Annotated in this window: 104 protein-coding genes and 2 pseudogenes (1 of these 106 running past the window's edge); 61 read left to right on the forward strand and 45 right to left on the reverse strand. The window is 67.8% G+C overall.

What is annotated here, in order from left to right:
* The 4 genes in view from Q0907_RS02410 to Q0907_RS02425 are tightly spaced (at most 40 nt apart) and all read left to right on the forward strand, a layout consistent with a single transcriptional unit that may run on beyond the window.
* Nucleotides 1–763, forward strand: the 3' portion of a protein-coding gene (locus Q0907_RS02410) for an SPOR domain-containing protein (protein WP_299341129.1). It extends 251 nt beyond the left edge of the window; the window shows 763 of its 1014 coding nt (coding positions 252–1014); its start codon lies off the left edge, out of view; the stop codon is at nt 761–763.
* A gap of 40 nt (nt 764–803) precedes the next feature.
* Nucleotides 804–1415, forward strand: a complete 612-nt coding sequence (locus tag Q0907_RS02415; RefSeq protein ID WP_296279074.1) for a CvpA family protein — start codon at nt 804–806, stop codon at nt 1413–1415.
* Between the two features lie 7 nt (nt 1416–1422).
* Nucleotides 1423–2892: an amidophosphoribosyltransferase gene (purF, locus tag Q0907_RS02420; protein ID WP_296279075.1), complete on the forward strand. Its 1470-nt coding sequence runs from the start codon at nt 1423–1425 to the stop codon at nt 2890–2892.
* A 14-nt stretch (nt 2893–2906) separates the two neighbouring features.
* The gene (locus Q0907_RS02425) at nt 2907–3704 is read left to right on the forward strand and encodes a ferritin-like domain-containing protein (RefSeq protein ID WP_299341132.1); all 798 of its coding nucleotides are present in this window, start codon (nt 2907–2909) and stop codon (nt 3702–3704) included.
* A gap of 110 nt (nt 3705–3814) precedes the next feature.
* On the opposite strand, the gene lpxH is transcribed toward Q0907_RS02425, so the two are convergent.
* Nucleotides 3815–4552: a UDP-2,3-diacylglucosamine diphosphatase gene (lpxH, locus tag Q0907_RS02430; RefSeq protein ID WP_299341135.1), complete on the reverse strand. Its 738-nt coding sequence runs from the start codon at nt 4550–4552 to the stop codon at nt 3815–3817.
* 89 nt (nt 4553–4641) lie between these two features.
* Here lpxH and gltX point away from each other — a divergent pair, with 89 nt between their 5' ends.
* Both gltX and Q0907_RS02440 read left to right on the forward strand, forming a co-directional pair.
* Nucleotides 4642–6048, forward strand: a complete 1407-nt coding sequence (gene gltX, locus Q0907_RS02435) for a glutamate--tRNA ligase (protein ID WP_299341138.1) — start codon at nt 4642–4644, stop codon at nt 6046–6048.
* Nucleotides 6049–6061: 13 nt separating this feature from the next.
* Nucleotides 6062–6550: a Fur family transcriptional regulator gene (locus Q0907_RS02440; protein WP_296279079.1), complete on the forward strand. Its 489-nt coding sequence runs from the start codon at nt 6062–6064 to the stop codon at nt 6548–6550.
* A gap of 89 nt (nt 6551–6639) precedes the next feature.
* Here Q0907_RS02440 and Q0907_RS02445 read toward each other — a convergent pair whose 3' ends face one another.
* The 3 genes from Q0907_RS02445 to Q0907_RS02455 all read right to left on the reverse strand — a co-directional run bounded on the left by Q0907_RS02445 (nt 6640) and on the right by Q0907_RS02455 (nt 10601).
* Nucleotides 6640–7875 carry an MFS transporter gene (locus Q0907_RS02445; protein ID WP_299341141.1) on the reverse strand — a complete coding sequence of 412 codons (1236 nt, stop codon included), beginning with the start codon at nt 7873–7875 and terminating at the stop codon, nt 6640–6642.
* Nucleotides 7872–8255: a MarR family winged helix-turn-helix transcriptional regulator gene (locus Q0907_RS02450; protein ID WP_343229802.1), complete on the reverse strand. Its 384-nt coding sequence runs from the start codon at nt 8253–8255 to the stop codon at nt 7872–7874. The genes Q0907_RS02445 and Q0907_RS02450 overlap by 4 nt, the downstream gene beginning before the upstream one ends.
* A gap of 171 nt (nt 8256–8426) precedes the next feature.
* Nucleotides 8427–10601, reverse strand: coding sequence for a TonB-dependent receptor (locus Q0907_RS02455; protein ID WP_299341146.1), 2175 nt, complete (start codon nt 10599–10601; stop codon nt 8427–8429).
* Between the two features lie 90 nt (nt 10602–10691).
* Here Q0907_RS02455 and Q0907_RS02460 point away from each other — a divergent pair, with 90 nt between their 5' ends.
* Both Q0907_RS02460 and Q0907_RS02465 read left to right on the forward strand, forming a co-directional pair.
* Nucleotides 10692–11099, forward strand: coding sequence for a MerC domain-containing protein (locus Q0907_RS02460; protein ID WP_299341148.1), 408 nt, complete (start codon nt 10692–10694; stop codon nt 11097–11099).
* Between the two features lie 142 nt (nt 11100–11241).
* Nucleotides 11242–11415 (forward strand): 30S ribosomal protein THX, encoded by a 174-nt coding sequence (locus Q0907_RS02465; RefSeq protein WP_296279084.1) that lies wholly within the window; start codon nt 11242–11244, stop codon nt 11413–11415.
* Between the two features lie 64 nt (nt 11416–11479).
* Here Q0907_RS02465 and hutI read toward each other — a convergent pair whose 3' ends face one another.
* Complete coding sequence (hutI, locus tag Q0907_RS02470; protein ID WP_299341151.1) at nt 11480–12706, reverse strand: imidazolonepropionase; 1227 nt, start codon at nt 12704–12706, stop codon at nt 11480–11482.
* Nucleotides 12707–12710: 4 nt separating this feature from the next.
* Nucleotides 12711–12905, reverse strand: a complete 195-nt coding sequence (locus tag Q0907_RS02475) for a hypothetical protein (protein WP_296279086.1) — start codon at nt 12903–12905, stop codon at nt 12711–12713.
* A gap of 72 nt (nt 12906–12977) precedes the next feature.
* On the opposite strand from Q0907_RS02475, the gene Q0907_RS02480 reads away from it, so the two are divergent.
* From Q0907_RS02480 to Q0907_RS02495, 4 genes are all read left to right on the forward strand, one after another.
* Nucleotides 12978–14234, forward strand: coding sequence for a formimidoylglutamate deiminase (locus Q0907_RS02480; RefSeq protein ID WP_299341154.1), 1257 nt, complete (start codon nt 12978–12980; stop codon nt 14232–14234).
* Between the two features lie 126 nt (nt 14235–14360).
* Complete coding sequence (locus Q0907_RS02485) at nt 14361–16004, forward strand: serine hydrolase (RefSeq protein WP_299341157.1); 1644 nt, start codon at nt 14361–14363, stop codon at nt 16002–16004.
* 2 nt (nt 16005–16006) lie between these two features.
* Nucleotides 16007–17224, forward strand: a complete 1218-nt coding sequence (locus tag Q0907_RS02490; protein WP_299341159.1) for a histidine kinase — start codon at nt 16007–16009, stop codon at nt 17222–17224.
* A complete protein-coding gene (locus tag Q0907_RS02495) occupies nt 17221–17982 on the forward strand; it encodes a LytTR family DNA-binding domain-containing protein (protein ID WP_299341163.1) in 762 nt (253 codons plus the stop codon). The genes Q0907_RS02490 and Q0907_RS02495 overlap by 4 nt, the downstream gene beginning before the upstream one ends.
* A gap of 6 nt (nt 17983–17988) precedes the next feature.
* Here Q0907_RS02495 and Q0907_RS02500 read toward each other — a convergent pair whose 3' ends face one another.
* The 3 genes from Q0907_RS02500 to Q0907_RS02510 all read right to left on the reverse strand — a co-directional run bounded on the left by Q0907_RS02500 (nt 17989) and on the right by Q0907_RS02510 (nt 21364).
* Entirely contained in the window at nt 17989–18486 is a 498-nt protein-coding gene (locus Q0907_RS02500) for a methylated-DNA--[protein]-cysteine S-methyltransferase (RefSeq protein WP_299341165.1), read from the reverse strand.
* Between the two features lie 84 nt (nt 18487–18570).
* Nucleotides 18571–20067, reverse strand: a complete 1497-nt coding sequence (locus Q0907_RS02505; RefSeq protein WP_299341166.1) for a DNA-3-methyladenine glycosylase 2 — start codon at nt 20065–20067, stop codon at nt 18571–18573.
* 49 nt (nt 20068–20116) lie between these two features.
* Nucleotides 20117–21364 carry an ectonucleotide pyrophosphatase/phosphodiesterase gene (locus Q0907_RS02510; RefSeq protein ID WP_299341169.1) on the reverse strand — a complete coding sequence of 416 codons (1248 nt, stop codon included), beginning with the start codon at nt 21362–21364 and terminating at the stop codon, nt 20117–20119.
* A gap of 57 nt (nt 21365–21421) precedes the next feature.
* On the opposite strand from Q0907_RS02510, the gene Q0907_RS02515 reads away from it, so the two are divergent.
* Nucleotides 21422–21940 carry a nuclear transport factor 2 family protein gene (locus Q0907_RS02515; RefSeq protein WP_299341171.1) on the forward strand — a complete coding sequence of 173 codons (519 nt, stop codon included), beginning with the start codon at nt 21422–21424 and terminating at the stop codon, nt 21938–21940.
* An 87-nt stretch (nt 21941–22027) separates the two neighbouring features.
* The gene (locus tag Q0907_RS02520; protein ID WP_299341174.1) at nt 22028–22369 is read left to right on the forward strand and encodes a hypothetical protein; all 342 of its coding nucleotides are present in this window, start codon (nt 22028–22030) and stop codon (nt 22367–22369) included.
* A gap of 45 nt (nt 22370–22414) precedes the next feature.
* On the opposite strand, the gene Q0907_RS02525 is transcribed toward Q0907_RS02520, so the two are convergent.
* The gene (locus tag Q0907_RS02525; RefSeq protein WP_299341175.1) at nt 22415–23149 is read right to left on the reverse strand and encodes a ThuA domain-containing protein; all 735 of its coding nucleotides are present in this window, start codon (nt 23147–23149) and stop codon (nt 22415–22417) included.
* 109 nt (nt 23150–23258) lie between these two features.
* On the opposite strand from Q0907_RS02525, the gene hutU reads away from it, so the two are divergent.
* Both hutU and Q0907_RS02535 read left to right on the forward strand, forming a co-directional pair.
* Nucleotides 23259–24926 (forward strand): urocanate hydratase, encoded by a 1668-nt coding sequence (gene hutU / locus Q0907_RS02530; RefSeq protein WP_299341178.1) that lies wholly within the window; start codon nt 23259–23261, stop codon nt 24924–24926.
* A gap of 81 nt (nt 24927–25007) precedes the next feature.
* Nucleotides 25008–25724, forward strand: coding sequence for a hypothetical protein (locus Q0907_RS02535; RefSeq protein ID WP_299341180.1), 717 nt, complete (start codon nt 25008–25010; stop codon nt 25722–25724).
* A 496-nt stretch (nt 25725–26220) separates the two neighbouring features.
* Here Q0907_RS02535 and Q0907_RS02540 read toward each other — a convergent pair whose 3' ends face one another.
* The 9 genes from Q0907_RS02540 to Q0907_RS02580 form a co-directional block, all read right to left on the reverse strand.
* Nucleotides 26221–27807: an EAL domain-containing protein gene (locus Q0907_RS02540; RefSeq protein ID WP_299341183.1), complete on the reverse strand. Its 1587-nt coding sequence runs from the start codon at nt 27805–27807 to the stop codon at nt 26221–26223.
* A gap of 172 nt (nt 27808–27979) precedes the next feature.
* Entirely contained in the window at nt 27980–28507 is a 528-nt protein-coding gene (locus Q0907_RS02545; RefSeq protein ID WP_299341186.1) for a lipocalin family protein, read from the reverse strand.
* 1 nt (nt 28508) lies between these two features.
* On the reverse strand, nt 28509–29591 hold the full coding sequence (locus tag Q0907_RS02550) for a cyclopropane-fatty-acyl-phospholipid synthase family protein (protein WP_296279101.1): 1083 nt from the start codon (nt 29589–29591) through the stop codon (nt 28509–28511).
* Nucleotides 29588–30385: a DUF1295 domain-containing protein gene (locus tag Q0907_RS02555; protein WP_299341189.1), complete on the reverse strand. Its 798-nt coding sequence runs from the start codon at nt 30383–30385 to the stop codon at nt 29588–29590. Before Q0907_RS02555 ends, Q0907_RS02550 begins: the two co-directional genes overlap by 4 nt.
* Complete coding sequence (locus tag Q0907_RS02560; protein WP_299341192.1) at nt 30382–31632, reverse strand: cyclopropane-fatty-acyl-phospholipid synthase family protein; 1251 nt, start codon at nt 31630–31632, stop codon at nt 30382–30384. Before Q0907_RS02560 ends, Q0907_RS02555 begins: the two co-directional genes overlap by 4 nt.
* A complete protein-coding gene (locus Q0907_RS02565; RefSeq protein ID WP_299341195.1) occupies nt 31629–32420 on the reverse strand; it encodes a DUF1365 domain-containing protein in 792 nt (263 codons plus the stop codon). The genes Q0907_RS02560 and Q0907_RS02565 overlap by 4 nt, the downstream gene beginning before the upstream one ends.
* Nucleotides 32417–33700, reverse strand: a complete 1284-nt coding sequence (locus Q0907_RS02570) for an FAD-dependent oxidoreductase (RefSeq protein ID WP_299342600.1) — start codon at nt 33698–33700, stop codon at nt 32417–32419. The genes Q0907_RS02565 and Q0907_RS02570 overlap by 4 nt, the downstream gene beginning before the upstream one ends.
* Before the next feature lie 2 nt (nt 33701–33702).
* Nucleotides 33703–34653 carry an acyl-CoA desaturase gene (locus Q0907_RS02575; RefSeq protein WP_299341197.1) on the reverse strand — a complete coding sequence of 317 codons (951 nt, stop codon included), beginning with the start codon at nt 34651–34653 and terminating at the stop codon, nt 33703–33705.
* A 66-nt stretch (nt 34654–34719) separates the two neighbouring features.
* Nucleotides 34720–35502, reverse strand: coding sequence for a hypothetical protein (locus Q0907_RS02580; RefSeq protein WP_299341200.1), 783 nt, complete (start codon nt 35500–35502; stop codon nt 34720–34722).
* Nucleotides 35503–35746: 244 nt separating this feature from the next.
* Here Q0907_RS02580 and Q0907_RS02585 point away from each other — a divergent pair, with 244 nt between their 5' ends.
* Both Q0907_RS02585 and Q0907_RS02590 read left to right on the forward strand, forming a co-directional pair.
* Nucleotides 35747–36271, forward strand: coding sequence for a sigma-70 family RNA polymerase sigma factor (locus tag Q0907_RS02585; protein ID WP_299342602.1), 525 nt, complete (start codon nt 35747–35749; stop codon nt 36269–36271).
* Entirely contained in the window at nt 36268–36936 is a 669-nt protein-coding gene (locus Q0907_RS02590) for a ChrR family anti-sigma-E factor (RefSeq protein ID WP_299341203.1), read from the forward strand. Before Q0907_RS02585 ends, Q0907_RS02590 begins: the two co-directional genes overlap by 4 nt.
* A 12-nt stretch (nt 36937–36948) precedes the next feature.
* Here Q0907_RS02590 and Q0907_RS02595 read toward each other — a convergent pair whose 3' ends face one another.
* A complete protein-coding gene (locus Q0907_RS02595; RefSeq protein WP_299341205.1) occupies nt 36949–37488 on the reverse strand; it encodes a PH domain-containing protein in 540 nt (179 codons plus the stop codon).
* Between the two features lie 206 nt (nt 37489–37694).
* On the opposite strand from Q0907_RS02595, the gene Q0907_RS02600 reads away from it, so the two are divergent.
* Nucleotides 37695–38945: a putative DNA modification/repair radical SAM protein gene (locus Q0907_RS02600; protein ID WP_299341208.1), complete on the forward strand. Its 1251-nt coding sequence runs from the start codon at nt 37695–37697 to the stop codon at nt 38943–38945.
* Between the two features lie 8 nt (nt 38946–38953).
* A pseudogene (locus tag Q0907_RS02605) lies at nt 38954–39775 on the forward strand (TIGR03915 family putative DNA repair protein); the annotation flags it as partial.
* A 6-nt stretch (nt 39776–39781) separates the two neighbouring features.
* Here the strand turns inward: Q0907_RS02605 and Q0907_RS02610 are convergent.
* On the reverse strand, nt 39782–40183 hold the full coding sequence (locus Q0907_RS02610) for a GFA family protein (RefSeq protein ID WP_299341211.1): 402 nt from the start codon (nt 40181–40183) through the stop codon (nt 39782–39784).
* A 348-nt stretch (nt 40184–40531) separates the two neighbouring features.
* On the opposite strand from Q0907_RS02610, the gene Q0907_RS02615 reads away from it, so the two are divergent.
* On the forward strand, nt 40532–42094 hold the full coding sequence (locus Q0907_RS02615; RefSeq protein WP_299341213.1) for a M20/M25/M40 family metallo-hydrolase: 1563 nt from the start codon (nt 40532–40534) through the stop codon (nt 42092–42094).
* Nucleotides 42095–42128: 34 nt separating this feature from the next.
* Here the strand turns inward: Q0907_RS02615 and Q0907_RS02620 are convergent, their stop codons facing one another.
* The 3 genes and pseudogenes from Q0907_RS02620 to Q0907_RS02630 form a co-directional block, all read right to left on the reverse strand.
* Complete coding sequence (locus Q0907_RS02620; protein WP_299342603.1) at nt 42129–42518, reverse strand: DUF1428 domain-containing protein; 390 nt, start codon at nt 42516–42518, stop codon at nt 42129–42131.
* A pseudogene (locus tag Q0907_RS02625) lies at nt 42513–42866 on the reverse strand (DUF1428 domain-containing protein); the annotation flags it as partial. The gene Q0907_RS02620 and the pseudogene Q0907_RS02625, both read right to left, overlap by 6 nt.
* 142 nt (nt 42867–43008) lie before the next feature.
* Nucleotides 43009–44112, reverse strand: coding sequence for a DUF1615 domain-containing protein (locus Q0907_RS02630; RefSeq protein ID WP_296279113.1), 1104 nt, complete (start codon nt 44110–44112; stop codon nt 43009–43011).
* Nucleotides 44113–44209: 97 nt separating this feature from the next.
* On the opposite strand from Q0907_RS02630, the gene Q0907_RS02635 reads away from it, so the two are divergent.
* The gene (locus tag Q0907_RS02635; protein ID WP_299341216.1) at nt 44210–44605 is read left to right on the forward strand and encodes a hypothetical protein; all 396 of its coding nucleotides are present in this window, start codon (nt 44210–44212) and stop codon (nt 44603–44605) included.
* 248 nt (nt 44606–44853) lie between these two features.
* On the opposite strand, the gene Q0907_RS02640 is transcribed toward Q0907_RS02635, so the two are convergent.
* Nucleotides 44854–45363, reverse strand: a complete 510-nt coding sequence (locus Q0907_RS02640; protein WP_299341219.1) for a hypothetical protein — start codon at nt 45361–45363, stop codon at nt 44854–44856.
* Nucleotides 45364–45558: 195 nt separating this feature from the next.
* Here Q0907_RS02640 and Q0907_RS02645 point away from each other — a divergent pair, with 195 nt between their 5' ends.
* Nucleotides 45559–46962: a DUF1800 domain-containing protein gene (locus tag Q0907_RS02645; protein WP_299341222.1), complete on the forward strand. Its 1404-nt coding sequence runs from the start codon at nt 45559–45561 to the stop codon at nt 46960–46962.
* Between the two features lie 2 nt (nt 46963–46964).
* A complete protein-coding gene (locus Q0907_RS02650; protein ID WP_299341224.1) occupies nt 46965–48095 on the forward strand; it encodes a DUF1501 domain-containing protein in 1131 nt (376 codons plus the stop codon).
* A 2-nt stretch (nt 48096–48097) separates the two neighbouring features.
* Here Q0907_RS02650 and Q0907_RS02655 read toward each other — a convergent pair whose 3' ends face one another.
* Nucleotides 48098–51301, reverse strand: coding sequence for a bifunctional diguanylate cyclase/phosphodiesterase (locus tag Q0907_RS02655; protein WP_299341226.1), 3204 nt, complete (start codon nt 51299–51301; stop codon nt 48098–48100).
* A 271-nt stretch (nt 51302–51572) separates the two neighbouring features.
* Between Q0907_RS02655 and Q0907_RS02660 the strand changes: the two genes are divergently transcribed.
* Together Q0907_RS02660 and Q0907_RS02665 are read left to right on the forward strand one after the other, a co-directional pair.
* Nucleotides 51573–51962, forward strand: coding sequence for an MAPEG family protein (locus tag Q0907_RS02660; protein ID WP_299341229.1), 390 nt, complete (start codon nt 51573–51575; stop codon nt 51960–51962).
* 113 nt (nt 51963–52075) lie between these two features.
* Entirely contained in the window at nt 52076–53203 is a 1128-nt protein-coding gene (locus Q0907_RS02665; protein WP_296279120.1) for a hypothetical protein, read from the forward strand.
* On the opposite strand, the gene Q0907_RS02670 is transcribed toward Q0907_RS02665, so the two are convergent.
* Genes Q0907_RS02670 through Q0907_RS02680 form a run of 3 tightly spaced genes read right to left on the reverse strand, consistent with a single transcriptional unit; the run spans nt 53200 to nt 54615 of the window.
* Complete coding sequence (locus Q0907_RS02670) at nt 53200–53421, reverse strand: RNA-binding S4 domain-containing protein (RefSeq protein ID WP_296279121.1); 222 nt, start codon at nt 53419–53421, stop codon at nt 53200–53202. The two genes, Q0907_RS02665 and Q0907_RS02670, sit on opposite strands and share 4 nt — an antisense overlap.
* A 26-nt stretch (nt 53422–53447) precedes the next feature.
* Complete coding sequence (locus Q0907_RS02675; protein ID WP_299341232.1) at nt 53448–54092, reverse strand: hypothetical protein; 645 nt, start codon at nt 54090–54092, stop codon at nt 53448–53450.
* A 25-nt stretch (nt 54093–54117) separates the two neighbouring features.
* The gene (locus Q0907_RS02680) at nt 54118–54615 is read right to left on the reverse strand and encodes a sigma-70 family RNA polymerase sigma factor (protein ID WP_296279123.1); all 498 of its coding nucleotides are present in this window, start codon (nt 54613–54615) and stop codon (nt 54118–54120) included.
* A gap of 189 nt (nt 54616–54804) precedes the next feature.
* Here Q0907_RS02680 and Q0907_RS02685 point away from each other — a divergent pair, with 189 nt between their 5' ends.
* The 6 genes from Q0907_RS02685 (at nt 54805) to Q0907_RS02710 (ending at nt 63459) form a co-directional block, all read left to right on the forward strand.
* Nucleotides 54805–56703 carry a DEAD/DEAH box helicase gene (locus Q0907_RS02685; RefSeq protein WP_299341235.1) on the forward strand — a complete coding sequence of 633 codons (1899 nt, stop codon included), beginning with the start codon at nt 54805–54807 and terminating at the stop codon, nt 56701–56703.
* 106 nt (nt 56704–56809) lie between these two features.
* A complete protein-coding gene (locus Q0907_RS02690) occupies nt 56810–58456 on the forward strand; it encodes a GGDEF domain-containing protein (RefSeq protein ID WP_299341236.1) in 1647 nt (548 codons plus the stop codon).
* A gap of 143 nt (nt 58457–58599) precedes the next feature.
* Nucleotides 58600–61023, forward strand: coding sequence for an EAL domain-containing protein (locus Q0907_RS02695; protein ID WP_299341238.1), 2424 nt, complete (start codon nt 58600–58602; stop codon nt 61021–61023).
* 37 nt (nt 61024–61060) lie between these two features.
* Nucleotides 61061–61780 carry a pseudouridine synthase gene (locus Q0907_RS02700; RefSeq protein WP_299341239.1) on the forward strand — a complete coding sequence of 240 codons (720 nt, stop codon included), beginning with the start codon at nt 61061–61063 and terminating at the stop codon, nt 61778–61780.
* A gap of 91 nt (nt 61781–61871) precedes the next feature.
* Entirely contained in the window at nt 61872–62945 is a 1074-nt protein-coding gene (locus tag Q0907_RS02705; RefSeq protein WP_299341241.1) for a sensor domain-containing diguanylate cyclase, read from the forward strand.
* 91 nt (nt 62946–63036) lie between these two features.
* A complete protein-coding gene (locus tag Q0907_RS02710) occupies nt 63037–63459 on the forward strand; it encodes a universal stress protein (protein WP_299341242.1) in 423 nt (140 codons plus the stop codon).
* A gap of 6 nt (nt 63460–63465) precedes the next feature.
* Here Q0907_RS02710 and Q0907_RS02715 read toward each other — a convergent pair whose 3' ends face one another.
* A complete protein-coding gene (locus tag Q0907_RS02715; protein WP_296279130.1) occupies nt 63466–64413 on the reverse strand; it encodes a DMT family transporter in 948 nt (315 codons plus the stop codon).
* A 101-nt stretch (nt 64414–64514) separates the two neighbouring features.
* Between Q0907_RS02715 and Q0907_RS02720 the strand changes: the two genes are divergently transcribed.
* Together Q0907_RS02720 and Q0907_RS02725 are read left to right on the forward strand one after the other, a co-directional pair.
* Complete coding sequence (locus Q0907_RS02720) at nt 64515–65171, forward strand: Pr6Pr family membrane protein (RefSeq protein WP_299341244.1); 657 nt, start codon at nt 64515–64517, stop codon at nt 65169–65171.
* Between the two features lie 199 nt (nt 65172–65370).
* A complete protein-coding gene (locus Q0907_RS02725) occupies nt 65371–66672 on the forward strand; it encodes an MFS transporter (RefSeq protein ID WP_299341245.1) in 1302 nt (433 codons plus the stop codon).
* 3 nt (nt 66673–66675) lie between these two features.
* Here Q0907_RS02725 and Q0907_RS02730 read toward each other — a convergent pair whose 3' ends face one another.
* Nucleotides 66676–67500 carry a DUF72 domain-containing protein gene (locus tag Q0907_RS02730; RefSeq protein ID WP_299341246.1) on the reverse strand — a complete coding sequence of 275 codons (825 nt, stop codon included), beginning with the start codon at nt 67498–67500 and terminating at the stop codon, nt 66676–66678.
* A 73-nt stretch (nt 67501–67573) separates the two neighbouring features.
* Here Q0907_RS02730 and rraA point away from each other — a divergent pair, with 73 nt between their 5' ends.
* Nucleotides 67574–68050: a ribonuclease E activity regulator RraA gene (gene rraA, locus Q0907_RS02735; protein ID WP_299341249.1), complete on the forward strand. Its 477-nt coding sequence runs from the start codon at nt 67574–67576 to the stop codon at nt 68048–68050.
* A 329-nt stretch (nt 68051–68379) separates the two neighbouring features.
* Here the strand turns inward: rraA and Q0907_RS02740 are convergent, their stop codons facing one another.
* Nucleotides 68380–70191 (reverse strand): DUF885 domain-containing protein, encoded by a 1812-nt coding sequence (locus Q0907_RS02740; RefSeq protein WP_299341251.1) that lies wholly within the window; start codon nt 70189–70191, stop codon nt 68380–68382.
* A 114-nt stretch (nt 70192–70305) separates the two neighbouring features.
* Between Q0907_RS02740 and Q0907_RS02745 the strand changes: the two genes are divergently transcribed.
* Nucleotides 70306–70656 carry a GFA family protein gene (locus Q0907_RS02745; RefSeq protein WP_299341254.1) on the forward strand — a complete coding sequence of 117 codons (351 nt, stop codon included), beginning with the start codon at nt 70306–70308 and terminating at the stop codon, nt 70654–70656.
* Between the two features lie 30 nt (nt 70657–70686).
* Complete coding sequence (locus Q0907_RS02750; protein ID WP_299341255.1) at nt 70687–71571, forward strand: DUF2785 domain-containing protein; 885 nt, start codon at nt 70687–70689, stop codon at nt 71569–71571.
* Nucleotides 71572–71581: 10 nt separating this feature from the next.
* Here Q0907_RS02750 and Q0907_RS02755 read toward each other — a convergent pair whose 3' ends face one another.
* Nucleotides 71582–72520: a LysR substrate-binding domain-containing protein gene (locus Q0907_RS02755; RefSeq protein WP_296279138.1), complete on the reverse strand. Its 939-nt coding sequence runs from the start codon at nt 72518–72520 to the stop codon at nt 71582–71584.
* A 106-nt stretch (nt 72521–72626) separates the two neighbouring features.
* On the opposite strand from Q0907_RS02755, the gene Q0907_RS02760 reads away from it, so the two are divergent.
* Nucleotides 72627–73523, forward strand: coding sequence for a DMT family transporter (locus Q0907_RS02760; RefSeq protein WP_299341258.1), 897 nt, complete (start codon nt 72627–72629; stop codon nt 73521–73523).
* Between the two features lie 95 nt (nt 73524–73618).
* On the opposite strand, the gene Q0907_RS02765 is transcribed toward Q0907_RS02760, so the two are convergent.
* Nucleotides 73619–74530, reverse strand: coding sequence for a peptidylprolyl isomerase (locus tag Q0907_RS02765; protein ID WP_299341261.1), 912 nt, complete (start codon nt 74528–74530; stop codon nt 73619–73621).
* A gap of 67 nt (nt 74531–74597) precedes the next feature.
* Nucleotides 74598–75899: an MFS transporter gene (locus tag Q0907_RS02770; RefSeq protein ID WP_299341264.1), complete on the reverse strand. Its 1302-nt coding sequence runs from the start codon at nt 75897–75899 to the stop codon at nt 74598–74600.
* A 166-nt stretch (nt 75900–76065) separates the two neighbouring features.
* On the opposite strand from Q0907_RS02770, the gene cyoA reads away from it, so the two are divergent.
* The 9 genes from cyoA to Q0907_RS02815 all read left to right on the forward strand — a co-directional run bounded on the left by cyoA (nt 76066) and on the right by Q0907_RS02815 (nt 84375).
* Nucleotides 76066–77127 (forward strand): ubiquinol oxidase subunit II, encoded by a 1062-nt coding sequence (gene cyoA / locus Q0907_RS02775; protein ID WP_299341267.1) that lies wholly within the window; start codon nt 76066–76068, stop codon nt 77125–77127.
* Between the two features lie 42 nt (nt 77128–77169).
* The gene (cyoB, locus tag Q0907_RS02780) at nt 77170–79209 is read left to right on the forward strand and encodes a cytochrome o ubiquinol oxidase subunit I (protein ID WP_296282524.1); all 2040 of its coding nucleotides are present in this window, start codon (nt 77170–77172) and stop codon (nt 79207–79209) included.
* Nucleotides 79202–79834 (forward strand): cytochrome o ubiquinol oxidase subunit III, encoded by a 633-nt coding sequence (cyoC, locus tag Q0907_RS02785; protein ID WP_299341270.1) that lies wholly within the window; start codon nt 79202–79204, stop codon nt 79832–79834. The genes cyoB and cyoC overlap by 8 nt, the downstream gene beginning before the upstream one ends.
* Nucleotides 79834–80235 (forward strand): cytochrome o ubiquinol oxidase subunit IV, encoded by a 402-nt coding sequence (gene cyoD / locus Q0907_RS02790; protein WP_299341273.1) that lies wholly within the window; start codon nt 79834–79836, stop codon nt 80233–80235. The genes cyoC and cyoD overlap by 1 nt, the downstream gene beginning before the upstream one ends.
* Nucleotides 80232–81023, forward strand: coding sequence for an SURF1 family protein (locus Q0907_RS02795; protein WP_299341276.1), 792 nt, complete (start codon nt 80232–80234; stop codon nt 81021–81023). The genes cyoD and Q0907_RS02795 overlap by 4 nt, the downstream gene beginning before the upstream one ends.
* Nucleotides 80971–82350, forward strand: a complete 1380-nt coding sequence (locus Q0907_RS02800; protein WP_299341279.1) for an ATP-binding protein — start codon at nt 80971–80973, stop codon at nt 82348–82350. Before Q0907_RS02795 ends, Q0907_RS02800 begins: the two co-directional genes overlap by 53 nt.
* Nucleotides 82334–82876: a response regulator transcription factor gene (locus Q0907_RS02805; protein ID WP_299341281.1), complete on the forward strand. Its 543-nt coding sequence runs from the start codon at nt 82334–82336 to the stop codon at nt 82874–82876. The genes Q0907_RS02800 and Q0907_RS02805 overlap by 17 nt, the downstream gene beginning before the upstream one ends.
* Before the next feature lie 219 nt (nt 82877–83095).
* The gene (locus Q0907_RS02810; RefSeq protein WP_296282516.1) at nt 83096–83461 is read left to right on the forward strand and encodes a PadR family transcriptional regulator; all 366 of its coding nucleotides are present in this window, start codon (nt 83096–83098) and stop codon (nt 83459–83461) included.
* Nucleotides 83458–84375 carry a sensor domain-containing protein gene (locus tag Q0907_RS02815; protein WP_299341283.1) on the forward strand — a complete coding sequence of 306 codons (918 nt, stop codon included), beginning with the start codon at nt 83458–83460 and terminating at the stop codon, nt 84373–84375. Before Q0907_RS02810 ends, Q0907_RS02815 begins: the two co-directional genes overlap by 4 nt.
* Before the next feature lie 126 nt (nt 84376–84501).
* Here Q0907_RS02815 and phaZ read toward each other — a convergent pair whose 3' ends face one another.
* Both phaZ and Q0907_RS02825 read right to left on the reverse strand, forming a co-directional pair.
* A complete protein-coding gene (gene phaZ / locus Q0907_RS02820; protein ID WP_296282512.1) occupies nt 84502–85749 on the reverse strand; it encodes a polyhydroxyalkanoate depolymerase in 1248 nt (415 codons plus the stop codon).
* A gap of 81 nt (nt 85750–85830) precedes the next feature.
* Nucleotides 85831–86439 carry a class I SAM-dependent methyltransferase gene (locus Q0907_RS02825; protein ID WP_299341286.1) on the reverse strand — a complete coding sequence of 203 codons (609 nt, stop codon included), beginning with the start codon at nt 86437–86439 and terminating at the stop codon, nt 85831–85833.
* 99 nt (nt 86440–86538) lie between these two features.
* Between Q0907_RS02825 and Q0907_RS02830 the strand changes: the two genes are divergently transcribed.
* Nucleotides 86539–86955: a CopD family protein gene (locus Q0907_RS02830; RefSeq protein ID WP_299341289.1), complete on the forward strand. Its 417-nt coding sequence runs from the start codon at nt 86539–86541 to the stop codon at nt 86953–86955.
* A gap of 14 nt (nt 86956–86969) precedes the next feature.
* On the opposite strand, the gene Q0907_RS02835 is transcribed toward Q0907_RS02830, so the two are convergent.
* Nucleotides 86970–87356, reverse strand: a complete 387-nt coding sequence (locus tag Q0907_RS02835) for a transcriptional regulator (RefSeq protein WP_299341292.1) — start codon at nt 87354–87356, stop codon at nt 86970–86972.
* 300 nt (nt 87357–87656) lie between these two features.
* On the opposite strand from Q0907_RS02835, the gene Q0907_RS02840 reads away from it, so the two are divergent.
* The 3 genes from Q0907_RS02840 to Q0907_RS02850 all read left to right on the forward strand — a co-directional run bounded on the left by Q0907_RS02840 (nt 87657) and on the right by Q0907_RS02850 (nt 91966).
* A complete protein-coding gene (locus Q0907_RS02840) occupies nt 87657–88922 on the forward strand; it encodes an HlyD family efflux transporter periplasmic adaptor subunit (protein ID WP_299341295.1) in 1266 nt (421 codons plus the stop codon).
* A gap of 250 nt (nt 88923–89172) precedes the next feature.
* Nucleotides 89173–89319: a hypothetical protein gene (locus Q0907_RS02845; RefSeq protein ID WP_299341298.1), complete on the forward strand. Its 147-nt coding sequence runs from the start codon at nt 89173–89175 to the stop codon at nt 89317–89319.
* A gap of 544 nt (nt 89320–89863) precedes the next feature.
* Complete coding sequence (locus Q0907_RS02850; protein ID WP_299341301.1) at nt 89864–91966, forward strand: peptidase domain-containing ABC transporter; 2103 nt, start codon at nt 89864–89866, stop codon at nt 91964–91966.
* A 20-nt stretch (nt 91967–91986) separates the two neighbouring features.
* Here the strand turns inward: Q0907_RS02850 and Q0907_RS02855 are convergent, their stop codons facing one another.
* Nucleotides 91987–93654 (reverse strand): alkaline phosphatase, encoded by a 1668-nt coding sequence (locus Q0907_RS02855; RefSeq protein ID WP_343229803.1) that lies wholly within the window; start codon nt 93652–93654, stop codon nt 91987–91989.
* A gap of 175 nt (nt 93655–93829) precedes the next feature.
* Here Q0907_RS02855 and Q0907_RS02860 point away from each other — a divergent pair, with 175 nt between their 5' ends.
* Together Q0907_RS02860 and Q0907_RS02865 are read left to right on the forward strand one after the other, a co-directional pair.
* Nucleotides 93830–95107, forward strand: a complete 1278-nt coding sequence (locus Q0907_RS02860) for a dicarboxylate/amino acid:cation symporter (RefSeq protein WP_299341306.1) — start codon at nt 93830–93832, stop codon at nt 95105–95107.
* The gene (locus tag Q0907_RS02865) at nt 95104–95541 is read left to right on the forward strand and encodes a GNAT family N-acetyltransferase (protein ID WP_299341308.1); all 438 of its coding nucleotides are present in this window, start codon (nt 95104–95106) and stop codon (nt 95539–95541) included. The genes Q0907_RS02860 and Q0907_RS02865 overlap by 4 nt, the downstream gene beginning before the upstream one ends.
* Here Q0907_RS02865 and Q0907_RS02870 read toward each other — a convergent pair.
* The 3 genes from Q0907_RS02870 to Q0907_RS02880 all read right to left on the reverse strand — a co-directional run bounded on the left by Q0907_RS02870 (nt 95538) and on the right by Q0907_RS02880 (nt 98036).
* Nucleotides 95538–96407: a bile acid:sodium symporter family protein gene (locus tag Q0907_RS02870; protein WP_299341311.1), complete on the reverse strand. Its 870-nt coding sequence runs from the start codon at nt 96405–96407 to the stop codon at nt 95538–95540. The genes Q0907_RS02865 and Q0907_RS02870 overlap by 4 nt on opposite strands.
* A 169-nt stretch (nt 96408–96576) precedes the next feature.
* Nucleotides 96577–97260, reverse strand: coding sequence for a C40 family peptidase (locus Q0907_RS02875; RefSeq protein WP_299341313.1), 684 nt, complete (start codon nt 97258–97260; stop codon nt 96577–96579).
* A 218-nt stretch (nt 97261–97478) separates the two neighbouring features.
* Nucleotides 97479–98036 (reverse strand): C40 family peptidase, encoded by a 558-nt coding sequence (locus tag Q0907_RS02880; RefSeq protein WP_299341315.1) that lies wholly within the window; start codon nt 98034–98036, stop codon nt 97479–97481.
* Nucleotides 98037–98119: 83 nt separating this feature from the next.
* On the opposite strand from Q0907_RS02880, the gene Q0907_RS02885 reads away from it, so the two are divergent.
* From Q0907_RS02885 to Q0907_RS02910, 6 genes are all read left to right on the forward strand, one after another.
* Nucleotides 98120–98599 (forward strand): peptidylprolyl isomerase, encoded by a 480-nt coding sequence (locus tag Q0907_RS02885; RefSeq protein WP_299341317.1) that lies wholly within the window; start codon nt 98120–98122, stop codon nt 98597–98599.
* 109 nt (nt 98600–98708) lie between these two features.
* Nucleotides 98709–99956, forward strand: a complete 1248-nt coding sequence (locus Q0907_RS02890; RefSeq protein ID WP_299341319.1) for a DUF418 domain-containing protein — start codon at nt 98709–98711, stop codon at nt 99954–99956.
* Between the two features lie 19 nt (nt 99957–99975).
* On the forward strand, nt 99976–101226 hold the full coding sequence (locus Q0907_RS02895; RefSeq protein ID WP_299341320.1) for an FAD-dependent oxidoreductase: 1251 nt from the start codon (nt 99976–99978) through the stop codon (nt 101224–101226).
* Nucleotides 101223–102578 (forward strand): glutathione-disulfide reductase, encoded by a 1356-nt coding sequence (gene gorA, locus Q0907_RS02900; protein WP_299341322.1) that lies wholly within the window; start codon nt 101223–101225, stop codon nt 102576–102578. Before Q0907_RS02895 ends, gorA begins: the two co-directional genes overlap by 4 nt.
* Before the next feature lie 34 nt (nt 102579–102612).
* Nucleotides 102613–103389, forward strand: a complete 777-nt coding sequence (gene hutG / locus Q0907_RS02905) for an N-formylglutamate deformylase (protein WP_299341324.1) — start codon at nt 102613–102615, stop codon at nt 103387–103389.
* A gap of 10 nt (nt 103390–103399) precedes the next feature.
* Complete coding sequence (locus Q0907_RS02910; RefSeq protein ID WP_299341326.1) at nt 103400–104383, forward strand: DMT family transporter; 984 nt, start codon at nt 103400–103402, stop codon at nt 104381–104383.
* Nucleotides 104384–104392: 9 nt separating this feature from the next.
* Here the strand turns inward: Q0907_RS02910 and Q0907_RS02915 are convergent, their stop codons facing one another.
* From Q0907_RS02915 to Q0907_RS02925, 3 genes are all read right to left on the reverse strand, one after another.
* Nucleotides 104393–105529: a carboxylate-amine ligase gene (locus Q0907_RS02915; RefSeq protein ID WP_299341328.1), complete on the reverse strand. Its 1137-nt coding sequence runs from the start codon at nt 105527–105529 to the stop codon at nt 104393–104395.
* 101 nt (nt 105530–105630) lie between these two features.
* A complete protein-coding gene (gene parE / locus Q0907_RS02920) occupies nt 105631–107520 on the reverse strand; it encodes a DNA topoisomerase IV subunit B (RefSeq protein WP_299341330.1) in 1890 nt (629 codons plus the stop codon).
* A 14-nt stretch (nt 107521–107534) separates the two neighbouring features.
* Complete coding sequence (locus Q0907_RS02925) at nt 107535–108248, reverse strand: hypothetical protein (RefSeq protein WP_299341332.1); 714 nt, start codon at nt 108246–108248, stop codon at nt 107535–107537.
* Between the two features lie 162 nt (nt 108249–108410).
* On the opposite strand from Q0907_RS02925, the gene Q0907_RS02930 reads away from it, so the two are divergent.
* A complete protein-coding gene (locus Q0907_RS02930; RefSeq protein ID WP_296282477.1) occupies nt 108411–108665 on the forward strand; it encodes a hypothetical protein in 255 nt (84 codons plus the stop codon).
* A gap of 141 nt (nt 108666–108806) precedes the next feature.
* The gene (locus tag Q0907_RS02935) at nt 108807–110468 is read left to right on the forward strand and encodes a CTP synthase (protein ID WP_296282476.1); all 1662 of its coding nucleotides are present in this window, start codon (nt 108807–108809) and stop codon (nt 110466–110468) included.
* Nucleotides 110469–110597 lie beyond the last annotated feature (129 nt).

The raw sequence follows: 110597 nt of genomic DNA on the forward strand, positions 1-110597 counted from the left end.
GCCGGCTGCGGGCGCCCTTCAGCCGGCGGCGACGGCGGCCGGCAACTTCGCCGTCAGTTTCGGCGCCTACGCCACCCAGGCCGATGCCGACGCCGTCCTGGCCCGTGTGCGCCAGGCGACCCTGCCAGGCTTCGTCGAGCCGGCCACCATCAACGGCAAACCCGCGTTCCGCGTTCGCGTCGGTCCCTACGCCGACCGTCCGCAAGCCGAAGCCGCGCGCCTGGACGCCATCAAGATCCGCGGCGACGTCAACGCCCAGGTCGTGACGCTCGACGTTCCCGCCGGCACGCCGGCTGCCACACCGTCGACTGCCCCCGTCGCGTCCGTCGCCACGGCCACCCCGGCCACGCCCGCCGTCACCACCCAGGCGCTGCCCCCCGAGCCCATGAAACCGGCGCCGAAGCCTGCGACGACCGAGGTCAAGCCGGCTGCCGCCCCGGCACCGACGAAGCCCGCCGCCACCACGCCGGCGACAGCGACGGCATCTGCGACCAAGCCTGCCGAGGCGACGAAGCCCGCCGCGTCCGGTACCGGGTTCGCCGTGCAACTTGGGGCCTTCTCGAATGCGTCCGACGCCAACGCGTTGCGCGACCGTGCGCGCAGTGCCGGCTTCAGTGCGTTCGTCGAACAGGTGCGCACCGACAAGGGCACGCTCAATCGCGTGCGCGTGGGACCGGTCGCCAACCGCGCCGATGCGGACCGACTGAAGGGACAGGTGGCATCGAAGATCGGTGTCGACGGCATGGTCCGTCCGCACCCTTGATGCCGTCGCGCCGTCGCATCGAGCGCCACGGGCGCGCTGCATGAGCGCGCTGGACCTGACGCTGCTGGCCATCGTCGGCGTGTCGACCCTGTTCGGCCTGATGCGCGGCTTCATCAGTGCGCTCGCGTCGATGGTCGCCTGGCTGTTGGCCGGCTGGGTGGCGTTCCATTACGGCGGCGACGTGGCCCATGCGTTGTCGGGCGACGGCCAGCCGTCGGCGAGCGAGTTGCTGGGCGGCTACGTCATGAGCTTCATCGGCGTGATGATCTTCGTCGGACTGACCGGCTGGGCCATCCGCCACCTCGTCAAGTCGGTGGGCCTGTCGGGTCTGGATCGCGTGCTGGGTCTGGCGCTGGGACTCGCGCGTGGGGCCTTCGTCGCCTGCATCGTGCTGCTGCTGGCCGCCTTCACCGAGTTGCCCCGCGAACCTGAATGGAAACGCTCGTCCGTCGTCCCCGTGCTGCTGCCGGGTGCGCAATGGTTGTCGCAATGGTTGCCGGAATGGACTGTGCAGGAACTGGACTTTGGCAACGGACGCCCAGCGGGCGATAATGCGCGCCTGCAAACGCTGCTGCCCCTGCCGCTGGAAGAGCCCGGCGCACCACAGGAGCACGCCCCCTCGTCTGCCTCACCCGCGTCGAAACCGGAGTAGATCCACCATGTGCGGCATCGTCGGAATCGTCGGCAACCAGAACGTCGCCGGCCAGCTTTATGACGGGCTGACCGTCCTCCAGCACCGCGGACAGGACGCCGCCGGCATCGCCACGGCCGACGGCACGCGGCTGCGCGTGCACAAGGACAACGGACTGGTACGGGACGTGTTCAACGCCAAGGCGATGAGCGTGCTGGAAGGGCGCGTGGGCATCGCCCATTGCCGCTATCCCACCGCCGGCTCCGAGGGCATGGACGAAGCGCAGCCGTTCTACGTGAATTCGCCCTACGGCATCGCGCTGGCGCACAACGGCAACCTGATCAACACCGACGCCTTGCGCCAGGACGTGTTCGCGCAGGACCGACGCAACATCAACACCGATTCGGACAGTGAAGTGCTGCTGAACGTGTTCGCGCACGAGCTGGACCTGCAACGCACGCTCACCCCTGAAGCCGCGATCCGCGCCGTGGCCGGTGTGCACCGCCGGGTGAAGGGCGGTTATGCCGTCGTCAGCGTGGTGCTGGGCCTCGGCCTGGTGGCGTTCCGCGATCCGCACGGCATCCGGCCGCTGGTGCTGGGCAAGCGCGAGCATGGCGAAGGCACCGAATACATCATCGCGTCCGAATCCGCCGCGCTCGACATCCTCGGCTTCGTGCGCATGCGCGACGTGCAGCCCGGCGAGGCGATCGTGATCACGGCGCGCGGCGAGCTGTTCAGTGAAATCGTCGCGGACGCCCCGCAGCACGCACCCTGCATCTTCGAGTACGTGTACTTCGCGCGCCCGGATTCGATGATCGACAACGTGTCGGTGCACAAGGCCCGCATGCGCATGGGCGTGAAGCTGGGCGAGAAGATCCTGCGCCTGCGTCCCGACCACGATATCGACACGATCATCCCGATCCCGGATACCTCGCGCGACGCTGCGCTGGAGATTTCCAACGTGCTGGGCGTGAAGTACCGCGAGGGCTTCATCAAGAACCGTTACGTCGGCCGCACGTTCATCATGCCGGGGCAGGGCGAACGGGTGAAGTCGGTGCGCCGCAAGCTCAACCCGATCAACCTGGAATTCCGCAACCGCGTCGTGCTGCTGGTCGACGATTCGATCGTGCGGGGCACCACGTCCAAGCAGATCGTGCAGATGGCGCGCGATGCCGGCGCGCGCAAGGTCTACCTGGCCAGTGCAGCGCCGCCGGTCCGCCATCCCAATATCTACGGCATCGACATGCCGGCCGCCGACGAGCTGGTGGCGCACGAACGCAGTGTCGAGGACATCGAGCGCGAGCTGGGCTGCGACTGGCTGATCTACCAGGACTTGGAAGACCTGGAAGCCGCCGTGCGCGAGGGCAATCCGAACCTCACGGAGTTCGATTCTTCGTGCTTCGACGGCAAGTACGTCACCGGCATCGAGCCGGGATACTTCGCGCGCATCGAACAGGCGCGCTCCGACGAAGCCAAGCGCAAGCGCCGCGTCGGCTGACGCGGCCGGCGGGCATGGCCACGCTGTTCGAGGCCGCGCGCATCTGCCTGGACGCGTCGGACATCGACGCGAAGGTCGCGCTGACGCAGGACTACGCCACCGCGTTCGCGCGCGGCGAACTCGCAGCCTGCCCCGATGCGCCGCCGCCTGCGCCGATCCGCATGCCAGGACGTCCGCCCAGGCCCGTGCTGGTGCACCCGCGCGACCTGCCTCGCCGCGGACTGGGCAGCGTGCCGGGCAGGGCAGCCTTCATCCATGCCATCGCGCACATCGAACTCAACGCCATCGATCTGGCCTGGGATGCGGTGTACCGCTTCCGCGGACTGCCGGCCGCGTTCTATGCGGACTGGGTCGGCGTGGCCCATGACGAGTCGCGCCACTTCGTGCTGCTGCGCGACCGGTTGCGTGAACTGGGTTACGACTACGGCGACTTCGACGCGCACAACGGTCTTTGGGAAATGACCGAGAAGACCGCACATGACGGTCTTGCGCGGATGGCGCTGGTACCGCGCGTACTGGAAGCGCGCGGGCTGGACGTCACGCCCGGCATGATCGTGAAGCTGCGCGACCTCGGAGACGAACAGACCGTCGCGATCCTCGACGTCATCCTGCGCGAGGAAGTCGCGCATGTCGCCGCGGGGTCACGCTGGTTCCGCTGGTATTGCGAACAGCGCGGCATCGAGCCGCGCGCGCGCTTCCGCGAACTGCTGAGGGAATACGCGGGCGGCTACCTGCACGGTCCTTTCAATATCGAAGCGCGGCTGCTGGCGGGTTTCGACGAGGATGAACTGGCGGCGCTGGAAGCGCCGTGACGTCGAGGGTGGAACAGCGGTGGGGGCGACGTAAGTCGCGATGACGGCACCGCGGTAGTTCATCGCGACTTGCGTCGCTCCCATGGACTGCATCTCATGGCACGCATCGCTCAGAGCGAATCCAGCGCCATCCCGTCAGGCTCGACGCGCAGTACGGATCCCTGCTCGTACCAGTCGCCCAGCACGATGCGGCGGCAGGTGCGATCACCGACCGCGAGGTCGTGGATCGCCGGGCGGTGCGTATGGCCGTGGATCAGCGTGTCGATGCCGAACTGCGCGAACGTCGCATCCACCGTTGCCGGCGTCACGTCGGTCAAGGTTTCGAACTGTGCCCTGTCGTTCTGCTTCATGCCGCCCTGGTGCGCAGCGCTGGCAGCGCGTGCCTGCGCCGCGAAGGCCAGCCGTGCGGCCAGCGGCTGCGCCAGGAACTGCGCCTGCCAGGCTGGATTGCGTGTCTGTGCGCGGAACGCCTGGTAGGCGACATCGCCGGTGCAGAGCAGATCGCCGTGCATCAGGATCGCCGGCTTGCCGTACAGCATGACGACGGCGGGGTCGGGCAGGATGCGCATGCCGGCCCGGCGCGCGAAAGCATCGCCGACGAGGAAATCGCGGTTGCCCCGGATGAAGTACACCGGCACCCCGGCGTCGGCCACCTCGCGGATCCGGGCGGTCACGTAGGCGCCGGTCTCCGAGGGGTCGTCATCGCCCACCCAGGCCTCGAACAGGTCGCCCAGGATGTACAGTGCATCGGCGCTGCGGGCCTCCCCCTGCATGAAGGTCCCGAACAGCTCGGTCACGGCGGGGCGTTCGGCGTCCAGGTGCAGATCGGAGATGAAGAGCGTGGTCATGTGGGGATTCTAAGCCTCCCCCTGAATGAGCAGGGGGAAACGCGGTGCGCGCGGGTTAAAATCGCCGTATTCCGTCCATCGAGTTGCCCATGGCCTGCCGTACCCGCTTCGCCCCCAGTCCCACCGGCTACCTCCACATCGGTGGCGCCCGCACGGCGCTGTACTGCTGGCTGGAAGCGCGTCATCGCGGCGGCGATTTCATCCTGCGCATCGAGGACACCGACCGCGAGCGCAGCACCCAGGCCGCGATCGACGCGATCCTGGATGCGATGGACTGGCTGGGCCTGGGCTACGACGAAGGCCCGATCTACCAGACCCAGCGCATCGACCGTTACCGCGAAGTCGCCGAGCAGCTGGTCGCCGCCGGCAAGGCCTACTACGCCTACGAGACACGCGAAGAACTCGACGCCATGCGCGAGGCCGCGATGGCGAAGCAGGAGAAGCCGCGCTACAACGGCGCTGCGCGCGAGCAGGGCCTGCCGCACCGCGACGATCCGAACCGCGTCATCCGCTTCAAGAATCCGCTCGACGGCGTGGTCGCCTTCGATGACCTGATCAAGGGCCGCATCGAGATCGCCAACAGCGAGCTCGACGACATGGTGATCTTCCGCCCCGACGGCTACCCCACGTACAACTTCGCCGTGGTCGTGGACGACTGGGACATGGGCATCACCGAGGTGATTCGCGGCGACGACCACATCAACAACACGCCGCGCCAGATCAACATATACGAAGCGCTGGGCGCGCCGGTGCCGAAGTTCGCGCACATGCCGATGATCCTGGACGAGCAGGGCGCCAAGCTGTCCAAGCGCACCGGCGCGGCCGACGTGATGCAGTACAAGGACGCCGGCTATCTGCCGCACGCGCTGATCAACTACCTGGCGCGGCTGGGCTGGTCGCATGGCGACCAGGAACTGTTCTCGCGGCAGGAGCTGATCAAGCTGTTCGACGTGAAGGACGTGAACTCCAAGGCCGCGCGCCTCGACATGGCCAAGCTGGGCTGGGTGAACCAGCACTACCTGAAGACCGACGCGCCTTCGGACGTCGCGCCGCATCTGGTTTACCAACTCGAAAAGCTCGGTATCGATCCGTCGGCCGGGCCTGCGCCCGCCGATGTCGTCATCGCCTTGCGTGATCGCGTGCAGACGCTGAAGGACATGGCCGAGAAGGCGGTGGTCTGGTACCAGCCGTTGGACGTGTACGACGAGGCTGCCGTGGCCAAGCATCTCGGGGCCGCGGCGAAGGCACCGCTGGCCGAGGCCCGCGAGCGGCTCGAGGCGCTGGCAGACTGGAGCGCCGAGAGCGTGTCCATGGCCCTGCACGAGGCTGCGGCCGCGCTGGAGCTCGGCATGGGGAAGGTGGCCCAGCCGCTGCGCGTGGCGATCACCGGCACCCAGGTCAGCCCCGACATTTCGCAGACCGTATACCTGGCCGGTCGCGACGAAGCCTTGAAACGCATCGACGCCGCACTCATCAAGAGTGGTACGTCCGCCTGACTCCGGATCGCCCATGCCGCACGTCCACGCCTGCACCGACCCGCACCACCACGTCCACGATGCGCAAGCCTTCGTGGCGGCGGTGGAGCACGCGTGCCAGGAGCGTGGCCTGCGGCTGACCCCGATCCGCGCCCGAGTACTGCAACTGATCGCCGAAGCCGGCAAGCCGGTGAAGGCTTACGAACTGCTCGAATGGGTGCGCGCGACCAAGGGGGTCGGTGCCGATGCGCCGCCCACCGTCTACCGCGCGCTGGATTTCCTGATGGCCAACGGGTTCGTGCACAAGCTCGAGTCGATGAACGCCTTCGTCGCCTGCCATCACCCGAACAGTGCGCAGCACTCGGTGCCGTTCCTCATCTGCGACCGCTGCCACAGCGCGGTGGAGCTGGAGGACCGCGACGTGGTGGCGGCACTCGATGCGCGAGCCAAGGCGCTTGGCTTCCAGCCGCAGGCGCAGACGCTGGAAGTGCATGGGCTGTGCGCGCGGTGCGCCGAGGCTTAGGCCTCAGCTTGCTGTGGGAGCGACGTAAGTCGCGATGACATGCCAGAGTGGTTCATCGCGACTTACGTCGCTCCCACTAGGCAACGCTCCTACGCCGCTGCCGGTACTGCTTTAGGCGACGCTTCCCGGATCGGCAGGTTCGCTGCGGCTGCGATCAGCGCCAGCATCATGTCCGCGTACCACATCCAGGTGTAGTCGCCGAAGCGTTCCAGCGCCAGACCACCCAGCCATGCGCCGAAGAAACCGCCGATCTGGTGCGACAGCAGGGTCAGTCCGAACAGCGTGCCCAAGTAGCGTGGGCCGAACAGCTTGCCGACCAGTCCGGCGGTCGGCGGCACCGTGGCCAGCCAGGTGAAGCCGAGTGCGGCGGCGAAGATGTAGAACGTCAGCGGGGTAGGTGGCGATGCCAGATACAACGCGATCATCACCGCGCGACTGGCGTACATCACCGCGAGGATCCACTTCATCCGCACGCGCTGTCCGAGTGCGCCGGCGATCAGGCTGCCCGCCACGTTGAACAGGCCGATCAGCATCAGCGCCACGGCCGACACGCTGGCGGGCAGGCCGCACAGCGCGACTTCGCCCGGCAGGTGCGTCACCAGGAAGGCGATGTGCACGCCGCAGGTGAAGAAGCCGAGGTGAAGCATCCAGTAACTACGGTCGCGCAGGGCGAGCGCGATCTGCTGCTTCAGGCTGATGTCGCCGATCGCGGTTGCCGTGGTCGCGCCCGTCGTCGCCACGGCTTTCTTGCGCAGCCGGAAGGCCAGCGGGATCGCGAGCAGCGATGCGACCGCGAGCGTGTACATCGCACTGGCCCAGCCGGCGAACGCGATGACGGCCTGCACCAGCGGCGCGAACACGAACTGGCCCAGCGATCCGCCCGCGTTGATGAAGCCGGCGGCGAACGAGCGCTTCTCGGGCGCCAGTTGTTGCGCGGTCGCGCCGATCAGGATCGAGAAGCTGCCGGCGCCGGCGCCGGCCGCTGTCAGTACGCCCAACGTGAACATCAATCCCCACGGCGAGGTCAGGTGGGGCGTGAGCGCGAGTCCCAGAGAGAGAAGGACGGCGCCGAGCACCAGCACGCCGGTCGAACCGCGCTTGTCCGCCACCGCGCCGAAGACGGGCTGCACTGCGCCCCAGGTGAACTGGCCGATGGCGAGGGCGAAACTGATCGCGGCGATGCCGATGCCCGTTTCCTGGTGGATCGGGGCGACGAACAGTCCGGTCGTCTGCCGCGCTCCCATCGTGATCATCAGGGTGGCGGATGCGGCCAGCAGCAGGCCCCAGTGCATGCGCGGTGCGGGTGTTGCGAAGGTGGCGCTCATGCAGCGTCTCCCAGGTGTTTCCGCAGAAGATCGTCGAGACGGTCGAGGTCGTCGTGCAGGCGTTTGACGGCAGTGTCGCCCATCAAGCCGTCGATGACCGCTTGCGCGCGCTGCCAACGGGGTTTCGCGCGGGTGAGCCGCGCCCGTCCTTCGGTCGTCAGCGCGACCAGGCGCTGACGTGCATCCTCGCCACGCACGGTTTCCAGCAAACCGGCGTCCACCAGCGGCGAGAGGTTGCGGGTCAGCGTGGTGCGATCCATGCCGAGTTCGTCCGCGAGTCCGCCGAGCGCGCGAGGCTCGCGTTCCGTGCGGCGGAGTATCGAATACTGGTTGAGGCTCAGGCCGACGGCCGCCAGTTCGTGGTCGTACACCTGGGTCACGCGCCGGCTGGCCCGCCTCAACCGGAAGCAAGTGCAGACACTGGGCGTAGGGGTGGGCATGCACGGACTCGCACGAGAGGAAGCCAATTATGTGTATATGCACATAATTGATGTCAAGAAGGGCGGCTGCCATGGAGGCCAGCCGCCCGGGGGAGGACCGTCAGGCGTCGATCAGAAGTACGCGCGGATGCCGAACGCCACGCCGCGGCCCGGCAACGGCGCGTAGTCGCGCAGCAGCGAGGTATGCGGGCGGGCTTCTTCGTCGGTCAGGTTGCTGCCGTCCAGGAACACTTCCCAGCTCGATGCCACGCGATCCCACCGGTATGCGACGTGGGCATCGACCAGCGTGTACCCGTCGCTCGGCGCCTCGTTCTGCGCCACATCGTCCTGCTTGCTGTAGCGCACCGCGCCCAGCGAGGCCCGCCAGCCGCCAAGCGACCAGCCCAGGTCTGCGCCGACGCGCATCGGCGAGATGCGCGGCAGATAGCCGCCCTGCGCGATGTCGACTTCGTAGCCGTGCGTGTGGTCGCCGTGCGGGACTTCGAAGGCGACCGTGCGCAGCCCGTTGCCGTCCAGCTTCGCGCGCACGTAGTCGCCATACAGGCGCAGGTCCCAGGCACCTGCGGCGGTGTCGGCCAGTTGGATCTTCGCTTCCGCCTCGGCACCCGTGAACTTCGCATCGTCCTGCGTCCACAGTCGGACCGGATAGCCTTCCTCTTCCACGCCCGTGTCGGTGAGGTAGACGAAGTCCTTGAACCGGGTCTGGTACAGCGCGAGCTTCAGGTCCACGCGATCGGTGTGCCAATGCGCGCCGATTTCCGCACGCACGCCTTTCTCCGTATCCAGCGAGGCATCGCCGATTTCGATCGACTGCGTGGCCACGTGCGTGCCGCCAGCGAACAGTTCTTCGTTGGTCGGCGCGCGTTCCGACCGGTCCAGGCCGAAGCGCAGGTCGAAGCCGTCGCTCAGGCGCCAGATCGCCGCGGCCGACAGATTGGTGGCGCTGAAATCGATCGATGCGCGGTCGTCGGGCTTCAGCTTGACCTGGTCGTAGCGGCCGCCCAGCTCCAGCTTCCATGGGCCGAAGTCCTTCTGCTGCAGGACGAACAACCCCAGGGTGTCCGTGACCGTGGACGGCACGAAGGCCTCCGCCCCCACCGCGCTGAAGTCGGTGCTGCCGACCTGCAGGCCGAAGGCGCCGCGCCAGCCGTTCCACGGTTTCTGCACCGCCTCCAGCCGGGCGTCATACCCCTCGTTGGTGAAGCGCGTGCCGATCTCTTCGCCTTCCAGCTCGACATGTTCGTAGTCGTTCCACGCGGCACGCAGGTTGAGGCTTTCGAGGAACGACACCGGATCGTAGACGCCAGCCTTCATGTCCCACCGGTTCTGCACCATGTCGATGCGCACGGGGCCTTCTTCGTGCGCCTCGTCATCGTGGTCTGCTTCTCCGTCATGGTCGTGGTCGTGGTCTTCCTCGCCATGCACGTGGGCACCGGCGGGAATCCCGTAGTTGCTGCGGTAGGTGCTGGCGGCAAGGCCGAAATAGCCACGGTCGCCGAGATAGGTAGCGCCGACCGCGCCTGCCTTGGTGCTGAGCGAACTGTTCGGCAGCGTGCCGTCAGGCTGGGGTTCCTCTTCGTGTTCCTCGCCTTCCTCATGGTCGTGCAGGATCGCGACGCCGGGAATGTCGTAGTCGTCGGTGTCGCGCACCAGGCCATCGACGTGCAGCACCCAGTTTCCGCTCACACCGTCGAGGCGGAACATGCCGGTGCGTTCGTCGTTGACGGTGTTGCCGCGGACTTCGGCGCGGCCGCTGAGCGGCTGGTCGGGGATCGATTCGGCCAGGCGGCCGTCCACGACATTGACGGCGCCGCCGATGGCGCCGCTGCCGAACAGCAGGGTCGCCGGGCCCTTCAGCACTTCAATCTGGTCGGCGAGGAAGGGTTCGATGCTGACCGCATGGTCGGCGCTCACGGTGGAGGCATCCATCGAGCCGAGGCCGCCGGACAGCACCTGTACGCGCGGTCCCTCCTGGCCGCGGATGATCGGCCGGCCAACGCCCGTGCCGAAGTAGGTGGTCTGCACGCCCGGCAGCTTGGCGACCGTCTCGCCCAGCGTGCCGGCCTTGGCCTTGTCCAGGTCTTCGCCGTAGAGGACATCCACGGGCGTGGCGACGGATTCGGCATTGCCCTTCAGCGGCGAGGCCGTGACGACGACCGCGTCCAGGTCCTTGGCCTGGGGAGCGCCGGCGTCGTTGGCGAAAGCGAGGGGGGAGGCCAGCGCGAGGGCGAGGGCGGTCACCAGCAGGCGAGGAGCAGGGCGGGCGAGACGGCGTGGGGATGGCATGGAAGGGGGATCACTCAGGTGGGGTTGCGAATGATGTTATATTATACCAATAGTGACAATATAACCCTCCCGGAAGTCATACTCGTCTCCATGAAGTCCTCGTTCCGATCGCTGCTCGACCGCTTCGCCGCCGCCGGCTCGCTGGTGTGCGCGCTGCATTGCGCCATCACGCCGCTGCTGCTGGCGGTGATCCCGTCGCTCGGACTGTCGATCTGGCTGGGCGATGGTTTCGAACGCGGCTTCGTCGTGTTCGTCACGGTGCTGGGGCTTTTCAGCCTGGTATGGGGCTACCGCCGGCACCGGGCCTTCCGCGCGTTGGGCATGTTGCTGTTCGGTCTGATGGCCCTGTGGGCAGGCGTGCTGTATGCGCCCTTGCATGAAGCCGCAGTGCCCCATGCCGTCGTGATGACGGTGGGGGGGCTACTGGTGGGGCTGGCGCACCTGCTGAACCTGCGCCTGAACCATTGGCACGTGCACGACGCCAGCTGCGCCCACTGAGTCCGGCGCCACACGGCGGCAGCGGCCGCGGAGGCCCCGCTGTGGTAGGCTTTGCGGCCTCGCGCGCGGCGCCCCGGTCTGGTGGATGCCCGCGCAGCCGCCCTCGTCCGGGCGGACTTTTCATTGAATCAGGAGAACACAGATGGGCAAGGGTGATCGCAAGACGGCCAAGGGCAAGCGCTATTCGTCCAGCTACGGCAACGCGCGCAAGCGTACCGTCGCCAAGGCGGGCATCGCCGCCACGGCTACCGCCAAGAAGTCGGTCGTGAAGGCGCCGGCGAAGAAGGCCGTGGCCAAGAAGGCTGTCGCCAAGTAAGCCCGCCGCGCCCGCACGCCGGTCGCGAACGCAAGACCCCGGCTCTCGCCGGGGTTTTTGTTTTTCAGGGGGGACTCACGACAAGACCGCCCACATGCACGGCCGAGACCAGATCGCCGCCCAGCCAATACGCCAGTTGCGCTGGCTGGCCGATGCGCCAGCGCACGAAGTCCGCGCGCTGTCCCACTACCAGACGGCCGCGATCCTCGAGGCCCAGCGCCTGCGCAGCATGCACGGTGGCGCCGCGCAGCGCTTCCTCCGGGGTCAGGCGGAAATGCGTACAGGCCAGCGACATGGCCAGGCGCAGCGACTGCAGGGGCGACGTGCCCGGGTTGCAGTCCGTCGCCACCGCCATCGGCACGCCATGAACGCGGAACGCCTCCAGCGGCGGCAGTTTCGTTTCGCGCAGCACGTGGAAGGCACCCGGCAGCAGGACCGCCACGCTGCCTGCGCGCGCCATCGCCGCAACGCCGGCCTCGGACGTGTATTCCACGTGGTCGGCCGACAGGCCATCGAATGCCGCGACCAACGCCGCGCCGCCACCATCGCTGAGCTGGTCGGCATGCAGCTTCACCGGGATGCCCAATGCGCGCGCCGCTTCGAACACGCGCTGCGTCTGCGCCGCCGTGAAGCCGATACGCTCGCAGAAGGCATCCACCGCGTCCACCAGACCTTCCTCGTGCAGCGTCGGCAGCCACGTGCACACGGCGTCGATGTAGTGGTCCTCGCGCCCGGCGAACTCGGGCGGCAGCGCATGCGCACCAAGGAAGGTGGTGCGCACGGTGATACCGAGGATGTCGCCGATGCGGCGCGCCACGCGCAGCATCTTGCGTTCATTGTCGAAGTCGAGGCCGTAGCCGGACTTGATCTCCAGCGTCGTCACGCCGTCGTCGCGCAAGGCGCGCGCGCGCGGCAGCGAGGCGTCGAGCAGGGCGTCCTCGCTGGCGGCGCGCGTGGCCCGTACCGTGGACACGATGCCGCCGCCGGCGCGCGCGATGTCTTCGTAGCTGGCGCCCTGCAGGCGCTGTTCGAACTCGCCAGCCCGGTCGCCGGCGAACACCACATGCGTGTGGCAATCCACCAGGCCAGGCGTCACCCAATCGCCCTGCGCGTCCACGATCTGATCGGTTAGCGACGCCGGTGGAGCTGGCAGATCCGCGAGGCGACCCGCGAACACGAATGCGCCGTCGCGCCAGCCCAGCGCACCGTTCTCCACCACGCCATAGCCGTCATCGCCGGCCAGCGTGACCAGGCGGGCGTTGACCAGCAGGCCATCCCAGCGCGTCTCCATGTCGTCAGTCGCCTCCACCGCCACCATCGCAGCCACCGCCTCCGCTGTCGGATGCGCAGCCCATGTCGCCGTGCGTGGTGGAGCCGCCATCGTTCACGCGATCTCCGGCGCCGCCTTTCTTCTTCTGCGCCTGCACGGCGATGAAGACCGCCATCAGCGCGAGGGCGACGGCAACCAGCGAGAGGACGATGGCAAGCATAGCGGCGGGCGTGTCTTGGCGTGGGCGACGCGGTAGCCTAACGCACCCCTGTCGCCGGCCGTAAGCACCGCCATGTCGAATCCCGATTCCCACGCAGGCCTGCCCGTCCTGACCGACGCAGGATGGCGCGTTCCCGGCATCGCCAACCTGCATTCGCACGCCTTCCAGCGGGCAATGGCGGGGATGGCCGAGCACCAGACGAATCCGGAAGACAGTTTCTGGACCTGGCGGGAAATCATGTATCGCTTCGCCGCGCGAATGACGCCAGAGAGCACCTACGCGGTGGCGACGCAGCTGTATGCCGAGATGCTGGAAGCCGGCTACACACGCGTGTGCGAGTTCCATTACGTGCACCACCAGCCCAATGGCGCCCCCTACGGCGACCCCGCGGCGATGTCGAACGCCTTGATCGCCGCCGCGCGCGACACTGGCATCGGCCTGACCCTGCTGCCGGTGCTGTACATGACGGGCGGCTTCGACGGGCGCGAACTGTCGGCGCGCCAGCGAAGGTTCGGGCACGACGTGGACGGTTTCCTCCGCCTGCTCGAAACCCTGCGTCCGCTGCAGGACGCGCGGTTGCGCGTCGGCTGTGCGTTCCACAGCCTGCGTGCCGTGCCGGAAGCCGCCATGCGCGAGGTGCTGTCGGCACTGCCTGCCGATGCGCCGGTGCACATCCACATTGCCGAGCAGATGGGCGAAGTACAGGACTGCCTGGCGCTGCGCGACGCGCGCCCGGTGGAATGGTTGCTGCGCGAATTCCCGGTCGGTCGGCGCTGGACGCTGGTACACGCCACGCACCTGACGCCGGAAGAAACACGTGGCATCGCCGATAGCGGCGCCACCGTCGCGATCTGTCCCACGACGGAAGCGAACCTCGGCGATGGCCTGTTCCCGCTGCGCGAGTTCCTGCAGGCCGGCGGCCGCTGGGGCATCGGTTCGGATTCGCACGTCTCGGTATCGCCGGTGGAAGAGCTGCGCTGGCTGGAGTACGGCCAGCGACTCATCACGCGCCATCGCAACATCGCGGTGCTGCCGGGTTCGCCGAGTGTCGGCCGTACCCTGCTGGCGGGAGTACTGGACAGCGAGGCGGATGCCACGGGCCTTGCGCCGGATCCGCAGGACGCCGTCTGGCTGGATGCCGATGCCACCGCGCTGGCAGGCGCGACGACCGACGACGTGGTCGACCGCTGGCTGTTCGCGGGAAACCGGCCATTGGTCCGCGCGGTCCGGGTCGGTGGCCGCGAGGTGGTCACCGAAGGCCGCCACGTGGACGGCGATTCCATCGCGCGTCGCTACGGCACCACCGTGCGCCAGCTGCTGGGCGACTAGGGCTTGGCGCGCCGGCCATCCGCGGGATCGCGGCGTTCATCGCGGCCACCGGGTCGTCCATCGCAGACCCGCACGCGTGGCGACGGCGTCCGCCAGCATGGCCACCATCCCGTCAGGAGAAACGCCATGGCCTATGCTCATTCGATCGCTCTCGCCCTTGCCGCCGCCGGCTTCGCCGCCGTCACGCCCGCCCATGCCATGACCGACCAGGCGCTGGCCGGCAAGGTCCAGCAGCGCCTGCAGGGCGATCGCACCGGGGCCTGCATGGCCGTCGCGGTCATCGAAGCCGGCACCGTCGCCCGCACCTTCCAGTGCGCGGATGCGAAGGATGCGTCGCGCATCGGGCCCGATGCCGCCTTCGAGATCGGCTCGGTCAGCAAGACCATGACGGCTGCCTTGCTCGCCGACCTGATCGGGCAGGGGAAAGGTTCGCTGGACGATCCGCTCTCCGCGTGGCTGCCCGACGGCACGAAGCTGCCGCAGTTCCAGGGCAAGCCGATCCTGCTGCGCCACATCGTGACCCACACCTCCGGACTCCCGGCGCTGCCCTCCCGCATGGGTGCACCGGACATGACGGACCCGTACGCGAAGCTAGACGAAGCCGCATTGCTCGCCTCGTTGGGCGACGTCACCCTCACCGCGGCGCCCGGCACGAAGTTCGAATATTCCAACTTCGCCTCGATGGTGCTCTCGTACGCCGTCGCACGTCGCGCGGGCACGGATATGGAGACGCTGCTGAAGCAGCGCCTGTTCGCGCCGCTCGGCATGCGACATGCCTATGTCAACGTGGCGCCCGCCGGTGTGCGCGCAGCCGTGGGCCATACGCCGAACGCACGGACCACGTCCGCCTGGCATTTCCAGACCAACCTCGCCGGTGTCGGCGGCGTGCGCGCCACGCTCGATGACATGGTGCGCTACGTGCAAGGCCAGTTGGGAACCGAATCCACCTCGATCTCGGCCGCTTTGCAGCGTTCGCAGCAGAAGGTGTCGGACTCGCCACCGATGGCGATGAACTGGATGCTGATGCCCGTTGGCGGACGCACCGTGCACGTGCACGAAGGCGGCACCGGTGGTTTCTCGTCGTTCGTGTCGTTCGACAAGGACAAGCAGCGCGGCGTGGTGATCCTCTCCGACACGACCTGGAACTCCATCGGCAGCCTAGGCTCGCTGGGCCTGCATCTGGTTGATGTCAGCTTCCCCCTCGGCACGCCGCGCCGCGAGGCCACGCCGGACGGCACGTTGCTCGACGCACTCGCCGGCGAATACGAACTCGCCGGTGGCATGAAGATGGTCCTGCGCCGCAAGGGTGATGCGCTGGAAATCCAGGTGGCCGGCCAGGGCGCGTATGCGATGGGCTACGACAGCGCAGGCGATTTCTATCCGCGCGAGTTCGACGCGGTGCTGCGGCCGCAGCGCACGGCGGCGGGCCAGTCGTTCACGTGGATGCAGATGGGGGGCGTGCTGCCGGCCAAGCGGATCGATGCCGCCGCGGCGAAGCCTGTGTTGAAGATCGATGCGGCCGCATTGCGTGAATACGAAGGCGAATACCCGCTGGTGCCCGCGTTCGCGCTCACGGTGAAGGCGCAGGGCGAGACGCTGACCATCCAGGGCACGGGCCAGCCGGCGCTGCCGGTGCAGGCGGTCGAACGCGATGTGTTCGTCATGGACGCCGTCGGTGCTGAAATCCGCTTCGAACGCGATGCGGCCGGCAAGGTGGTCGCGCTGACGCTGAAGCAGGCCGGCCAGCAACTGCGCGGCGAAAGGAAGTAAGCATGGAGCGGACCTATCCGCTGCGACAGAAGCTGCCCGCCGAAGTGCTGGTGGGCGGCGATGCGGTATGGAGTCGCTACCGTCAGTATCCAGTGTTCGGCCTGCGTTGGCTGCTCGGGCGCAGCCTGCTGTTCTGCAGCGTGATCGCGGTGGTCGCCGCCTTCATCGGCGCCGGCAGCGGTGTGGTGGTACAGGACCTCGGCGTCGCGATCAAAGTGGGCCTCACCGAATTCGTGGTCTTCAGTCTCATGGCCACGTTGGGACCTGCGTTGGCCACCGCGGTGCGGCACCGTGCATGGCCGGTGGCGCGCGAGCGCAAGGCCGTCGTGATCGCCGTGCTGGTCGGCATGGTGCTCAGCTTCTTCATCGATCGCGTCGGATCGTCCTACATCGAACAGTTGATCAAGCCAGGCCTGGAGGCTGCGGGACTGTCGATGAATCCGCCCACATTGACGCCGTTGGTGAAGGCGATCGGGCTGGCGATCAACGTCGCTGGGCTGGTGGTCGTCTACGGTCTGTTCGGCGGCGGGCTGGCGCTGCGGGCGTACTTCAGTGAACACCGCCGCTGGGACGAGCACCATCATGAACGCGAACTCAGCGCGCTGGAAGGACGCGTGCACGAAGCCGACCTGCGCCTGGGCGTGCTGCAGGCGCAGGTGGAACCCCATTTCCTGTTCAACACCCTGGCCTCGGTGCGCGCGCTGATGCGGCAGGATCCCGCACAGGCCGAAGCCACGCTGGATGCCCTGGTCGATTTCCTGCGCGCCACCATTCCGAAACTGCGCGACGACCGCGGCCTGCACGCCACGCTCGGCCAGCAGCTCGATATCTGCAGCAGTTACCTCGCACTGATGCAGGTGCGCATGGGCGGCCGGCTGGCGTACGCCGTGCGCGCCGACGATGCGGTGCGCGCGTCGCCGTTCCCGCCCTCGCTGCTGATCACACTGGTGGAGAACGCGATCAAACACGGCATCGAACCCAGGCCGGGTCCGGGCCGCATCGACATCGAGGCGGTCCGCGAGGACGGCATGCTGCGCGTGCAGGTGCGCGACGATGGCGCCGGCCTGCAACCCGGCCTGAGCACGGGCGTCGGCCTGGCGAACGTGCGCGAACAACTGTCGGCGCGTTACGGCACACGTGCCGCGTTCGCCTTGGCGCCGGCCGTCGACGGTCGCGGTGTTTGCGCCGAGATCCGCGTGCCGCTAGGGTCGTCGGCATGAAGGCCGTCACCGCCCTGATCGCCGAAGACGAAGCGCCGCAGCGTCGCGCGTTGCAGCAACAGTTGCGCGCGGCGTGGCCGGACCTCGAGATCGTGGCGGTCTGCGAGGATGGCCTGTCGGCACTGGATGCGGTCGCGCAACACCGCCCGCAGGTCGCCTTCCTCGACATCCGCATGCCGGGCGTCAGCGGCCTGGACGTCGCCCGGCAGGTAGTGGCGCAAGGCGGGCTGGTGGTGTTCACCACCGCGTACGAGGATTACGCCATCCGTGCGTTCGAGGCCGGTGCGGCGGACTACCTGTTGAAGCCGGTGCAGGACGCGCGCCTGGCGCAGGCGGTGGAGCGCATGCAGGCACGCCTGGCCGAAACGCGTGCACCGGACATGCGCACGCTGATCGACGATCTGGAAGCGCGCCTGCGGCCGCAGGGCGATCGCCTGATCCGCTGGATCACCGCCAGCGTCGGCGACAGCGTGCGCATGATCGCGATCGACGAGGTGCTGTTCTTCCAGGCGCAGGACAAGTACGTGCGCGTGGTGACGGCCGACGACGAAGCGATCATCCGCATGCCGTTGAAGGATCTGCTCGGCGGACTCGACCCGGACGTGTTCTGGCAGGTGCACCGCGGCGTGCTGGTGCGCGTGCAGGCCATCGATCGCGTGCGCAAAGACGAACTCGGCCGGCACCTGTTGAGCGTCAAGGGACGCGACGACGTGCTGCCGGTCAGCGGCGCCTTCCAGCAGCGCTTCCGCGGGATGTGACCCGGCTCAGCCGAACAGGTCGCGCGACCTGGGCAGCGCGCCTTCCAGCTCCAGCAGGAACTGCTTGGTCGGCAGGCCGCCGCCGAAACCGGTGAGCGCACCGTCCGCACCGATCACGCGGTGGCAGGGCAACACGATGGGCAGTGGATTGCGCCCGTTCGCCGCGCCCACCGCGCGCATCGCGGTCGGCTTTCCCACTCGCTGCGCCAGTTGCGCGTAGCTGATCGTCTCGCCATAGCCGATCCCCGCGAGCGTCATCCACACGATGCGCTGGAAGTCGGTGCCGCGCGGCGCCAGCGGAAGATCGAAATCGCGTCGCTTCGCCGCGAAATAGGCGTCCAGCTGCCGTGCCGCCAGGTCGAGCACGCGATGTTCGCCCGGTGTCCAACCTTCCCGGTCTGCCGGATGCCGGTTGCACGGGAACTCGATCGCATGCAGCCCTTCCTCGTTCGCGGCGAGGGTGAGCGTGCCCACGGGGCTGTCGAGATGGCGGAAGAGGATCATGATGGAAAGCTCAAGGTAGGAGCGACGTGAGTCGCGACCGTATGAATGAAAATGCTTTGTTGTCGGAAGGATCCCGGTCGCGACTTACGTCGCTCCTACAACAGCAGACGCTTTGGTCGCCGCCATGCTGCCCTTCCACACATGGATCACCGCATAGCCGCGCCACGGCCGCCACGCGTCGGCGCGCGCCGTCAGCGCCTTGGCGGTCATCCGCGTGCCGTCGGTCGGCACGGCCTTCTGCAGCACCAGATCGTCGGCGGGAAACGCGTCCGGATGGCCAAGCGCGCGCAGCGCCATGTAGTGCGCGGTCCACGGACCGATGCCGGGCAGGGCGACCCAGCGTGACGTGAAATCCTCAAGCGTGCGCTCGGGCCGGAAATCCACCCGCCCGTCCAGCAACGCGCGCGACAACCCGCGGATCGTGTCGGCGCGTGCGCGGGTCAGGCCGATCTCCGTCAGATCGACATCGGCCAGAAGATCCGGTGTGGGGAACAGGTGCGTCAGTCCGTCGGACGGGATCGCCAGCGGCGTGCCGTGCCGCTGTGCGAGGCGTGCGGTCAACGTGCGTGCGGCGGCCACGCTCACCTGCTGGCCGATCACCGCGCGCACCGCGATCTCGAAGCCATCCCATCCGCTGGGCAGGCGCAGGCCGGGACGCGCGGCGAGCAGCGGCCGCAATCGCGGATCTTCGCCGAGTGCGTCGGCGATTGCGGCGGGATCCGCATCCAGGTCGAACATGCGGCGAAGGCGGCTGACGATCTGCAACAGGTCGGTCGGTGTGCTGCCGTGCAGTTCCAGCCTCAGTGCGTGCGAACTGGCGTCCCAGGCGCTGACGCGGAGCCAGCCGGGTGCATCCGGCGTGCCGATCACGCGCAGGTAGCTGCGCTCATCGACGACTTCCACGCCCGGCAACGCACGTCCGCGCAGGAAATCGAGCATCGCGGTGAAGTCGTACGGCGGGCGGTAACCGAGCCGCAACGTCATCACCTCGTGCGTCGGCGGCAGCTCGCGCTTGCGCAGGTCGCGCGGCGCCATCCGGTATTCCTCGCGGAACGCCGTATTGAACCGGGTCAGGCTGCCGAAGCCGGCGGCCAGCGCCACCTGCGTGATCGGCAGCGTGGTTTCGGTCAGCAGCTGTTTGGCGAACAACAGGCGGCGCGTGCCGTGCACATCCACCGGCGTGGCACCGAGACGATCGGTGAACAGCCGCCGCAGTTGCCGTTCGCCCAGGCCCACGCGTTCGGCAAGGTTCGCCACGGGCGCATCGACCAGTGCACCCTGGTCGATCAGCTTCAATGCGCGCGCCACCACTTCATCGCCACGCCGCCAGGTGCCATCGCCCGGTGCCAGTTCCGGCCGGCAGCGCAGGCAGGGGCGGAAGCCCGCGGCTTCTGCGGCGGCTGCGTTCCGGTAGTAGACGATGTTCTGCGGTTTCGGCGCCGGTGCCGGGCACACCGGCCGGCAGTAGATCCGCGTGCTGGTGACGGCGGTGAAGAACAGCCCGTCGAAGCGCGGATCGCGGCTCAGCCGCGCCTGTTCGCAGACGTGGCGGTCGGGCAGCAGGCTGGCGGCATCGGACATGCGCGCAGGCTAGCACCGGCCATGCGTCAGGACTCGCCGTTTCCGGACATCAATGCGGCGACGGCGTCCGCGGCCGCAGGACAGGCGCGAAGGTATCGAGCGTGCCGTCGTTCGGGGCCGCAGGTATTCCCAGCAAGTGGGCGAGCAGGGGATAGACGTCGACGTTGTCGAAGGCGGGCAGCGACGCGTTCGGGACGAAGTCGGGGCCGGTGGCCACGAAGAACGCACGCATCTGCGGGTCTTCCGGTGCGAAGCCGTGCTCGCCTTTCACGGGCTGCCTGGGCAGTGGGTGGCGATGCAGCTGCAGGCGCCAGCCGACGTCCGACTGGCATACGAAGGGCGCGATGCGCGGATTGCGCCCGTAGTGCCAGGCCGCGGGCAGCGTTTCCTTGCTCCAGCAGGTGTAATGGTCGTGGCGGCCGACCAGGCGGCGCGCCACGTCCGCTTCCTGGCCGGGGCGCGGGGTGATGTGGGCGACGGGACCGAGCGAGGACCAGGAGAACAGGGCCTCCGGCAGCACGTCGTCGAGATAGGAGGTATCGACGCTGCGCACATCGGCCATGCCATGGTCCGACAGCACGATCAGGTTGGTCGAATCCCGCAGGCGCCGCGCCTCCAGGCCGCGCAGCAACGCCGCGAGGGCGTCGTCGATCTCGTGCATGGCAGCGAGTGCCCGGGGCGAAAAAGTGCCGTCGGCATGCGCGGCGACATCGTACTGTTCGAGATACAGGGTGATGAAGCGCGGGCGCTCGGCCGCCGGCAGGTCCAGCCACGCCAGGACGCTGGCCACGCGCTGGGCGGGCGTTGTTCCACTATCGAAGGGGCGCCAATGGTCGGGGCGTCCGCCCGCGATTTCCGCTTCCGAACCGGGCCAGAACATCGTCGCCGTCTTCAGGCCGGCGCGCTGGGCGCCGATCCAGACCGGTTCGCCGCCCCAGAACCGGCCGTCGCGCCCGGAGGCTTTCTTCGATTCGAACTGCCCGAGCACGGCGTCCCGCATGTCGTTGTGCACGATGCCGTGGCGATCAGGACGCAGCCCGGTCACCAGGGTGTAGTGATTGGGGAACGTCAGCGTCGGGTAGGACGGATTCAGCCAGGCGGCATGCGCGCCTTGCGCGAACAGCGCATCCAGCGTCGGCATGCGGCCACTGCCGGGGATGTCGGCACGCAGGCCGTCGATCGAGACGAGCAGTACGGTGCGAGGCTGAGGCGCGGAAGGAGCGTTGGGGGTGGAGGCGCAGCCGGCAATCCATGACAGGACCACCAGCAGCATCACCCTGACGAATGGCAGGTGCATGCGTTACGGGGAAAAGCTGGAATCGGCCACAGCTTGGCAGACTCCGGGGCATTCCGCATGACAGCGCTAGTCCGACTTTCGTCCATCGTCCTGCTGGTTGCGTCCGGCGTCGCCAGTGCCGCCTCGCCCACGGCCGTCCACGAGGCCGAGTGCGCTGTCTGGCAGCGTGAGCTGAGTTTCGCTGACGCCGTGGCGCAGCATGACGCGGACGCCTTCGCCAGCCATCTCCACCCCCAGGCCGCCTTCGGCGTCAGCCAGAAACCGACCCGTGGGCGCGACGCGATCACCCGCGAGTGGGCGCCGCTGATCGAGGGCAAGGCGCTCAGGCTCAGCTGGTATCCGGCCACCGTGACCCTGGGGGGCGATGGCCGGACCGCTTACTCCAGCGGCCCGGCGCTGTACGAGGATCCCAAGACCGGCGATGCCCGCATCGGTCGATTCGGCTCCGTCTGGTACCGGAACGATGAGGGCACCTGGCAGGTGCTGTTCGACGACGGCGTCGTGCCGCAGAAGGTGGATGCCGCCGCCGTCCAGCGTTTCCACGAGGGTCGGAAGGCGCGATGCCCGGCGGCCTGAGGTCCCGCTGAACCGGACCGGGACGACCGCGACGCGCATGTCACATTGGGCGTATCGTCGTTATCCAGCCCGGCCGGAGCCCCTCTCATGAAGTACGTCTCTGCCTTACTCGCTGCCTGCCTGATGGCGGCTGCCGCGCAAGCCCAAGCGCAAGCGCAGGCGTCCGTCGAGCGTGACGGAGACGTCCAGGCGCCGGAGCGCGCCGCCGATGCGACAGCGCCTGTCGCCCCGCCATCGATGCATCAGGAAAAGCCTCGCCTGTCCGATGCGCATTGCATCCGCAACACCGGCAGTCGTATTCGCCAGCGTGACGCGCGGGCGCGTTGCAATGGCCTGCCGGGTCGCTCCTACACGAAGGATGAACTCGACCGTACCGGCCAGACCGGCCTCGGCCAAGCGTTGCGCACGCTGGATCCGTCCATCCGTTGACACCGTGGCGGTGTGCCCGTTTCCTCGCCAAGGCGGGCGGACGTGTCAGCAGCCGTCCGAACGCCCGGCGGCGTAGCGCAGTCCGCGCCCGAGCTGTGCGAGGACGTTCGGATCCTCGTACACCTTCGCGTCGTGGCCGAGTCCGGTGTACCAGCTGCGGCCACCCTCGAAGGCATGGCACCACGCGATGGGGTGGTCTCCGCCCATCGTGCCGCCCTCGTAGTCGCGCTCGTCCACCGTGGCGATGACCTGCACCTGTCCGCGCGGACTGTCGCGGTAGTTGTACAGCTCGTCGGTGATGCGCCAGCGTGGCCCGACAGGCTTCCCGTCGTGCTCGGCCTGCACGTGCGCCGATTGCAGCCCGGGAGGATGGCTCCTGAAGTAGGCGCCGACCAGGCGTCCGTACCAGGGCCACGCGTACTCCGTGTCGGCCGCCGCATGCACGCCGACGAACCCGCCGCCCGCGCGAACGAACCCTTCCATCGCCGCCTGCTGCCCGGCATCCAGCACATCACCGGTGGTGCTGGCGAACACGACCACGCGATAACGCGACAGGTTGCCGGCAGTGAACGCACCTGCGTCCTCGGTGTGGTCGGCCCGCAGCCCCGCTTCGGTCGCCAGCACCTTCAACGTCGCGACGGCCGTGGGGATCGCGTCGTGACGGAATCCCGCGGTCTTGGTGAAGATCAGTACGCGGTCGGGCGGAGCGGCATGTGCGGGCGACAGCAGCGACAGGCTGGCCAGCAGTAAGGGAGCAGCGATGACGCGGGAAAGGTTCATGGCCGGATTCTGCCATGGCGCCGTTCATGCACTGCAGCATGGCGATGGCTCGCGCCCGACCAGTCCTCGCGCCGATAATGACGGCAATCCCTTTATCCGGAACGCCCGCATGTCCGATCCCCGCCACGACCCGTCCCGCGTCATCCGCGCGCCGCGCGGTGCCACGCTCACCTGCAAGTCCTGGCTCAGCGAAGCGCCGTACCGGATGCTGCAGAACAACCTGGATGCGGACGTCGCGGAAGATCCCACCTCGCTGGTCGTCTACGGCGGCATCGGCCGCGCCGCGCGCGACTGGGCCTGCTACGACGCCATCCTGAAGTCGCTGCGCGAACTCGACGACAACGAGACCCTGCTGGTGCAGTCGGGCAAGCCGGTCGGCATCTTCCCCACGCATCCCGACGCGCCGCGCGTGCTGATCGCCAACTCCAACCTGGTGCCGCACTGGGCCACGTGGGAGCACTTCAACGAACTCGACCGCAAGGGCCTGGCGATGTACGGCCAGATGACGGCCGGCTCGTGGATCTACATCGGCAGCCAGGGCATCGTGCAGGGCACGTACGAAACCTTCGTCGAGATGGGTCGCCAGCACTACGGTGGCGACCTGACCGGCAAGTGGATCCTCACCGCGGGCCTCGGCGGCATGGGCGGCGCGCAGCCGCTGGCCGCGGCGCTGGCGGGCGCGAGCTCGCTCAACATCGAATGCCGCCAGTCCAGCATCGACATGCGCCTGCGGACGCGCTACGTGGACGAACAGGCCACCGACCTCGATGACGCCCTCGCGCGCATCGCGAAGTACACGGCCGCCGGTGAGGCGAAGTCCATCGCGCTGCTCGGCAACGCCGCGGAGATCCTGCCGGAACTGGTGAAGCGCGGCGTGCGTCCGGACGCCGTCACCGACCAGACCAGTGCGCACGACCCCGTGCACGGCTACCTGCCGATCGGCTGGACGGTGGAGCAGTGGCTGGCCGAGCAGAAGGCCGAACCCGAACGCGTGCGCGACGCCGCCAAGCAGTCCATGCGCGTGCACGTGGAGGCGATGCTGGCGTTCCAGCAGATGGGCGTGCCCACGTTCGACTACGGCAACAACATCCGGCAGATGGCGTTCGACCAGGGGTTGAAGAACGCGTTCGACTTCCCGGGCTTCGTGCCGGCCTACGTGCGTCCGCTGTTCTGCCGCGGCGTGGGCCCGTTCCGCTGGGTCGCGCTCAGCGGCGATCCGGAAGACATCTACAGGACCGATGCCAAGGTGAAGGAGCTGATCCCCGACGATGCGCACCTGCATCGCTGGCTGGACATGGCGCGCGAGCGCATCAGCTTCCAGGGCCTGCCGGCGCGCATCTGCTGGGTCGGCCTGGGCCTGCGCCACAAGCTGGGCCTGGCGTTCAACGAGATGGTGCGCAACGGCGAACTGAAAGCCCCGGTCGTGATCGGTCGCGACCACCTCGACTCCGGCAGCGTGGCCTCGCCGAACCGCGAGACCGAGGCGATGAAGGACGGCAGCGATGCGGTTTCCGATTGGCCGCTGCTCAACGCGATGCTCAACGTCGCCGGTGGCGCCACCTGGGTGTCGCTGCACCATGGTGGCGGCGTGGGCATGGGCTACTCGCAGCACTCGGGCGTGGTCATCGTCTGCGACGGCACGGCGGAGGCCGACAAGCGCATCGCGCGCGTACTGTGGAACGATCCCGGCACCGGCGTGATGCGGCATGCGGATGCCGGTTACGACATCGCCGTGCAGTGCGGGAAGGAGCAGGGGTTGAAGCTGCCGATGGCGTGATCGTGATCAGGGTCGGCCGTACGGGGTCGTTGAGAGCTCCGCATCTTCGGGACGGCGGATAGGGATCGCTCGGGGAGTCCGATGTACTCGAAAGAGGATTTCAAGCGGATGTTCGCTGCGCTGGATGAGAGCGATCTCATCCAGCGAGGCCTCGGCCCGCTGACGCAAGAGGCGCGCGAGGCGCTCACCCAGTTGCTGGCAGAGCGTGGGCTGGCAGGGCATGCGCTCGACCTGAAGGTAGCGGAGGTCAGGCGGTCCCTGTTCGAGCGCAGTGGCGTGACCAACCACTGCGACTACTGCGGGAAGTCCGTCATTCTCCAGCCCGTGAGGCGCGGCGCCCAGAAGTTCTGCAGCCAGCGCTGCAGCGAGGACTCCATGCTGTCCGCGCGGGCGGCGACACTTGCTCCCGACCTCGTCTACCAGCATGCAATCGCCATGAAGTTCGGCGAATGTCCATGCTGCCATCGTGGCGGCCGGACCATTGAAGTGCGCGACGCTTATCACGTGGTCTCGCTGATATGGATATACAGATACTCTGAAACCGACCAGCTCTGCTGTCGCGAGTGCGGGAGCAAAGCGAACGGATGGGCGGCGGCTGTGTGCGCATTGACGGGCTGGTGGTCGGTGTTGGGCCTGTTCTCTACCCCCTACGTCATCATGAAGAACCTCCTGGCTGTGTACCGGCGGAGAGACGGCATCGAGCCTTCTCCCAAACTCCTCTACCGGGCGCAGCTGGACCTTGCGCGCAAACTGCCGGCGCTGCCCGACGCCGCCAGCCTCGGCACTTCCGCGCGCTGACCCCAGCGCTCCCTCGCTCAGCCGGTCCAGCAGCGGGACATCCTTCTTGACCGGTGCCCATGCCGGCGCCATGGGTGCCATAACGAGGCGTCGCCGCGTACGGGCGGCGGCGGCCGGATGTGTCATGCTTGCCGTCGTCTCAACGACTGGAGTACACGTGATGGCCAAAGGCCTGGACAAGAAGAAAGAGACGAAGAAGAAGCCTGCGAAGACCCTGAAGGAAAAGCGGGCGGAGAAAGGCGAGAAGAAGGCGACGCGCGGATTCGCGCCCACCTGATCCGGATATCTGCACTGAGGTTCGATCCCGGGCGAGCATGGCGGACCCGGGAGGTGCGGGGTGGTGTACGCGGCGAGGGGCCGGACACTCCCATTCGCGCATGATCCATCCGTTCGTGCCAAGCGCATCCAGCGCGCGTCAGCGCCGTGCGGGGTGTCCGCATCCGGTCAGGCGACGCGCGCAGCGGCGACGCGCCGCGTATACCGGCCCTGCATGGGTTCAGGGCGAATCCGCGCTGCCAAGGCGCGCCAGCTGCTCCTCCAGTTCCACCTGCCGCGAGATGTCGGTGAACACGCCGAACCAGCCGCGGCTGCCGTCCTCCATGGTGCGGCGGATCGCACGACTGGACACCCAGCGCCAGCGATCATCGAACCAGCGCAGGCGGAACCGCGTCTCGAAGGTGTCGCGCGCGTGCACGGCAACCAGCCATTCGGCGCGCACGCGCACGCGGTCTTCGTCTTCCATGCGTGCATACCAGGTCGCCAGTCGCGCTTCCATGGTGCACCCTTCGGGTTCCTGCGGCGCCGGGCTGATGTAGGTCAGCGCGCCATCGCCGTCGCTCACCCACGCCACGTTGGGCCCGAGTTCCACTGCGCCGCGATAGATCGCTTCCCGCGCCCGCATCTCTTCCTCCGCGTGCTTGCGGTCGGTGATGTCGATGGCGACCACCGACACGCCGATGGGCTGCGCCATCTCGTCGGTCACGCGCGTGCCGACCACCAGGAAGGTTTCTTCACGGTTCGGGAAGCGGAATTCGACGCGGGAGATGTCGCCCCTGTCCAGGATCCGCTGCGATGCCTGCATGATCCATGCCGCGATGTCGGGCGTGTAGACCTGCTGGACATGCGCATCCACGATCTCGCGCAACGGCCTGCCCACCATGTGCGCGAACTGCGTGTTCGCCGCCGCGTAGCGCATGTCCGTGTCGAGGAAGGCCAGCCCGACGGGCGCATTGGTGTAGAGGGAGGACAACTGGTGCTGCCGCAGCCACGGCGACAACGGCCGTGACGCGGGCGACGCAGCGTGCACGGGCGCGTTGGCCAGCAGGTGCGCCACGGCGTCGCCCGGCATCGGCCTGCCCGTCAGCCAGCCTTGTGCGAAATCGCAGCCCAGCTCGCGCAGCACGTCCGCCTGGGCGTCGGTCTCCACGCCTTCGGCGACGATCGGTACGTCCAGGCTGTGTCCCAGCCCGATGATGGCCGAGACCACCTTGCGGCTCTCGCGGTCGCTCGCCAGGCGCCGGATCAGGCTGCCATCGATCTTCAGTTCGTCGAAGCCGAAACGGCTCAAGCGCACCATGCTGGAGAACCCCGTGCCGAAATCGTCCAGCGCCACGCGCACACCATGCGACTTCAGGTAACCGAACGCACGCTCGGTCGCGGGTTCGTCCTCGACCAGCTCATCCTCAGTCATCTCGATGCAGATGCGATCCAGGGAAAACGACGATTCGGACATCGCTTCCAGCAGCAGGCGCACGGCGGGCGCGTCCTGCAGCAGCGAAGGCGGCACGTTGAATGCCAGGCAGAAGTGGCCAGGCCATGCGCTGGCCTCGCTGCAGGCGCGGCGCGCGAGATTCAGGGTCAGCAGTGGCAGCAGCGATGCCTGCAGCGCGATGGGGATGAAGTCTTTCGGCGGCACGTCGCCGAACGCGGGATCGTGCCACCGTGCCAGTACTTCCAGTCCGTGGATGGCGCCTGTCCGAAGGCAGACGATCGGCTGGTAGGCCGGGAATATCTTCTCGTGGCAGACCGCATCGGCGATCCGCTCACGGAGCATGTTGGCCGTGTGAAACGGTGGCGTCGCCATGCAGCCCCCCTGTGCAGCCTCGCCGGACAGCCCCGTATCGCCGGGGAACCTTTCCCCATCGGCCGTGGAAGGCACGACTTGAGCGACACCGACCACCTTAGCGCGCGTCGTCGTGCGACGAAAGCGCGTCCCGGCCCGAGCTCACGTAAGGGCGGTTACATGGCTGTGGTGCTCATTGCGGGACGCGGCGGATCTTCGATACGTCGTAGCCCAGCGCTTCGATCTGCCGGATGCGCGCCTGGTAATCGGCGTCGGGAATCTGCGGCGTGCGCGCCATCAGCCAGACGTAATCGCGCTTGCTGCGGCCGACGATGGTCTGCTGGTAATCGGCATCGACCCAGGCGATGACATATTCGGCCTGGATCGGCCAGACGAACTGCATGTCCCAGACCGCGCCGCCTCCGTCCGGCTTCACCGTGCCAACCGGATGCATGGTTTTCTCCGGACCGTCCAGCGCGCCCTTGCGGAAGCGGAACGTGGTCTGGATGCGGCCGTCCGGCATGCGGGCGTAGGACTCGACCGCCTTGTAGGCCTCCCGCTCCGGGAAGGAGGGGATGTGGGCGATGACGTACCAGTCGCCCATGAAGCGGTCCACGTCCACCGGTGCGGCGGTCGGGATGGAAGGCTTGACGTTGCCGGAGCGGCATGCAGCGGTCGTCGCGACGACCAGTGCGAGTACGAGAAAGGGCAGGGTACGCATGTCAGTGCCCCCGCGCCGGACGCTGGAACCGGTAATGCGCCACCAGCCACTCCTGGCCGTTGCGGTAGCCGAACAGCTCCGCGCACGCCATCCAGAACATGCGCCAGCGCTGGTTCCACAGCGCGGCGGCATCGCCATACGCCTCGCGCAGCACGCCCATCACCGCTTCGCGGTTCGCGTCGTGCCGGGCCAGCCAGTGGTTGGCGGTGCGCTGGTAATGCGTGCCGTCGAGCAGCCAGCGCTCCTGCAGGTGCAGGTGGTCCTGGAAGAACAGCAGCAGGTCGGCCGACGGCATCATGCCGCCGGTGAAGAAGTGCCGACCCATCCAGTTGTCTTCCCCCTGCGTCTCGAAGGGATACATCAGGTGGCGGTGGACGAAGATGTGCACGAACAGCGCGCCGCCCGGGCGCAGCGCATCGTGGATGCGGCGCATCAGCGCAGCATGGTTGCTGACGTGCTCGAACATCTCCACCGACACGCAGCGGTCGAACGCCTGCGGTTCCAGTTGCAGCTGGTTCACGTCGCAGGTGATGACGCGCACGTTGCGCAGGCCGCGCTCGGCGCAGCGCGCTTCGATGAACTGGCGCTGCGAGTTCGAGTTGGACACGGCGGTGATGCGCGCGTTCGGATAGCGCGCGGCCATCCACAGGGTCAGCGAGCCCCAGCCGCAGCCCAGCTCCAGGATGTCCTGCCCGTCGGCCAGCGCGGCTCGCTCGCCGTACAGCGCCAGCATCGCCTCTTCGGCCTGGTCGAGCGTTTCCGCGCCGGTCGGGTAGTAGCAGCTGCTGTACTTCAGCCGTCCGCCGAGGCAGTGACGGAAGAAATCGGCCGGCAGTTCGTAGTGCTGCCGGTTGGCGGCATCGGTATGCACGGCCAGCGCGCCCTGGCGCAAGGCGCGCAGGCGGTGCGCCAGCAACGCGGATTGCGCTTCCTGGCCGCCTTCGCTCTCGTCGCGCAGTCGCTGGGCGCACAGCTGGCGGATGCCGGCGCGGATCGCCGCATCGGGCAGCAGGCCACGTTCGGCCAGGCCCAGCAGGCCCGGGGCAGCCTTGTCGGCAGCCAGTTCTTCCACCATCGCGTTCATCGTGTCGCCTCCTCGGCGGCGGGTTTGGGAAACCAGGGGAACAGCATCGGCGTCGTACGCTGGTACTCGCGGTAGTCGTCGCCGCGCGTGCGCAACGCCTGCGCTTCCGTGTACGGGATGCCGCTGATCCAGCGCAGGAACACGTACATCACCACCGGCCCGCACCACGACAGCCACGCCCACGGCGAACCGACGGCGAGCGCGATGTAGGCGAACCAGTGCAGCCACTCGAAGAAATAGTTCGGATGGCGCGAATACCGCCACAGCCCGTCTCGGCAGGTCTTCCCGCGGTTGCCGGGGTCGGCACGGAAGCGTGCCAGCTGGCGGTCGGCGATGGCCTCGCCGGCCACGCTCGCGATCCAGATCGCCATCGCCAGCACGAGCCACGGCCATGCAGTGTCGACCGGGCTGCGCGCGGCCGCGGCGAAGGGCAGTGCGAACAGCACCACCAGCAGTGCCTGCGCCATGAAGAACAGGAACAACTTGCCCTGGTGGCCTTGCCAATGCTCGCGGAGGTACCGGTAGCGGCCGTCTTCGGGCTCGCTGCGCACGCGGTGCCAGAGATGCAGCGCAAGGCGCGCACCCCAGGTCCCGCCCAGCACGGCAAGGACGGCGCGGGCCTGCCAGGCGCCGTCGCCCAGGGCGGCCAGCAGCACCGCCGCGCCGCCCACGCAGGCCGACCAAAGCACGTCGACGATGCCGGTGTTCTCGTGCCGTCGCTGCCACCGCCAGCCCAGCGTCATCACGACGGCAGCGAGCACGGCGACCAGTACCAAGGCGAGGAGGGAGCTCATGCGGCCTCCGACACGTGGCCGGGGCGCGCCATCAGCACGTGCGACACGCCGATGGAACGCTCGAGGAAACCGCCTTCGCAGTACGCCAGGTAGAACTCCCACAGACGGATGAAGCGCTCGTCGAAGCCCTGCGCGCGTACCTCGGCCAGGCGGGTCATGAAGCGACGGCGCCATGCGCGCAGCGTGTACGCATACGACAGGCCGAAGTCTTCCTGGTGCACCACCTGCAGGTCGCTGGCCCGTGTCTTCGCGGCATACATCGCACTGAGCGACGGGATGAAACTGCCAGGGAAGACGAAGCGCTTGATGTAATCCACCGAATCGCGCGCCTGCGCATAGCGGTGGTCTTCGATCGTGATCGCCTGCAGTAGCGCCCGGCCACCGGGGCGCACCAGGCTGCCCAGCTTGCCGAAGAACGTCTCCAGGTACTGCGCGCCGATCGCTTCTATCATTTCGATCGACACCAGCTTGTCGTACTGACCCTGCAGGTCGCGGTAATCCTGCAGCAGCAGCGTCACCCGGTCCTGCAGGCCGGCGGCGGCCACGCGGGCGCTGGCCAGCGCGTGCTGTTCGCGCGAGATCGTGGTCGTGGTGACGTGGCACCCGTAGTGCCGTGCCGCGTGCAGGGCGAAACCGCCCCAGCCGGTGCCGATCTCGACCACGCGATCGCCCGGAACCAGCGCCAGCTTCCGGCACACCGCATCGAGCTTGCGGTACGACGCGGTGTCCAGGTCGTCGTCCGGCGAGGCGAACATCGCCGACGAGTACATCAGGTCCGGCGACAGGAACAATGCGAAGAAATCGTTGCCCAGGTCGTAGTGCGCCGCGATGTTTCGACGGCTGCCTTCGCGCGTGTTGCGGCGGAGCGCATGCCAGCTGCGCAACGCCCAGCCACCGAGCCGGGCGAGGCCGCCTTCCATGCCGTCGAGCAGTGCGCGGTTGCGTACCAGCAGCCTCACCAGTCCCACCAGGTCGTCGCAACGCCACTGGCCTGCAATGTACGCCTCGCCGGCGCCCACGCTGCCCTGTGCGGCGACCGCGCGATAGAACGCGGCATCATCGATCCACAGGTGCACCGCGGGCAGCGCGTCGCCACCGGTCCGGCCGAAACGGTGCTCGCCCAGCGCATCGCGTACCACCAGCATGCCGTGGTCCAGCGCGTCCAGGCGCGCCAGCAACTGCGAGCGCAGCAGGCGGTCGAGCGCGCCGTAGGAAGAAACGGCAGTGACGTCGGCGATCTCGTTCATGGGGTCTCGCGGGCAAGGGAAGGGTGGTCGTGGACGGGTGTGCGCTTCAGCCACAGGCGCAGTGCCTGCCAGTGGATGCCGGTCATCACCTGCGCGGTCATCAGGGGGTAGCGCCACAGCACGCGCGCCAGCGAGGCGCCGTCCAACGGGCGCCTCTGCAACGTCAGCGTGGCGTCGAAGGCGCGCTGGCCTTCGCGTTCGACCTGCATGTGCACGCGCAAGGCGTCGTCGGGCGTACTGAAGCGCCAGTGGTAGGCGCACGCCATGGGCAGGAAGGGCGAGACATGGAAGGCCTTGTCGAAGCCCCATTCCCAGCCGTCGCCTTTCGGCACGCCGTCGCGAACGGGCAGCACGTAGCTGTGCCGCTCGCGCCAGGGCGTGTTGGTGATCTCGGCAAGCACGGCGTCCAGGGTGGTGCCGTCGGGCTGGAAGCAGTAGTAGAAGCTCACCGGGTTGAACACGTAGCCGCCATAGCGCAGATGGGTCAGCAAGCGGACCGGACCTTGCGGGCGATGGCCGGTTTCGCGCGCGACGCGATCGCGAACGGCCTCGGCCAGGGGCTGGTCGTGGGGCGACAGGTAGTCGCTGCGACGGAATTCGGCCAGGTTGCGGCGATTCACCGACCACAGCCAGCGTCGGTCGAAGATGCGTTCCACCTCGTCCAGGTCCAGGTAGAGCTGCGCCATGCGGTAGCGGAAGGCGTGCGGGCGCGGCGCATGGCGCCGATGGCGCACCCATCCTTCGTACACCGCGCTGGCGAGGTCCGCCTTGGCCGGCCCGGCATTCATGCCGGTACCGGTGCGTCTTCGCGGATCACGGGACCCGCCGCGTGCCGGGCCTCGAATGCCTCGACCAGCGCGCGCGCGCTGCGGATGCCATCCTCGTGGAAGCCCCAGCCCCAGTACGCGCCGGCGAACCAGGTACGCCGCACGCCCTGGATCTCGGCCTTGCGCCGCTGCGCCGCCACCATGGCATGGTCGTACACCGGGTGCCGGTAGTGCATGCGTCGCAGGACGCGCGCCGGATCGATGGCCTCGCTGCGGTTGAGCGTCACCACGAACGGCTCCGGCGAGTCGATACCCTGCAGCAGGTTCATGCAGTAACTCACCGTGCAGGGCGCGGCGGGATCGGCGGGAAGATGGGCGTTCCACGCGGCCCAGGCCTTGCGATGGCGGGGCAGCAGGCGAGCGTCCGTGTGCAACACGGTGTCGTTGGACTGGTAGCGGATCGCGCCCAGCACGCCACGCTCGCGCGCGTCGGCATCGTGCAGCAGGCGCAGCGCGTCGTCGCTGTGGCAGGCCATCACCACATGATCGAAGCGTTCGGTGCCGGTGGCGGTCATCACGCCCACGTGTTCCTCGCAGCGGAGCACGGAATGCACCGGCGTGGAGACGCGCTCGCGCACCTCCCACCGCCGGCGCAGCGCCTCCACGTAGGTCGCCGAGCCCCCCGTCACCACGCGCCACGGCCGGCGTTCGCCGAGCGTCAGCATGTGGTGGTTGGCCATGAACTGCACCAGGTAACGGGCCGGAAAGGCGAGGATGCCCTGCGGCGGCGACGACCACAGGGCCGAGGCCATGGGCACCAGGTGCTCGTCCCGGAAGGCGGCGCCATAGCCGCCCTGACGAAGGTAGTCGCCGAGGGTGGGGCCCGGATCGTCGCCCTCGAGCAGCGCGGGTGCTTCGCGATAGAAGCGGGCGAGGTCGCGCAGCATGCCCCAGAAGCGCGGCGACACCAGGTTGCGGCGCTGGCAGAACAGCGTGTCCAGTGACGTCGCGTTGTATTCCAGGCCGCTGCGCGCGCTGTGGACGGAGAAACTCATCGTCGTCGGTTGCGACGCCACGCCGAGTTCGTCGAACAACCCGCACAACAGGGGATAGTGATCGGGGTTGAACACGATGAAGCCGCTGTCGATGCGGTATTCGCGGCCCGCCTGCGCGACGGTATGCGTATGCGTATGGCCACCGAGGTAGTCGTTGGCCTCGAACAGCGTCACCTCGTGTTGCTGCGACAACCACCAGGCCGAGGCCAGCCCGGCGATGCCCGATCCGATGACCGCGATGCGCATGCTCAGCGCCTCGCCTTGGCCAGTACCCACGCGGGCACCGGCTTGAGATCGCGCACCAGCCCGAACAGCGCCATTGCGCGCAGGCCGTACCAGGTCAGGTCGATTTCCCACCAGCGGAATCCCTGCCGCGCGGTGCCGGGAAAGAAGTGGTGGTTGTTGTGCCAGCCCTCGCCGAACGTCAGCAGCGCCAGCCACAGGTTGTTGCGGCTGTCGTCGCGCGTATCGAAACGGCGGCGGCCGAAGCGGTGCGCCAGCGAATTGATGGTCACGGTGGCGTGGAACAGCACGACCGTCGAGACGAAGAAGCCCCAGACCAGCATCTGCCCGCCGCTGGTGCCGAGGTGCGGCGCCACGCGTTCCAGCAGCGCACCGACACCGTACAGCGCGGCCGCCAGCAGCACCGGCACGACGGTGTCGTAACGATCCAGCCAGCGCAGTTCGGGATAGCGCGCCAGGTCGGGGATGCGCGACCAGTCGGTGCGGAAGCCGCCCCGCGTCAGGAACCAGCCCGCATGGCTCCACCAGAATCCATGCACGGCGGGGGAATGCGGATCGGCCGCGGTGTCGGCATGGCGATGGTGGTTGCGATGGTGCGCCGCCCACCACAACGGACCGCGCTGCACGCTGGACGCGCCGATCAGTGCGAACACGAACTGCAGCACGCGCGACGTGCGGAACGTGCGGTGGGAGAAATAGCGGTGGTAGAAGCCGGTGATGGCGAACATGCGTACCGCGTACAGCACCGCGGCCACGATCACCGCCACCGGGGATACGCCGACCCAGAAAACGGCCAGGCAGGCCAGATGCATGCCGATGAAAGGGGCGGCACGCAGCCAGTCGATCCGGTCGCCACCATCCTCGTGTTCCTGCGCCGCCTGGGTGTCGAACCAGCGTCGCAGCGCCGGCAGCACACGGGGCGCCGGCGGGTGAGTGGGGGAATCGCTGGCCGGCATCAGGAGGTCTCGATCGCTTGAATCCCTAGTACGACCGAACGCGCGCTTTGGATGCGTGAAGACCGCTCACCCGCAGCGGCCGACCAGTGGCGTGGCCAACGCATCGCGCAGTGCACGCGCATCCGCCGCGGCGGGCGGCTGCGGGAACACGATGCGTACGTCCTGGTGCCGGCCCTTGTCGTCGCGGATGGTGGCGATGCCGGCGAATTCCAGCAGGCGCTGGTCCGCATTGGCGTAGGTCAACTGCATCGTCGGGGCGACGAAGCCGTACCAGCGATCCAGCTTCATCGCCATGCGCTGGGCGGGGATGCCGTTCCAGCGCACGACCTCGCCGGGATCCAGCTTCACCGGCATGAAGTCGAACCGGCTGGGCAGCAGGAACGGTTGGGTCACGTCGCGTCCCGCGCGCAAGGCGTTCCAGTGCAGCCGCACGCTGGCATCGAATCCGGCATCGATGACCGCCCCGGCAGGCACGGCCAGCGTGCGCTCCTTCGCAGGTGCGCCCGCCTTTTCCCTGACATAGACCACCCGCCCGCGCTCGCTGCTGCGCACCCCCTCCCGGTAGCCGTCGCGCGCATCCTCGAAATCGAAGTCCGGCGCCTGTGCGGTCGCGCGGTCCACCACCGTCTTCCGTGCGAAGGCACGGCCATCGGGGCACCGGTAGAGAACCAGCCGCCGGGCGCTGCCTTCCTGCCGGTAGCGCCAGTGGGACTCGCGGTACAGCACGGTATCGCCCTGGCGGGCGTAGGCGGTCGCCTCCTGCCGCAACACGCCCGTATCGGGGCGCGCGGCCGGGCTGGCCAGCATCAGGGCGGCGAAGAGGGGCAGGATGGCCAGGGGACGGGTCATGGGAGCGTGCCGAAGATGAACGGGCTCCTTCTTACGGCACGCACTGCGGGACGGATGCCAGGACAACGTGCGCCCCCTGCATCCGAGTGCCGGTCATCTTCGTAGAGAGCGTCATCACGAACCCAGCGGGACCTGGCATACCATGCCCACCGACCTCACAAGGAGACCGTCGCCCCTGCGGGCGGCACGTCCGGTGTCCACCGTTACCCCCGCCACGCGCGATGTCCACGACTGGACCGGCGACATGCTCGCCGTGGCCCGGCAGCGCGACCGCACCTGTTTCATGCGCTTGTACGATCATTTCATGCCGCGCCTTTGCCTGTACCTGCGCGGCCTGGGCAATACCGAAGCCGTGGCCGAGGAACTGTCACAGGAGGCGCTCCTGCGCCTGTGGCAGCGGGCCGCCATGTACGACCCCCAGCAGGGCGCGGTGTCCACCTGGCTGTTCCGCATCGGCCGCAACCTGCATATCGACCGCGTGCGGCGCGAGCCCGGCTGGGTACAGATCATGGAAGACGCCGGTCCGGCCGTCGACGAAGAGCTGGCGCGCCCGTTCAGTTCGGCCGAAGACCATGCCGAGCATGCCCATCTGCAGCGCCGCATCGAGGACTTGCCCCCCGTGCAGGCGCGCCTGATGCGCATGTCCTACTTCGAGGCCAAGAGCCACCAGGAGATCGCCGACGAGCTGCAGATGCCGCTCGGCACCGTGAAGTCGCACCTGCGCCGCGCATTCCTGCGGCTGCAGGGCCAAGTACGAGGTCAGTCGTGAACCCGCACCATCATCTCGATCCTTCCACCGTGGTCAGCTACGCCGCCGGCGCACTGGCGGTCGAAGTGGCGATCGTGGCCGCCACCCACCTGGAGACCTGCGCGCATTGCCGCGCGCGCGTGGAAGACGCCGAGCGCATCGGCGGGCACCTGGTCGAACAGCAGCAGCCGGCCGTCGCCGCCGGCGACCGCCAGGCCGAGCTGCGTGCGTCCATGTGGTCGCGCCTGGACGAGGCGCCCGCGACGGCGACCGTACCGCCCCCGCGCGCGCCGTATGAGGACGACGACCGCCTGCCGGCACCGCTGCATCCGTATTTCGGCACCTCGTACCGCGCTTTGAAATGGCGCTGGATGGCGCCCGGCGTGCATTGCATCCGCGCCCCCAACACCAAGACCGGCACCCTGCTGATGCTGAAGATCGGCCCGGGCCGCAGCATGCCCGTGCACAGCCATGGCGGCACCGAACTGACCCAGATCCTGCGCGGCGCCTACCACGACGCGCTGGGCCAGTTCGCACCCGGCGACGTGGCCGACCTGGACAGCGATGTCGAACACCAGCCGGTCACCGTGCCCGGCACGGCCTGCATCTGCGTGTCGGCCCTCGACGCCCCGCTGCGCTTCCCCGGCTGGCTGGCGCAGCGCCTGCAGCCGTTGTTCAAGCTGTAGCGCCGGCGTGGCTCAGGACGAGGCGCGTTGCTGCCGCAGCAGCCCGGCGATCTCGTCGACGCGTTCGCGGATCGCGTCCAGCGTGTCCTGCGACGAGGACTCCGCAGGCGCGGCCGGCGCGGGATGCAGGCGCAGCCGCTCGCGGCGGGCGAGGATCTCGTCGCGCAGCGCGTGGGCGTCGACGATGCCGACCAGCTGCATCGCGTGCGCCTGCCCCGGGCTCTGGCCGGCGGTTTCAACGCGCAGGATGCTCAGGTGGTACAGGCGCAGGATCGGGCCCTCGATGAACGTCACGTCCTGGATGTTCTCCAGCGGGATCGTCTTCTCGACGCGGAAGAGAATGCCCTTGCGGAACTGCAGCGTGCGGTCGTCGACGGTGCATCCGAGCCGCGCGAAGTAATGGCGCGCCCACCATTGGCCGGGCCCCGGCAGCCACAGCAGGATCAGCGGTGCGCCGACCACGCTGATCAGCAGGTACCACGCCACCATCGCGACCAGGTAGGCGCGGATCAACGGATTGAAAGAGGCTTCCAGCGGGGGCGAGGCATGCATGGACGACAGGGTCGGCTCCGGATGACGGCGCGCATTCTGGCACGGCGCGCGCAGGCCGGCATGCGGATGCGGCCGGTCGACCGGCCCCTGATTGCGGACGGCGGGTCGCCGGCGCTGCCCTCGTCGTGCGATGGATCGCGTCGGCATCGTGGGGCGTGTCCCGTGCCGTCTCACGTCCTGCACGCCGACCCGGCTACGATTCGCCCATGCAGTTGAAAGACAAGCTCGCGATCCTCGCCGATGCGGCCAAGTACGACGCATCGTGCGCGTCCAGTGGCGCCGGCAAGCGGCATTCGCTGGGCAAGGGCGGCATCGGCAGCACCGAAGGCATGGGCATCTGCCACTCGTATACGCCGGACGGGCGTTGTGTCTCGCTGCTGAAGATCCTGCTGACCAACTTCTGCATCTACGACTGCGCCTACTGCGTCAACCGCGTGTCCAGCAACGTGCCGCGGGCGCGATTCGCCACCGCGGAGGTGGTCCGGCTGACACTGGAGTTCTACAAGCGCAACTACATCGAGGGCCTGTTCCTTTCCAGCGGCATCATCCGCAACGGCGACTACACGATGGAGCAGATGGTGGAAGTCGCCCGCAGCCTGCGCGAGGACCACCGCTTCGCCGGCTACATCCACCTGAAGACCATTCCCGAAGCGTCGCCGGAACTGCTGGCCGCCGCCGGGCGTTACGCCGACCGCCTTAGCATCAATGTCGAGCTGCCGACCGAGGCCGGCCTGAAGCAGCTCGCGCCGCAGAAAGAGGCGCAGGGCATCCGCGATGCGATGGGCGAACTGCACTGGCGCATCCAGGCCGCGAAGCCCAGCAGGCAGGAAGCGCAGCCGAAGCGGAAACGTCCGCCGAAATTCGCCCCTGCGGGGCAGAGCACGCAGATGATCGTGGGCGCCGACGCGGCGGACGACCGCGCCATCCTGGTCAGCAGCGATGCCCTGTACCGCCAGTTCCGCATGCGCCGCGTGTACTACTCCGCCTTCAGCCCCATCCCGGATGCGTCCACGCAGCTGCCGCTGCGTGCGCCGCCGCTGTTGCGCGAACACCGGCTCTACCAGGCCGACTGGCTGCTGCGGTTCTATGGATTCGACGTCAAGGAGATCGTCGATGGCAGTGGATCGCAGGACGGCATGCTCGACCTGGACATCGATCCCAAGCTGGCGTGGGCGCTGCGGCATCCGGACCGCTTCCCCGTCGACCTGAACACCGCGCCACGCGAGATGCTGCTGCGCGTGCCGGGGCTGGGCGCGCGCAACGTGCAGCGCATCATCGATTCGCGGCAGCAGGGCAGGCTGCGCGTGGCCGATCTTGCCCGCCTGCGCGCGCCATTGCAGAAGGTCCTGCCGTTCATCGTGCTGCTGGACCACCACCCGCGGCAACGCCTGGACGATCCCGTCCGGCTGCGGCGCGAACTGGCTCCGGCGCCACGCCAGGCCGATCTGTTCGGCTGACGCGCGCGATGTTCCGCGCCACGGTGACACCTGCCTGGGATCTCGACGCGTGGCGCGTGCAGGCACGCCACGCATGGGAAGCCGCGCTGCCTCCGGAGGACGTGGAGTGGCAGGCCGATGCGCAGGGCGAATTGCTGGCGGCCACCCCAGTGGCGGATCAGCCCGGCCGTCGGAAGGGCCTGTCGGTGCCTGCCGACTTCATGGCATTCGCAGCCTCGGTGCTCTGCCATCGCGATGCCGGCCGGCATGCGCTGCTGTACCGCTTGCTGTGGCGCATCGGCAACGGCGAGCGGGCGCTGCTCGACCGCGCCACCGATGCCGACGTGCATCGCGCGATGCGGTGGGCGCAGGCGGTGCGTCGCGACACGCACAAGATGAAGGCCTTCGTCCGCTTCCGGCAGGTGGACGGCGAAGACAATGCCTACATCGCGTGGTTCGAGCCCGACCACTTCATCGTCGACCGCGTCGCCCCGTTCTTCATGCGCCGCTTCGCCGGCATGCGGTGGGCCATCCTCACGCCCTACCGCAGCGTGCAGTGGGATGGCTCGCAGCTGTGGGCGGGCGAGGGCGCGCAACGCAGCGACGCGCCGGCCGACGATGCCGAGGACACGCTGTGGCGTACGTACTACGCCAACATCTTCAATCCCGCCCGGCTCAACACGCGGATGATGCGGCAGGAAATGCCGCAGAAGTACTGGAAGCACCTGCCGGAGGCGCACCTGCTGCCCGACCTGGTGCGCGAGGCCGGCCGGCGCGTGCGCGAGATGGACGAACGTGAAGCGCAGGCGCCGCGCCGTCGGATTCCGGCCCGCGTGCGCCCGCCTCGGGACTAGGCATCACGGCTGGCGCGGGAACGACTGCCAGGATGGGTCGAGCGTTGCCCACGCCGGCGCCGAATCGGTCCAGATGACCGTGTCGGGCGTGATGCCGGCGGGCTCGTCGAGCGTGCCGACGCGGATCACCATGCGTTCGGCATTTGCCGTGGCCTCGCTGAACACCTGCGTGCCACAGGCCGGGCAGAACGAGCGACGCATCGCATTGCCGCTGTCCGCCACGCTGTTCCAGCCACGCAGTTCGCCCTGCACGGTGACCGCGGCGCGCGGCACGATCAGGTTCACCGCTGCGTTGCCGCAGGCCCAGTACTGGCAGTCGCGGCACCAGCACAACCGCACGGCGATCGGTTCCGCATCCAGCACGTAGCGCACGGCGCCGCAGCGGCATCCACCTGTCCGGACCATCGTCCACCTCCCTCGGGGAGCAACAAGGTAGCGTCCCGCGTGCGTGAGCGGAAGCCGCACTCCGGTGAGGACGGTGCCAAGCGGCGCTGTGCGAGCCGACGCACGCGGACGACGGTACCCTGCCGACCGTCTGCGGACGGATGGCCTCCCGTGCACCGCCCTTGTCCGGTCGATACGCGTTGCGGCAATCCCGTTGCGAAGGCGGGCCCTTGCATGAAGCATGGCGGGCGTAGTCCGGCGTGGTTCCGCTCGCGAGGCGCCTCAGGTCACTAACCGCGCCACGGCGTCGCGACGCGCGCGACCCGGCTTGTGTAAGGTCCATGCATGGGAAACCCTACAGGAGTCGTGATGTCCGGCATGCCTTCGCTTTCGATCGGTCTCGTCCTGGCGTTGTCCTGCGCGATGCCGCCTGCCGCCGCCGCGGATTCTCCGCGCCCTGCCTACGCCTGGGCCACCACCGAGGTGTTCGACGTTTCGCGCGTGCCGGCCTACGAAGGGCGCCATGATGCCGTCCATGCGCGCATCGATGCGGACCTGGCGGCGCATGTCGCGCACCTGCAGCGATGGGTGAGGCAGCGATCCATCAGCGCACAGGACGATGGCATCGATGCGATGGCGAGCCTGGTCGCCGACGATCTGCGCGCGCTGGGCTTCAGTGAAGTGCGACGTGTCGAGACACCCGGGCATCCGGGCGTGCTGGGCTACTACGATGCCGGTGCCGAAAAGACGCTTGTCGTCTACATGATGTACGACGTGCAGCCGGTCGAGGACAACTGGCAGATCGACGATCCCTTTGCCGGCTCGCTGGTCGAGAACGAGCACGGCACGGTGCTGATGGCACGCGGTGCCACCAACCAGAAGGGGCCGCAACGCGCGTTCCTGAATGCGTTGGACGCCATGATCAAGACGACGGGCACGCTGCCGGTGAACCTGTACGTGGTTGCCGAAGGCGAGGAAGAGCTGGGTTCGCCGAACTTCGGCAAGGTCATCGAGCCGTGGGTGGATCGCCTGCGCAAGGCCGACGGGGCGTTCTTCCCGATGAACATCCAGCGCCCCGATGGCTCCGTGTCGCTGAACCTGGGCGTCAAGGGCATCGTGTATTTCGAGCTGGAATCGAAGGGCGGCGCGTGGGGCGGACCGGCGCGGTCGGAAGTGCATGGTTCGGTGAAATCCCTCGTGGATTCGCCCACGCTGCGGCTGGTGCAGGCCATCGCGTCCATGACCACGCCGGACGGCAACACCATCACCATCCCCGGTTACTACGCGCCCGTGACGCCGCCGGCCCTGGAGCAGCAGCGCCTGATCAACGCGCTGGCGACCGGTGCCGACGACGCCGCGCAGCAACGCAGCCTGGGCGTCTCGCGCTGGATCGATGGACTGACCGGACGCGATGCGATCGTGCGCAACCTGTTCGAGCCGACGCTCAATGTGGACGGCCTGTGGAGCGGTTACACCGGTACGGGCATCAAGACGATCCTGCCGCATGTCGCCACCGCCAAGATGGATTCGCGATTGCCGCCCGGCCTGGAGCCGGACGACGCGTACCGGATGATCCGTGCACACCTGGACGCCCAGGGCTTCAGCGACATCGCGCTGCGCCCGATGTCCGGCTATCCCGCCGCCTCGACGTCGGTCGAGGCGCCGCTCGTGCGATCCATGCTGGGCGTACTGAACAAGTACGGCGCCACGACGCGTGTCTCGCCCTGGCTCGCGGGCAGCGCGCCGTTCCACCAGTTCACGCGCACGCTGGACCTGCCTTTCGTGTTCGGTGGGCTGGGCTACGGCACCGGTGCGCACGGGCCGAACGAATTCATGCTGATCCACCCGGCCGCCGGCGTGAAGGCGGCAGGACTGGCCGACATCGAGAAGTCCTACGTCGACATCCTGCACGCCCTGGCGGAGACGCGCTGAGCCCGCGTGCCGGCCGTCCCGCGGCCCCGCTTGCCTAGGCGCGCAGTTCCACGATGGGCGTGAAGCCGCCGAAGACCATCCGCTGGCCGTCGAACGGCATCGGCGGATTGTCCTTGTTGGAGGGATCCATGCGCGGGTCTTCCATCATCTTCTGCATGCCGGCGTCGCGGGTCGCCTTGTCGGGCCATTCGATCCACGAGAACGCCACCGTTTCGCCATCCTTCGCCTGCACCGCACGATGGAAATCCGTCTGCTTGCCGTGCGGCACGTCGTCACCCCAGCCTTCGACGATGCGGCTGGCGCCGTACCCCATGAAGATCGTGTCGAACGTGGTCGCATACTCGGTAAAGGCCGCCTTGCCCGTCGTCGGGGCGGCCAGGATGAAGCCGTCGACGTAGGACGACGGCGCACCGTCGTCGCCCAGCACCAGCGTGGGTACGAAACCCCCATAGATCAGGCGCTTGCCATCGAACGGCATGGGGTTGTTCTCCGGCGACATGCGCGGGTCGTCCATCATCTTCTTCATGCCGGCATCGCGCGTGGCCTTGTCCGGCCATTCGATCCAGGAGAACACCACGGTCTCGTCTTCCGTCGCCTGCACGGCCTTGCGGAAGTCGGTGACCTTGCCGTCGGGCACGTCGTCGCCCCAGCATTCGACCACGCGGGTGGCGCCCTGTTCGATGAAGACGGGATCGCCGAGGGTGGCGTGGTCGACGAACTTCTGCTTGTTGGCGGTCGGCACGGCGGCCACGAAACCATCGAGGTACGGCATGGAATCCTCCGGGGGATGCGGCACCGGGATGGTGCCTTCCTGAGAGCGACGAACGGGCCAGGGCGCTTTCGACACGGCCGGCGATCACCGGGGAATCGTGGCGTGGTCGCGACGACGTGGAGGCCTGCGCCCGCCACGCCATTCAGCGCTGCAGGCACCGGCGGTAGCGTTCGTCCACGCGCGTGGCGAACCAGGCGGTGGTGAGTTCGCGCGTGATCTTCGGGCTCTCGAGCCTGATGCCGGGGATGACGGCGCGCGGCAGCGGCTTGCCCGCGCGCGCTTCGGCCAGTGCGTAGACGCGGGCGTACAGGTCGGTGTCGCCGAAGTCGAGGCGCGTGCCGCGCTCCAGTGCCTCGCGGATGGCGCGCTCGTCCATGCGCAATGCGCCCGACAGCTGGCGCACCGCGCGCTCCGTCTGGCCGGGCCTGTCCAGTGGAGCGCCCGGATTCAGCAGATCGCCATCGAGCGACAGCGCGACTCCCGTCGCGATGCCGACGGCGCTCTGGAAGGCGGCATTGCGGCTGGCGTACCAGCCGGCGTTGTAGTCGGCGAAGCGATGCACCTTGCGCGTGTAGGGCGTGTCGTAACCCAGCAGGTGGGCGATGCCGAAATACAGCCCGCCACGTCGCGTGAAGACCTCATCGCGGATGCTGCCGTCGATCGGATAGGGGTAGCCGGCGGCCTTGGATTCGGCGAACGGAATGCCCACCTGCATCGGTCCCCCGGTCTGCACCGGGTTGTAGTCGGAGAACAGCCGCGCCCCCAGTGGCACGCTGCCGATCATGTCCTCGTAGAGGTCGCTGAGGTCGCGTTCGGTACGCACGGTGCGCAACCGCTCGGCATAGGTGCGGCCATCGGGCGAACGCAGCGCCAGCGCCGCGTCCACGACGAACCCGGGGACGTGCAACGACGCCGCGCGGCGATCTATCTCGCTGCGCGCGATCTTCGGCAGGTTCGCCACCGCGGGATTGGCCACATAGCCGGATTCCTGCTCGGTGACGGCGAGCACGGCGCAGATGTTTTCGCTGTTGGGCTCGATCCGTTGCGTCGCGAATGCGGTTTCGATGTCGGCCGCCCAGCGCTCGCGGTCGACGACCTTCGACGGCATCCGGCGCACGATCTCGCTGCGTGTGTCGGCGGCGGGACGTGTCGGCACCGGTGGCGCGGTCACGCAGCCGGCAAGCGCCAGCAAGCAGAGCAGTACCAGCGGGCGGGAGAGGGAGCGGCACGGCGAGCGCGGGATCATGCGCGCAGCATACGGAGCATGACGCGCCGATGCACGACGGCGGGCGACATGGCAGGGCGCGAAGGAAAATCGCCTCGGCTCCCCTGGTGCCGTCGTCATGGGAACAGCGCTCGAAAACCCCTCCTGGTCCTCACCGGATTCGATCCATCGCGATATTGTCCTTCGCGAGGGTGAGGTTGCCCGCTATCCCGCCGACCATGCTCCGGTTATCGGCGTCGCGTCCGCCCGCGCATCCTTGCGGCCGGCGCTCTACGCACGTGTGGAGCGCCACGATGCCGTCTACCTGCCCGGCATCGCGTCGCCCCCACCTGCGGGATGGATGCCGAGATTTCGGTCTTCTGCACGCATCCGGACTTCACGGGGCGCGGCTATGCGCGGCACACAAACGTTCCTGCGCGTCAGCCGGGACAACCCGCGCGCAATGGATCTGTCCCAACGCGTGGGTTATCGCGTGCGGTGCGACATCGGGTTCTGGTCATTGCGCCGCGGCTGACGGAATGCCTTGCGCGGCGTATGAGCCGGCCCGGCGCGCCGTCAGGGAAACAGTGCGCCGCCCAGCATCGCCAGCGTCATGCCCAGGCCGAGGAAGGCCAGGCGTTGCAGCAGGGGCAGGGGAGCAGTAGCGCGGTGCATGGGACCATCCAACCGTGTTCGACGCGAACGCGCCGTGAAACCCCTGTCCTCCTGTAACGCCGTCCGACGAGCGGGCAGGCCATGCCGCCCGACGGACGGTCGGGTGCGTCAGGCCGGGGCGCGCTGCAACCCGTCGCCACGCGCCTTGCGCAACGCCCGCACCTGCAGGGCCATGCCCGCGAGGAATACCAGCAGCGTGGCGCCCACCAGTTTCTGCAGCAACGGATCCTGCGGACCGGAGACCAGCGGTGCGCCCACCGGAACGCGCGTCAGCGTTTCGGTGAAGCCCGGGATGAAGTGGAAGTACACCGTCAACGTGAAGGCCAACGAAGCGGCCACGTGCCGCCACGAGCCCGAAGCCGCGCCCCGCCCGAGCAGCACGGCTGCGCCGAGCACGACCAGCGTCAGCACGGTCAGGCCATGGGCTTCGCTCAGCTTGCCCGTGCGCATCAGGAAGAAGCTGGTGATGCAGGTGGCCACGGTGAACCAGGTGTAGGTCTTGCCGAGCGGCGTGGCGTAGCGGATGTGGTGGTAACGCAGCAGGGCGTAAAGCCCGCCGAAGAGGGAAACCAGGCTGATCGCAGTGTGGAACCAGCCGAAAGGCGTGATGCCGAGCATGGGGAACCCCTTGGTGTGCGCGGAGGGCGCAGGGCACGCTAGCACGCCACCCGCGGCACGGCCGGCGCCGTCCGTCGTCGCTTGCATGCGCTCGCGGGTCGTGCACCGTCCGGGTGCATGCGACGCATCGCCGCTGTGCTGTCAACGCAAGCGCGCGCCAGGCGTTTCCGTCATGCCACCGGATGGGAGCACTGCATGATCGCGCGAGAAGCCTTGAGCGCCGCCAACCGCTTCGGACTGGGTGCACGCCCCGGGACGTTGAGTCGCATGGGCGATCCGCGCGCGTGGCTGCACGCGCAGCTCGCGTCGCCCGTGAGGCCGGTCGACAGCGGCTTGCCGTCGAGCACGGAGTATCTGCAACAGGAATACGACTACCTGCGGCTGCGTCGCGAGGCGCGCAGGACCTCCTCGCAGGAGAACGCGGCGATGGGCTTCCGTGAGCGCTTCGCCCAGGGCCAGCTGCGCGAACTGGGATGGCGCTATCGCCAGGCGGTCGCGACGGAACAGGATTTCGTGGAGCGGCTGGTGCGTTTCTGGTCGAACCACTTCGCCGTCTCCGCGGACAAGCGCACGGCGGCGCTCCATGCCGCGCCGATGGAGCGCGAAGCCATCCGTCCGCACGCGTTGGGCGATTTCGCCGACCTGCTGCTGGCGGTCGAGCGGCACCCCGCCATGCTGCGCTACCTCGACAACGTGCGCTCGGTGGGCGAGGGGTCGCGGCAGGCGCAACGGCAACGTCGGCGCACGGAGGGCACAGGCGACGCGTCGCCGCGGCGGGCCGGCCTGAACGAGAACCTGGCGCGCGAGATCCTGGAATTGCACACGGTGGGCGTCGATGGCGGTTACTCGCAGGACGACGTGCGCGAACTCGCGCGCGCCATCACCGGCTGGAGCATCGCCGCGCCGCGCGATGCCGGCGCGACGACGTCGGACGCCTTCCGCTTCCGCGCCAACGCGCACGAGGCCGGTGCGCGCGTGGTGCTGGGGCGCCGCTATCCGGCGGACGGCGAGGCCCAGGGGCGCGCCATCCTGCGCGACCTGGCGTCGCATCCGTCGACCGCGCGCCACGTGTGCGGCAAGCTGGCACGTCATTTCGTCAGCGACACGCCGCCGCCTGCACTCGTCGAGCGCATGTTCGTGGCGTGGCAGCGGCACGGCGGCGCGTTGCGTCCCGTGTACGCGGCCCTGATCGACAGCGCGGACGCCTGGTCGCCCGACGCGCGCAAGCTGAAGACGCCCGATGATTTCCTGGTATCGGCCTTGCGCAGCACCGACACGCAGCCGGGTGATAGGCCGCGTGCCCTGATGGGGCTGCTGGGCCGTCTGGGGCAGCCTGCGTTCACGCCGCGCTCGCCCGCCGGCTTTGCCGACGATGCGGCGGCATGGTCCGGTGCGGACGCGGTCTGGAAGCGTATCCAGGCGGCCCAGTCGCTCGCCGAATCCGCCACGCCCGTCGATCCCGACCCCTTGCGTATCGCCACGGACGTGTTCGGTGACCGGCTCGATGCGGACACGGCACTGGCCGTGCGCCGCGCCGAGTCGCCGCGCGAAGGATTGGCGTTGTTGTTCGCCAGTCCCAGCTTCCAGTGGAGGACCTGACCGTGACGCTGACCCGACGCCATTTCCTCGCCGCCGCCGGTGCGGTCACCACGCTGAGCCTGTGGCCGCGCGTCGCGCAGGCAGCGGACCGCGACACGCGCCTACTGGTGGTGTTGCTGCGGGGCGGACTGGATGGCCTGCATGCGGTGATTCCCGCCGCGGATCCGCACCTCGCGTCATTGCGGGGTGCGTGGACGATGAAGGACGCACGACGGCTGGATGCCGACTTCGCGCTGCATCCGGCGATGGACTTCACCCATGCGCTCTACGCGCGCGGCGAGTGGCTGCCGGTCGTCGCGGTGGCACCGCCCTATCGCCAGCGGTCGCATTTCGAAGCGCAGGACAATCTCGAGAACGGCGGCGGTGCGGGTGGCGGCGCCTCCACCGGCTGGCTCAACCGCTGCGTGGCGGCGATGCCCGCCTGCCGGGGGCTGTCGGTCAGTACGGTCATGCCGCTGATCCTGCGCGGCGACGCCGACGCCTCCACGTGGTCGCCGCCGCTGCAGGAAGACGTCAATCCCATCCTGCTGCAGCGCCTGCAGGCGCTGTACGCCGCCGACCCGCGACTCGCGCAGCCGTTCGCACAGGCGGTGGAAGCGCAGGGCATGTCGTCGGGCGGCAACGTGGCGCGCCTGCCGCAGGCCATGGCGGCCGCGGCGCGATTCATGGTGACGCCGGACGGCCCGCGCATCGGTTTCGTCGAGAACACGGGCTGGGACACGCATGCGCAGCAGGTGCCGGTGCTTGCACGCAAGCTGGCCGAACTCGACCAGGGGCTGCGGGCCTTCCATGACGGCATGGCCGGCGCATGGTCGCGTACCGTCGTGATGGTGGTCACCGAGTTCGGCCGCACCGCGGCGGTCAACGGCACGGGTGGCACCGACCATGGCACCGGCACCGTCGCGATGCTGGCCGGCGGCGCCGTGGCGGGCGGACGCGTGGCGGGCGACTGGCCCGGCCTGGCGCCGTCGCAACTCAACGAGGGACGCGACGTGCGGGCGACCACCGACCTGCGCAGTGTGTTCAAGGGCGTGGTCGGCGACCATCTGGGCGTGGCGCGCAGTGCACTCGATGCGCGCGTGTTCCCCGACAGCGCGGAGGTGCCGGCGATGGCGGGCCTGCTGCGCGGCTGAGATCAGGACGCGACGTGGCGGAGTTCGCCGCGCGCCAGTGCGGTGGCCTCGTCGACTTCCATCGGCCGGCCGAAGAAATAGCCCTGCATCTCATCGCAGCCCATCTGCTGCAAGGCCTGCATCTGTTCCGCGGTTTCCACGCCTTCGGCGATCGTGCGCAGGCCCATCTCGTGCGCCAGCACGAGGAGCGTGCGCGCGATGGCGCGGTCGGTACTCTCGGTGGCGATGCCATCGACGAAGCTGCGGTCGATCTTGATGATGTCCAGCGGCAGGCGCTGCAGGTAGGCCATGCTCGAGTAGCCGGTGCCGAAATCGTCCAGCGCCAACCGCACGCCGAGCGCGTGCAGCGCCTGCAACATCTGCTGTGCCGCACCCATGTCCTCGACCAGCACGCTTTCGGTGAGCTCCAGCGTCAAGGCATCGGCGGGCAGGGCGTGCCGGCGCAGGCAGTCGGCGATCCACGGCGCCAGCGTGGGCTGCCCCAGCTGGCTGGGCGACAGGTTGACCGCGACGCTCAACGAGCGCAGGCCCATCGCGCGCCAGCGCGCCAGCTGCTGGCAGGCCTGTTCGAGCACGAAATGGCCGATGTCCTCCATCAGTCCCGCGCTTTCGGCCAACGGAATGAAGACCGACGGCGGCACGTCTCCCCACGCAGGGTGGCGCCAGCGCGCCAGCGCCTCGAAGCCGGTCAGCTGCGAGGAATCGCCGGCCACCACTGGCTGGTAGGCGAGCCGCAACTGGCCGCGGGCCACGGCTTCGCGCAGGGCGGTGACGCGGCTAAGGCGGTCGTTGGCTTCCTGTTGGGTGCTGGCCGACGGCAGGCGCACCTGGTTGCGGCCCGCGCGCTTGGCCAGGTGGCGCGCATCGTCGGCGCTGCGCAACAGCGTCTGCAGGTCGGCGCCGTGCTCGGGCGCGTGCGCCAGGCCGATGCTGGCGGTCACGGTGAAGGAAGGGTGCGTGGAGTACAGCGCGATCGGCTGGCCCACCGCACGACGGATGTCTTCCGCCAGCCGCGTGAGCTGGTCGATGTCGATGTCGGGAAAGTGCGCGAGGAATCCTTCACCGCCGTAGCGGTGCACGCTGCCCAGGCCGTCGCAGGCGGCCGAGATGCGCTGACCCATGCGCCGCAGCACCTCGTCGCCACCGTCGTGGCCGAACGAATCGTTGACCATGCCGAACCCGTCCAGGTCGACGATCGCCAGGCCGTGGCCGGCGAGCGAAGGCGTGGCGATCTTCTCGGTGATCAGGTTGGCCTGCGCGGAGAAGCGGGGCAGCCCGGTCGCGCTGTCCATCGCGGCCGCGTCGTTGAGGCGGCGTTGCGCATCGAGGCGGCGTTCGGTTTCCAGCAGCAGCGAGCGCGCGGTTTCGGCGGCCTCCGACGAACGCCGTCGCGAGATGTCGAGCAGGAACAGCACGAACGCGATCAGCAATCCGCTGCTGAGGCCGCCCACGACCAGCGACCGCGGCAGCGTGAACGAGGTGAGCGCGGGCGGCGCCCACAACTCGAGTCGCACCTCGTGGCCGGGCAGGGCCACGTGCTCGATCGAGAGCGGCGCGCCCTGCGGCCGGCCCTGTTCCAGCGTGGGCATGCCGGCCGCGGTGGCCCGCACGGGACGGTCGGACAGCACGGCCTTGGCGAGCGTCTTCACGAAATCGTCGAGCGAGATGTAGGCCTGCGTGCGCCGGCCGGGCGTGTCGACCGTCATCCACCAACCGCCTTCCACCGGCAGCAGGTGGCCTTCATCCGCCACGGGTGCGGGCGGCGACGGGGCGACCGGCGCGTCGAAGCCCGGCCGCACCCAGCGGAATTCCTGTCCGTCGCCCACGCTACGCACCACGCGGAATGCGACGTAGGCCTCCACCATGTCGTCGACGTACTGGTCGAAGAGCGGTCCGGCCTTGTCGGGTGACGCGGCAGCCAGCGACGCGGACAGCTGGCGCAGGGCACCGCGACGCAGTTCCATGCCGCGCAGGAAGGTCGGTGCGGCGATCGCGGTCTGCGTCTTCATCACGTTGCGCGTCATCGCATCGCGGTCGGCGGACGCCGCCACCCAGTACATGCCGCCGAGCATCAGCGCGGCCGCCATCGGCATCACGCCGAACAGGCGTTCCCGCAGCGAATTCTCCCCGGCCACCGCCAGCGCCAGCCCCAGTGCCACCAACTGGGCCGAGGCGGTGAACGAGATCTGGTAAAGCGACAGACCCTCGCGATGGTGGGGCAGCTGGATCAGCAGGCCCAGTGTGGCCATGCCGGCCACCGACGCCATCGCGATACCCAGGCCGCGGGTGATGCCCCAGCGCGCGCTTTCCCACCGCTGCAACGACTGCGGCAGCAGGGCGACCGCCACCCAGGCCGTCAGCACGCCGTAGTCGGTATAACCGCCGATCATCGGCATGTCCGCGCGCGGCAGCCATCCCAGCCGGTGGAGCAGCGCGTTCGCGGGCGTCGTCACGCCGCCCAGCGTCTGCAGCAACGTCAGCACCAGCGGTACCGTGACCAGGCCGAGCACGACCCAGGCCGCAGGATCTCGGTCGCGCTGGCGCAGCAGCAACGCCAGCGCCACCAGCGCGACGCACAGGGTCGAGAGCGGACGCATGGGCGGGAAGTCCACGCCCATCTTGCCGACCAGGCTGCCGGGCACATGCCAGCCGACCAGCGCGAGCAGCGCGAACGCGAGCACGAACGCCACCAGCTCCGTACTGGTGTCGAGACGGCGACCGGCGTGCAGCGACGGCGTGTACACCAGCAGGAACATCGCCAGCGACGACAGCGAGAGCGACCAGCTGATCTCGGCCGTCGCACCACCCGGCTGGAACGCGCCCAGCAGCGGCTGCACCGCGAGCAGCAGCAGTGCGGCGGCGAGAACCCGCATCACGAATTCCGGCCAGAAGCCGCGCCATGTCCGGGTCCACGCGATGGCGGTTGCCGCGGCCAGCACCAGACAGGTGCCGAGCGAATGGAACTGCCACAGGTGGAGGACGAGCAGCAGCGACAACAGACTCGCGACCGCCAGCCGCACGGGGCGCTGCGCATTGCGCCAGGTCGCGATGGCCACCAGCACGCCCACGACCGGCACGCTGTCGTCGAGCAGATGGCCGTTGCCGGCGTCGACGAGCGTGAAGCCGGCGGCCAGCACCCAGGCGAGCGCAGCCGCAAAGCGCTGCGCCCACTGCACGGGCCGCCGAAGGTCCTGGTGTATCGCCAATGCTGTCCCCTGCGGAGCCGACACCCCGTCGCGATGTGATACCCAAATCACCGGCGCGCCGCAAGCACGGCCACGTCGTTCAGAGACTTGCAGCCGGATCGGGTCGCGCTGCCCGGAGAAATGCGTGTACTACGCCGCGGGGCACCGCGGCGGAGGGCGGACGCGCGCCGCCTGCCCCAGGCACCGCGCGCGACCCGGGTCGACCGGCCCCGCGGAGGCGACGGCATGCACATGCGCTAGAGTCCGCGGATGTTCCCCACGGAGTGTCCGCATGCCGATCGAACTGAAGATGCTGGCCTGGTCCGTCGCGCTGGGCGTGTTCCATGTGCTGCTGGGTGCCGGACTCACCACACGCCAGCGCGGGCTGGCCTGGAATGTCGGCGCGCGCGACGCCGCCCTGCCGCCGCTGCAGGGTGTCGCGGCCCGGGTGGACCGCGCGCTGCGCAACTTCCTGGAAACCTTCCCGTTCTTCGCGGCTGCCGCGCTTGCGGTGGTCTGGCTGGATCGCGGCGACGCCACCACCGCGCTGGGCGCGCAGTGCTACTTCTGGGCGCGGCTCGCTTACGTGCCGGTGTATGCGGCGGGCGTGCCCTATCTGCGCACGCTGATCTGGGCGGTCTCGCTGTGGGGGCTGCTGCAGTTGCTGTGGGCGCTGCTCTGACGCCGCGCCCGCGGGATTCATGGAGCGGTCGGCAGGTACGCCGGGTTTCACCCTAGACTAGCCTGACCCACCCAGCCGGGCCCCACGCCCGGCGTCACGCCGTGATCGACCGGATGCTGTCCCGCACTTCCCGACTCTTCGTTGTCCTGCTGCTGACTGCAAGCCTGCTCGTCGCCTGCGACCGTGCCGCCTCGGACCTCGCGCCCGATGCCATGGCCGAAGCGCCGCCGCCGGCACCCGATACGCCGGCGCAGCAGGCCGAGCGCGGCGACGGGGCCGTTTCGTCCGGTCCGGTTGTCGCTTCGCCGTCCGGGCAGCCGGAAGGGCTGCCGACCGACTGGCCGGTCGCCAAGGTGAGCTCGGGCAAGGCCTGGGTGAGCTGCCAGGCCGACTACACCACCGAGCAGGGCGATGGTGTTCCGCTGGAGTCGCTGGCCTTCTTCAGCGTGGTCGATGCACTGTCGCCCTGCCAGAAGGGCGGCGTGTTGCGGCTGCGCTACCAGGGCAAGATCGCGGCCGATTTCACCGATCTTGTCGCGCGCGTGGCCGACATCGCCGGGCGCATGGGCATCTACAAGCGCATCCTCGATCTCGACTCGGCCGGCGGACAGGTCGAGGACGCCATCAAGGCCGGCGACGTGATCGGCGCCGGGGGCTGGACCATCTGGGTGCGCGAGGATTCGGTCTGCCATAGCGCGTGCGTCTTCGTGCTGGGCGCCGGTGATAACCGGATGATCTCCGGCAAGGTGGGCGTCCACCGCATCATCCGCATGAGCTCCACCGCCACCACGCGCGCCGAACTCAACGACGAGCTGCGTGGCGTGTACGGGCGGGTCAAGGACTACCTCGAGCGCAACGGCGCGGCGGTCGCCATCGCCGACCTGATGATGACGGTGCCCAACCGCCGCCTGCGCCTGCTGAGCAAGGACGAACTGCAGGAATACGGTCTGGACGGCACCAATGCCGCGCAGGACGACCTGGACCGCCTGCAGCTGATGCGCCGGTGCGGCGACGACTTCGTGATGCGCCGCGACGCCTTCATGCGCAGTTTCGACAGCGAGTGCAAGGCGGCCGGCAAGGACCTGGACCAGATGCAGGCGTGCGGACTCGCGCTGCGCGAGCAGTTCCAGTTCCCTGATGCCAAGTGCCCGGCGGACAGCCCGCTGTCGGAGTTCGATCGCGTCGCCGACCTTGACGTCGAAGCGATCGAAGCGGCCGATACGCCCGGTACCGCGCCCTAGCCGGACGCGACCACCCGGATTTCGACATCGCCGATCCGCACGGACTGGCCGGCGCGGATCTTGGCGGTCTTGCGCAGTTCCACCGCGCCATCCACGGTCACCGCGCCGCTGGCGACGATCGCCTTGCCCTGGCCGCCGCTGTCGGCGATGCCGGCCAGTTTCAGCAGCTGGTTGAGTTCCACGTGCTCGCGGTCCAGGTCGAAGTCGATGCGTTGCATGGGGGCAGTGTAAGCCAGCCAGCGGCTCATTCTTTCTCGAACCGGGCGATCTGCTCGAGCAGCGTGCGGCCCCGGCGGACGCCCACGCTTTCCTCCCATGTGGGGTCCGTCGACGGGCGGCGGTGGCGCTGCCAGTAAATGGCCGCGACCGTACCGAGGAAGCCGGCCATGCTGATCGAGAAACTCCATGCGATCCATGCCGGCGTGCCGGCGCCCGGATCGACCCTTCCCAGCCCGGCCAGCCCGACCACGACCAGCAGCCACATGATCCACCACGGCGCGCCGCAGACCATCGCGTTGAGCCGGTAGAAGCGCTGCAGCAGGCCGAATCGCTTCTGGATCTTCAGCACCGGCGCGGTGTAGTCCATCGTGCCGATCAGGCTCATGGTGATGAACGCCATGACCATGGTGACCACACCGAACGCGTGCAGCGCGATGCCGGTCGCGAGCAGGCCCAGTACCTCCGTGTTGCGGCTCCAGCAGGCCACCCCCAGCACCAGCAGGCCGACGCCGAGCAGCGCCTGCAGGCCCTGCGCCCAGAACAGCGGGCGCACCGTGGACCGCACGCTGTCCAGCTTGCGGTCGCGCAGCAGGTGCCACTGGATGGCTTCCTGGCGTTCCAGGCGTTGACCCAGCGTCTGCCAGGCGGCTTTCAGTTCATCCGGTTCCATGCGTCGGCTCCCGTCGCGGTGATGGTCAGAGTTCGTCGCGCAGCCGCTGCTTCAGCCGGCTGATCTTGGTGGCGACATTGGTTTCGCTCAGGCCCAGCACGTCGGCCATCTCGCGGTAGCTGTGGTCTTCGAGGTAGAGCAGCAGCAATGCCCGGTCGAGCGGCGGCTGCGCCTGGATGAAGCGGTACAGCAGGTCGACCTGCTGGCGTCCCTCGTGGTCGTGCGCATGCGGATCGGCCACATCGTGGTGGTCTTCGTTCCATGCCTCGGACGACGGGGCGCGCGTCCGGCTCCGCACGCCGGAAATCGCCACGTTCAGCGCGATCCGGTACATCCAGGTGGCGAATGGGCGTTGCGGGTCATAGCCGGGCCAGGCGCGCCACAGCTGCGTCGCGATGTCCTGCATCAGTTCGTCGCGGTCGTCCGGATGCCAGGCGTACGTGCCGGCGACCTTCGCGACGATGCCCCGATGGGCCTGCAGCAGGGTCTGGAAGCCCTCGCGGGCGTCCGTGTCCGTGGTCATGGCGGGGATCGATGGCATCCGGGCGAGGGCTCGATTGTGCGGGTCTGCAAAGTGATTCGCCGCTGCGGCGGAAACATCACAGCCCCCGTGCACGTGAACGCGCCCACGTGCTGCAACGCGACAGGACGCCCCCGAAGGCGCACAATATGCGGCTCGGCGTGCGGCTCCGCGACGCCCCGGAGTGTCCGCATGTCTACCGAATCCCCCTCGTCCGCCCCCCTCCTGTTCGCCGACCTCGGCCTGCCTGCGCCCGTCATGGCCGCCGTCACCGCCGTGGGCTACGAGACCCCGTCTCCCATCCAGGCCGCGACCATCCCGGCCATGCTGGCCGGCCGGGACGTGCTGGGCACCGCACAGACCGGCACCGGCAAGACCGCCGCGTTCGCGCTGCCCGTGCTGGCCAACATCAACCCCAGCGCAGGCAGCCCGCAGGCGCTGGTGCTGGCGCCCACGCGCGAACTGGCCATCCAGGTGGCCGAGGCGTTCCAGAAGTACGCCGGCAAGATTCCCGGCTTCCACGTGCTGCCGATCTACGGCGGCCAGAGCTACTACCCGCAGCTGCAGGCGCTCAAGCGCGGCGTGCACGTCGTGGTCGGTACCCCTGGCCGCGTCATCGACCACCTGGAGCGCGGCTCGCTGGACCTCTCCGGGCTGACCACGCTGGTGCTGGACGAGGCCGACGAAATGCTGCGCATGGGCTTCATCGACGACGTCGAGACCGTGCTGAAGAAAACGCCGGAAACGCGCCAGGTGGCGCTGTTCTCCGCGACCATGCCGCCGGCCATCCGCCGCATCGCGCAGACCTACCTGAAGGATCCGGTCGAGGTGAACATCGCCTCGAAGACGACCACGTCCGCGAACATCCGCCAGCGTTACTGGTGGGTCAGCGGCATGCACAAGCTGGATGCGCTGACCCGCATCCTCGAAGTGGAACCGTTCGACGGCATGATCGTGTTCGCCCGAACCAAGGCGGCGACCGAGGAACTGGCCGACAAGCTGCAGGCGCGCGGGCTGGCGGCGGCGGCGATCAACGGCGACATGCAGCAGGCGGCGCGCGAGAAGACCATCCAGCAGCTCAAGGACGGCAAGCTCGACATCCTGGTCGCCACCGACGTGGCCGCGCGCGGCCTGGACGTGGAGCGGATCAGCCACGTGCTGAACTACGACATCCCGTACGACACCGAAAGCTACGTACACCGCATCGGCCGCACCGGCCGTGCCGGTCGTGCCGGCGACGCCATCCTGTTCGTGACGCCGCGCGAGAAAGGCATGTTGCGGTCGATCGAGCGCGCGACCCGCCAGCCGATCGAGGAAATGCAGCTGCCGAGCGTGGAAGCGGTCAACGACCGCCGCGTGGAAAAGTTCCTCGCGCGCATCACCGATACGCTGGCCTCGGGCAAGGCGGGCGAGTTCCGCGCACTGATCGAACGCTACGAGCGCGAGCAGAACGTGCCGGCCGTGGACATCGCCGCCGCGCTGGCGCAACTCGTGCAGGGCGACACGCCGCTGTTGCTGTCGCAGGAGCGCACGCCGCGCGAGCAGCGCCCGGTGCGCAGCGAAACCTACGGCAATGCGCCACGGCGCGAACGCGACGAGCGGCCTCGTCGCGACGAGAGCCATGGCGAGCGTCCGGTGCGCAGTACCGACAAGCCCGAGCGGTCGAAGATCGAACGGCCCGACGTCGACCGCCCGCGCGCCGACAAACCGCCGCGCGGCGCGCCGGAGGTGGGGATGGAGACCTATCGCATCGAGGTGGGCCACGCGCACGGCGTGAAGCCGGCCAACATCGTCGGCGCCATCGCAAACGAGGCGGGGCTGGAGAGCCGCTACATCGGCCGGATCGACATCCAGCACGACCACACCACGCTGGACCTGCCCGAAGGCATGCCGCGCGAGGTGCTGATGCACCTGAAGAAGGTCTGGGTGGCGGGGCAGCAGCTCCGCATCCACAAGCCCGGCGAGGGCGCCGGTCCGGGTTCCGCGCCGCCGCGCAAGTTCGGCGGGCCGGGTGCCGGCAAGGGCAAGCCGCGGGGCGACAAGCCGTTCGGCGCCGGCAAGCCGCACCGCAAGGGTCCGCCGCGCGAGTGACGCCGGCCGCCGGCGCGCGGGCGCCGGCAGGTGGCACGAAAGTTGCATTTCGTAGACGCAAGCCAGCACACCGGATGTCGGGACGCGGCGACGTACCGGAGTGTCAGTGAAGGGGAACAGGGGACGAATCGGCGGAATCGCGGGGTGGCTGCTGCTGCTCGCGGCCGCGTCGTGCCCGGCGCTGGCGAGCCCCCAGTCCGGCCGCAACTATCTCGTGACCGGTGCGCCCACGTCCGAACAGGCCCCTCAGCGTCACTGTACGCCCGCCATGCAGGCCGGACTGACCGAACGCGTCGAGATTCCCGCGCCGCCCGGCGGGTGGTCGGGGGCGCCGCAGGCGGTCAATGTCTTCAACATCTTCGCGGGCGAGGTGCGCGTGCACCATGGCGACCGCGAGATCTGCGGTCGGATGCACGATGCCCGCACCCGCGATTCGCGCTTCCGCGCCGGCGTCGGCATGGTGGTGGTACCACCGGCGGGTAATCACGAACCCATCCAGGTCGCCTGGGAAAAGCCGCTGAAGCCGGGCTGGATTCCCACGGTGCGCATCGGCGCACCCAGCCCGGTGCAGCAGTTCGACACGGCGCGCCTGCTGGTGCGCACCGCCTGCGTGGCAATCGCCATCGCGCTGGCCTTCATGGCCCTGATGGGCTTCCTGAGCACGCGCGACCGCGCGTTCTTCGGCTACACGCTGCTGTGCGCGCTGAGCGTATTGGGGCAATCGGTGCTGAGCGGACTGAGCGGCTATCCCGAGCCCTGGCTGCCCGTCGATGGGCAGGAAACCCGCTGGCTGGTGGCGTTCTCCTGCCTCGGCTTGCCGATCCTGCTGTACGTGATGTGGCTGCTGGTGGGGGGCGCGCGCTTCTGGCCGACCACCACGCGCTGGCTGCCGTGGATCACGGCCGCCCTGTGCGCGATGGGCATGGCGACGGCGTGGCTGCCGCCGGCCGGCCTGTCCCGCCTGGCCATGGCGATGGACACCGGATTCGTGGCCGGCTGCGTGGTGGTCTTCGCACTTGGCCTGGCATCGCTGCGCCGCCACCGCGCCGACGCGACGGCGGCGCTCGCGGCGGTGTTGCCGTTCCTGACCATGGCGGCGATGGACCTGGCCGACAGCTGCCTGCTGATCGAATACCGCGTGGAGGCCATCCAGCTGTCCATCACCTGGTTCCTGACGGTGAGCGCGTATGTGCTGAACCTGCGCCTGGGACAGCTGCGCCGCCAGCGCGACGAAATGCGCGCACTGGCCGATACCGATGGGCTGACAGGCTTGCCGAACCGGCGCGCCGGCCTGAAGCGGCTGGAACAGCACATGCGCGATGCGCGCACCGGCGACGGGACGCTGGCCGTGGGCTTCCTGGACATCGACCTGTTCAAGCGGATCAACGACGTGCACGGGCACGAGGCGGGCGACCGCGTGCTGGTGGCCGTCGCGGCCACGCTCACCTCGGCCGTGCGCGATCCGGCGGACGTGATCCGCATGGGCGGCGAAGAATTCTTGGTGCTGCTGCCGGGTATCGGCGGTGCGACCGCGCGTGCGCGCCTGGAGACGATGCGCAGTGAGGTGAGCGCCGCGGGCGCGGCGCTGGGCATCGACGGGTTGGTGGTGACCGCCAGCATTGGCTTGGCGACGCTGGTCACCGAAGACACCGACGCGGCCTCGCTGCTGCGCAGGGCGGACGAGGCCATGTACCGGGCCAAGCGCGCCGGCCGCGATCGCGTGGTCGATGCCGAACCCGACGTCGCCCACTGACGACGACCCCGGGCAACGACCACTGGTCGGCAAGGCGGCTCCTTTTCCTGCGATCCCCCTCAAGCGCACCGCGCACGGGCCGATGAGCCGTCGCGGAGCGCAGCGTGGATGCCCTTCGTCCGCGTACACCCACAGGAGCAGGAGTGGACAACTGGGAAGCCACCGCGTCGGGCGCGCCCGACGTCCGGCATGACGACCGTGGCCTGCAGCGGCTGCCGGCGCGGGTGGCAGCGCTCATCGTCCTGTTCGCGCTGGGCGCGCTGCTGACCGCTGCCGTCCTGGAGACGCAGGCGGGCGCCACCGCCTACATCATCGGCGAGAGCCACTGGTCGAAAGCCCACCAGCGTGCGGTGCTGGGACTCTACCGGTACGCCAGCCATGGTCGCCCAAGCGACCTGGATGCCGCGCGCGACGCGTTGCGCGTGCCGTTGGGTGATCGTGAGGGCCGCCGGGCGCTGGAACGCGAACCGATCGATGTTGCGGCCGCCCGTGCGGGCTTCCTGCAGGGCCAGAACACGCCAGCCGACATCGATCGCCTGATCTGGATGTACCGCGCGCTGGCGCGTGCGCCTTACTTCCGCGATTCGGTCAGGCTCTGGCGCGAGGCCGAAGTGGAGATCGACCAGTTGGTCGCGGTGGCCGATGCGCTGGAAGCGCGGACGAAGGCGGGTCCGCTGGATGCGCACGACGTGGCTGCCTACCAGCGGACGCTGCTGGTGATCGACGCGCGCCTGCGCCCGAAGGAACTGGCGTTCTCGCGTTCGTTGGCGCAAGGCGCGCATTTCATGCGGCGCGCCCTGCTGGCGCTCAGCGCACTGGCGTTCATCGGGCTCTGCGCCTACGCATTGCATGTGATGCGCACGACGCTGCGCCGCGTGCGCGAAACCGAAAGCGAATTCCGCATCGCCTTCCACCAGTCGGTGGTCGGCATGGTCAAGCTCGACCGCGAAGGACGGTTCACCCAGGCGAACGAAGCGCTGGCGCAGATCCTGGGGCGGCCGCTGCAGGAACTGCGTGCGTTGCGCCTGGCGGACGTGCTGCACCCGGACGACCTGGTGGTGGACGCCGCCGGTGTCATCGACTGGGTGCGATTGCGGGATGCCGGCGAGCGCCGCTTCGTGCGGCCCGGCGGCGAAGTGCGCTGGGTGCGCTGGACGGCATCGGTGGTCGCCGCCCGCACCGGCCGCAGCGAACGGGTGTTCGTGCTGGCCGAAGACGTCTCCGAAGCGCACGAACTGGCATGCGAGATCGCCCACCAGGCCAGCCACGACGAGCTCACGGGCCTCATCAATCGCCGCGAGATCGCACGACGGCTGGGTCTGGCGCTGGGCGGCGTGCCGGGCGGGCGGCGGCACACGCTCTGCTTCATCGACCTGGACCAGTTCAAGCTGGTCAACGACACCTGCGGCCACGAGGCGGGAGACCGCTTCCTCTGCCAGTTCGCCCATCGCGTGGCCACGCAGCTGCGTCGCGACGACTGGGTGGGACGCCTGGGGGGCGACGAGTTCGCCGTGCTGCTGCACGACACCGGGCTGGACGAGGCGGAAGCGGCGATGGCGCGCATCCAGGCCTCGCTCGGCGAGAACGCCTTCCGCTGGAACGGCCGCATGTTCGCCCTCAACTGCAGCATCGGCGTCGCCGAGATCAACGACGATGCGGTCGACGTGGACTGGCTGCTGCGCGCCGCCGACGCCGCCTGCTACGTCGCGAAGGAAGAAGGCCGCAACCGCATCCGCTGCTACCGCGACACCGACCCCAGCCTGTCCCGCCGGCGCCGGGAGCTGGAATGGGTGGCCCATACGCAGTTGGCGATCGCCGAAGAGCGGTTGCTGCTCTACGCGCAGCGGATCGTCGCGCTGGACGGCGACAGCGGCTTGCAGTACGAAGTGCTGGTGCGCCTGCGCGATCGCGACGGGGCGGTGCATGCGCCCGGGGTTTTCCTGCCGGCGATGGAACGCTACGGCCAGGGCATGGCGGTCGATCGGTACGTGATCGAGGCGGTGTGCCGCTTCTTCGCGCGGCATCCCGCGAGCCTCGCGCGCGTGGACCTGTGCCATGTCAACGTGTCCGCGCAGTCCGTCGCCGATCCGGCCTTCCTCGAATACGTGGGCCAATGGCTGGACCAGCAGCCGGGCGTGGCCCGTCGGTTGTGCTTCGAGATCACCGAGACGGCGGTGATCGCCAACCTCGACGACGCTTGCCGGTTCATCGATGCCATGCGCGAACGCGGTTGCCGCATCGCCCTGGACGACTTCGGCAGCGGGCTGTCGTCCTTCGCCTACCTCAGACGGCTGCCGGTGGACATCCTGAAGATCGACGGCGCCTTCATCCGTGACCTCGCACGGGGCGAATCCGACCTGGCGCTGGTGCGCTCGATGAGCCAGATGGGCCGGGCGCTGGGCAAGGCCACGGTGGCGGAATGGGTGGAGAGCGAGGCCATGCTGGCGCAACTGCGCGAAGTGGGCATCGGCTACGTGCAGGGTTACGCTGTCCATGTCCCTTGCCCGCTCGACGAGTTGATGGCCGGGGACGTGGCCGCCGCCGCGGCGTACGCCGAAACCGCATGATGCGCACGCCGGGCGGCCGATCCCGGATAATGGCCGCATGACCATCCGCCTCAACAAGCACATCGCCGACACCGGCTTCTGTTCCCGCCGCGAGGCCGACCGCCTGATCGCCGAGCGCCGCGTCACCGTCAATGGCATCGCGGCCGGGGTGGGCGCCGTCGTGGGCGAGGGCGACGAGGTACGCGTCGATGGACAGGCGATCAAGGCGCGCGCGGCGAAGGCCGGCAAGCGGAAGCATGTGTACATCGTGCTGAACAAGCCGGTGGGGGTGACCTGCACCACCGAGTCGTCGGTGAAGGACAACATCGTCGACTTCATCGGCCACGAGCAGCGCATCTTCCCGATCGGCCGGCTCGACAAGGACTCCGAAGGCCTGATCCTGCTGACCAGCAACGGCGACATCGTCAACCAGATCCTGCGCGCGGAAAACCGCCACGAGAAGGAATACCTGGTGGCGGTGAACAAGCCGGTCACCGACGAGTTCCTGCGTGGCATGGCGCGTGGCGTGCGCGTGCACGGCCAGATGACCCTGCCGTGCCGGACCAGCCGGATCGCCAAGTTCGGCTTCCGCATCACCCTGACCCAGGGCCTCAACCGGCAGATCCGCCTGATGGCGGCCGCGTTCGACTACCGGGTCACGCAACTGCGTCGCGTGCGCATCGACAACGTCAGGCTGGGCGACCTGAAGGTCGGCCGCTGGCGCAACCTCACCGACCAGGAACTGCGCGGACTGCTGCCGCAGCAGGAAAGCTGGTGACGCGATAGCGTGACCGCGGTCGCGTCGTGGACGCTGTCCCGCGGCGACCATCGCGGCATACTGCGCCGGTGTCCCCCCGCGCATTGACGGCATGAGCCCACCGCCGAAGCCCGACAACGAGGAAGCGCGCCTGGCCGCGCTCTACAGCTTCGATATCCTGGACAGCGCGCCGGAGCGCGGCTTCGATGATCTGGTGCGCATCGCCGCCGGCATCTGCGGCGTGCCGATGGCGGCGGTCACCCTGATCGACCGCGACCGCCAGTGGTTCAAGGCCCAGGTGGGAATCGAGCATCCGGACCCCTCGCGCGAATCCTCTTTCTGCGCGCACGCGATCCTGATGCCCGACAGCACGATGGTGGTGCCCGATGCGACCCGGGATACGCGGTTCGCCGACAATCCGCTGGTGACGGCCGAGAACGGCATCCGCTTCTATGCGGGCACGCCGCTGCTGTCCGGCGATGGCCACGCACTGGGAGCGCTGTGCGTCGTGGACGACCAGCCGCGCGAACTGGAGCCCTACCAGCGCGAGGCGCTCGAGGCGCTTTCGCGGCAAGTGACGCAACTGCTGGAACTGCGCCGCGTCAGCCGGCAGCTCAGTCACCAGCTGCGCGAGCGGGCCTGGTACGAGCAGCAGATGCAGCTGTACCAGGACCAGCTGGAGCAGCAGAACGCCGACCTGTCCGAACAGACGAAGACCGATCCATTGACCGGCCTGCCCAACCGGCGGGCCTTCACCGCCGCGCTCGACGCTGCGATGCAGAAGGCGGGGCAGAGTGGCGAGGCGCTCGCCGTCGCGGTGCTCGATGTCGACCACTTCAAAACCGTCAATGACCTGCATGGCCACGATGAGGGCGATCGCGTGCTGGTCGCGCTGGCGGACATGTTGAGGGCGCAGGCGGCCGGTCGCGGGCTGGCTGCGCGCCACGGCGGCGAGGAGTTCGTCATCCTGATGCCCGGCGCCACGCTGGAGGAAGCGCGCCTGCAATGCGAATTCATGCGCCAGAGCGTGGGCCTGCTGCCGATGGGTCTACCGATCTCCGTCAGCATCGGCCTGGCGGCGCGCCAACGCCAGGACACTGCGGAAACGCTGTTCCGCCGCGCCGACCAGGCCCTCTACGAGGCCAAGCGCAGCGGCCGCGACCGCGTGGTGGCCGCTGCCGCCTGAGTTGATCGGGATCAATGCGGACTGCGGCGGATCGTCGCATCCTGCCTGCATCGGCGGCGCAGCGTGCGGCCGCCCCCTGCGGAGCACGACGATGAAGATCCTGTTGGCCGTGGATGGAAGCGAGATCGGCCTGGCGGCCGTCCGGCACCTGGTGGAATTCGGCAAGTCGCTGGCGGAACCGCCCAGCGTGATCCTGCTGTACGCCGACCCGCCGCTGCTGCGATCGGTCGCGCTCGAACTCGGCAACGACGGCGTCGAGCGCTACCACGCCGAGAACGGCGCCTATGCCATGAAGAAGGCACGCACGGCACTCAAGCGCGCCCAACTCCCGTTCGTGGAGAAAATCGTGGTGGGTGAGCCGGCGGAGAGCATCGTCAAGCAGTCGAAGGCATCGAAGGCGGACATGGTGGTCGTGGGCACGCATGGCCGTGGCGCGCTGAAGCAACTGTTCGTGGGCTCCGTCGCGCTGAAAGTCATCGCGACCAGTCCGGTACCCGTGCTGGTCGCGCGCTGACGACCGTCAGTCGACGATGTTCTTGGCCTCGGAGGTGCCCAGCACCTCCGGGTGCTCGATGCGCTTCTGGCGCTGGGTCAGCGGGTGCAGGAACACCGCGGCCAGGATGATGCCCACGCCCAGGTAGAACAGCGGCGTCAGTTCACGCTGCTCGCCCAGCAGCACGATGGCCAGGACGATGGCGTAGACCGGCTCCAGGTTGGTCACCAGCTGCACGCCGTAGGCGCTGAGGTGCTTCAGCGCGACCAGCGACAGCGCGAACGGCAGCAACGTGCAGGCCAGCGACAGGATCACCAGCAGCGCGCCGTCCTTCAGTCCGGGCAGCACGAACAGGTCGCCCGCGAATGCGGGAAACAGCATGGGCATCAGCGGGGCGAGCGCGGTCAGCAGCAGGGTGCCGGCGCCCAGTTCCAGGCCGGTGATGGTCAGCGGCTCGCCGTGGTCGATCAGGCGCTTGTTGAGCGGGCCGAACACGGCCACCAGCAGCGCCGACAGCGCGCCGACGAGCACGCCCAGGCGCATGCCATCGGGAATGCCGCCCACGACCAGCGCCACGCCCGGCAGCACGGCGATGCCGAACAGCAGTTCGCGCCACGAGAACGGGCGACGCGTCAGCCAGGGCTCGATCACCGAGGTGAAGGCCGGCGCCAGGGCGATGCAGGTCACGGCGACCGATGCGTTCGACAATTTGATGGCGCCATAGAAGGTCAGCCAGTGCAGCGCCACGATTGCGCCGATGCCGCAGTAGGCCAGTACCAGTTTCGGCGACATGGCGCGCAGTCCGCGCCAGACGCGCGGCAACAAGGCGAGGGCGGCCACCACGATCAGCATGCGCCACCACACCAGCGGCAGGGCCGACAGGCTGATCAGCTTGCCCAGGATGGGGGTGAAGCCCCACAGCAGCACGCACAGGTGGATCTGCAGCTGGGCCTTGGCGGTCGGTGTCATCGGCATCCGCCCATTGTCGCCGAAGCACTGCGCGGCTGGCGATGGGACCACTCCCGGCCAGGCATGCGCCGTGGCAAGCTGGCGACACTGCGGACCGAGGATGACCGATGTCGCCTGTACGCCTTCCCGTCGTATCCCGTACCTGCGCCGCCCTCGTGGGCCTGCTGGCCCTGACGGCGCTGACGCTGCAGTACATCCTGCTCGTGCAGCTGACGCGCGACACCCTCGGCGTGGGCTTGGGCACGCTGCGGTTCATTACTTACTTCACCATCCTCAGCAACATCGCGGTGGCGCTGGTCGCGTTCACCGCGGCCACGGGGCGTCCGGGTTTCTTCGTGCAGGCCGGCGTGCGCGGTGCGGTCGCGCTCTACATCGGCGTTACCGGCAGCATCTATTTCTTCATCCTGCGCCACCTGTGGCAGCCGCAGGGCGCGCAATGGTGGGCCGACACCGGCCTGCACTACGCAGTGCCGCTGGCGTACTGGGCGTGGTGGCTGAGCTGCGTGCCGCACGGCGCGCTGCGCTGGCGGAACGTGGCCGGCTGGTTGCTGTTCCCGCTGGCCTATGTAATGTGGGTGTTCGTGCGTGGGGCGTGGCTGGGCGAATACCCGTATCCCTTCATCGATGTCGGCCAGTTGGGCTGGTCGCGGGTCGGGGTCAATGCGCTGGGTGTCATGGGGGTGTTCGTGGTGCTGGGGCTGGTCATCGTGGGTCTGGATCGCATCTTTGGCCGCCGCCGCGCCTCGTCTGTGGGAGCGACGTGAGTCGCGATCGCACGCCCTGCAGTTCCGGTAGCGCCGCCCCAGCCGCAGTCGTTGCAAAGCCAGGCGCGTCTCGCCATGGCGGACCCATGTTCGCGACTCACGTCGCTCCCACAACGAGGCCTATCGCAGGTGTTGGCCTGCTGCAGCACGACAGGCGATTCCTGCGCGCCGTCGAGGTGGCTGACTCGAGGATCACCGCATGACCTTTGGCGATACCCCGCATCCGATCCAGCGCCGCTTCAACCGACGCGATGCGAAGACGCTCGGCCTGTCGGCGCTGGGCGGCGCGCTGGAGTTCTACGACTTCGTCGTGTTCGTGTTCTTCGCAAAGACGTTGGGTGCGTTGTTCTTCCCGCCCGGCACCGCACCCTGGCTGGCGCAGCTGCAGGTGTACGGCATCTTCGCCGCCGGCTACGTGGCGCGTCCGCTGGGCGGCATCGTGATGGCGCACTTCGGCGACCGCCTGGGTCGCAAGCGCATGTTCACGCTCAGCGTCTTCATGATGTCGGTGCCGACACTGCTGATCGGCCTGCTGCCCACGCATGCGCAGGTTGGTGCACTGGCGCCGTTGCTGTTGCTGACGATGCGGATCGTGCAGGGCATCGCGGTCGGTGGTGAAGTGCCGGGTGCCTGGGTGTTCGTCGCCGAGCATGTGCCGCGCGGCCGCGTGGGCATCGCCTGCGCCACGCTGACCGCGGGGCTGACCGCCGGCATCCTGATCGGCTCGCTGCTGGTCGCGTGGATCAACACCCGCTACAGCGCCGCGGAGGTGCAGGCGTGGGTATGGCGCGTGCCGTTCCTGATCGGCGGCGTGTTCGGCTTCGTCGCGGTATGGCTGCGGCGCTGGCTGGAAGAAACGCCGGTCTTCGTCGAGATGCGCGAACGCCGGCAACTCGCCCGCCAGGTGCCGGTCAAGCAGGTGCTCGCCGCGCATCGGCCGGCCGTGGTGCTGTCGATCCTCGCCTCGTGGCAGCTCACGGCGGCGATCGTCGTCATCGTGCTGCTGACGCCGACCCTGGTGCAGACCAGCTTCGGCATCGCGCCTGCGGTCGCGTTCCACGGCAACAGCCTGGCGACGCTGGCGCTGGTGTTCGGCTGCCTGGCCGCCGGCTGGGCGGTGGACAGGATCGGCGTGGGGCGCGCGCTGCTGTCGGGTTCGCTGGGATTGGGCGTGGCGGCCTACGCGCTGTACGGCGCGCTGCTGTCGGGTCACGAAGCGCAGTTCGTGACGTGGTACACGCTGGCCGGCTTCTGTTGCGGCGTGGTCGGCGTGACGCCGGCGCTGATGGTCGCGGCGTTCCCACCGGAAGTGCGATTTTCCGGCCTGTCGTTTTCCTACAACGTGGCGTACGCGGTGTTCGGCGGGCTGACCCCGCCGCTGCTCGCCTGGTTGTCGAAGGCATGGGGCCCGCTGGCCCCGGCGCACTATGTGGCCTTCACCTGCGTGGTCGGTGTCGGCGTGGCCGCCTGGATCATCGCGAAGCGGCCGCTGCGCTACTGAGGGTCACTTCGCGAGTTGGCGGATCATCGCCATCGCCGCCGCCGGGTTGCGTTCTTTCGCACTGCTGATGAAGTACAGGAACACGTCGCGCCTGGGCAGCACGGGCGCGGGCTCGCCCACGTGCGGCAGTTCGGCGATGTCTCCGCCGCGCGACCAGGCGCGTGCGCGCTCGGCCCATTGCGTCAGTTCCTTCGGCGGGTACCCGGTCTCGATCGGTTGCGAGCGCATCAGGCGTGCGTAGACGAAATCCGCGGTGAGGTCGGCGAAGGACGGGTACTCGGTGGAATCGGTGAAGACCGTGGCGACCTGATGGCGACGCGCGAGTTCGATGAAGTCCGCGTCGACGGCGGCGGGGTCGCGGACTTCCAGCGCGTGCCGCAGTGGGCGGCCATCCACGTCGCGCGGGAGCAGCGCCAGGAAGGCATCGAGTTCGTCCGTATCGACGCGTCGTCCCGCTTCGAACTGCCAGACCAGCGGCCCCAGCTTCGGACCCAGTTCGGCGATGCCGCCGACGAAATCCTCCACCTGGGCCCGCGTCGACGCCAGCGAGCGCGACTGCATGATCCGCTTGGGCGCCTTGGCCGAGAACACGAAGCCGTCCGGCGTCTGGTCGCGCCAGTTGGCGTACGTCGTCGGTTTCTGCGCGCTGTAGTAGGTGCCGTTGATCTCGATGGCGGTCAACTGGCGGCTGGCGTATTCCAGTTCCCGCCGTTGCACCAGACCCTCGGGATAGAAGTTCTTGCGCCACGGCGCGAAGGTCCAGCCGCCGATGCCGACGCGGATGCCGTCGGTGGAAACCGGGGGCGGAGAAGCGAAGAGGTCGTCCATGCGCGGAGCATAGCCCGGCATGCGTCGCGGCCGCGTTACCATGCGGTCAACCCGCGCCCTCGGAGCTGCCCGCATGTCCTGGACCACGCCCGACCTGTGCGACCAGTACCCCGATGTGCAGGTCGCCGAGCCGGTGTTCCGCGGCTATGGCGGACGCGTTGCGTTCGCCGGGCCGGCAGTGACGGTGAAGTGTTTCGAGGACAACTCGCGCGTGCGTGAACTGGCGGCGACGCCGGGCGAAGGCCGGGTGATCGTGGTCGATGGCGGCGGTTCGCTGCGGCGCGCGTTGCTGGGCGACCAGATCGCGGCGAACGCGGTGAAGAACGGCTGGTCCGGTTTCCTGATCTTCGGCTGCGTGCGCGATGTGGACGCGCTCGCCGCCTTGCCGCTCGGCGTGCAGGCGCTGGCATCGCATCCGATGAAGACCGACAAGCGCGGCCTGGGCGAGGTGGACGTGCCGGTGGCGTTCGCCGGCCTGTCGATCGCGCCGGGCGACTGGATCTATGCCGATGCCAACGGTGTGATCGTGGCGACCTCGCGCCTGGCGTAGAGCCGAGCTTGCTCGGCTGTTTTCTTGCGAGGAAGCGGAGCAAGCTCCGCTCTACGCCGTGCCATGGAAGCCGCTGGATCCCCGCGTTCGCGGGGATGATGTCCCGGCAAAGGCGCGCTGACGCATGCCTTGGCTTTCTGCCGGTCAGGCATGGCTCCACCGTGTCGCGGTGCATGTGGTCCGCGCGTAGAGCCGAGCTTGCTCGGCTGCCTTTTCCGTGAAGCAAGCGGAGCAAGCTCCGCTCTACACCGTGCCATGGAAGTCGCTGGATCCCCGCATTCGCGGGGATGACGTCCCGGCAAAGGCGCGCTGACGTGCGCGCCGGGACGTCACTTGATCGGTTCGTCCAGCATCAGCTGGCGGACGAAGCGCACCGGCGGTGCGCCGTAGGAAAGCACCTGGTCGTGGTAGGCCTTCAGCTTGAACTGCGCGCCCTGCTTGGCTTCCGCCGCCTTGCGCATGTCGAAGTGCTCCTGCACGCCGACGAAGTACGTCGGCAGCTGCGCCGAGGTCAGCTGCGCGCGCGTCCACTTGCCGGCGGCTTCACGTTCCTGCTGGAAGGTCTGGCGCACCATCAGGTCCATCGCCTGCTCGCGCGTCCAGCCGTCCACCTGCACGCCCTGGTCGAGGATCGCGTTGGCGATCGTGCGCAGGTAGAACTTCATCTGCACCAGGTGGAACAACGGGTCGTTGTCGAGGTAGCCGGCGTCGGACATCATTTTCTCGGTGTAGACCGCCCAGCCTTCGGCGAACATGCCCGAGCGCAGCACCGCGCGCAGCGTCGACGGGAACTTGGCCGAGTGCCAGCCTTCCAGGTAGTGGCCCGGCGTGCCTTCGTGGATGCTCAGCAGGTGGATCATCCGGCTGTTGTATTCGCGCAGGAACGAGTCGACCTGCTTCTGGTCCCACTCGTCCGGAATCGGCGAGACGGCGTAGAAGGTCTTCAGGTTCTTGTCGAGCGGGCCGGGGGAATCGCAGTACGCCACCGCCACGCCGCGCTGGAACTCCGGCATCTCGATGATTTCCACCGGCGCGTCGGGCAGCGTGACCAGGTCGTGCTTGCGCACGAACTCGGTGGCCTGCGCCAGCGCCGCTTCGGCATCCGGCACGACCTTGTCGCGCGCCGGGCGTTCGGCGTAGGCCAGCTCGAGCGCGGCCTCGATCGCCTTCTGCTGTTCGTCGGCAGTGGGCGTTTCCGGCAGCGCGGGCGCGCCGGGCTTGTCCTTCAGCACGGTGCGGGCGATGCCGTACATCTCTTCGCGCACGCGCTTCAGCTCGCCCTCGGCGCGCTGCTTGATGTCGGCGCGCGACAGCGAGGAGAGCAGGGCGAACTGCAGCTTCTGGTCGTACAGCGCCTGGCCGATGCGGAAATCGCCCTTCGCGTTTGGTACCAGCGTCTTGTCCAGCCAGGCCTGGTGCTCGGCCACGGCCTTCTTCAGGCCGTCGATGGCGGCGTCGGCCTGCGCGCGGTCGGCTTCGGGCAGTTCCTTGAGGTGCGGCGTAATGAAGGTATCGACGATGCTGAGGATGCCGGCGTTCTGCTTGGCGACGGTCTCGGCATGCACCTTCGGTACGCGCGCCGGGTCCAGGTTCTCGCGGGCTTGCGCCAGCAGTGCCGGGATCTTTTGCATGCGCGCGGTGGCGGACTTCAGGCGATCCGGCAATGGCGCGAACTCGCGCGCCATCAGGCCGTAGATCGCGCCGCCGGCGACGTTGTTGTAGACCTGCGGGTCCCACGCCCAGCTCTGCAGCGTTTCGGCGGTCCAGATGTCGTACTGCAGCTGGTTGCGCAGGATGGCGGCGTCGACCTGATTCTCGCGCGACAGCGCGGCGATGTCGGTCACATCCAGTTCGGCCAGGATCTTCTTGCTGAACTCCAGGCCCTTCTGCCGGCCAGCGGCGCTCAGGTCGTCGAGTTCGCCGTCGTATTTGTGTTCGCCGATCTGGGTGGCGCCGACGGGCGAGAGTTGCAGCCAGCCTTCCAGGGCGCGCTTGGAGAGATCGGCGAAGGCCGCATCGGCCTTGGCGGTGTCCGTGGAGGCAGCCGCCGTATCGGCGCCGGCAGCGGCGGTGGGGGCTTCGCTCTTCTGACAGGCGGACAGCGAGGCCAGGAGGGCGGCGGCGAGCAGGGTCTTGCGCATGGGAGTCCTGTTGCGGTGCGGCGGTGAGCGGAACCGGAAGCATAGGCCGAAGGTCATGCCCGTGCCCGTGCCATTCGATATACGCTGGCCACCCAGCCAGACGGAAGACGTGCCATGAAGCATGAAGGAAGCTGCCATTGCGGGCGGGTCGCGTTCGAGGTCGAAGGCGAGGTCAACGACGTGATCGACTGCAACTGTTCCCTCTGCCGTCGGCGTGGCGGCCTGTTGTGGTTCGTGCCGCGTGAGGCGCTGGTGTTGAAGACGCCCGAAGGCGACCTGTCGACCTATACGTTCAACAAGCACCACATCCGGCACCACTTCTGCGCTGTCTGCGGGATCGCCCCGTACGGCGAAGCCGCGCATCCCAAGACAGGTGCGCAGATGGCGGCCGTCAACGTTCGCTGCCTGCCGGGCGTGGACCTGGCGGCCCTCAAGGTGACCCCGTTCGACGGCGCCAGCCTCTGACGTGGTCGCCGAAGACTTAGGAAGATCAAGATGCGCATTTCGATAGTGCTGGTGCTGGCGGGCTTATTCGTGTCCTCGCCCGCGTACGCGTCGTGTCCGCCCGAGGGAACGGATGCCGGATCGTTGCGGCTGTTGCGCGAGCAGCGCTTCGCCGTGCCGGACGACGTGCGTGCGACGTTGGTCGAGAGGCTTCCCGCATGCTTGTCCGATCCTGATCCGACGTTGCGCGATGGGATCGGCTACGAGGGTCTCAGTGCGTGGCTTCGTGCGGGCTCGTTGGACGAGACACAGCGCCGCACCCTGCGCGATCGCCTGTACGAGATGCTGGAACAGGATACGGCCGACGGAGTGGGACCTCCGTTCGCCGCACTCGTGCTGTCCGAAGTCGCGCGTACCGACCGCATCGCGCCATGGATGTCGCCGGACGAACGCGACGCGATGGTGCGGCGTGCGGCCGCGTACCTGTCGTCGGTGCGCGACTACCGCGGTTTCGACGCAAAAGACGGCTGGCGCCACGGTGTTGCCCACGGCGCGGACTGGGTACTCCAGTTGGTGCTCAACGAACGTGTGGACCGTGCCCAGGTAGAGACATTGCTCCGGGCGGTAGCAGCCCAGGTCGTGCCTGAAAGTGCGCACGCGTATGTCTTCGGCGAGCCGGGACGACTGGCGCGGCCCGTGCTGTACGCCGCAAAACGCGGTTTGCTCGAGGAAGCGGCGTGGACAGGCTGGTTCGGTGCGCTGCCGCCCCGGCTGGGCGATGCCAAGCAGGCGTATGCGGATACGACCTGGCTCGCGCGTCGCCACGATCTGATGGCTTTCCTGATGAGTGTCCATCTGGAAGCCGATCAGTCCGAAGACCCCAACATCCGTGCGCTGAAACCGATGGTGGTGCAGGCGCTGAAAGCCGTGCCCTGAGTCTGTCGGGCTACTGATGGGCACCACGCCCCAGGAAGTCGTCCGGCATCGGCGGTAGCGGCGTGCGCTCGTCGCGCGCTTCTTCCTTCAGCCAGTCGATGAAGGCCTGCGCGGTGGCGCTGGGAGGTTTGTGCGCCGGATGCACCGCGTAGTAGGCGAAGCGCGCTTTCAGCGCCGGCCCGGGCAGCCGCACGAGTTCGTAACGCTGCAGATAGGGTTGGGCGACATGCCGGCGCGCGAGCGCCGCACCTACGCCATACACGGCGGCGCGCATCGCATCGGTGCTGTCGTTGAAGCTGTGCATCGACGGCAGGCGCAGCCCGCGCACGCCGGCGGCACGGAACCAGTCGCGCCAGCCCTGCAGCGCGAGGTCCGTCACCAGCGGCAACTGGGCGATCTGCCGCGGCTCCTTGACCGCTTCGATGCCGGGCAGGGCGGGCGACGCGACCGGGAACAGTTCATCGTCCATCAGGTGGTGCGAGGTCAGGCCTGCCCAATGCCCGGGTCCATGGCGGATGCCCAGTTCCGGGCCTTCGTCATCGAAGCGCGTCAGCGCGATGCCGGTGTCGACGTGCAGGCGGACATGGGGATGGCGCGCGCAGAAACGCGGTAACCGCGGCAGCAGCCAGCAATAGGCCATCGAATGCAGCGTGGTAATGCGCAGCGTGGTGGTCTTGCCGGCGAGTCGCAGGTGCGAGGCCACGGCATCGATATCGCCGAGCGCCGCATTGGCGGCATCCGCCAATTGGCGGCCTTCCATCGTGAGCTTCACGCCGCGCGCGTGGCGCTGGAACAGGACCACGCCGAGCAGTCCTTCCAGTTTGCGTACGTGGTGGCTGACGGCGCTGGCGGTGAGGTGCAGTTCGTCGGCGGCGTGGGCGAAATTCTGGTGGCGGGCGGCGGCGGCGAAAACGCCGAGGGCGGGCAGCAGGGCGGGGCGCAGGCTCATGGTGGCTCCAGGCACAAGCCATATTTGTGGCTTGGCCGTATCGTACGCGCTTGTGGGGTTGGCGGGATCGGCCAGAATGGCGGCAGGCACGAACGAGGCTCCCACCATGGCACAGGCGACGACCACCGTAGACCCCATCCCGCAGGTGGCCGGACGCGACTGGCGCACGCCGCTGGAGTTGCTGGCGCTGGGCGCGATCTGGGGTAGCTCGTTCCTCTTCATGCGCATCGCGGCGAACCCGTTCGGACCATTCGCGCTGGTCGAGGTGCGGCTGGCGCTGGGAGCATTGGTCCTGCTGCCGTTCCTGTGGCGCGAGCGCGCGCACTTCCGCGCCGGCATGTGGCCGCGCCTGGCGATGATCGGCGCGATCAATTCGGCCATCCCGTTCCTGTTGTTCGCGTGGGCGGCGCAGCGTTCGCCTGCGGCGATCGGCGCGATCTGCAACGCGATGACCGTGTTGTTCGCGGCGCTGGTGGGGTTCCTGTTCTTCGGCCAGAAGATCGGCACACGCCGTTCGCTGGCGCTGCTCGTGGGTTTCGTGGGCGTGGTCGTGCTGGCGACGAGCAAGGCCGGTGGCTTGAGTGTGGGCGGCGCGGTGGTGGCCGGCTCCACGGCGGCGTTGCTGTACGGCGTGGGCGTGAACCTGGTGCGCAAGCATCTGGCGGGCATCCCGCCGGCGGCCGCAGCGGCGGCGACGCTGGGCTGCGCGGCGCTGCTGGTGCTGCCTTTCGCGGCAACGCATTGGCCCACCGCCAGCATCGCGCCCGGTGCATGGGGTGCGGCCATCGCCATCGGCGTGGTCTGCACCGGCTACGCGTTCCTGCTGTATTACCGGTTGATCCAGCGCATCGGTCCGGCCCGCGCATCGACGGTGACCTACCTGGTGCCGCTGTTCGGTGCGGGCTTCGCGTGGGCGTTCCTCGCCGAGCCGGTCACGCTGGCGATGCTGGCCGCGGGCGCGCTGATCCTGGGCAGCGTGGCGGTGAGCCAGCGGGCGACGTGAGGCTGTCGCGTTCTTGTGGGAGCGACGTCAGTCGCGATGACGTCGTCGCACGGCCTCATCGCGACTGACGTCGCTCCCAAGGGATGATCAGTGGCTCAACGCTTGGCTTCGCGCACCGGCAGCGGCACGTTGCACAGGTCGATATGGCCGGCCGGACGCACGTACCAGCCGTCGCGGCGGTTGCGGCGCGCCTCGGTGGCGGCGGCAAAGGTTTTCGAATCGGTGCGCAGGACCTGCAGCGGGGTGCGTTCGGCATCGGGCACATCGCTGGCGAGGCGAACGGTGGTGATCGGCGTGCGCTCGGTGGCGTTCTCGTAGAAGCCCATCGGCTCCGGGCCGCGGGGGATCGCGCTGAGCAGTTCCATGCCTTTCACCACGCGGCCGACCAGGGTGATGTTGCGGTCGAGTTGCCGCGGCGACTGGCCGGTGACCACGTAGAGCTCGCTGCCGTTGCTGCTGTCGGGCGGACCGCCCCGGCCTGCACCCAGGGCGCCGTAGCAGTGCGCCAGCCAGACCTCGTTCTTCTTCGGGTCGCGTCCCGCCGGGAAACCATCGACGAAGCCGACCTCGGGCGCCCAGCCATCGGCGTCCGGCAATCGGGTGAAGGACATGTCTCTGCCCGTGCGTGCGAATTCCGCCGGCAGCTTCGTCTTCGCCGTGCCCAGCGATTTCGCCTTGGCGGTGTCTTCCGCATCGGCATCGCCGAACTGCACCACGAAGTTGTCCTGCGAGCGGTAGATGCCCAGTCCGTTCCAGAAGCCCTCGTGCGCCAGCGTGCGGATGTTGGCCACGTGCTCGGGCGCAAAGGCGGGCGCCAGTTCGATCACGACCCGTCCGCCCGGTACGTCCATGTACAGCGTGTTCGCCGGGTCGAGCGTGCGCCAGTCGGCGTCCGGCGAGGCGTCCAGGATCTCCTTGGCGCTCAGGTACTTCGGGGGCTCGGCGGCGTACGCGGTGGGCAGGGCGATCAGGCAGGCGAGCAGCAGCGGGAGACGGCGCATGGGCATTCCTGGACACGGGATGCCCGGATTGTAGTGCGCCGTAAGCGCGGGCGGTGGACGCCCCCGTGGACGATCAGCTCTTGTAGTTCTTCGCGCGGTTGATGCCGAGCGCGATCAGCGTGCCCAGTGCGCCGGACAGCAGGTAGGCGCCCAGCCATTCCAGCCCGAAGTTGGCGCACAGGCCCAGCGCCACCAGCGGGGCGAAGCCGGCGCCGATCAGCCAGGCCAGGTCGGATGTCAGTGCTGCACCGGTGTAGCGGTAGCGGCGACCGAAATTCGCGGTGACCGCGCCCGCCGCCTGGCCGTAGGACAGGCCGAGCAGGGCGAAGCCGATCAGGATGAAGGCGCCCTGGCCGAACGATCCGCCTTCCATCAGGGTCGGTGCGAAGCCGCTGAACATCGCGATGCCGACGGCCAGGCCGCCGAGCGTGCGTGCACGGCCGACGCGGTCGGCGATGAGGCCCGACGCCACGATGGCGCCGGCGGCGATGAAGGCGCCGAGGATCTGCACGAGCAGGAAACTGACGACCGACTGCTGCGAATACAGCAGGATCCACGACAGCGGAAAGATCGTGACGATATGGAACAGTGCATAGCTCGCGAGCGCGGCGAACGCGCCGATCACGACGTGCCGGCCCTTGGCCTCGAACAATTCGCGCACCGGCGTGGGCTCGAGTTCCAGCTCGCCCATCTTGTCCTGGTATTCGTCGGCCACCACGATGCGCAGCCGAGCGAACAGTGCCACCACGTTGATGGCGAACGCGACGAAGAACGGATAGCGCCAACCCCACGTCAACAGGTCGGCTTCTTCTAGGTTGGCGTACAGGAACGCGAACACCCCAGCCGCCACGATGAAGCCGACCGGCGCGCCCAGCTGGCCCAGCATGGCGTACCAGCCGCGGCGTTCCTTGGGCGCGTTGAGTGCTAGCAGCGAGGGCAGGCCGTCCCACGAGCCGCCCAAAGCCAGGCCCTGCACGACGCGCAGGCACGCCAGCAGTGCGATCGACGTCGCGCCCAACGCGGCATAGCCCGGAAGGAAGGCGATCCCGGCAGTCGCGGTGCCCAGCAGGAACAGCGCCACGGTCAGCTTGATGCCGCGTCCCCAGCGCGCCTGGATCTTCATCGACAGCATGGTGCCGAACGGGCGCGCGACGAAGGCCAGCGCGAACAGCGCGAACGACCACAGCGTGCCTTCCAGGCGATCCACGAAGGGGAAGAACACCGCGGGAAAGATCAGCGCAGAGGCGATGCCGAAGACGAAGAAGTCGAAGTATTCCGACGCACGCCCTATGACCACGCCCACCGCGATCTCGCCCGGGGCGACATCGGCATGGGCCTTGGTGCCGTGGTCGTGAGTGGATCGCGTGGGGTTCATGGAGGCCATGGGACGGGGCTGCCGGGTCGGACCAGGGGAAAGGTACGCCCATAGGGTCGCAAACCGTACCCCTCGCCGCGATAGGACAAAACGTCCAATACTCCCTGCCGGGCCCGCGCACTACATTGATCACGATCAATCCGTAAGCCCCACGCCCATGTCCCTCATGCGTCGAGCCCTGCCGTCCGCCGTGGCGATTCCCGCCGCCGCCGTGCTGTCGGGCTGCAACCTGCAGGTCCTCAATCCCGCCGGCGACATCGCCATCCGCCAGGGCAACCTGATCCTGGTGGCGACGGCGCTGATGCTGCTGGTGATCATCCCGGTGATCGCGCTGACGTTCTGGTTCGCGTGGCGCTACCGCGCCTCGAACACGCAGGCCACCTACAAGCCCGACTGGGACCATTCGACGCAGCTGGAGCTGGTCATCTGGGGTGTGCCGCTGCTGATCATCATCGCGCTGGGTGCGGTGACGTGGATCGGCACGCACTTGCTGGACCCGTATCGCCCGCTGGGACGCATCGCCGAAGGGCGTCCGGTACCGGAGGAGGTGAAACCGCTGGAAGTGCAGGTGGTAGCGCTGGACTGGAAATGGCTGTTCGTCTATCCCGAATACGGCGTCGCCTCGGTCAACCAGATGGCCGCGCCGGTCGATCGCCCGATCACGTTCCGCCTGACCTCGTCGTCGACGATGAACGCGTTCTACGTGCCGGCGCTGGCCGGGATGATCTACACGATGCCGGCGATGGAGACCAAGCTGCATGCCGTCATCAACAAGGCGGGCGAGTACGAAGGCTTTTCCTCGCACTACAGCGGCGAGGGCTTTTCGCACATGCGCTTCCGTTTCCATGCGCTGTCCGACGAAGGTTTTGATCGCTGGATCGAAGGCGCCCGTGCCGGCGGCAACGCGCTGACCCGCGCCGAGTATCTGCAGCTGGAAGTGCCGAGTTCGCGCGAGCCCTCCCGCCTCTATGCGTCCGTGGATGCGGGGCTGTTCGATGCGGTGGTCAATCGCTGCGTCGACACCGACCGCCTGTGCATGGACCAGATGATGGCCTACGACGCCATGGGCGGCCGCGGCCTGGACGGCATGCAGGCGTTGCAACGTCCGCGCCGGGGCAACCTGGCCGCAGGTCCGTTCGTCCGCGCCGAACTCTGCACGGTCGAAACGGCGCAGGCCGCGGAGCGCGGTTCCGCCGTGCCCACCGCTGGCGGTCTGAAGGCGCCCTGACGCGCCCCGCCGGCGCCTACCTGGAATCACCGGATCAGCACGATGGCTTTCGATACAAGCTCCGTCCCCCACTCACCGATCACCGGTCGCCTGGCCTGGGACGCCATTCCCATGCTGCACGACCCGATCATCGCCGCGACCTTCATCGGTACCTGCATCGCCGGTCTCGCGCTGCTCGCGGTGATCACGAAGTACAGGCTGTGGGGCTGGCTGTGGCGCGAGTGGTTCACCAGCATCGACCACAAGAAGATCGGCATCATGTACATGGTGCTGGGCCTGGTAATGCTGCTGCGCGGATTCGCCGATGCCATCATGATGCGCCTGCACCAGGCGATGGCCTTCGGCGACAACCTGGGCTACCTGCCGCCGCACCACTACGACCAGATCTTCACCGCCCATGGCGTGATCATGATCTTCTTCGTCGCCATGCCGCTGGTCACCGGCCTGATGAACTACCTGGTGCCGCTGCAGATCGGTGCGCGCGACGTGGCATTCCCGTTCCTCAACAATTTCAGCTTCTGGATGACCACCGCCGGCGCGGTACTGGTCATGCTGTCGTTGTTCCTGGGCGAGTTCTCCACCGCAGGATGGCTGGCGTTGTCCGGCCTGGGCAACCAGGACCCCGGGGTGGGGCTGGACTACTACATCTGGGCACTGCAGATAGCGGGCGTCGGTACATTGTTGTCCGGCGTGAACCTGCTGGTGACCATCCTGAAGATGCGCGCGCCCGGCATGGGCCTGATGAAGATGCCGGTGTTCACCTGGACGGCGCTGTGCACCAACGTGCTGATCGTGGTGTCTTTCCCCGTGCTGACCGCGGTGCTGGCGCTGATGACGCTGGACCGCTACGTAGGCACCAACTTCTTCACCACCGACCTTGGCGGCAACGCCATGCTGTACGTCAACCTGATCTGGATCTGGGGTCACCCGGAGGTCTACATCCTGATCCTGCCGCTGTTCGGCGTGTTTTCCGAGATCGTGTCCACGTACTCGGGCAAGCGGCTGTTCGGCTACTCGTCGATGGTCTACGCCACGGTCTGCATCACGGTGCTGTCGTACCTGGTGTGGCTGCACCATTTCTTCACCATGGGCTCGGGCGCGAGCGTCAACTCGTTCTTCGGCATCACCACGATGATCATCTCGATCCCCACCGGGGCGAAGATCTTCAACTGGCTGTTCACGATGTACCGCGGCCGCATCCGCTTCGAAGTGCCGATGCTGTGGACGATGGGCTTCATGGTCACCTTCGTGATCGGCGGCATGACCGGCGTGCTGCTGGCGGTGCCGCCGGCGGACTTCGTGCTGCACAACTCGCTGTTCCTGGTCGCCCACTTCCACAACGTGATCATCGGCGGCGTGGTGTTCGGCCTGTTCGCGGCGATGACGCACTGGTTCCCCAAGGCGTTCGGCTTCCGGCTGGACGACTTCTGGGGCAAGGTCTCGTTCTGGTTCTGGCTGGCCGGCTACTGGTTCGCGTTCACGCCGCTGTACGTGCTGGGCCTGATGGGCGTGACCCGCCGCATGAGCCATTTCGAGGATCCTTCGCTGCAGATCTGGTTCCAGATCGCCGCCTTCGGCGCGGTCCTGGTGGCGATCGGCATCGCCGCGTTCCTGTTCTGCATCTACATCAGCTTCCGCCGACGCGAACAGCTGCGCGACCACACCGGCGATCCGTGGGGTGGCCGCACACTGGAGTGGTCCACGTCGTCGCCGCCGCCCGATTACAACTTCGCGTTCACACCGGTCGTGCACGACACCGATGCCTGGACGGACATGAAGCAGCGTGGGTTCCAGCGTCCGCGCGACGGATTCAAGGCGATCCACATGCCGCGCAACACTGGGGCCGGCGTCATCCTGTCGGCACTGAGCACGGTCTGCGGCTTCGCCCTGATCTGGCACGTCTGGTGGCTGGCGGGCGTGTCGCTGGTGGCGACGATCGTCTATGCCATCTGGCACAGCTTCGACCGCAACCGCGACTACTACATTCCGGCCGACGAGGTCGCCCGCACTGAGCAGGCGCGCACCGAACAGCTGGAGCGCGCACTCCTGAACCAAGGCCTTGCGAAGCACGCCCATGTCTGAGTCCATCGCCCTGAATCGACCCGACGGCTCGCCGGTGTTCCTGGACACAGAGGGCAGGCATCATCCCGAGAACGGCACGCTGCTGGGCTTCTGGATCTACCTGCTCAGCGACCTGATGATCTTCGGCAGCCTGTTCGCCACGTTCGGAGTGTTTTCCGGCAGCTATGCGGCCGGCCCGTCCGGCCGCGACCTGTTCCTGCCCAACCTGCACCTGGTCGCGATCAATACGGGCATCCTGCTGGTGTCGTCGATCACCTACGGCTTCGCGATGCTGGCGATGATGAAGCGCAGCGCCCGCGGTACGGTCGGCTGGCTTCTGGTCACCGGACTGCTGGGCCTGGCGTTCCTGTCGATCGAGGTCTACGAGTTCCATCACCTGATCCACATAGGTGCGGGACCCCAGCGCAGCGCGTTCCTGTCGGCGTTCTTCACCCTGGTCGGCACACACGGCCTGCACGTGCTGTTCGGCGTCATCTGGCTGGTCGTGCTGTGCGTACAGGTGCACAAGTGGGGGCTCAATCGCACCACCACGCGCCGCATCGCCTGCCTGTCGATGTTCTGGCATTTCCTGGACGTCGTCTGGATCGGCGTCTTTACCTTCGTCTACCTGATGGGCGTGCAGTGATGGCCAACCCTTCTTCTTCTTCCGAACACGACGACGTTTTCGAGGACGGCATTCCGCACGCCAGCCTGAAGGAGTACGCGACCGGCTTCGTGCTGTCGGTCGTGCTGACTGCCATCCCGTTCTGGCTGGTGATGGCCAAGGTGCTGCCCACGCCGGCCATCACCACGCTGGTGATCCTGGCCTTCGCCATGGCCCAGGTGGTCGTGCACATGGTGTATTTCCTGCACATGAATCCGAAGTCGGAAGGCGGCTGGAACCTGTTCGCGCTGATCTTCACTGCCGTCCTTCTGGTGATCGTGCTGGCCGGCACGTTGTGGGTCATGCACAACATGAACACCCACATGATGCCGGGCTCGCACGACATGCATCAGGTGCAGGACGCGGTCCAGAGCCTTCCGTGAACGATCCCGCCGCCGCGACGCGTCCTCCTGCGCCGCGCAGGCGGTGGCGGGTCGCGTTCGCCGGCCTGCTGGCGGTCGCCTTCTGCGGATTCATCGCACTGGGCGTGTGGCAGCTGCAGCGGATGGCGTGGAAGCACGATCTGATCGCGCGCGTCGATGCGCGCATCCACGCAGCGGCTGTGCCCGCGCCGTCGCGCGCTCAGTGGGCGTCCGTCAGCGACGCGAACGACAGTTACCGGCGCGTGTCGGTCAGCGGGCGTTTCGTGCCCGGCAGCGAAACGCGCACGCAGGCGGTCACCGAACTCGGTGGCGGCTTCTGGCTGCTCCAGCCGCTGCAGACCGACGATGGCGATCGCGTGCTGGTGAACCGCGGCTTCGTGCCGATCGGCGGGGCGGTGTCGCCTGCGCCGGAGGGGCGGGTGGTGGTGCAAGGGCTCCTGCGCATGAGCGAGCCGGAGGGCGGTTTCCTGCGCCGGAACGTGCCGGCAGAGGACCGATGGTACTCGCGCGACGTCGCCGCGATCGCCGGCGCGCGGGGCCTGCCGGTCCGGGACGTCGCGCCGTTCTTCATCGATGCCGACCGCGATCCGGCCGTGCGCGGGTGGCCGCGCGGCGGCATGACGGTGGTGACGTTCCGCGACCCGCACCTGTCCTATGCGCTGACCTGGTTCGGCATGGCGTTGCTGGCGCTGGTCGGCGGTGGCCTGCTGGTCGCGTCGGAGCGCCGGTTGCGCCATGATCGGCGCCTCCGTCGCCCCCCGGACCCGCATGTACTTCCGCCAGGCTGATTCCGTCGACGATCCCGGGCGCGCCGTGCCCCGCATGGACGGCTCGCACGACCGCGCCGGGCTGCGCAACCTGCAGCAGCTCATCCAGCTGCGCTGGATCGCGGTGGTCGGTCAGGTGGCGACGATCCTCATGGTGCAGTACGGCCTGGATATCGCGTTGCCGCTCGCGCCGATGTTCGCCGTGCTGGCCGCGCTGGCACTGTTCAACCTGGCCAGCCACGCGTGGTGGCGGCGTCATGCGCAGGTGTCCCACGGCGCGCTGTTGATCGGCCTGCTGGTGGACGTGGCCTCGCTGACCATCCAGCTGTACCTGTCGGGCGGCATCGCCAATCCGTTCGTGTTCCTGTTCCTGCTGCAGGTCGTGATCGGCACGGTACTGCTGCGCTCGCCGGGCAGCTGGGTGATCGCGGCTGCCGCTGCGCTGTGCGTGGTGGGGCTGGCAGCCGTGCCCGCGCCGCTGAAGCTGGCCGTGGAACCGGCGCGTGGGCTGGCCGACCACTACGTGCAGGGATTGCTGGTGTGCTTCCTCCTGATCGCCGGCCTGCTGGTCGTGTTCATCACCCGCATCGGCGGCATCCTGCGCGAGCGCGACGCGCGGCTGGCCGAGCTGCGCCAGCGGGCGGTGGAGGAGGAGCACATCGTGCGCATCGGGCTGCTGGCCTCGGGTGCCGCACACGAACTGGGTACGCCGCTGTCCACGCTGTCGGTGATCCTCGGCGACTGGCAGCACCTGCCCACCATGGCGTCCGATGGCGAGCTGCACAACGATGTGCTGGAAATGCAGGTCCAGGTCGCGCGCTGCAAGTCCATCGTCACCAATATCCTGATGGCCGCCGGCGAGACGCGTGCCGAGGCGCCGACGGAGACGACGCTGCATGCGCTGTTCGACGATCTGGCGCATAAATGGGAACAGGCGCGCGGTCCGTCCCGCTTCGAATACCGCAACCAGACGCCCTTCGATCGCCGTATCGTCACCGATGCCGGACTTCGACAGATGGTGTTCAACGTGCTCGACAACGCGCTGGAAGCGTCGCCGGACTGGGTCGGGATGGACGTCCGCATCCACGATGACGCCGTGAGGGTCGAGGTCTCCGATGCCGGCCCCGGCTTCGAGCCCGGCATCCTGCGGCGCCTGGGCACGCCCTACAACAGCAGCAAGGGCAGGCCGGGCGGAGGCCTGGGGCTGTTCCTGTCGGTCAACGTGGCGCGCACGCTCGGTGGCAGGCTGGATGCGGCCAACCAGCCGCAGGGCGGCGCGACGGTCACGCTGACGTTGCCGCTGGCGGCGATCGCGATCGAGGAGACGGATGATGACGACCAGGATTGAGCGCCGGTTGCTGATCGTCGAGGACGATGCGGCGTTCGCGCGGACGCTGGTGCGTTCCTTCGAACGGCGCGGCTACCAGGTGCGTCATCTCGCGGGCGAGGAAGGCATGGCGGCGCTGCTGGCGGAGTTCGCGCCCACGCATGCGGTGGTGGATCTCAAGCTGGCCGGCGGCGCGTCCGGCCTGTCCAGCGTCAAGCGGCTGCACGACGCCGACCCGTCGATGGTGATCGTGGTGCTGACCGGCTATGCCAGCATCGCCACCGCGGTGGAGGCGATCAAGCTGGGCGCACGCCACTACCTCGCCAAACCGTCGAACACCGACGATATCGAAGCAGCCTTCCAGCGCGCCGCGGGCGATGCCGACGTGGAACTGACCGCGCGCACGACCTCCATCAAGACGCTGGAGTGGGAACACATCCACGAAGCGCTCGCGGCCAGCGACTTCAATATCTCCGAAGCCGCACGCCGGCTGGGACTTCACCGGCGCACGCTGGCACGCAAGCTGGAGAAGCGGCGGGTCAAGTAGGGCGTGCGTCCCGGTGCCGGCAATCCTGCAGGGCCGCCACGCTACCCATGTCGACCGCCCGGGCCACGCAGGCCTGCCACCAGCGCGCGCGTGTTCCCGCGCCTCCCTGACTGCCTGGACGTCATGACGCAGGACGGGGTGACTACTGGCACATTCGCTATATCAAACTTCGTAATAGCATCCTCTCCAACCTAGCGGGGGTCCCGCGGAGGGGGAACGATGAACGAGCCCGACATCCACCTGAAGAAGTTCCAGAAAGAGCTCAGCGCCGGCACCGTGTCGCTGGCATTGCTGGCGGTCCTGGCCCGCGCCGGCGAGCCGCTGTATGGCTACCTGATCGCCAAGCAGCTCGAACGCGTGGGCGAGGGCGTGCTCAGCGGCAAGCAGAGCGCGCTGTATCCGGTACTGCGCAATCTCGAGGGAGGCGGCCTGCTCGACAGTTTCGTCGAGCCGTCGGTCGCCGGACCTCCGCGCCGCTACTACCGCATCACCGAGGCAGGGCGGCAGACCCTGCAGTCCTGGGCCGCCGCCTGGCGCGCCACCCGCGATTCCGTCGATTCCGTGCTTGAGGGGATTCCTGCATGAACACCACCACCGTTTCGGGCAGCCTGCCCACCACCATCCCCGAGTATCTCGACCAGCTGCGTGCGGCCCTGGCCGGCGCCGACAAGGCGATGATCCAGGATGCCGTGTACGACGCAGAGGAGTACCTGCGTTCGGAACTGGCGGAGAACCCGGGCAAGTCGGAAGCCGAGGTGATCGCTTCGGTCGCCGGCAGCTACGGTGCGCCGGAGGAGGTCGCCGAGATCTACCGGGAAACCGAGGTCACGGTCGCCAGGGCATTGCGCCCGCCGGTGCCGCCGAAGCGCAAGTCGCTGCTGGGACGCTTCTTCGGCGTGGCAGCCGATCCCCGCACCTACGGCGCCCTGTTCTACATGCTGCTGTCGCTGGCGACGGGCACGTTCTATTTCACCTGGGTGGTGACCGGGGCCAGCCTGTCGGCCGGCCTGCTGATCCTGATCGTCGGCATCCCGTTGTTGCTGCTGTTCCTGATGTCGGTACGGCTGCTGTCGCTGGTGGAAGGGCGGTTGGTCGAGGTGTTGCTCGGCGAGCGCATGCCGCGCCGCCCGCTCTACACGCAACGCGACAAGCCGTGGATGACGCGGCTGAAGGAACTCTTCACCGATGGCCGCACGTGGACCGCGATGCTGTACCTGCTGCTGATGCATCCGCTCGGCGTCCTGTACTTCTCGGTGGCCATCACCCTGCTTGCGCTGTCGCTGGGTTTCATCGCGGCGCCGGTGGCCTACTTCCTTCCCTTCGACTATGTGCTGAACTTCGGCCACTGGAACATGGTCACCGACGCGCCCTGGATGCTGCCGCTACTGTCCGTCATCGGATTCGTCCTGCTGTTCGCCACGCTGCACCTGGCGCGTTTCGTCGGCGTCTTCCACGGCTGGCTCGCGAAGCACCTGCTGGTGCGTACGCCGGTGGTGTAAAGGAAGACGGGGATCGCCGTGCGTCGCGAACAAGAAGGCCGCCCGTGAGGGCGGCCTTCTTGCTGAGCCTGGAGGCGCCGGTCGTTCGACAGTGTCGCGATTGGCGTCCCGCCACCCCGGGTCGGATCAACCGGCGTACTTGGCGATGAAATCGCGCACCTGCGGATAGACCTTCTCGCGCCAGCGACGGCCGCTGAAGATGCCGTAGTGGCCGGCGCCTTCGACGGTCAGGTGCTTGTGGTGCGCTTTCGCGATGCCGGTGCACAGGTCGTGCGCGGCAGCGGTCTGGCCCTGGCCGGAGATGTCGTCGAGTTCTCCCTCGATGCTCATCAGTGCGGTCTTCCTGATGGCGGCCGGCTTCACGAGTTCGCCATTGACCGTCCACTCGCCGCGCGGCAGCAGGAATTCCTGGAACACGGTGCGGATGGTGTCCAGGTAATACTCGGCCGGCATGTCGAGCACGGCGTTGTATTCGTCGTAGAACTTGCGGTGCGATTCTGCGTCCTGCAGGTCGCCCTTCACCAGGTCGGCATAGAAGTCCCAGTGCGACATGAAGTGCCGGCTCGGGTTCATCGCGAGGAAGCCGGCATGCTGCAGGAACCCGGGATACACGCGGCGGCCTTCGCCCGGGTAAGGCATCGGCACGGTATGGATGACGTTGTTCTCGAACCACGACAGCGGATTGCGCGTCGCCAGGCTGTTCACTTCGGTCGGACTGCGGCGCGCATCGATCGGCCCACCCATCATCACCAGCGAACGCGGCGTGGGCTCGCCACGCGCGGCCATCAGCGAAACCGCAGCAAGCACCGGTACCGTCGGTTGGCAGACGCTGATGACGTGCAGCTTCTCCGCGCCGATATGGCGGATGAACTCCTCCACGTAGGCAACGTAGTCATCGAGGCTGAAAGCGCCCTCCGATTCGGGGACCATGCGCGCGTCGACCCAGTCGGTCACGTAAACCTTGTGGTTGCGCAGCAGCGTGTGCACGGTATCGCGCAGCAGGGTGGCGTGGTGCCCGGACAGCGGCGCGACCACCAGGACCGTGGGGTCGTCCTTCAGCTCGGCGATGGTGGCCGCATCGTCGGTGTAGCGTTTGAACCGCAGCAGGCGGCAGAAGGGCTTCTTCAGCGCTTCCAGCTCCACCACGGGCACGCTGCGACCGTGCGCCTCGACTTCGCGGATGTCCCACGCCGGCTTTTCGTAATCCTTGCCGATGCGGTGGACGAGTTCGTTGCCGGCGGCGATGCGCTCGGCGCCCGGCACATTGGAGAGCCAGCTGGTCGGTGTCGAGAACATCCTTGCATTGGCTTCGGCCATGTAGGCCAGTGGCGCCATCCATGCGCGTCCGAGTTCGTGCAGTTGGTACAAGGTCATGGCTGTCCGGAGTCCCGCTTTTGGTGCACGGTGCTGCGTCGCAGCATACCCCAAAGCCGGGTGCCGCCGCGCGCGGCCTGTTCAGGTTATCGGCCGGAAATCCGCGGCCTCCAGTACCGCCACGTCGCCCGCTAGTCGCGGGCCCAGCCAGCAATGGTTTCCGATGGACTGGAACCCCTCACCATGGAAGGCCTGCCGGTACCACGCCGCCCTGCGCGGCTGGAAGCCGTCATGGTCGCCTTCGAACGCGTCCTCCTTCGCGAACGTCTCCAGGAAGGCCACGCCGCCGCTCAACTCCGCCAGGCCCCGTAGCCCGCGCTTGAATTCGCGGGTCGGCACGTAATGCAGCACGTCCGAGCAGACCAGCAGATCGACGGGTTCGCATGGGCGCAGGTATTCGAACTCTTCGAAGCGTGCGTAGTGCAGATTGCGCGTGCGACCGAAGCGGCGGACGGCGTACTCGCTGCCGTCGAAGCCCAGGTACTGCAGTTTCGGCCGCAGCTTCAGCAGTGGCGCACGCCACGCGCCTTCGCCGCAACCGATGTCCAGCACCGTGCGGATCGGTCGTTCCAGGTGGTATTCGGCCACCGCCACCGCCAGCGCCACCTTGCGCGCAAGCCGCGGTGCGCCCCCGATGTCGCCGTCGCGATACCAGCGCTGGAAGTAGTCGGCGTCGTACTGCTTGGTCATGCGCGTGCCCGGCGTGCGGAAAGGCGGGAAGCTTACGCGATGCGGCGCGCTATCCTATGCGCCGCACGCCATCCCGCGCAGCCAGACGGAGCCAGCCGCATGTATCTGTGGGTCAAGACCTTCCATCTCGTCTTCGTGATCGCCTGGATGGCGACCGTGTTCTACCTGCCGCGCATCCTGGTCAACCTGGCCGATACGACCGGGCAGCCCGACGTGCAGGCGCGCCTGCTGCTGATGGGGCGCCGCCTGTATGGCTTCGGCCACACCATGTTCGGCATCGCGGTGATCCTGGGTGGCGTGCTGTGGTTCCACTTCGACATCAGCGGCGGCTGGCTGCACGCCAAGCTGACGCTGGTGGCGCTGACCCTGGCGCACTTCATCGTCACCGGCCGCTGGCTCAAGGGCGTGGCGAAAGGCAGGTCGCTGCCATCGCCCACGGCGTTGAAATGGTTCAACGAACTGCCGCTGTTCGCGCTGATCGCGATCGTGTGGCTGGTGCTGGCGAAGCCGTTTTGACAAAGACGCACCCTTCAACGCAGGGGTCTGTCCGCCGTTCGCCTGTGGCCTTTCCCAGCCTCCACGATAAGAAGTAGTTGCAGGCGAGCATCAGCCGTCATCTCCCTGAAAGCTTGCAGCAGCCGCCGCTCCTCTTCGTCGTGGATGAACTCGCCATCCACGTCAGACACCTTGTCGGTTCCCCTGGCATGTCGGAGGGGGCCGCGACCCGTGGCCAACCACTCGAAACTCACGTCAGTAATCTCAGCCAGCCTCGCCAAGCGCGCGGATGCAGGTAGCACGCCGTCGGCACCTTCCCAGTTGGCAACGGCACTGCGCGTAACTCCAAGAGTGAGCGCGAGCGCTTCCTGGGACATCCGTGCGCGTTGGCGCGCAATCCTTATGCGCATTGAGAGTTTCATGTGAGTTGATTCAGCCTGTTGGGTGAGAGCCGCCCAAACTAAACACATGAATATCGCAAAGCAATTCACATTTTTGTGTCAGCCGGACTGACCGCAGGTTGTCCACTATTGCTGACACATACGCACAGATCGTTGAAACGAAAGGTCGTTGTAAGTGTGAAGGTCAGAGCCACTGACGTGCACCCGCGAAACTGCGGTTGAAGTGCCCTTTGGTGGTGAGACAAGATCGACTCAAGGGCGCAGGGATGCCCGAGTCGGCCGACCCCAGTCCGGGTCGGCGCCACGAGTCAAGGAAGCTGCGTGACACAATCACTTTTCCGCCCGGAAGTCCTGGAAGCCAAGCGCGGCAGCTGGCTGGGCGGCATCTCGCTGGCGCAGCCCGTATCCCTGTGGGTGCTGACGCTGGCGACTGCACTGGCGGCGACGGCAATCGTGCTGTTCGTAACCTTCGGCACGTACACACGGCGCTCGACCGTCACGGGACAGCTGGTGCCCTCTCAGGGCCTGGCGACCGTACTGGCGCCCGCCACCGGGGTAGTGACCAAGCTCGGTGCCGGAGAGGGTGGTCGCGTAGCGTCGGGTGATGCGCTGGCCGTGGTCAACGTGCCTAGCGCGACGCTGGCGGCAGGCGACACGCAGGTGGCACTTGAGCAGCGGCTGCAGCAGCGGCAGGACGGATTGCTGTCCACCCAGCAGGCACAACAGGAGCAACTACGCGTTCAGGCGAAGGGTACGAACGCCCAGTTGGCGGTCGCACAGCGCGAACTGGCGCAGGTCGAGTCGGAAGTCATCACCCGGCAGGATCAGATCCGCATCGCCACCGAGACGCTGGCGCGCTTGCGCCGACTGGAGGGTGGCCAGTACGTGAGCGTGCTGCAGATCAAGCAGCAGGAAGCCACGGTCCTCGAGTACACGGGGCAGATGCAGTCGCTGCAGCGGCAGGCGATTGGCATCCGGCGCCTGATTGCGCAATTGCAGCAGACCGTCGACGAGTTGCCGACGCAGGAACAGGCAAGTGCGGCGGACTTTCAGCGTGAGCTGGCGCAGCTGGAACAGGAGCGCGTGCAGATGCAGGCCGGAAGCTCACTGGTCGTCAAGGCACCAGTTGCCGGCGTGGTGGCCACGCAGGTCGTCAAGCCGGGGCAGTCAGTGCAAGCCGGCCAGCCGCTGATGACGCTGTTACCGGACAATGGACGTCTGGAGGCCGAATTGCTCGTGCCGAGCCGGGCAATCGGGTTTATCCAGCCCGGCGACCGCGTGCTGCTGCGTTACCAAGCGTTTCCCTATCAGAAGTTCGGCCATCAGGAGGGGCGCATCGCCGCTATCAGTCGCAGCGCGCTCAGTCCGAGTGAGTTGGGTGCGTTGATCGGCAATGCGCAGCAGGGTGAGCCGTTCTATCGGGTGACCGTCTCGCTTGCGCGGCAGGCGATCACGGCCTACGGCAAGCCGGAGGCGTTGAGGCCGGGGATGTTGGTGGATGCGGATGTGCTGGGTGAGCGGAGGGCGCTCGTGGAATGGATCTTTGAGCCGCTGTATTCGCTGGGTGGGAAGGTGGGCAATGGTTGAGTCGCCGCCCGGTAACAAGATTGCTGGGTGTGTTCCCGGCCCCAAGACGCGGGCGTGCGTCGATTAACACAAGGAGTGATTTGAATGTATGAACTGAGCATGGACCAGATCAACGTAGTTTCCGGAGGGAGCGAGGAAAGCTACGACGCTGGATATGAAGTAGGACACGCTATTGGGAGTGCCCTCAAATGGGCTGGCGCTATCTCGCTCGTAGTGGCCATCGTTGTCGCAAACTCTTGAGGAAGACTTCATGATCCGCGAACTACGTGAGCACGAGTTGTTCAGCGTCTCTGGTGGCGATTGCGATTGCCGCAGATGTCGCGAAATGAGCGAGCTGGCCGACGACATCGTTGACTTCTTTGAGGGAGTTTGGGACGGCCTTAACGACGGACTTTGATATCATGTCCGAGCCCCGCATGCTGCTTGTGCGGGGCACTAATCCTAATCAACTATATTCGGAATAATAATGCGCGGTGTTAGGGGAACAATTCCGTATGTGATCGTCATGGGTATCGTTGTCACTAAGCACGGTTTGGAAGTTGGATCAGGAATTGATGTATTTCTCGGCGTACTTTCGATTCCATGTGCTTGGATAATATGGCGGCAGGGGCGGGAACAGAATGGATCTAAGCCCTGATAATAGGTTGGCCGCCTAATTGCTGCTCTGAGTTAAATGCCAAAGGCTGTGGTGGCTCGCCAGGCGGTTCGTTCCTTGCGGCCCGGTCATGAGCTGTTGCAGATGCATTTGGCGGAGCTTTTGTCCGTCGTGCAGGATGCTTTCGAAGCTGCCAGTTAATTGCTAGGGCGGCCGCTGCTCGTTGGCAATCTTTTTTGGCTTCGTGTCGATGGTTGCCGCTATCGTGTAATAGAGTCACGTTCGCACGGTCTTTGCTATCGACTGAGATTAAGAATAACAAGAGGCGCTCTCGGAGTTGAGATTGTTGAAAACAGTACTGCAATCCGAGGCCGCCGAGTGCGGCCTCGCTTCTCTCGCGATGGTGGCCAGCGCGCATGGTTATCACGTTGGCTTGTCGCAGCTTCGCCATCGCTTCCCGCTCTCACTCAAAGGCGCCAAGCTCAATCACCTGATCCACATCGCCAACCAGCTTGGCTTTTCCTCCCGCCCGTTGCGGCTGGATATGGAAGATCTGGGCAAGCTCAAGCTGCCCTGCATCCTGCATTGGGATCTCAACCATTTCGTCGTGCTGGCGAAGGTAGGCAGGTCGAGGGTCACCATCCTTGATCCAGCCATCGGCGAGCGCAAACTCTCGCTTTCAGAGGTCTCCGATCACTTCACCGGCGTGGCGCTTGAGCTGGCGCCAACGGCCGAGTTCAAGCCGCAGAAGACGGCGCCCTCCGTGACGGCTCGGCAGCTCACGGGGCCGGTGCGTGGAATGTGGCGCGCACTGGCGCAGATCCTGTTGCTGTCCGTGGCGCTCCAGCTGTTCGTAGTGCTGGCGCCGTTCTACATGCAGTGGGTGGTGGACCACGTGCTGGTCTCCGCGGATCGCGACCTGCTGACGGTGCTTGGGCTCGGCTTCGGGCTGGCGCTGGTGCTGCAGATCGGTATCGGCCTGCTGCGTGGTTGGTCGGTGGTCTACCTGTCGTCGCGACTGGGACTGCAGTGGATGGGAAATGTGTTTGCCCACCTGCTCAAACTGCCACTCGACTACTTCGAGAAGCGGCATCTCGGCGACATCACCTCGCGCATGTCATCGGTACAGGCGATCCAGCGCACGCTGACCACCAGTTTCGTCGAGGCCATCATCGATGGCCTGATGGCGGTGGTCACCTTGGGGCTGATGCTGTTCTACAGCTGGAAGCTGGCGCTGGTGACGCTGCTGGCCGTGATCCTGTATCTGGGCATCCGTTCTATCGCGTATCGGCCCGTCCGCGATCGTACCGAGCAGCAACTGGTCGCGGGTGCAAAGCAGCAGACCCATCTGCTGGAATCGTTGCGCGGGATGCAGAGTCTGAAGGTGGCGGGAGAGGAGTCACATCGCCGCAGTACGTACGACAACCTGATGCACGACACCGTCAACCAGGAAGTACGGCTGGCGCGCATGGGGCTGGGTTTCAACAGCGCCAGTCAACTGGTGTTCGGCATCGAACGCATCGCCGTGATCTGGATCGGCGCCACGCTGGCGCTGCAGAACGTGTTCTCGGTCGGCATGCTGATCGCCTATCTTGCGTACAAGGACCAGTTTGCCGGGCGGATGGCGGCCCTGATCGACAAGTGGGTTGAGTTCCGCATGCTGCGCCTGCATGGCGAGCGTCTGGCCGACATCGTGTTGACACCGCCCGAGGAGCACGCCGGTCAGCCAGAGGCGCCGCCCCCGGCCAGCACACGGATCGACGTAGAGAACCTCTCCTTCCGCTACGGCGAGGGCGAGCAATGGGTGCTGAAGGATTGCAGTTTCGCGATCGAGGCCGGGGAGTCCGTGGCGATCATCGGAGCGTCGGGCTGCGGGAAGACCACGCTGGTCAAACTGCTGCTGGGCCTGCTCCCGCCCGCGGCGGGCACCATCCGCGTCGGTGGGCACGATCTGCACAGGATAGGTCCCCGCAATGTCCGCGCCATCGTGGGTGCCGTGATGCAGGACGATCAACTGTTCGCCGGCAGCGTGGCCGACAACATCAGCTTCTTCGACCCGGAGATGGATCAGGACCGGATCGAACACGCGGCGCGATTGGCTGCCGTGCATGACGAGATCGCCGCCATGCCGATGGGCTATTACAGCCTGATCGGCGACATGGGCAGTTCGCTGTCAGGCGGACAGAAGCAGCGGGTGATCCTGGCGCGTGCGTTGTACCGCAACCCGAAGCTGCTGTTCCTGGATGAGGCGACCAGCCATCTGGACGTGATGAAGGAGCGTCTGGTCAACGATGCCGTCAAGGCCTTGAGCCTGACCAAGGTCATTATCGCCCATCGGCCCGAGACCATCGCCAGCGCGGACCGTGTACTGGTGATGGAGCAGGGGCGGATTGTGCAGGAGCTCAGGCCGCACGTCCCGGCGGGCGATATTCAGATCGTACCCGCCTAAATGCAGCGCGACGGTTCTTCTTAGCGCGGCCGTTTCTCGAAATCCCCGATCGTCGGCAGCTCCACCGGCACGCCGTTGGCGTCGCAGGTGCCAGCGGCGCACAAGCGTGCGCGCAGCTTCGGCGTGGCCTGCACGATGACGTGGTAGATCGTGTTCTGCTCCAGCGTGCCGCGGAAGGCGTCGCTGCCGGGGCCGGTCGCCCAGATGCCGACGTCTTCACCGCCATGCGATTCGGACTTCAACGGGATTAACGCCTCCTGCAGGTAATCGGGATGCTCCGTGTCGACCTGGCTGAGGTCCGGGCGGCCTTCTGCGGGCTCGACGCTGCTGGGTGCATGCAGGAATTGCTTCGGGCCCGCAGGCTGGCGGTTGCTGGCGCCGGTGTAGCCCGGACCGTTGGCGTAGGTCAGCGTGGTGAACGTCTGCCCATTCTGGTCGCGGGCGAGATCGCCTGGCGTGTCGTCTTCGCCACCCTGGCCGCGCACCTTGCCGAGGATGGGATTGCCGCGCACGGGATAGCCGACGAAATTGAGTGTGTGCGAATGGTCGGCGGTGACCAGGATCAGCGTGTCATCGCGTGAGGTCGCTTCGAGCGCGGCCTGCACGGCATCGGACATCGCGACCGTTTCATCGAGCGCGCGGTAGGCATTGCCGTAGTGGTTGGCGTGGTCGATGCGGGCGCCTTCCACGAGCAGCACGAAGCCCTCGGGCTTGCGCAACAGCGTGCGGATCGCCGTGCGGGTCAGCTCGGCCAGCGAAGGCTCGCCCTGCGCATCCTTGCGGCGGTCATGCTCGAACTGCATGTGGTCGTATTCGAACAGTCCCAGCAGTTGTGGCGCATCGATTGCGGCCTCCAGCTGCTGCGTGTTGGTCACGTACGCACCCTGCGGATGCGCCTGCTTCCATTCGTCCACCAGGTTGCGGCCGTCCAGACGCTGGCCGACCTTGTCGTCTTCTTCGGGATCGCGCACATCGATAGGTAGGAATTCACCGCGACCACCGCCCAATGCCACGGTGGGGCCATGTCCGAAGCGAGCGGCGGACAGCAGTTGCTGGGCGATGTCCTTGCAGCCCGCTTCGATGGCGTCGGGCGGCAGGTCGGTATCGTTTTCCCAGTCACGATGCGACACGTGCGCGTACGTCGCGGCGGGCGTCGCATGCGTGATGCGCGCGGTGGTGACGATGCCGGTGGCCAGCCCGGCGCTGTCGGCCAGGGTCAGCCAACTGAGCAGGTCCTTGCTGCCATCGGGCGTGCACTCCCCTTTGTGGCCGGCGGAGACACCGATGGCGCCCATATGCGATTTCACGCCGGTGGCGACGGCGGTCATCGTGCCGGCGGAATCGGGCGTCTGCGAATCGGTGTTGTAGGTCTTGCTGAAAGCGGTGTGCGGGAAGCGTTCCCAGCTCAGCAGGTTTTCTTCGCCCGGCATGCCCTTGCGCTGGCCTTCGAAGATGCGCGCCGCGGCCACGGTGGTCAGGCTCATGCCGTCGCCGAGGAAGACGATGACGTTCTTCGCGCGTCCCTGCATGGCACCGTTTGCCGCCGCTTTCGCCGCACCATTCCGATACCACCACTGCGGTGTCTCGCCCTTGGGGTGCGCGACCACGGGGACGTTGACGTGAATCGAAGATTGGGTCGGTGCGGGCGGCGTGCTGGCGCAGCCGGCCAGTGCGACGAGCAGGGTCATGCCGGCGAGCGGCGACACGGAAGAGCGAGGGGGCATGGCGAACCGGGGAATGACGGACGCGTCATTATGCCGTTCGGGCAGTGTCCTGTTCATGACACCCGGCATTCCGCGCGCAGGCTCGCCGCATGCGGGGCCTTGGGCTAAGGTGTCGCGTCCGCCTACGTGAGTCGTCTGGATGAAGCTGGTCTCGGCCTGGTTGAAGATCCCGTTCTGGCAGCGCGTCGTGGCCGGCTTCGCGCTGGGCGCGCTTGCGGGCTGGCTGATGGGGCCGGCGGCAGGCATCTGGCTGAAGCCGCTGGGTGATCTGTACGTCACGCTGATCAAGATGATCGCGGTGCCGCTGGTGTTCTTTGCGGTGATCAACGCAGTGTCCAGCCTGCATGGACAGAAATCGGTCGCCGCACTCGGCGGACGCACGTTCCTGTGGTTCGCCATCACCGCCGCGATGGCCGTCTGCGTGGGCCTGGCGGTGGGCTGGATCGTGCAACCCGGCAAGGGCATCAGCGGGCTGTTGATGGCGCCGGACTACCAGGTGCGCGAAGTGCCCACGCCGGTGCAGGTGCTGCTCGACATCGTGCCCGCCAATCCGTTCAAGGCGTTGACCGAAGGCAAGATCCTGCAGGTGATCTTCTTCGCGGGATTGCTCGGCTTCGCACTCGTGAAGCTCGGCGAACGCAGTGCGGGCCTGCGCAAGCTCGCGGGCGAGGCCAGCGACACGATGGTGCAGGTGACGCGCTTCGTGCTGGAGATGACGCCGATCGGCACCTTCGGCCTGATCGGTTCGCTGGTGGGCACGTACGGTTTCGAGAAGCTGCTGCCGCTGGGCAGCTACATCGGTGCGCTGTATGTCGCCTGCGCGCTCCACATCGTGGTGGTGTACGGCAGCCTGCTGCTCGCGCATGGCCTGAACCCTTGGAAGTTCTTCCGTGGCGCCGCGCCGGGCATGCAGGTGGCGTTCGTCAGTTCGTCCAGCTTCGCGTCGATGCCGGTCGCGTTGCGCAGCGTCACCCACAACCTCGGGGTCGACAAGGATTACGCCGCGTTCGCCGTGCCGCTCGGCGCCAGCATCAAGATGGACGGCTGCGGCGCGATCTATCCCGCGCTGACCTCTATCTTCGTGGCGCAGTATTTCGGGCTGGACCTGTCGGTGAACCAGTACTTCGTGATCCTGCTGGCGTCCGTGCTGGGCAGCTTCGGCACGGCCGGCGTACCGGGGACGGCGACGGTGATGGTGACCCTGGTGCTGAGCGCGGCGGGCCTGCCGCTGGAGGGCATCGGCCTGCTGGTGGCGATCGACCGCATCCTCGACATGATGCGCACGATGACCAACGTCACCGGCCAGATGCTGGTGCCGGTACTGGTGGCGAAGGAAACCGGCCTGCTGGACAGGGAGGTCTACGAATCGGCGTCGACGAACGTGGGCCTCGCGGACGACGCAGCGCCGACGCCATGAGCGACGCCGGGACGATCGAACTGCTCGAGTCGTTTCCCGATGCGACGACCTACCGGCGGCTCCGCATCGAGACGGGCCTGTCGCCGAAGTCGCGGGAAGCCGCCGATCGCGGGCTTGCGAACACGCTGTACGGCGTCAGCCTGGTGAAAGCCGGTGACGTGATCGGCATGGGGCGGGTGGTCGGCGACGGCGGCACCGTGTTCGTCGTCGCGGACATCGCCGTGCGACGTGACCTCCAAGGGCAGGGATTGGGCAAGCGCATCATGGCCGCGCTGGATGCATGGCTGCGCGCGAACGCACCGGCGTCGGCCTACGTCATGCTGGTCGCGGACGGTGAGGCCAGGCATCTGTATGCGCAGTTCGGGTTCGCCGACACGGCGCCCGCATCGATCAGCATGGCGTATGTGGCGCGCGGTTCCGCGACCGACGACTAGGCGCTGGCCTCGCGAGCGCCGCGCGACACCCACCATGCGAACGCCGCTGCGGTCACGAACATCAGCAGGCTGTAGACCGCGGCGGGGACGGAGATCGTCGGCTTCTCCAGCACGTTGAGCGCGATGAAGATCGCCAGCGTGCCATTGTGGATGCCGATTTCCATCGCGATGGCGATGGCCTGCTTCTTCGGCAGGCGTAGCGCCAGCGGCGCCACATAGCCGGCGCCCATGCTGGCCAGGTTGAACAGCAAGCAGGCCAGGCCGACGATGGCGAAGTAGGTGGCCAGCGTTTCCCGTGCCTGCACGACCGCCGCGACCACCAGCAACGCGAGCACGAGGACCGACAGCAGCCGTATGGGTTTCTCCGCACGTGCTGCGAAGCCCGGCAGTTTCGCGCGCAGCAGCATGCCGATGGCGACGGGTAGCAGGATGATCGCCGCGACTTCCACCACTTTCTTGGTCGGAGGCGGTACGTACTGGCCCGCGCCGAGGAAGTATTCCAGCGACAGGTTGAGGATCACCGGCAGCGTCAGCAGGCAGAGCAGGCTGTTGATCGCGGTCAGGGTGATGTTCAGTGCCACGTCGCCGCGCGCCAGGTGGCTGTAGATATTGGCCGTGGCGCCGCCGGGTGAGGCGGCCAGCAGCATCAGGCCCACGGCGAGTTCGGCCGGCAGGCCGAATCCCAGCGCCAGGCCGAAGGCCACCCAGGGCAGGACGAGGGTCTGCAGCGCGAGCCCGATCAGCACCGCGCGCGGATAGCGTGCGACCCGGCGGAAATCGTCCAGCGTCAGTCCCAATCCCAGCCCGAGCATGATGATGCCCAAGGCTAGGGGCAGCAGCAGGTTGGTCAGCAGTGAAGCCTGCATCGCGTACGACTCCCCTTCGGCGCGAAGAAACAGATGGCATGCGCAGGGTGGCCGCGCCTGCGGGAGGATGGCGGCAATCGTCGGTGCGGTGCAAGCCGCGTTGCAACGTCGCGCTCAAAAGAAGAAGGCCGCGCGTGGCGGCCTTCGTCGTGTCGCGGATCGGCGGCGCTTACATCGCGACGCGGCGGCCGCTCAGGTAGCGGTTGGCCCAGTAGCCGGTGATCAGGCTGTCCACGCGCACGTCCTTGCCGCTGCTCGGCGAGTGCAGGAAGCGGCCTTCGCCCACGTAGATGCCGACGTGGTTGATACGACCCTTCAGGCCGAAGAACACCAGGTCGCCCTGACGCAGCTCTTCGCGCGCGGCGACCAGTTCGGCATCGGCCTTGGAGGCCATGTCGCGGGAAACGCGCGGCAGTTCGATGCCCAGCGCGGTACGGAAGACGTAACCGACCAGCCCGCTGCAGTCGAAGCCGCTGTCGGGCGAGGTGCCGCCCCACCGGTAGGGCGTTCCCATCAGCGCCAGCGCGCGCTGCAGCACGGCGTTGACCTTGCCGCCCTGCTGTTCCTGCGACACCACGCCTTCCTTGCTCAGGTCATAGGCGGCCAGCAGCTTGCTGATGTCGCCGGCGACCATCGCGGAACGGTCGACCAGCGGCAAGGTGTCGCTGGCGGCAAGGCGGGGAAGCAGGGCGGACAGCGTGGCAGTCGCGGCTTCGGCAGCCTTTTCCTTCACGCTCGCCATGACGGGCTTGCTGGCCGGCGCGGGGGCGGCCAGCACGACGTCCGCGGAGGCAGGGCTTGACGCGCCGTCGACATACGCAGGTGCAGTCTGTGCGTGTACGGCAGACGCCATGGCAAAGAGGCCAAGGCTGAGAAGAAGTCGGGAAACCCTCCGCGGCAGGCGGTGGGTGGCGGCAGGCTGGCCTGTTGGCAGGTCGTCGTCGGTCGTCACGCGCGGTAGGGATTTAACAAGTCAGGGGCGATAATGCCGGCTGATCGGCCTGATTTGGTTCATAAATCGTTATTTATTCGTTAAGCGTGAACGTCACGCGTCACAGAGTTGACCGAATCCTAACGAAGCACGCGTTTCGCCCCGCTGTAATGGTCGCGCCAGTAAGGCCCATCCAGGTGATCGAGCCGGACGGTACCGCCGGTACTGGGGGCGTGGACGAACCGGCCCTCGCCGACATATATGCCCACATGGGTCACGCTTCCGCGGCTGCCGAAGAACACGAGGTCGGCCGGCGCAAGGCGGCCCGGTTCGATCCTGGGGCCCTGCACCTGCGCGAGCTCGCGCGATGTGCGCGGCAGGCGCAGGTCGAGCATGTCGCGGTACACATAGGTGACCAGGCCGCTGCAGTCGAAGCCCGATTCCGGCGTGTTGCCGCCGTAGCGGTAAGGCGTTCCCACCAGTCCGAGGGCTCGCATGAGTACCGACGTGGCGGCGGCCGGATCGTCGGCCTGCACCACGGGCCATGCCCGCTGACTGGGCGGCGGTGAGGACTTGCGTGCCTGCGGCTTGGAGCCGCCGCACCCGGCCAGCACGCACAGACCAGCGCAGAAGAGGGCCAGGACCCACGGCCGAAGTGGCGCGGGCGTGGGCAAGCCGGGATAATGTCGGGCCTTCATCGCGGCGCATCTTCGCCGCATTCCCTTGCGGCCGACAAGCCGCGTCCGTCCTGCCCGACGGCAGGCCCCGTCCAGAGTCCCGCATGAAAATCGCAAAAGACAGCGTCGTCCGTTTCCATTACACCGTGTCCGAAGCCGGCCAGGAGCCGATCGAAACCTCTAAGGACCGCGAGCCGCTGGCGATCCTGATCGGCCATGGCAACATCATTCCCGGTCTGGAGAACGCGATGCAGGACCGCGAGGCGGGCGAGAGCTTCGGCGTCGACGTCGCCGCAGCCGATGCGTACGGCGAGCGCCGCGACGGCCTGACCCAGCGCGTACCGAAGAAGCACTTCGGCAACAAGCGCCTGATCCCCGGCCAGCAGGTGGTGCTGCAGACCAACTTCGGCCCTCGCGCGGTGACCATCCAGAAGGTCGGCATGAGCGTGGTGGACGTGGACCTCAACCATCCGATGGCCGGCAAGGACCTCCACTTCGACGTGGAGATCGTGGAAGTGCGCGAAGCCAGCGCGGAAGAGATCGAACACGGCCACGTGCATGGCGACGGTGGACACCACCACTGAGCGCCCCGCGGCAGCGTCCGGAACGGCCCGCGAATGCGGGCCGTTTCTTTTGGCACGAAGGCCATCCACGGATGGCATGGTCTAATCCGCCATCGAACAGGGGAAGGGAATGACGGCGCAGACGACGGACAACCTGGCACCGATCGCGGTGGCCGAACGCATCGAAGCGATGGATGTGCTGCGCGGGTTCGCGCTGCTGGGCATCCTGCTGATGAACCTGGAAGGTTTCGTGGGGCCGGTGATGGCGGCGGGTACAGGGCTCGATCCCGCGCTCACGGGCCTGGACCGGACTGTCGACCTGCTGGTCTACGTGCTGGTGCAGGGCAAGTTCTACACGCTGTTCTCGCTGCTGTTCGGCATGGGCTTCGCGGTGATGTCGCAGCGCGCCGAACGCTCCGGCCGACCATTCGCCGGGGTGTACTGGCGTCGCGGCCTGTTGCTGCTGGCCTTCGGCGCGGTCCATGCGATCTTCATCTGGGCGGGCGACATCCTGATGATGTACGCGCTGTGCTCGTTCCTGCTGCTCGCTTTCCGGCCACTGCCCGCGCGCTGGCTGGTCTGGCTGGGCGTGCTCATCTATGTCGTGCCCATCGGCTTCATGTACCTGATGGGGGGCATGGGATCGCTGCTCGGCGGCACCGAGGGCTGGGACAAGGCCATGGGCGAGATCGGCAAGCAGATGCAGGTGCTGATCGAGAACGAGCGGGCCGCCTACAGCAGCGGCAGCTATGCCGAGGCCACCTGGCAGCGACTGAAGAGCACGGGCATGGCCCTGAGCAACATCACCATGTTCGGCTTCGTGGTGTTCGGCATGTTCCTGCTGGGCGCGTGGTTCGTGCGCAGTGGCGCCATCGCCCGGCCGCACGAGTTCCCGCGCCTGTACCGGGCGCTGCGCTGGGTCGCGCTGCCGATCGGCGTGCTGGCGATGGTCGCGTCGGTGGCGCTGGAGCCCACGATGGACTTCGCCACCTTCAACCTGCGCATCTCGACGGCGTTCGCATTGCAGCTGATCGCGAACCTGCTGATGTGCCTGGGCTACGTCGCCTGGGTGATGCGCGCGCTGGCGTCCCCATGGTGGGCGCGGCCGCTCGGCGCGCTGGCCCCTGCGGGCCGCATGGCGCTGACCAACTACCTGATGCACTCGCTGGTGTGCACGTGGATCTTCTATGGCTATGGGCTGGGCTATTTCGAGCAACTCCCGCGTGCCTGGCAACCGGTGTTCGCGCTGGTGCTGTTCGGCCTGCAGGTGCTGTTGAGCCGCCTGTGGCTGTCGCGGTTCCGCTTCGGTCCGATGGAATGGCTGTGGCGGTCGATGACGTACCTGAAGCCCCAACCCATGCGTCTACGCCAGGGATGATTGCGACTAGACTGTGGCGGTGAAATCCCCCCACGACGACGTCCTCATCATCGGCGGTGGCGCCATCGGCCTGGCGACGGGCCTCGCGTTGCTGGAAGCCGGGCGCAGCGTGCGCATCCTCGATGCCGCCGCCGTCGGCAGCGGCGCCTCGCACGGCAATTGCGGCACCATCACCCCCAGTCACGCGCCACCCCTGGCTGCGCCCGGCGTGGTGGCGCAGGCGCTGCGCTGGATGTTCACGCCCGATGCGCCGCTCTACCTCAAGCCGCGCGTCGATCCGGCGCTGTGGCACTGGCTGCTGCGCTTCGCTGCGCGCTGCAACGTGCGCGACTGGCGGGCGAGCACGCACGCGCGCTCCGCGTTGCTCAACGATGCGCGCACGCTGTTGGCCGACTGGGTACAGCGCTACGGCCTGGCATGCGAGTTCGAGGAAGAGGGGCTCGATTACGTCTTCCGTGATCCCCGGCGGTTCCAGCATTACGTCGACGAGGCGGCGGTGCTGGCGGAATTCGGCATCGCCACGCAGGTGTTCGACGGCACCACCTACGAGCGCGAGGAGCCCGCGATGCTGCCTGGCGTCGCCGGTGCGATCCGCTTCCCCGGCGATGCACGCCTGCGTCCCGACCGCTACGTGGCCGAACTGGCACGCGTGGTGCGCGAGCGGGGCGGCCGCATCGAGGCGCATTGCCGGGTGGAGCGGCTGGAGCGGGCCGCGGGCGGCGTGCGCCTGACGACATCGCAGGGCACGCGAGAAGGGCGGGACGCGGTGATCGCGCTGGGTGCATGGACCCCCGCATTTGCGCGCACGCTGGGAGTGAGGGCGCCGATCCAGCCCGGCAAGGGATACTCGATCACCTATTCGCGCCCCTCGCGCGTACCGCGCCACCCGATGTTGCTCAAGGACCGCTCGGTCTGCGTGACCGTCTGGGAAAGCGGCTACCGGCTGGGCAGCACGATGGAATTCTCCGGCCACGACGACACGCTCAACGCGATGCGGCTGGCGGCGCTGGAGCGCGGTGCGCGCGAGTTCCTGCGTGAGCCCGTGGGCCCAGAGGTGCAGGAGCGCTGGTGCGGATGGCGGCCGATGACCTGGGACGACCTGCCGCTGCTGGGGCGGGCGCCGGGCCATGAGCATGTCTGGATCGCCGCCGGCCACGGCATGCTCGGGATCAGCATGAGCAGTTCCACCGGCCAGCTGATGGCCGACCTGATGACCGGCCGCACGCCGGCGTTCGACCCTTCGCCGTACCGACCGGAGCGATTCGCATGAAGCCGCAGGCGTTCGACCTGATCGTGATCGGTGGCGGTTCCGGCGGACTCGCGGGTGCGTTCCGCGCTGCCGCGTACGGCGCGAAGGTGGCGCTGCTGGAACCGAACGCGCTGGGCGGCACCTGCGTGAACGTGGGTTGCGTACCGAAGAAGGCGATGTGGCTGGCCGCCGAGTTGTCGCAGCGCATCGCGATGGCGGCGTCGCTTGGCTTCGATACGGCGCCGCCGACGCTGGACTGGAGGGAATTCATCGTCCATCGCCAGCGCTACATCGCCGGCATCCATGCCAGTTACATGAAGCGGCTCGACGAGAGTGGCATCGTGCTGATGCCCTGCCGCGGTCGCTTGCTGGACGCCCACACCGTGGTCAATGCCGATGGCGTGGCACTCAGTGCAAAGCATCTGCTGATCGCGACCGGCGGCCATCCCGTCCGCCCGGATATCCCGGGGGCCGAGCTGGGCAAGGTGTCCGATGATTTCTTCAACCTGTGCGCCGCGCCACCGCGCGTGGCGATCATCGGCGGCGGTTACGTGGCGGTCGAACTGGCGGGCGTGCTGCAGGCGCTGGGCAGCCAGGTGGAGGTGTTCGTGCGCGGGCCGCGGCTGCTCGACGGTTTCGATGCGCAGGTCAGCGACGAACTGGCGGCGGACATGCGCCAGCACGGCGTGCGGCTGCAGTTCGGCCACGCGGTGGCGGCGCTCGAGCGCGCGCCCGGCGACGGCGTCGTGGTGCTGGCGGAGGACGGCACGCGTACCGATCGCTTCGATACGGTGCTCTTCGCCACGGGACGGCGCGCGTCGACGCAGGACCTGGGGCTGGACGTCGCCGGCGTGGCGCTGGACTCGAAGGGGTTCGTGCCAGTGGACGCACGCCAGGACACCCGCGTCCCTGGCATCCATGCCGTCGGCGACGTCACCGGGCAGGCGGCATTGACGCCGGTCGCCATCGCGGCCGCACGGCGGCTGATGGACCGCCTGTTCGGTGGCCAGCCCGATGCGCGGCTCGACTATGCGCAGATTCCGACGGTCGTGTTCTCGCATCCGCCGGTAGGGCGGGTCGGGCTGACCGAAGCCGAGGCGCGCGCGCAGCATGGCGATGCGGTGACGGTACTCACCACCCGTTTCAGGCCGATGCTGCACGCACTGGCGGATTCGCCGCAGCGCAGCCTGTTCAAGCTGGTCTGCGTGGGCGAGGACAAGCGCGTCGTGGGCCTGCACCTGCTCGGCGAAGGCGCGGACGAGATGCTGCAAGGCTTCGCGGTGGCGCTGAAGAAGGGCATCACGCTGGCCGACCTGCACGACACGGTCGCCATCCACCCCACCAGCGCCGAGGAAGTCGTGCTGATGCGCTGATCGGGTCGATGGGGCACGGCGATACAATGGCGGCATGGATACTTTCACCCTGCATCGTGGCACCGCGCCGCTGTTCATCAGCCTGCCGCACAACGGCACGCGCATACCCGACGAGCTCGCCGGGCGCATGACGCCGGAAGCACGGCGCGTGCCGGATACGGACTGGCATGTCGCCGAGCTGTACGACTTCGCCCGGTCGCTCGGCGCGTCGATCATCGTGCCGGCTTACTCGCGCTATGTCGTCGACCTCAACCGGCCGGAAGACGATGTCTCCCTGTATCCCGGTCAGAACACCACCGGTTTGTGCCCCAGCGTACGTTTCAGTGGCGACCCGGTGTACCTGCCCGACCAGGCGCCCACGCCCGCGGAGATCGCTTCGCGGGTGGATGCCTACTGGCGTCCTTATCACCACGCGCTGCGGCAGGAGCTCTTTCGCATCCGTGAGGCGCATGGACGCGTGGTGTTGTGGGAAGGCCATTCGATCCGCAGCGTGGTGCCGTTCCTGTTCGATGGGCGCCTGCCGGATTTCAATCTGGGTACTGCGGGTGGAACGAGTTGTTCGTCGACCCTGCAGCAGGCACTGGAAGCGGAACTGGCTGCGCAGTCGGACTACAGTTTCGTCGTCAACGGGCGCTTCCGTGGCGGTTACATCACCCGCCACTACGCGGATGTCGCCAGCGGTATCCAGACCGTGCAGCTCGAGCTGGCGCAGCTCAACTACATGGACGAAGACACCTTCGCCTACCTGCCGGAGCACGCGGTACGGACACAGGCTCTTGTCCGCCGCCTGCTGGAGCGCACGCTGGCGTGAGGCGCTTGCCATGACGCAGCCCAAGGCGGAAGACGAACTCGCGCAGCCGCTCGACGTGGCGCCGACCGAAGCGCTGGAGGCGCCGCGTCCGCGGCCGGGTCTGCATGCGGTCAGCCGTTCGGGCTTGGTGCTCGCGGCGCTTGGTGCCATCGCCTTCTCGGGCAAGGCCATCATCGTCAAGCTCGGTTACCGCTATGGCGCGGATGCGGTGACCCTGCTCGCGTTGCGCATGCTGGTGGCGTTTCCGTTCTTCCTGCTGATGGGGGCCTGGGCCGCGCGCCGCAGTGCGCCGCTGTCGCGTGCCGACCGCATGAAGATCGCGCTGCTCGGTTTCCTCGGCTATTACCTGGCCAGCTTCCTCGACTTCGCGGGCCTGGCCTACATCACGGCCACGCTGGAACGCCTGATTCTCTACCTCACGCCGACGCTGGTGGCGTTCGCTGGCTGGCTGGCGTTCGGCAAGCGCATTTCGCGACGACAGGTCCTGGCGCTGCTCGTCAGCTATGCGGGCGTCGCACTGGCGTTCGGGCACGACCTGCAGGCCGGCGGTTCCAACATCCTGCTCGGGGGCGTGCTGGTGTTCGGCAGCGCGCTCGCCTATGCGATGTACCTGGTCGGCAGCGGCGAACTGGTGGCGCGCGTCGGCGCGGTGCGGCTGACGGCGTACGCCAGCAGTGTGGCCAGCGTGCTGTGCCTGCTGCAGTTCGTCATCCTGCGGCCGTTGCAGGCGATGGTGTTGCCCTGGGAGGTGTATGCGCTGTCGGTGGTCAACGGCACGCTGTGTACGGTGCTGCCAGTGCTGGCGGTGATGATGGCGGTCGCGCGCATCGGCTCCGCGCTCGCTGCCCAGGTCGGCATGATCGGTCCGGTATCGACCATCGTGCTCAGCCTGCTGCTGCTGGGGGAACCGATGGGCCCGTGGCAGGTGGCCGGCACCGTGTTGGTGATGGCGGGGGTGTTCGTGGTGTCGCAACAGAAAGCCGTGGCGCGCTGACGACGTCGGTCAAGCGGTAACGGTCGCGTCGGCGAGCCACTGCACCACGCTGGCCAGTGCATCGGCGTGGCTGTCGCCGGCCTGCCTGCGCTCGCGGTAGCGCTGCAGCTGTCCATGTGCGCTGGTGCCGCGGTCCAGGATCTGCCAGACGCGCTCGACCTGCGGTGCGCAGGCCAGGGCCACGATGTCGCCGTGCAGCGCATCCAGCGTGTTCTCCAGCATCTCGCGCACCGGGACCAGTCGCCGACTGCCGAGGTCGATCAGGCCCGCATCGAAGCCATGACGCTGCGCCCGCCACAGGTTTTCCGCGATGATCGCCTGGTCGCCTGCATGAAGGTCGGCATGCAGCGCCGGTCTGCGCTCGAGGTGGCGCACCAGGCAACGGTAGACCTGCGCGATGGCCAGGGCATCGCAAAGGTCCGTGCACGCATCGGTAACGCGGAGTTCCAGCGTGGGAAATGCCAGCGACGGACGCACGGCCCACCACAGGAAGCTCGCGTCCTGGATCGCGCGGCCATCCATCATGCGCCGAACGTAGTGGTCGTACTCGTCCTGTTCGCGGAACAGCGGCGGCAGCCCGGTGCGCGGTATCTCCTGGTAAGCGGTCTGCCGGTAGCCCATCAGGCCGGTGGCATGGCCCATCCAGAACGGCGATGACGTGCTGAGCGCCAGCAGCAGCGGGAGAAACGGCTGCATGCGCGCCATCAGCCCGACGCGTCGGCCGGGATCTTCAGGTTGCACATGCACGTGCAGGCCGCAGAGCAGGTTGCGCTGGCCCAGCATCTGCAACTCGCCCATCACCTGGTCGTAGTGGGGCTTGTCAGTGCTGCGCTGGCCGCGCCACGACGCGGACGGATGGGTGCCGGCCGACAGCACGCCCAAGCCATGCCGATGCGCGATCTCGCCCACGGTCCGGCGCAACATGCGCAGCTCGCGTTCGGCGGCAGCGGTGTCGTCATGCACGCCGGTCTGCACTTCGACCTGGGTCTGCAGCATCTCGCTGCCGAAGCGCTCGCCCAATGCTTCCCGGCAGTCGGCGAAGAAGCGTCTCGGCATGTGCCGCAGGCGCCGGCCGTTGCGACGGACCAGGAAGTATTCTTCTTCCAGGCCGAAGGTGTACGGATGCGCGGCGCATTCCTGTGTCATGCGCGGGTTATCGCACCGGCACGGTGAACACGATGTTCAAGGGTGATGGGATGCGCCCGCATGTCGCCAGCGGCATCCGGTCGTGCCGTCCTGCGCGACGATCAGACCTCGAGCGACGCCAGGTCCCCCTTCGCCTCCAGCCACGACTTGCGGTCGGAGGCCCGCTTCTTCGCCAGCAGCATGTCCATCAGGCCGCGCGTCTGCGGCTCATCGTCCACGGTGAGCTGCACCAGTCGCCGCGTATCCGGATGGATCGTGGACTCGCGCAGCTGCGAGGGATTCATTTCGCCCAGCCCCTTGAAGCGGGTGACGTTGACCTGCCCGCGGATCTTTTCGCGCTCGATCTTTTCCAGCAGCAGCCGCTTCTCTTCTTCGTCGAGCGCGTAGAACACCTGCTTGCCTACGTCCACGCGGAACAGCGGCGGCATCGCCACGAACACGTGGCCTGCGTTCACCAGGGCCGGGAAATGGCGCAGGAACAGGGCGGTCAGCAGGGTGGCGATGTGCAGGCCGTCGGAATCCGCGTCGGCCAGGATCACCACCTTGCCGTAGCGCAGGCCGCTGATGTCGTCCTTGCCGGGATCGCAGCCGATGGCGATGGCCAGGTTGTGCACTTCGTCGGAGGCCAGCACCGAGGTGCTGGCGACTTCCCACGTGTTCAGGATCTTGCCGCGCAGCGGAAGGATCGCCTGGAAATCTTTGTCGCGCGCCTGCTTGGCCGAGCCGCCGGCCGAGTCGCCTTCCACCAGGAACAGCTCCGTGCGCGAGAGATCCTGGCTGATGCAGTCGGCCAGCTTGCCGGGCAGGGCGGGACCTTGGGTGACTTTCTTTCGGACGACCTGCTTTTCGGTCTTCAGTCGTGCGCTGGCGCGTTCGATGGCGATCTGCGCGATCTTCTCGCCCAGGTCGACGTGCTGGTTCAGCCACAGGCTGAAGGCGTCGTGCGCCGCGCCCTCGATGAAACCGGCAGCTTGGCGCGAAGACAGGCGTTCCTTGGTCTGGCCGCTGAACTGCGGGTCGGTCATCTTCAACGAGAGCACGAACGTCACGCGGTCCCACACGTCCTCGGGCGCCAGCTTCACGCCGCGCGGCAGCAGGTTGCGGAAGTCGCAGAATTCACGCAGCGCGTCGGTCAGGCCGCTGCGCAGGCCGTTGACGTGCGTGCCGTGCTGGGCGGTGGGAATCAGGTTGACGTAGCTTTCCTGCACGAGTTCGCCTTCCGTCACCCAGGCCACGGCCCAATCGACGACTTCGCTGTCCTTCTTGAGTTGGCCGACGAACAACTCGGGCGGCAGCAGTTCGCGGCCGGCCATCTCGCCGCGCAGGTAATCGCGCAGGCCGTCCTCGTAGTGCCAACTGTCGCGCTCACCGGTCGCTTCGTCGAAGAGGGTGACGTTCAGGCCGGGACACAGCACCGCCTTGGCGCGCAGCAAGTGCTTGAGCGCGCGCACATTGAACTTCGGCGTATCGAAGTATTTCGGGTCGGCCCAGAAGCGCACGCGGGTGCCGGTGTTCTTCTTGCCGACGCTGCCCACCACTTCCAGCGGCGTGGCGCGGTCGCCGTTGCGGAAGGTGATGCGGTGTTCGCTGCCTTCGCGCTTGATGTGCACCTCCACCAGCGTGGAGAGCGCATTGACCACGCTGACACCGACGCCATGGAGGCCGCCGGAGAAGGTGTAGTTCTTGTTGCTGAACTTGCCGCCCGCATGCAGGCGGGTGAGGATCAGCTCCACGCCCGGGATCTTCTCCTCGGGATGGATGTCGACCGGCATGCCGCGGCCATCGTCGCTGACTTCGCAGCTGCCGTCCTTGTACAGCGTGACCTCGATGCTGCCGGCATGCCCGGCCAGCGCCTCGTCCACCGCGTTGTCGATGACTTCCTGCGCCAGGTGGTTGGGACGGGCGGTGTCGGTGTACATGCCGGGCCGGCGCTTGACGGGGTCAAGGCCGGAAAGGACTTCGATGTCGGCGGCGTTGTAGCGGCTGCTCATGGTGCGTGGGGGTCTCAGCGGGACGGCGCGGCGTCCTGCAGGGCGCCGCCGGTGTAGGGATTGAAGAGGTAGTCGCCGGGGAAGCTTTCGCCGGTCGCGGCGTCCTGCCGCGGCGGCAGCAGGCTGCCCAGCGGCGTCCGGAACGTGTAGGTGTCGAGGGACGTGCGCACCTGCACCCGCCCGTCGGCCGCCGGATCGAACAGCGGCTTGCTCTTCGCATCGCGGGCATTGAGGACGGCGAAGTGCATGTTGTCGCCCATCGGCCCGAGCATGTTGGCCATCACGGGGCGCAGGATGGAAAGCAGGTTCTTCAGCGGTGCTGGGATGCTCGACGACGCCATGGGCGCGTGAACCGTGCCCGCCGCATCGACGAAGCGCATGTCGGCGAACAGCACATCGCCGTCGGCGAAGGCATCGATGCCTGCCATCCCCACCTTGCCGCGCACCATCGCCACCAGCAGGTAGTCGTCGAGCTGTGCAACGAACTGCTTGCGGTCGGCGTCCGACAGGTTTTGCTGCTGGGCGGCCGAGACATGCCAGTAGACCGGCGGGATGACCCAGACCAGTTCCATGGTGTCATCGCCCATGTGGGTGCGCTGGGTGTCCTGCGCCACCTGGTCCAGCCGGACCTCCTTCAGCGGCAACGGCGCGCGTTGCGCCCATGCGGTCGGCGCCAGCAGGGTCACGGCCACCAGGGCGGCGGCGAGCATTCGTAAGGAGAAGCGCATGCGACGTCCTCTGTCGGATCGAAGGGTGCGGCAGTGTGCCGCCTGGGCCGGATTTTTGCCATGTTCAGTCGCACGCGCTGACACTGCGCGCGCGGACAGGGATGCCCCTTGGGGACGCCGACCGGCGCCCCCAGATTTCCCCCATCCACGAGGAGCACTGCCATGAAGCCCCGCAACCTGTTGCTGCTGTCTGCCGCCGCCCTCGGCGCGTTGTTCGCGGTCCAGGCCCTTGCACAATCCCGGACTGCCAGCGAGGCCGACAAGCCCAGGCAGGACCAGACCCAGACCGCCGACCCCTCCGATCCGGAAGCCAAGGCGCGCCGACGTGCCGCCAATGAAGCTGCCGCCAAGCAGCGCAAGGCCGCGGAGGGCCAGCAGAAGAAGGCTGGCGACGAAGAGGAAGAGCGCAAGCCCTGACCGACGTCCGCTTTGCCGGAGCCCTTGTGCCGCAAGGGTTTCGCGCTCGCATGCAGGTACGCGACGCCCCGCTTCGGCGGGGCGTCGCGCTTCCGGGCGACACGCGTTGCCTGTAGACTATGGCTTTCCGGAGCCCCGCCCATGACTCCCCTGATTTTCGTTACCGGCGGCGTTGTGTCCTCGCTTGGCAAGGGCATCGCCGCCGCTTCGCTTGCGTCCATTCTCGAAGCACGTGGCCTGAAGGTCACGATGATGAAGCTGGACCCCTACATCAACGTCGATCCGGGCACCATGAGCCCGTTCCAGCACGGTGAGGTGTACGTCACCGACGACGGCGCCGAGACCGACCTGGACCTGGGCCACTACGAGCGCTTCGTGCGCACCCGCCTGAGTCGCAAGAACTCGGTCACCACCGGCCGGATCTACGAAAACGTGATCCGCAAGGAGCGCCGCGGCGACTACCTGGGCGCCACCGTGCAGGTGATCCCGCACATCACCGACGAGATCCGCCGCTGCATCGATGAGGCCACCGAAGGCTTCGACGTGGCGCTGGTCGAGATCGGCGGTACGGTCGGCGACATCGAGTCGCTGCCGTTCCTCGAGGCCATTCGCCAGATCCGCACCGAGCGAGGCCCAGAGAAGGCGCTCTTCATGCACCTGACACTGGTGCCCTACGTGGCGGCGGCGGGCGAGCTGAAGACCAAGCCCACGCAGCACTCGGTGAAGGAACTGCGCTCGATCGGCATCCAGCCCGACGTGCTGCTGTGCCGGTCCGAGCAGCCGATCCCCGATTCCGAGCGCCGCAAGATCTCCCTGTTCACCAACGTGCCCGAGCGCGCCGTCATCAGCGTGCCGGACGTGGACGTGCTCTACCGCATTCCGATGGGCCTGCACCGGCAGGGCCTGGACGACATCGTCCTGCGCCAGTTCCGCATCGACAACGCGCAGGCTGCGGACCTGTCCGAGTGGGAAGCCGCGGTCGATGCCACGCTCAATCCGCTGGATGAGGTGACCATCGCCGTCGTCGGCAAGTACGTCGATCACCAGGATGCGTACAAGTCGGTGGGCGAGGCCCTGAAGCATGGCGGCCTGCGCCAGCGCACGCGCGTCAACCTGAAGTGGATCGAAGCCCAGGAACTGGAAGGCACCGACATGGCGCTGCTGCAGGGCGTGGACGGCGTGCTTGTGCCGGGTGGCTTCGGCGATCGCGGCTTCGAAGGCAAGGTGCTGACCTCCCGCTTCGCCCGCGAGCAGAAGCTGCCGTATTTCGGCATCTGCTACGGCATGCAAGCGGCGGTTGTCGATTACGCCCGCCATGTGGCCGGACTGGAAAACGCCAACAGCACGGAGAACGACAAACAGTCGCCGCATCCCGTGATCGGCCTGATCACCGAGTGGCGCACGGCGGCCGGCGATGTCGAGAAGCGCGATGAGCGCTCCGACCTGGGCGGCACGATGCGCCTGGGCCTGCAGGAGCAGCGCCTGAAGCCCGGCACGTTGGCGCGGGACCTGTACGGCAAGGACGTGGTGGCCGAGCGCCATCGCCATCGGTACGAGTTCAACAACCGCTATCGCACCCAGTTGGAGGACGCCGGCCTGGTGATCGCGGCCAAGTCGATGGACGACCTGCTGGTGGAGATGGTGGAGTTGCCGCGCGCCGTGCATCCGTGGTTCCTGGCCTGCCAGGCGCACCCTGAGTTCCTGTCCACGCCGCGCGACGGCCATCCGCTGTTCGTCGGCTTCATCCGCGCCGCCCGCGAAAAGAAGGCGGGCGGCAAGCTGTTGAAGGAAGCGCGCGCGTAAATGCATGTCCCTGCTCCCGCCGGGAGAAGGTGCCCCAAAGGGGCGGATGAGGGTCCGGCGGAATCCGGTGTGTTCCAGCCATCCGTATTCCGCCGTACCCTCACCCCAACCCCTCTCCCGGGGGGGGAG

It is taken from the genome of uncultured Pseudoxanthomonas sp. (assembly GCF_947498795.1).
Taxonomy (GTDB): Bacteria; Pseudomonadota; Gammaproteobacteria; order Xanthomonadales; family Xanthomonadaceae; genus Pseudoxanthomonas_A.

What these genes read in the sequence shown, in the direction of transcription:
- Q0907_RS02465 (WP_296279084.1), top strand. Translation starts at nt 11,242, where the DNA reads ATGGGCAAGGGTGATCGCAAGACGGCCAAGGGCAAGCGCTATTCGTCC.
- Q0907_RS02865 (WP_299341308.1), top strand. Translation starts at nt 95,104, where the DNA reads ATGAGCGACGCCGGGACGATCGAACTGCTCGAGTCGTTTCCCGATGCG.
- Q0907_RS02925 (WP_299341332.1), bottom strand. Translation starts at nt 108,248, where the DNA reads ATGCGCTTCTCCTTACGAATGCTCGCCGCCGCCCTGGTGGCCGTGACC.
- hutG (WP_299341324.1), top strand. Translation starts at nt 102,613, where the DNA reads ATGGATACTTTCACCCTGCATCGTGGCACCGCGCCGCTGTTCATCAGC.
- Q0907_RS02930 (WP_296282477.1), top strand. Translation starts at nt 108,411, where the DNA reads ATGAAGCCCCGCAACCTGTTGCTGCTGTCTGCCGCCGCCCTCGGCGCG.
- Q0907_RS02725 (WP_299341245.1), top strand. Translation starts at nt 65,371, where the DNA reads ATGACCTTTGGCGATACCCCGCATCCGATCCAGCGCCGCTTCAACCGA.
- Q0907_RS02810 (WP_296282516.1), top strand. Translation starts at nt 83,096, where the DNA reads ATGAACGAGCCCGACATCCACCTGAAGAAGTTCCAGAAAGAGCTCAGC.
- Q0907_RS02870 (WP_299341311.1), bottom strand. Translation starts at nt 96,407, where the DNA reads ATGCAGGCTTCACTGCTGACCAACCTGCTGCTGCCCCTAGCCTTGGGC.
- Q0907_RS02580 (WP_299341200.1), bottom strand. Translation starts at nt 35,502, where the DNA reads ATGACCCGTCCCCTGGCCATCCTGCCCCTCTTCGCCGCCCTGATGCTG.
- Q0907_RS02460 (WP_299341148.1), top strand. Translation starts at nt 10,692, where the DNA reads ATGAAGTCCTCGTTCCGATCGCTGCTCGACCGCTTCGCCGCCGCCGGC.
- Q0907_RS02845 (WP_299341298.1), top strand. Translation starts at nt 89,173, where the DNA reads ATGATCCGCGAACTACGTGAGCACGAGTTGTTCAGCGTCTCTGGTGGC.
- Q0907_RS02830 (WP_299341289.1), top strand. Translation starts at nt 86,539, where the DNA reads ATGTATCTGTGGGTCAAGACCTTCCATCTCGTCTTCGTGATCGCCTGG.
- Q0907_RS02565 (WP_299341195.1), bottom strand. Translation starts at nt 32,420, where the DNA reads ATGAATGCCGGGCCGGCCAAGGCGGACCTCGCCAGCGCGGTGTACGAA.
- Q0907_RS02515 (WP_299341171.1), top strand. Translation starts at nt 21,422, where the DNA reads ATGACAGCGCTAGTCCGACTTTCGTCCATCGTCCTGCTGGTTGCGTCC.
- Q0907_RS02415 (WP_296279074.1), top strand. Translation starts at nt 804, where the DNA reads ATGAGCGCGCTGGACCTGACGCTGCTGGCCATCGTCGGCGTGTCGACC.
- purF (WP_296279075.1), top strand. Translation starts at nt 1,423, where the DNA reads ATGTGCGGCATCGTCGGAATCGTCGGCAACCAGAACGTCGCCGGCCAG.
- Q0907_RS02715 (WP_296279130.1), bottom strand. Translation starts at nt 64,413, where the DNA reads ATGCCGATGACACCGACCGCCAAGGCCCAGCTGCAGATCCACCTGTGC.
- Q0907_RS02635 (WP_299341216.1), top strand. Translation starts at nt 44,210, where the DNA reads ATGGGAACAGCGCTCGAAAACCCCTCCTGGTCCTCACCGGATTCGATC.
- Q0907_RS02525 (WP_299341175.1), bottom strand. Translation starts at nt 23,149, where the DNA reads ATGAACCTTTCCCGCGTCATCGCTGCTCCCTTACTGCTGGCCAGCCTG.
- Q0907_RS02535 (WP_299341180.1), top strand. Translation starts at nt 25,008, where the DNA reads ATGTACTCGAAAGAGGATTTCAAGCGGATGTTCGCTGCGCTGGATGAG.
- Q0907_RS02575 (WP_299341197.1), bottom strand. Translation starts at nt 34,653, where the DNA reads ATGCCGGCCAGCGATTCCCCCACTCACCCGCCGGCGCCCCGTGTGCTG.
- Q0907_RS02570 (WP_299342600.1), bottom strand. Translation starts at nt 33,700, where the DNA reads ATGCGCATCGCGGTCATCGGATCGGGCATCGCCGGGCTGGCCTCGGCC.
- Q0907_RS02750 (WP_299341255.1), top strand. Translation starts at nt 70,687, where the DNA reads ATGCGCATTTCGATAGTGCTGGTGCTGGCGGGCTTATTCGTGTCCTCG.
- Q0907_RS02490 (WP_299341159.1), top strand. Translation starts at nt 16,007, where the DNA reads ATGGAGCGGACCTATCCGCTGCGACAGAAGCTGCCCGCCGAAGTGCTG.
- Q0907_RS02485 (WP_299341157.1), top strand. Translation starts at nt 14,361, where the DNA reads ATGGCCTATGCTCATTCGATCGCTCTCGCCCTTGCCGCCGCCGGCTTC.
- Q0907_RS02615 (WP_299341213.1), top strand. Translation starts at nt 40,532, where the DNA reads ATGTCCGGCATGCCTTCGCTTTCGATCGGTCTCGTCCTGGCGTTGTCC.
- Q0907_RS02935 (WP_296282476.1), top strand. Translation starts at nt 108,807, where the DNA reads ATGACTCCCCTGATTTTCGTTACCGGCGGCGTTGTGTCCTCGCTTGGC.
- gorA (WP_299341322.1), top strand. Translation starts at nt 101,223, where the DNA reads ATGAAGCCGCAGGCGTTCGACCTGATCGTGATCGGTGGCGGTTCCGGC.
- Q0907_RS02760 (WP_299341258.1), top strand. Translation starts at nt 72,627, where the DNA reads ATGGCACAGGCGACGACCACCGTAGACCCCATCCCGCAGGTGGCCGGA.
- Q0907_RS02540 (WP_299341183.1), bottom strand. Translation starts at nt 27,807, where the DNA reads ATGGCGACGCCACCGTTTCACACGGCCAACATGCTCCGTGAGCGGATC.
- Q0907_RS02685 (WP_299341235.1), top strand. Translation starts at nt 54,805, where the DNA reads ATGTCTACCGAATCCCCCTCGTCCGCCCCCCTCCTGTTCGCCGACCTC.
- parE (WP_299341330.1), bottom strand. Translation starts at nt 107,520, where the DNA reads ATGAGCAGCCGCTACAACGCCGCCGACATCGAAGTCCTTTCCGGCCTT.
- Q0907_RS02745 (WP_299341254.1), top strand. Translation starts at nt 70,306, where the DNA reads ATGAAGCATGAAGGAAGCTGCCATTGCGGGCGGGTCGCGTTCGAGGTC.
- Q0907_RS02640 (WP_299341219.1), bottom strand. Translation starts at nt 45,363, where the DNA reads ATGCTCGGCATCACGCCTTTCGGCTGGTTCCACACTGCGATCAGCCTG.
- Q0907_RS02815 (WP_299341283.1), top strand. Translation starts at nt 83,458, where the DNA reads ATGAACACCACCACCGTTTCGGGCAGCCTGCCCACCACCATCCCCGAG.
- Q0907_RS02710 (WP_299341242.1), top strand. Translation starts at nt 63,037, where the DNA reads ATGAAGATCCTGTTGGCCGTGGATGGAAGCGAGATCGGCCTGGCGGCC.
- Q0907_RS02545 (WP_299341186.1), bottom strand. Translation starts at nt 28,507, where the DNA reads ATGCGTACCCTGCCCTTTCTCGTACTCGCACTGGTCGTCGCGACGACC.
- cyoD (WP_299341273.1), top strand. Translation starts at nt 79,834, where the DNA reads ATGGCCAACCCTTCTTCTTCTTCCGAACACGACGACGTTTTCGAGGAC.
- Q0907_RS02560 (WP_299341192.1), bottom strand. Translation starts at nt 31,632, where the DNA reads ATGAACGAGATCGCCGACGTCACTGCCGTTTCTTCCTACGGCGCGCTC.
- Q0907_RS02910 (WP_299341326.1), top strand. Translation starts at nt 103,400, where the DNA reads ATGACGCAGCCCAAGGCGGAAGACGAACTCGCGCAGCCGCTCGACGTG.
- gltX (WP_299341138.1), top strand. Translation starts at nt 4,642, where the DNA reads ATGGCCTGCCGTACCCGCTTCGCCCCCAGTCCCACCGGCTACCTCCAC.
- Q0907_RS02860 (WP_299341306.1), top strand. Translation starts at nt 93,830, where the DNA reads ATGAAGCTGGTCTCGGCCTGGTTGAAGATCCCGTTCTGGCAGCGCGTC.
- Q0907_RS02445 (WP_299341141.1), bottom strand. Translation starts at nt 7,875, where the DNA reads ATGAGCGCCACCTTCGCAACACCCGCACCGCGCATGCACTGGGGCCTG.
- Q0907_RS02500 (WP_299341165.1), bottom strand. Translation starts at nt 18,486, where the DNA reads ATGATCCTCTTCCGCCATCTCGACAGCCCCGTGGGCACGCTCACCCTC.
- Q0907_RS02480 (WP_299341154.1), top strand. Translation starts at nt 12,978, where the DNA reads ATGTCGAATCCCGATTCCCACGCAGGCCTGCCCGTCCTGACCGACGCA.
- Q0907_RS02670 (WP_296279121.1), bottom strand. Translation starts at nt 53,421, where the DNA reads ATGCAACGCATCGACTTCGACCTGGACCGCGAGCACGTGGAACTCAAC.
- Q0907_RS02630 (WP_296279113.1), bottom strand. Translation starts at nt 44,112, where the DNA reads ATGATCCCGCGCTCGCCGTGCCGCTCCCTCTCCCGCCCGCTGGTACTG.
- Q0907_RS02705 (WP_299341241.1), top strand. Translation starts at nt 61,872, where the DNA reads ATGAGCCCACCGCCGAAGCCCGACAACGAGGAAGCGCGCCTGGCCGCG.
- Q0907_RS02700 (WP_299341239.1), top strand. Translation starts at nt 61,061, where the DNA reads ATGACCATCCGCCTCAACAAGCACATCGCCGACACCGGCTTCTGTTCC.
- Q0907_RS02600 (WP_299341208.1), top strand. Translation starts at nt 37,695, where the DNA reads ATGCAGTTGAAAGACAAGCTCGCGATCCTCGCCGATGCGGCCAAGTAC.
- Q0907_RS02425 (WP_299341132.1), top strand. Translation starts at nt 2,907, where the DNA reads ATGGCCACGCTGTTCGAGGCCGCGCGCATCTGCCTGGACGCGTCGGAC.
- Q0907_RS02665 (WP_296279120.1), top strand. Translation starts at nt 52,076, where the DNA reads ATGCTGTCCCGCACTTCCCGACTCTTCGTTGTCCTGCTGCTGACTGCA.
- Q0907_RS02720 (WP_299341244.1), top strand. Translation starts at nt 64,515, where the DNA reads ATGTCGCCTGTACGCCTTCCCGTCGTATCCCGTACCTGCGCCGCCCTC.
- Q0907_RS02505 (WP_299341166.1), bottom strand. Translation starts at nt 20,067, where the DNA reads ATGTCCGATGCCGCCAGCCTGCTGCCCGACCGCCACGTCTGCGAACAG.
- Q0907_RS02765 (WP_299341261.1), bottom strand. Translation starts at nt 74,530, where the DNA reads ATGCCCATGCGCCGTCTCCCGCTGCTGCTCGCCTGCCTGATCGCCCTG.
- Q0907_RS02800 (WP_299341279.1), top strand. Translation starts at nt 80,971, where the DNA reads ATGATCGGCGCCTCCGTCGCCCCCCGGACCCGCATGTACTTCCGCCAG.
- Q0907_RS02660 (WP_299341229.1), top strand. Translation starts at nt 51,573, where the DNA reads ATGCCGATCGAACTGAAGATGCTGGCCTGGTCCGTCGCGCTGGGCGTG.
- cyoA (WP_299341267.1), top strand. Translation starts at nt 76,066, where the DNA reads ATGCGTCGAGCCCTGCCGTCCGCCGTGGCGATTCCCGCCGCCGCCGTG.
- Q0907_RS02675 (WP_299341232.1), bottom strand. Translation starts at nt 54,092, where the DNA reads ATGGAACCGGATGAACTGAAAGCCGCCTGGCAGACGCTGGGTCAACGC.
- Q0907_RS02680 (WP_296279123.1), bottom strand. Translation starts at nt 54,615, where the DNA reads ATGACCACGGACACGGACGCCCGCGAGGGCTTCCAGACCCTGCTGCAG.
- Q0907_RS02440 (WP_296279079.1), top strand. Translation starts at nt 6,062, where the DNA reads ATGCCGCACGTCCACGCCTGCACCGACCCGCACCACCACGTCCACGAT.
- hutU (WP_299341178.1), top strand. Translation starts at nt 23,259, where the DNA reads ATGTCCGATCCCCGCCACGACCCGTCCCGCGTCATCCGCGCGCCGCGC.
- hutI (WP_299341151.1), bottom strand. Translation starts at nt 12,706, where the DNA reads ATGGAGACGCGCTGGGATGGCCTGCTGGTCAACGCCCGCCTGGTCACG.
- Q0907_RS02730 (WP_299341246.1), bottom strand. Translation starts at nt 67,500, where the DNA reads ATGGACGACCTCTTCGCTTCTCCGCCCCCGGTTTCCACCGACGGCATC.
- Q0907_RS02585 (WP_299342602.1), top strand. Translation starts at nt 35,747, where the DNA reads ATGCTCGCCGTGGCCCGGCAGCGCGACCGCACCTGTTTCATGCGCTTG.
- Q0907_RS02475 (WP_296279086.1), bottom strand. Translation starts at nt 12,905, where the DNA reads ATGCTTGCCATCGTCCTCTCGCTGGTTGCCGTCGCCCTCGCGCTGATG.
- Q0907_RS02495 (WP_299341163.1), top strand. Translation starts at nt 17,221, where the DNA reads ATGAAGGCCGTCACCGCCCTGATCGCCGAAGACGAAGCGCCGCAGCGT.
- Q0907_RS02550 (WP_296279101.1), bottom strand. Translation starts at nt 29,591, where the DNA reads ATGAACGCGATGGTGGAAGAACTGGCTGCCGACAAGGCTGCCCCGGGC.
- Q0907_RS02835 (WP_299341292.1), bottom strand. Translation starts at nt 87,356, where the DNA reads ATGAAACTCTCAATGCGCATAAGGATTGCGCGCCAACGCGCACGGATG.
- lpxH (WP_299341135.1), bottom strand. Translation starts at nt 4,552, where the DNA reads ATGACCACGCTCTTCATCTCCGATCTGCACCTGGACGCCGAACGCCCC.
- Q0907_RS02855 (WP_343229803.1), bottom strand. Translation starts at nt 93,654, where the DNA reads ATGACCCTGCTCGTCGCACTGGCCGGCTGCGCCAGCACGCCGCCCGCA.
- Q0907_RS02455 (WP_299341146.1), bottom strand. Translation starts at nt 10,601, where the DNA reads ATGCCATCCCCACGCCGTCTCGCCCGCCCTGCTCCTCGCCTGCTGGTG.
- Q0907_RS02610 (WP_299341211.1), bottom strand. Translation starts at nt 40,183, where the DNA reads ATGGTCCGGACAGGTGGATGCCGCTGCGGCGCCGTGCGCTACGTGCTG.
- phaZ (WP_296282512.1), bottom strand. Translation starts at nt 85,749, where the DNA reads ATGACCTTGTACCAACTGCACGAACTCGGACGCGCATGGATGGCGCCA.
- Q0907_RS02915 (WP_299341328.1), bottom strand. Translation starts at nt 105,529, where the DNA reads ATGACACAGGAATGCGCCGCGCATCCGTACACCTTCGGCCTGGAAGAA.
- Q0907_RS02885 (WP_299341317.1), top strand. Translation starts at nt 98,120, where the DNA reads ATGAAAATCGCAAAAGACAGCGTCGTCCGTTTCCATTACACCGTGTCC.
- Q0907_RS02770 (WP_299341264.1), bottom strand. Translation starts at nt 75,899, where the DNA reads ATGAACCCCACGCGATCCACTCACGACCACGGCACCAAGGCCCATGCC.
- Q0907_RS02595 (WP_299341205.1), bottom strand. Translation starts at nt 37,488, where the DNA reads ATGCATGCCTCGCCCCCGCTGGAAGCCTCTTTCAATCCGTTGATCCGC.
- rraA (WP_299341249.1), top strand. Translation starts at nt 67,574, where the DNA reads ATGTCCTGGACCACGCCCGACCTGTGCGACCAGTACCCCGATGTGCAG.
- Q0907_RS02555 (WP_299341189.1), bottom strand. Translation starts at nt 30,385, where the DNA reads ATGAGCTCCCTCCTCGCCTTGGTACTGGTCGCCGTGCTCGCTGCCGTC.
- Q0907_RS02510 (WP_299341169.1), bottom strand. Translation starts at nt 21,364, where the DNA reads ATGCACCTGCCATTCGTCAGGGTGATGCTGCTGGTGGTCCTGTCATGG.
- Q0907_RS02825 (WP_299341286.1), bottom strand. Translation starts at nt 86,439, where the DNA reads ATGACCAAGCAGTACGACGCCGACTACTTCCAGCGCTGGTATCGCGAC.
- Q0907_RS02805 (WP_299341281.1), top strand. Translation starts at nt 82,334, where the DNA reads ATGACGACCAGGATTGAGCGCCGGTTGCTGATCGTCGAGGACGATGCG.
- Q0907_RS02890 (WP_299341319.1), top strand. Translation starts at nt 98,709, where the DNA reads ATGACGGCGCAGACGACGGACAACCTGGCACCGATCGCGGTGGCCGAA.
- Q0907_RS02520 (WP_299341174.1), top strand. Translation starts at nt 22,028, where the DNA reads ATGAAGTACGTCTCTGCCTTACTCGCTGCCTGCCTGATGGCGGCTGCC.
- Q0907_RS02875 (WP_299341313.1), bottom strand. Translation starts at nt 97,260, where the DNA reads ATGGCGTCTGCCGTACACGCACAGACTGCACCTGCGTATGTCGACGGC.
- Q0907_RS02645 (WP_299341222.1), top strand. Translation starts at nt 45,559, where the DNA reads ATGATCGCGCGAGAAGCCTTGAGCGCCGCCAACCGCTTCGGACTGGGT.
- Q0907_RS02740 (WP_299341251.1), bottom strand. Translation starts at nt 70,191, where the DNA reads ATGCGCAAGACCCTGCTCGCCGCCGCCCTCCTGGCCTCGCTGTCCGCC.
- Q0907_RS02755 (WP_296279138.1), bottom strand. Translation starts at nt 72,520, where the DNA reads ATGAGCCTGCGCCCCGCCCTGCTGCCCGCCCTCGGCGTTTTCGCCGCC.
- cyoC (WP_299341270.1), top strand. Translation starts at nt 79,202, where the DNA reads ATGTCTGAGTCCATCGCCCTGAATCGACCCGACGGCTCGCCGGTGTTC.
- cyoB (WP_296282524.1), top strand. Translation starts at nt 77,170, where the DNA reads ATGGCTTTCGATACAAGCTCCGTCCCCCACTCACCGATCACCGGTCGC.
- Q0907_RS02880 (WP_299341315.1), bottom strand. Translation starts at nt 98,036, where the DNA reads ATGAAGGCCCGACATTATCCCGGCTTGCCCACGCCCGCGCCACTTCGG.